Source organism: Streptomyces cyaneofuscatus (assembly GCF_033109485.1).
Lineage (GTDB): Bacteria > Actinomycetota > Actinomycetes > Streptomycetales > Streptomycetaceae > Streptomyces > Streptomyces cyaneofuscatus.
Genome location: NZ_CP137002.1, coordinates 6,984,478 through 7,098,121 on the forward strand (window position 1 = coordinate 6,984,478; position 113,644 = coordinate 7,098,121).

The 113,644-nt window shown below is 71.6% G+C and carries 102 protein-coding genes and 7 tRNA genes (2 of these 109 running past the window's edge); 84 read left to right on the top strand and 25 right to left on the bottom strand.

Annotated elements, in window-relative coordinates; genetic code table 11:
- Positions 1–908: the start of an RNA polymerase recycling motor ATPase HelR gene (gene helR / locus R2B67_RS30840; RefSeq protein WP_317822564.1), read on the bottom strand. Its footprint begins 1,258 nt before the window's first position; only the first 908 of its 2,166 coding nucleotides appear in the window; its start codon is at positions 906–908; the stop codon falls past the left edge of the window.
- Between the two features lie 285 nt (positions 909–1,193).
- On the opposite strand from helR, the gene R2B67_RS30845 reads away from it, so the two are divergent.
- Positions 1,194–1,745 (top strand): TetR/AcrR family transcriptional regulator, encoded by a 552-nt coding sequence (locus R2B67_RS30845; protein WP_018515276.1) that lies wholly within the window; start codon positions 1,194–1,196, stop codon positions 1,743–1,745.
- Entirely contained in the window at positions 1,742–3,286 is a 1,545-nt protein-coding gene (locus tag R2B67_RS30850; protein ID WP_317822565.1) for an MFS transporter, read from the top strand. The genes R2B67_RS30845 and R2B67_RS30850 overlap by 4 nt, the downstream gene beginning before the upstream one ends.
- A 75-nt stretch (positions 3,287–3,361) precedes the next feature.
- Here the strand turns inward: R2B67_RS30850 and R2B67_RS30855 are convergent, their stop codons facing one another.
- Positions 3,362–4,033 (bottom strand): lysophospholipid acyltransferase family protein, encoded by a 672-nt coding sequence (locus R2B67_RS30855; protein WP_026242069.1) that lies wholly within the window; start codon positions 4,031–4,033, stop codon positions 3,362–3,364.
- A 290-nt stretch (positions 4,034–4,323) separates the two neighbouring features.
- On the opposite strand from R2B67_RS30855, the gene R2B67_RS30860 reads away from it, so the two are divergent.
- The 3 genes from R2B67_RS30860 to R2B67_RS30870 all read left to right on the top strand — a co-directional run bounded on the left by R2B67_RS30860 (position 4,324) and on the right by R2B67_RS30870 (position 6,720).
- Positions 4,324–5,478 carry a glycerophosphodiester phosphodiesterase gene (locus R2B67_RS30860; RefSeq protein ID WP_317822566.1) on the top strand — a complete coding sequence of 385 codons (1,155 nt, stop codon included), beginning with the start codon at positions 4,324–4,326 and terminating at the stop codon, positions 5,476–5,478.
- Positions 5,479–5,624: 146 nt separating this feature from the next.
- Positions 5,625–6,179, top strand: a complete 555-nt coding sequence (locus R2B67_RS30865) for a sigma-70 family RNA polymerase sigma factor (protein ID WP_317822567.1) — start codon at positions 5,625–5,627, stop codon at positions 6,177–6,179.
- Between the two features lie 37 nt (positions 6,180–6,216).
- Positions 6,217–6,720 carry a GNAT family N-acetyltransferase gene (locus R2B67_RS30870; RefSeq protein ID WP_109977004.1) on the top strand — a complete coding sequence of 168 codons (504 nt, stop codon included), beginning with the start codon at positions 6,217–6,219 and terminating at the stop codon, positions 6,718–6,720.
- Positions 6,721–6,742: 22 nt separating this feature from the next.
- Here the strand turns inward: R2B67_RS30870 and R2B67_RS30875 are convergent, their stop codons facing one another.
- Both R2B67_RS30875 and R2B67_RS30880 read right to left on the bottom strand, forming a co-directional pair.
- The gene (locus R2B67_RS30875) at positions 6,743–7,192 is read right to left on the bottom strand and encodes a hypothetical protein (RefSeq protein ID WP_109977003.1); all 450 of its coding nucleotides are present in this window, start codon (positions 7,190–7,192) and stop codon (positions 6,743–6,745) included.
- 1 nt (position 7,193) lies between these two features.
- A complete protein-coding gene (locus tag R2B67_RS30880; protein ID WP_018515269.1) occupies positions 7,194–7,553 on the bottom strand; it encodes a hypothetical protein in 360 nt (119 codons plus the stop codon).
- A gap of 605 nt (positions 7,554–8,158) precedes the next feature.
- On the opposite strand from R2B67_RS30880, the gene R2B67_RS30885 reads away from it, so the two are divergent.
- From R2B67_RS30885 to R2B67_RS30920, 8 genes are all read left to right on the top strand, one after another.
- Positions 8,159–9,241 carry a methionine ABC transporter ATP-binding protein gene (locus tag R2B67_RS30885; protein ID WP_317822568.1) on the top strand — a complete coding sequence of 361 codons (1,083 nt, stop codon included), beginning with the start codon at positions 8,159–8,161 and terminating at the stop codon, positions 9,239–9,241.
- A complete protein-coding gene (locus R2B67_RS30890) occupies positions 9,238–9,906 on the top strand; it encodes a methionine ABC transporter permease (protein WP_109977002.1) in 669 nt (222 codons plus the stop codon). Before R2B67_RS30885 ends, R2B67_RS30890 begins: the two co-directional genes overlap by 4 nt.
- Positions 9,907–9,996: 90 nt before the next feature.
- Positions 9,997–10,863 carry a MetQ/NlpA family ABC transporter substrate-binding protein gene (locus tag R2B67_RS30895; protein ID WP_317822569.1) on the top strand — a complete coding sequence of 289 codons (867 nt, stop codon included), beginning with the start codon at positions 9,997–9,999 and terminating at the stop codon, positions 10,861–10,863.
- Positions 10,864–10,998: 135 nt separating this feature from the next.
- Positions 10,999–11,703 (top strand): GNAT family N-acetyltransferase, encoded by a 705-nt coding sequence (locus tag R2B67_RS30900; RefSeq protein WP_317822570.1) that lies wholly within the window; start codon positions 10,999–11,001, stop codon positions 11,701–11,703.
- A gap of 130 nt (positions 11,704–11,833) precedes the next feature.
- Complete coding sequence (cbiE, locus tag R2B67_RS30905; RefSeq protein ID WP_317822571.1) at positions 11,834–13,072, top strand: precorrin-6y C5,15-methyltransferase (decarboxylating) subunit CbiE; 1,239 nt, start codon at positions 11,834–11,836, stop codon at positions 13,070–13,072.
- A gap of 334 nt (positions 13,073–13,406) precedes the next feature.
- Entirely contained in the window at positions 13,407–16,943 is a 3,537-nt protein-coding gene (cobT, locus tag R2B67_RS30910; RefSeq protein WP_317822573.1) for a nicotinate-nucleotide--dimethylbenzimidazole phosphoribosyltransferase, read from the top strand.
- A gap of 289 nt (positions 16,944–17,232) precedes the next feature.
- On the top strand, positions 17,233–18,525 hold the full coding sequence (gene cobA / locus R2B67_RS30915) for a uroporphyrinogen-III C-methyltransferase (protein ID WP_317822575.1): 1,293 nt from the start codon (positions 17,233–17,235) through the stop codon (positions 18,523–18,525).
- A gap of 83 nt (positions 18,526–18,608) precedes the next feature.
- Positions 18,609–19,427 carry a TrmH family RNA methyltransferase gene (locus R2B67_RS30920; protein ID WP_076967831.1) on the top strand — a complete coding sequence of 273 codons (819 nt, stop codon included), beginning with the start codon at positions 18,609–18,611 and terminating at the stop codon, positions 19,425–19,427.
- Between the two features lie 18 nt (positions 19,428–19,445).
- Here R2B67_RS30920 and R2B67_RS30925 read toward each other — a convergent pair whose 3' ends face one another.
- Entirely contained in the window at positions 19,446–20,801 is a 1,356-nt protein-coding gene (locus R2B67_RS30925) for a serine/threonine-protein kinase (protein ID WP_317822577.1), read from the bottom strand.
- Between the two features lie 592 nt (positions 20,802–21,393).
- Here R2B67_RS30925 and R2B67_RS30930 point away from each other — a divergent pair.
- The 3 genes from R2B67_RS30930 to R2B67_RS30940 all read left to right on the top strand — a co-directional run bounded on the left by R2B67_RS30930 (position 21,394) and on the right by R2B67_RS30940 (position 23,399).
- Positions 21,394–21,600, top strand: a complete 207-nt coding sequence (locus tag R2B67_RS30930) for a hypothetical protein (protein WP_018515259.1) — start codon at positions 21,394–21,396, stop codon at positions 21,598–21,600.
- 377 nt (positions 21,601–21,977) lie between these two features.
- Complete coding sequence (locus R2B67_RS30935; RefSeq protein ID WP_317822578.1) at positions 21,978–23,027, top strand: phosphotransferase family protein; 1,050 nt, start codon at positions 21,978–21,980, stop codon at positions 23,025–23,027.
- 66 nt (positions 23,028–23,093) lie between these two features.
- Entirely contained in the window at positions 23,094–23,399 is a 306-nt protein-coding gene (locus R2B67_RS30940; protein WP_030574246.1) for a TFIIB-type zinc ribbon-containing protein, read from the top strand.
- A gap of 56 nt (positions 23,400–23,455) precedes the next feature.
- On the opposite strand, the gene R2B67_RS30945 is transcribed toward R2B67_RS30940, so the two are convergent.
- From R2B67_RS30945 to R2B67_RS30965, 5 genes are all read right to left on the bottom strand, one after another.
- A tRNA-Val gene (locus R2B67_RS30945) sits at positions 23,456–23,530 on the bottom strand.
- Positions 23,531–23,553: 23 nt separating this feature from the next.
- Positions 23,554–23,625: transfer RNA gene (locus tag R2B67_RS30950), tRNA-Val, on the bottom strand.
- A gap of 19 nt (positions 23,626–23,644) precedes the next feature.
- Positions 23,645–23,716 (bottom strand) — tRNA-Val (locus tag R2B67_RS30955).
- Position 23,717: 1 nt separating this feature from the next.
- Positions 23,718–23,791 (bottom strand) — tRNA-Cys (locus tag R2B67_RS30960).
- Positions 23,792–23,828: 37 nt separating this feature from the next.
- Positions 23,829–23,901, bottom strand: a tRNA-Gly gene (locus tag R2B67_RS30965).
- Between the two features lie 174 nt (positions 23,902–24,075).
- Between R2B67_RS30965 and R2B67_RS30970 the strand changes: the two genes are divergently transcribed.
- The 3 genes from R2B67_RS30970 to R2B67_RS30980 all read left to right on the top strand — a co-directional run bounded on the left by R2B67_RS30970 (position 24,076) and on the right by R2B67_RS30980 (position 26,885).
- Entirely contained in the window at positions 24,076–25,134 is a 1,059-nt protein-coding gene (locus tag R2B67_RS30970) for a chorismate-binding protein (RefSeq protein ID WP_317824999.1), read from the top strand.
- A complete protein-coding gene (locus R2B67_RS30975) occupies positions 25,131–25,952 on the top strand; it encodes an aminotransferase class IV (protein ID WP_317822580.1) in 822 nt (273 codons plus the stop codon). The genes R2B67_RS30970 and R2B67_RS30975 overlap by 4 nt, the downstream gene beginning before the upstream one ends.
- 96 nt (positions 25,953–26,048) lie before the next feature.
- Complete coding sequence (locus R2B67_RS30980; RefSeq protein ID WP_317822582.1) at positions 26,049–26,885, top strand: GNAT family N-acetyltransferase; 837 nt, start codon at positions 26,049–26,051, stop codon at positions 26,883–26,885.
- 33 nt (positions 26,886–26,918) lie between these two features.
- Here the strand turns inward: R2B67_RS30980 and R2B67_RS30985 are convergent, their stop codons facing one another.
- Positions 26,919–27,434 (bottom strand): DsbA family protein, encoded by a 516-nt coding sequence (locus tag R2B67_RS30985; RefSeq protein WP_317822584.1) that lies wholly within the window; start codon positions 27,432–27,434, stop codon positions 26,919–26,921.
- A gap of 181 nt (positions 27,435–27,615) precedes the next feature.
- Here R2B67_RS30985 and R2B67_RS30990 point away from each other — a divergent pair, with 181 nt between their 5' ends.
- Positions 27,616–28,089, top strand: a complete 474-nt coding sequence (locus R2B67_RS30990; protein WP_317822586.1) for a hypothetical protein — start codon at positions 27,616–27,618, stop codon at positions 28,087–28,089.
- A gap of 186 nt (positions 28,090–28,275) precedes the next feature.
- Positions 28,276–28,431: a hypothetical protein gene (locus R2B67_RS30995; protein ID WP_018515251.1), complete on the top strand. Its 156-nt coding sequence runs from the start codon at positions 28,276–28,278 to the stop codon at positions 28,429–28,431.
- 11 nt (positions 28,432–28,442) lie between these two features.
- On the opposite strand, the gene R2B67_RS31000 is transcribed toward R2B67_RS30995, so the two are convergent.
- Complete coding sequence (locus R2B67_RS31000) at positions 28,443–29,045, bottom strand: CGNR zinc finger domain-containing protein (protein WP_018515250.1); 603 nt, start codon at positions 29,043–29,045, stop codon at positions 28,443–28,445.
- 268 nt (positions 29,046–29,313) lie between these two features.
- Positions 29,314–29,727, bottom strand: a complete 414-nt coding sequence (locus R2B67_RS31005) for an SsgA family sporulation/cell division regulator (RefSeq protein WP_003959770.1) — start codon at positions 29,725–29,727, stop codon at positions 29,314–29,316.
- 190 nt (positions 29,728–29,917) lie between these two features.
- On the opposite strand from R2B67_RS31005, the gene R2B67_RS31010 reads away from it, so the two are divergent.
- The gene (locus tag R2B67_RS31010) at positions 29,918–30,382 is read left to right on the top strand and encodes a TIGR02611 family protein (protein WP_317822590.1); all 465 of its coding nucleotides are present in this window, start codon (positions 29,918–29,920) and stop codon (positions 30,380–30,382) included.
- A gap of 78 nt (positions 30,383–30,460) precedes the next feature.
- Positions 30,461–30,532, top strand: a tRNA-Val gene (locus R2B67_RS31015).
- A gap of 93 nt (positions 30,533–30,625) precedes the next feature.
- Here R2B67_RS31015 and R2B67_RS31020 read toward each other — a convergent pair.
- Complete coding sequence (locus tag R2B67_RS31020) at positions 30,626–33,139, bottom strand: SCO7613 C-terminal domain-containing membrane protein (protein ID WP_317822592.1); 2,514 nt, start codon at positions 33,137–33,139, stop codon at positions 30,626–30,628.
- Between the two features lie 173 nt (positions 33,140–33,312).
- Here R2B67_RS31020 and R2B67_RS31025 point away from each other — a divergent pair.
- Positions 33,313–33,384: transfer RNA gene (locus R2B67_RS31025), tRNA-Val, on the top strand.
- A gap of 62 nt (positions 33,385–33,446) precedes the next feature.
- Here the strand turns inward: R2B67_RS31025 and R2B67_RS31030 are convergent.
- Positions 33,447–34,172, bottom strand: coding sequence for a 3'-5' exonuclease (locus tag R2B67_RS31030; RefSeq protein WP_317822594.1), 726 nt, complete (start codon positions 34,170–34,172; stop codon positions 33,447–33,449).
- Between the two features lie 206 nt (positions 34,173–34,378).
- Here R2B67_RS31030 and R2B67_RS31035 point away from each other — a divergent pair, with 206 nt between their 5' ends.
- The 3 genes from R2B67_RS31035 (at position 34,379) to thrS (ending at position 38,299) form a co-directional block, all read left to right on the top strand.
- Positions 34,379–34,972 carry a DUF4365 domain-containing protein gene (locus R2B67_RS31035; RefSeq protein WP_237324956.1) on the top strand — a complete coding sequence of 198 codons (594 nt, stop codon included), beginning with the start codon at positions 34,379–34,381 and terminating at the stop codon, positions 34,970–34,972.
- Positions 34,972–36,222 (top strand): hypothetical protein, encoded by a 1,251-nt coding sequence (locus R2B67_RS31040; protein WP_317822596.1) that lies wholly within the window; start codon positions 34,972–34,974, stop codon positions 36,220–36,222. Before R2B67_RS31035 ends, R2B67_RS31040 begins: the two co-directional genes overlap by 1 nt.
- Positions 36,223–36,322: 100 nt before the next feature.
- Positions 36,323–38,299, top strand: coding sequence for a threonine--tRNA ligase (thrS, locus tag R2B67_RS31045; RefSeq protein ID WP_109976990.1), 1,977 nt, complete (start codon positions 36,323–36,325; stop codon positions 38,297–38,299).
- Positions 38,300–38,329: 30 nt separating this feature from the next.
- Here thrS and R2B67_RS31050 read toward each other — a convergent pair whose 3' ends face one another.
- Positions 38,330–39,007, bottom strand: a complete 678-nt coding sequence (locus tag R2B67_RS31050; protein WP_317822598.1) for a potassium channel family protein — start codon at positions 39,005–39,007, stop codon at positions 38,330–38,332.
- 66 nt (positions 39,008–39,073) lie between these two features.
- Here R2B67_RS31050 and R2B67_RS31055 point away from each other — a divergent pair, with 66 nt between their 5' ends.
- On the top strand, positions 39,074–39,634 hold the full coding sequence (locus R2B67_RS31055) for an HIT family protein (RefSeq protein ID WP_018515242.1): 561 nt from the start codon (positions 39,074–39,076) through the stop codon (positions 39,632–39,634).
- Positions 39,635–39,703: 69 nt separating this feature from the next.
- Here R2B67_RS31055 and R2B67_RS31060 read toward each other — a convergent pair whose 3' ends face one another.
- Together R2B67_RS31060 and R2B67_RS31065 are read right to left on the bottom strand one after the other, a co-directional pair.
- Positions 39,704–41,374, bottom strand: a complete 1,671-nt coding sequence (locus R2B67_RS31060) for an AbeC-like domain-containing protein (RefSeq protein WP_317822600.1) — start codon at positions 41,372–41,374, stop codon at positions 39,704–39,706.
- Positions 41,375–41,728: 354 nt separating this feature from the next.
- Complete coding sequence (locus R2B67_RS31065; protein ID WP_317822602.1) at positions 41,729–43,951, bottom strand: elongation factor G-like protein EF-G2; 2,223 nt, start codon at positions 43,949–43,951, stop codon at positions 41,729–41,731.
- Positions 43,952–44,216: 265 nt separating this feature from the next.
- Between R2B67_RS31065 and pgsA the strand changes: the two genes are divergently transcribed.
- The 15 genes from pgsA to R2B67_RS31140 all read left to right on the top strand — a co-directional run bounded on the left by pgsA (position 44,217) and on the right by R2B67_RS31140 (position 59,751).
- Complete coding sequence (gene pgsA / locus R2B67_RS31070; RefSeq protein WP_018515239.1) at positions 44,217–44,906, top strand: phosphatidylinositol phosphate synthase; 690 nt, start codon at positions 44,217–44,219, stop codon at positions 44,904–44,906.
- The gene (locus R2B67_RS31075; RefSeq protein ID WP_317822603.1) at positions 44,903–45,814 is read left to right on the top strand and encodes a phosphatidylinositol mannoside acyltransferase; all 912 of its coding nucleotides are present in this window, start codon (positions 44,903–44,905) and stop codon (positions 45,812–45,814) included. Before pgsA ends, R2B67_RS31075 begins: the two co-directional genes overlap by 4 nt.
- An 81-nt stretch (positions 45,815–45,895) precedes the next feature.
- On the top strand, positions 45,896–47,056 hold the full coding sequence (locus R2B67_RS31080; protein ID WP_317822605.1) for a glycosyltransferase family 4 protein: 1,161 nt from the start codon (positions 45,896–45,898) through the stop codon (positions 47,054–47,056).
- 69 nt (positions 47,057–47,125) lie between these two features.
- Entirely contained in the window at positions 47,126–47,674 is a 549-nt protein-coding gene (locus R2B67_RS31085) for a membrane protein (protein ID WP_018515236.1), read from the top strand.
- Positions 47,675–47,785: 111 nt separating this feature from the next.
- Positions 47,786–48,706, top strand: a complete 921-nt coding sequence (gene pdxS / locus R2B67_RS31090) for a pyridoxal 5'-phosphate synthase lyase subunit PdxS (protein WP_003970325.1) — start codon at positions 47,786–47,788, stop codon at positions 48,704–48,706.
- 6 nt (positions 48,707–48,712) lie between these two features.
- Positions 48,713–49,306 (top strand): pyridoxal 5'-phosphate synthase glutaminase subunit PdxT, encoded by a 594-nt coding sequence (gene pdxT / locus R2B67_RS31095; RefSeq protein WP_026242064.1) that lies wholly within the window; start codon positions 48,713–48,715, stop codon positions 49,304–49,306.
- A 61-nt stretch (positions 49,307–49,367) separates the two neighbouring features.
- A complete protein-coding gene (locus tag R2B67_RS31100; RefSeq protein ID WP_026242063.1) occupies positions 49,368–50,120 on the top strand; it encodes a YebC/PmpR family DNA-binding transcriptional regulator in 753 nt (250 codons plus the stop codon).
- A 181-nt stretch (positions 50,121–50,301) separates the two neighbouring features.
- Positions 50,302–50,943, top strand: coding sequence for a crossover junction endodeoxyribonuclease RuvC (gene ruvC, locus R2B67_RS31105; protein WP_026242062.1), 642 nt, complete (start codon positions 50,302–50,304; stop codon positions 50,941–50,943).
- Entirely contained in the window at positions 50,940–51,566 is a 627-nt protein-coding gene (ruvA, locus tag R2B67_RS31110; protein ID WP_018515231.1) for a Holliday junction branch migration protein RuvA, read from the top strand. The genes ruvC and ruvA overlap by 4 nt, the downstream gene beginning before the upstream one ends.
- 30 nt (positions 51,567–51,596) lie before the next feature.
- Positions 51,597–52,682 (top strand): Holliday junction branch migration DNA helicase RuvB, encoded by a 1,086-nt coding sequence (gene ruvB / locus R2B67_RS31115; RefSeq protein ID WP_018515230.1) that lies wholly within the window; start codon positions 51,597–51,599, stop codon positions 52,680–52,682.
- 166 nt (positions 52,683–52,848) lie between these two features.
- Positions 52,849–53,349 carry a preprotein translocase subunit YajC gene (gene yajC / locus R2B67_RS31120; protein ID WP_317822610.1) on the top strand — a complete coding sequence of 167 codons (501 nt, stop codon included), beginning with the start codon at positions 52,849–52,851 and terminating at the stop codon, positions 53,347–53,349.
- Between the two features lie 150 nt (positions 53,350–53,499).
- Positions 53,500–55,356, top strand: coding sequence for a protein translocase subunit SecD (gene secD / locus R2B67_RS31125; protein ID WP_317822611.1), 1,857 nt, complete (start codon positions 53,500–53,502; stop codon positions 55,354–55,356).
- A gap of 1 nt (position 55,357) precedes the next feature.
- On the top strand, positions 55,358–56,446 hold the full coding sequence (secF, locus tag R2B67_RS31130) for a protein translocase subunit SecF (protein ID WP_317822612.1): 1,089 nt from the start codon (positions 55,358–55,360) through the stop codon (positions 56,444–56,446).
- Positions 56,446–56,997, top strand: a complete 552-nt coding sequence (locus R2B67_RS31135; protein WP_018515226.1) for an adenine phosphoribosyltransferase — start codon at positions 56,446–56,448, stop codon at positions 56,995–56,997. Before secF ends, R2B67_RS31135 begins: the two co-directional genes overlap by 1 nt.
- 147 nt (positions 56,998–57,144) lie before the next feature.
- Positions 57,145–59,751: a RelA/SpoT family protein gene (locus tag R2B67_RS31140; RefSeq protein WP_317822613.1), complete on the top strand. Its 2,607-nt coding sequence runs from the start codon at positions 57,145–57,147 to the stop codon at positions 59,749–59,751.
- Positions 59,752–59,846: 95 nt separating this feature from the next.
- On the opposite strand, the gene R2B67_RS31145 is transcribed toward R2B67_RS31140, so the two are convergent.
- On the bottom strand, positions 59,847–61,076 hold the full coding sequence (locus tag R2B67_RS31145) for a DUF349 domain-containing protein (protein WP_018515224.1): 1,230 nt from the start codon (positions 61,074–61,076) through the stop codon (positions 59,847–59,849).
- Between the two features lie 203 nt (positions 61,077–61,279).
- Positions 61,280–62,074 carry a peptidylprolyl isomerase gene (locus R2B67_RS31150; protein WP_317822615.1) on the bottom strand — a complete coding sequence of 265 codons (795 nt, stop codon included), beginning with the start codon at positions 62,072–62,074 and terminating at the stop codon, positions 61,280–61,282.
- A 168-nt stretch (positions 62,075–62,242) separates the two neighbouring features.
- Between R2B67_RS31150 and R2B67_RS31155 the strand changes: the two genes are divergently transcribed.
- The 4 genes from R2B67_RS31155 (at position 62,243) to R2B67_RS31170 (ending at position 66,615) form a co-directional block, all read left to right on the top strand.
- Positions 62,243–62,932: an MBL fold metallo-hydrolase gene (locus tag R2B67_RS31155; RefSeq protein WP_237324940.1), complete on the top strand. Its 690-nt coding sequence runs from the start codon at positions 62,243–62,245 to the stop codon at positions 62,930–62,932.
- A gap of 21 nt (positions 62,933–62,953) precedes the next feature.
- A complete protein-coding gene (gene hisS, locus R2B67_RS31160) occupies positions 62,954–64,216 on the top strand; it encodes a histidine--tRNA ligase (protein WP_317822617.1) in 1,263 nt (420 codons plus the stop codon).
- A gap of 293 nt (positions 64,217–64,509) precedes the next feature.
- A complete protein-coding gene (locus tag R2B67_RS31165; protein WP_030574147.1) occupies positions 64,510–65,148 on the top strand; it encodes a vitamin K epoxide reductase family protein in 639 nt (212 codons plus the stop codon).
- A 99-nt stretch (positions 65,149–65,247) separates the two neighbouring features.
- Entirely contained in the window at positions 65,248–66,615 is a 1,368-nt protein-coding gene (locus tag R2B67_RS31170; protein ID WP_317822621.1) for a replication-associated recombination protein A, read from the top strand.
- A 22-nt stretch (positions 66,616–66,637) separates the two neighbouring features.
- Here the strand turns inward: R2B67_RS31170 and R2B67_RS31175 are convergent, their stop codons facing one another.
- Complete coding sequence (locus R2B67_RS31175; protein WP_151511543.1) at positions 66,638–67,339, bottom strand: DUF2470 domain-containing protein; 702 nt, start codon at positions 67,337–67,339, stop codon at positions 66,638–66,640.
- A gap of 191 nt (positions 67,340–67,530) precedes the next feature.
- On the opposite strand from R2B67_RS31175, the gene rpsD reads away from it, so the two are divergent.
- On the top strand, positions 67,531–68,145 hold the full coding sequence (rpsD, locus tag R2B67_RS31180; protein WP_003970343.1) for a 30S ribosomal protein S4: 615 nt from the start codon (positions 67,531–67,533) through the stop codon (positions 68,143–68,145).
- 17 nt (positions 68,146–68,162) lie between these two features.
- Here the strand turns inward: rpsD and R2B67_RS31185 are convergent, their stop codons facing one another.
- Positions 68,163–70,367, bottom strand: a complete 2,205-nt coding sequence (locus tag R2B67_RS31185) for an ATP-binding protein (RefSeq protein WP_317822624.1) — start codon at positions 70,365–70,367, stop codon at positions 68,163–68,165.
- A gap of 197 nt (positions 70,368–70,564) precedes the next feature.
- Here R2B67_RS31185 and R2B67_RS31190 point away from each other — a divergent pair, with 197 nt between their 5' ends.
- The 13 genes from R2B67_RS31190 to nusB all read left to right on the top strand — a co-directional run bounded on the left by R2B67_RS31190 (position 70,565) and on the right by nusB (position 83,891).
- Positions 70,565–71,023, top strand: coding sequence for a DUF948 domain-containing protein (locus tag R2B67_RS31190; RefSeq protein ID WP_317825000.1), 459 nt, complete (start codon positions 70,565–70,567; stop codon positions 71,021–71,023).
- A gap of 7 nt (positions 71,024–71,030) precedes the next feature.
- On the top strand, positions 71,031–71,381 hold the full coding sequence (locus tag R2B67_RS31195; protein WP_018515215.1) for a DUF6167 family protein: 351 nt from the start codon (positions 71,031–71,033) through the stop codon (positions 71,379–71,381).
- Positions 71,381–74,050 carry an alanine--tRNA ligase gene (gene alaS / locus R2B67_RS31200; protein WP_237324936.1) on the top strand — a complete coding sequence of 890 codons (2,670 nt, stop codon included), beginning with the start codon at positions 71,381–71,383 and terminating at the stop codon, positions 74,048–74,050. Before R2B67_RS31195 ends, alaS begins: the two co-directional genes overlap by 1 nt.
- Before the next feature lie 8 nt (positions 74,051–74,058).
- Positions 74,059–74,532, top strand: a complete 474-nt coding sequence (ruvX, locus tag R2B67_RS31205) for a Holliday junction resolvase RuvX (RefSeq protein WP_030574131.1) — start codon at positions 74,059–74,061, stop codon at positions 74,530–74,532.
- Between the two features lie 101 nt (positions 74,533–74,633).
- Positions 74,634–76,400: an endolytic transglycosylase MltG gene (gene mltG / locus R2B67_RS31210; RefSeq protein ID WP_317822627.1), complete on the top strand. Its 1,767-nt coding sequence runs from the start codon at positions 74,634–74,636 to the stop codon at positions 76,398–76,400.
- Entirely contained in the window at positions 76,387–77,220 is an 834-nt protein-coding gene (locus tag R2B67_RS31215; RefSeq protein WP_317822628.1) for a shikimate dehydrogenase, read from the top strand. The genes mltG and R2B67_RS31215 overlap by 14 nt, the downstream gene beginning before the upstream one ends.
- Before the next feature lie 146 nt (positions 77,221–77,366).
- On the top strand, positions 77,367–78,551 hold the full coding sequence (gene aroC / locus R2B67_RS31220) for a chorismate synthase (RefSeq protein WP_026242057.1): 1,185 nt from the start codon (positions 77,367–77,369) through the stop codon (positions 78,549–78,551).
- Entirely contained in the window at positions 78,548–80,185 is a 1,638-nt protein-coding gene (aroB, locus tag R2B67_RS31225) for a 3-dehydroquinate synthase (RefSeq protein WP_317822629.1), read from the top strand. The genes aroC and aroB overlap by 4 nt, the downstream gene beginning before the upstream one ends.
- Positions 80,182–80,622 carry a type II 3-dehydroquinate dehydratase gene (gene aroQ / locus R2B67_RS31230; RefSeq protein ID WP_018515208.1) on the top strand — a complete coding sequence of 147 codons (441 nt, stop codon included), beginning with the start codon at positions 80,182–80,184 and terminating at the stop codon, positions 80,620–80,622. The genes aroB and aroQ overlap by 4 nt, the downstream gene beginning before the upstream one ends.
- 123 nt (positions 80,623–80,745) lie before the next feature.
- Positions 80,746–81,663: a Pro-rich N-terminal domain-containing protein gene (locus R2B67_RS31235; RefSeq protein ID WP_317822631.1), complete on the top strand. Its 918-nt coding sequence runs from the start codon at positions 80,746–80,748 to the stop codon at positions 81,661–81,663.
- 70 nt (positions 81,664–81,733) lie between these two features.
- Positions 81,734–82,840, top strand: a complete 1,107-nt coding sequence (locus R2B67_RS31240) for a M24 family metallopeptidase (protein ID WP_317822632.1) — start codon at positions 81,734–81,736, stop codon at positions 82,838–82,840.
- Positions 82,841–82,890: 50 nt separating this feature from the next.
- Complete coding sequence (gene efp, locus R2B67_RS31245) at positions 82,891–83,457, top strand: elongation factor P (protein ID WP_018515205.1); 567 nt, start codon at positions 82,891–82,893, stop codon at positions 83,455–83,457.
- Positions 83,458–83,459: 2 nt separating this feature from the next.
- On the top strand, positions 83,460–83,891 hold the full coding sequence (gene nusB / locus R2B67_RS31250) for a transcription antitermination factor NusB (RefSeq protein WP_018515204.1): 432 nt from the start codon (positions 83,460–83,462) through the stop codon (positions 83,889–83,891).
- A gap of 221 nt (positions 83,892–84,112) precedes the next feature.
- Here the strand turns inward: nusB and bldD are convergent, their stop codons facing one another.
- Positions 84,113–84,613 (bottom strand): transcriptional regulator BldD, encoded by a 501-nt coding sequence (gene bldD / locus R2B67_RS31255; RefSeq protein WP_006123181.1) that lies wholly within the window; start codon positions 84,611–84,613, stop codon positions 84,113–84,115.
- Positions 84,614–84,834: 221 nt separating this feature from the next.
- Here bldD and pyrR point away from each other — a divergent pair, with 221 nt between their 5' ends.
- The 14 genes from pyrR (at position 84,835) to R2B67_RS31325 (ending at position 101,545) form a co-directional block, all read left to right on the top strand.
- A complete protein-coding gene (gene pyrR / locus R2B67_RS31260) occupies positions 84,835–85,419 on the top strand; it encodes a bifunctional pyr operon transcriptional regulator/uracil phosphoribosyltransferase PyrR (RefSeq protein WP_018515203.1) in 585 nt (194 codons plus the stop codon).
- Positions 85,420–85,515: 96 nt separating this feature from the next.
- Positions 85,516–86,553 carry an aspartate carbamoyltransferase catalytic subunit gene (locus R2B67_RS31265; protein WP_317822638.1) on the top strand — a complete coding sequence of 346 codons (1,038 nt, stop codon included), beginning with the start codon at positions 85,516–85,518 and terminating at the stop codon, positions 86,551–86,553.
- 2 nt (positions 86,554–86,555) lie between these two features.
- Positions 86,556–87,845, top strand: coding sequence for a dihydroorotase (locus tag R2B67_RS31270; RefSeq protein WP_317822640.1), 1,290 nt, complete (start codon positions 86,556–86,558; stop codon positions 87,843–87,845).
- On the top strand, positions 87,842–88,450 hold the full coding sequence (locus tag R2B67_RS31275) for a PH-like domain-containing protein (protein ID WP_317822642.1): 609 nt from the start codon (positions 87,842–87,844) through the stop codon (positions 88,448–88,450). Before R2B67_RS31270 ends, R2B67_RS31275 begins: the two co-directional genes overlap by 4 nt.
- Complete coding sequence (gene carA / locus R2B67_RS31280; RefSeq protein WP_317822644.1) at positions 88,447–89,586, top strand: glutamine-hydrolyzing carbamoyl-phosphate synthase small subunit; 1,140 nt, start codon at positions 88,447–88,449, stop codon at positions 89,584–89,586. Before R2B67_RS31275 ends, carA begins: the two co-directional genes overlap by 4 nt.
- Positions 89,579–92,887 carry a carbamoyl-phosphate synthase large subunit gene (gene carB / locus R2B67_RS31285; RefSeq protein WP_317822646.1) on the top strand — a complete coding sequence of 1,103 codons (3,309 nt, stop codon included), beginning with the start codon at positions 89,579–89,581 and terminating at the stop codon, positions 92,885–92,887. The genes carA and carB overlap by 8 nt, the downstream gene beginning before the upstream one ends.
- Positions 92,888–92,963: 76 nt before the next feature.
- Complete coding sequence (locus R2B67_RS31290; protein WP_317822648.1) at positions 92,964–94,076, top strand: quinone-dependent dihydroorotate dehydrogenase; 1,113 nt, start codon at positions 92,964–92,966, stop codon at positions 94,074–94,076.
- Positions 94,073–94,912 (top strand): orotidine-5'-phosphate decarboxylase, encoded by an 840-nt coding sequence (gene pyrF, locus R2B67_RS31295; protein ID WP_093692770.1) that lies wholly within the window; start codon positions 94,073–94,075, stop codon positions 94,910–94,912. Before R2B67_RS31290 ends, pyrF begins: the two co-directional genes overlap by 4 nt.
- Positions 94,913–95,156: 244 nt before the next feature.
- On the top strand, positions 95,157–95,480 hold the full coding sequence (locus tag R2B67_RS31300) for an integration host factor (protein WP_003970367.1): 324 nt from the start codon (positions 95,157–95,159) through the stop codon (positions 95,478–95,480).
- Between the two features lie 50 nt (positions 95,481–95,530).
- Complete coding sequence (gmk, locus tag R2B67_RS31305) at positions 95,531–96,124, top strand: guanylate kinase (RefSeq protein ID WP_026241568.1); 594 nt, start codon at positions 95,531–95,533, stop codon at positions 96,122–96,124.
- A gap of 61 nt (positions 96,125–96,185) precedes the next feature.
- A complete protein-coding gene (rpoZ, locus tag R2B67_RS31310; protein WP_015607348.1) occupies positions 96,186–96,458 on the top strand; it encodes a DNA-directed RNA polymerase subunit omega in 273 nt (90 codons plus the stop codon).
- A gap of 154 nt (positions 96,459–96,612) precedes the next feature.
- On the top strand, positions 96,613–97,821 hold the full coding sequence (gene coaBC, locus R2B67_RS31315) for a bifunctional phosphopantothenoylcysteine decarboxylase/phosphopantothenate--cysteine ligase CoaBC (protein WP_317822655.1): 1,209 nt from the start codon (positions 96,613–96,615) through the stop codon (positions 97,819–97,821).
- Positions 97,822–98,056: 235 nt separating this feature from the next.
- Positions 98,057–99,265 (top strand): methionine adenosyltransferase, encoded by a 1,209-nt coding sequence (gene metK / locus R2B67_RS31320; protein ID WP_018512469.1) that lies wholly within the window; start codon positions 98,057–98,059, stop codon positions 99,263–99,265.
- Between the two features lie 114 nt (positions 99,266–99,379).
- On the top strand, positions 99,380–101,545 hold the full coding sequence (locus R2B67_RS31325) for a primosomal protein N' (protein ID WP_317822656.1): 2,166 nt from the start codon (positions 99,380–99,382) through the stop codon (positions 101,543–101,545).
- Positions 101,546–101,616: 71 nt separating this feature from the next.
- Here R2B67_RS31325 and R2B67_RS31330 read toward each other — a convergent pair whose 3' ends face one another.
- Positions 101,617–102,186, bottom strand: coding sequence for a hypothetical protein (locus R2B67_RS31330; protein ID WP_317822657.1), 570 nt, complete (start codon positions 102,184–102,186; stop codon positions 101,617–101,619).
- Between the two features lie 298 nt (positions 102,187–102,484).
- Here R2B67_RS31330 and fmt point away from each other — a divergent pair, with 298 nt between their 5' ends.
- From fmt to R2B67_RS31350, 4 genes are all read left to right on the top strand, one after another.
- Entirely contained in the window at positions 102,485–103,417 is a 933-nt protein-coding gene (gene fmt, locus R2B67_RS31335; protein WP_317822658.1) for a methionyl-tRNA formyltransferase, read from the top strand.
- Positions 103,418–103,514: 97 nt separating this feature from the next.
- Positions 103,515–104,948, top strand: coding sequence for an RsmB/NOP family class I SAM-dependent RNA methyltransferase (locus R2B67_RS31340; RefSeq protein ID WP_317822660.1), 1,434 nt, complete (start codon positions 103,515–103,517; stop codon positions 104,946–104,948).
- 158 nt (positions 104,949–105,106) lie between these two features.
- Positions 105,107–105,790 (top strand): ribulose-phosphate 3-epimerase, encoded by a 684-nt coding sequence (gene rpe / locus R2B67_RS31345; protein ID WP_317822661.1) that lies wholly within the window; start codon positions 105,107–105,109, stop codon positions 105,788–105,790.
- A 132-nt stretch (positions 105,791–105,922) separates the two neighbouring features.
- Positions 105,923–106,918 carry a sugar-binding transcriptional regulator gene (locus tag R2B67_RS31350; protein WP_030573030.1) on the top strand — a complete coding sequence of 332 codons (996 nt, stop codon included), beginning with the start codon at positions 105,923–105,925 and terminating at the stop codon, positions 106,916–106,918.
- Between the two features lie 107 nt (positions 106,919–107,025).
- Here R2B67_RS31350 and R2B67_RS31355 read toward each other — a convergent pair whose 3' ends face one another.
- On the bottom strand, positions 107,026–108,096 hold the full coding sequence (locus R2B67_RS31355) for a terpene synthase family protein (protein ID WP_317822663.1): 1,071 nt from the start codon (positions 108,094–108,096) through the stop codon (positions 107,026–107,028).
- Between the two features lie 319 nt (positions 108,097–108,415).
- On the opposite strand from R2B67_RS31355, the gene R2B67_RS31360 reads away from it, so the two are divergent.
- The 5 genes from R2B67_RS31360 to R2B67_RS31380 form a co-directional block, all read left to right on the top strand.
- Positions 108,416–109,882, top strand: coding sequence for a GuaB1 family IMP dehydrogenase-related protein (locus R2B67_RS31360; protein WP_018512477.1), 1,467 nt, complete (start codon positions 108,416–108,418; stop codon positions 109,880–109,882).
- Between the two features lie 164 nt (positions 109,883–110,046).
- A complete protein-coding gene (locus tag R2B67_RS31365) occupies positions 110,047–111,504 on the top strand; it encodes an aldehyde dehydrogenase family protein (RefSeq protein WP_317822665.1) in 1,458 nt (485 codons plus the stop codon).
- Between the two features lie 118 nt (positions 111,505–111,622).
- Positions 111,623–112,081: an Lrp/AsnC family transcriptional regulator gene (locus R2B67_RS31370; RefSeq protein ID WP_018512479.1), complete on the top strand. Its 459-nt coding sequence runs from the start codon at positions 111,623–111,625 to the stop codon at positions 112,079–112,081.
- Positions 112,082–112,290: 209 nt separating this feature from the next.
- Positions 112,291–113,088: a carbon-nitrogen hydrolase family protein gene (locus tag R2B67_RS31375; RefSeq protein ID WP_317822666.1), complete on the top strand. Its 798-nt coding sequence runs from the start codon at positions 112,291–112,293 to the stop codon at positions 113,086–113,088.
- 48 nt (positions 113,089–113,136) lie between these two features.
- Positions 113,137–113,644, top strand: the start of a protein-coding gene (locus R2B67_RS31380) for a flavin monoamine oxidase family protein (protein WP_317822668.1). 1,202 nt of this gene lie beyond the right edge of the window; only the first 508 of its 1,710 coding nucleotides appear in the window; it begins with the start codon at positions 113,137–113,139; the stop codon falls past the right edge of the window.

The window sequence follows — 113,644 nt, forward strand, 5'->3', positions numbered from 1 at the left end:
TCCGCCGACGCCTTGAGCCGGGCCACCTCCGGGTCGGCCTCGGGTCCGGCCGTCGCACCTTCCGCCACCAGGTCCCGCAGGGTGCAGGTCCGGACGCCCTCCTCGCCGAGGCTCGGCAGCACATCGGCGACGTACCCGAGGTAGGGCCGGGAGGGGCCCACGAACAGGACGCCGCCCCTCCGCTGGGCGAGGCGCGGGTCCGCGTACAGGAGGTACGCCGAGCGGTGCAGGGCGACGACCGTCTTCCCCGTCCCCGGCCCGCCGTCCACGACGAGCGCGCCCCGGGAGCTCGCCCGGATGATGGCGTCCTGGTCGGCCTGGATGGTGCCCAGCACGTCCCGCATCCGCTCCGACCGGTTGGAGCCCAGGCTCGCGATGAACGCGGACTGGTCGTCGAGCGCGGCATGCCCGGCGAAGGCGTCCGGGGCGAACACCTCGTCCCAGTAGTCGCTGATCGACCCGCCGGTCCAGCGGTAGCGGCGGCGGCTCGTCAGCCCCATCGGGGTGGCGTGGGTGGCGCCGAAGAACGGCTCGGCGGCGGGGGAGCGCCAGTCGACCAGCAGCCGGTGGCCCTCGCTGTCGGTGAGCCCGAGCCGGCCGACGTACACGGGTGCGGAGCCGTCCTCGGCGACCATCCGCCCGAGGCACAGGTCGAGCCCGAAGCGGCGCAGGGTACGCAGACGGGCGGTGAGCCGGTGGATCTCGGCGTCCCGGTCCATCGCCTGCCGTCCCGTGCCGCCGGGCGCCCTGCGCTCGGCGTCGAGGCGGCCGGTCAGCTCGGCGATCGACGCGTCGAGGGTCCGGGCGATGGCCGCGAAGTGCCGCTCGTCGTCGGCGATCAGCGCCGGGTCGGCCTTGGGGGAGAGGTGGTCGGGGAGGCGGAAGGCGCTGGTGGGGGAGGGGTGCACGGCGTCCGTTCAGTCGTAAGGAGGTGGTGGGGCTGGAACTCCGGCCGCCGATTCTGCGGCACATGGGGGGTCTTGCGGCAAGACCCCCCATCAGCTATAAGTTGAGAGTGGCAAGGAGTGGGTTCACCTCCTGCCGCCCCCGCCGCTCGATGGATGCCAGGCTCCTCGCGGCGTACCGCACGCACCGAGTACGGCGCACCTCATGCACACCGAGTACAGGCCCCGGAGCACCGCACGCGCTCTCTCGATGAGACGCCTGTGTCTCACGTGGGTTAAGCTCGTCTCATGACTCTCGACCGTGAGCAGGTGCTGCGCAGCGCCGCCGCCCTGCTGACCCACAAATCGACCGCCACCATGGACGAGGTCGCCAAAGCAGCCGGTATCGGCCGCGCCACCCTTCACCGCCACTTCGCCGGACGCGACGCGCTGGTGAAGGCGCTGGAGGATCTCGGTATCCAGGCGTTCGAGGCGGCCCTGGACGCCGCCCGGCTCGACGAAGGCACCTCCGAGGAGGGGCTGCGCCGCCTCATCGCGGCCGTCGAGCCCAGCGCCGGCCTGCTCTCGTTCCTCGTCACGGAGAACCAGCTCTTCGAGGGCGACCAGGTCCACGAGGGCTGGAACCGGGCCGACGCCCGGGTCTCCGCCTTCTTCCGCCGCGGCCAGGAACGCGGCGAATTCCGTATCGACCTCACCCCCGCCTGGCTGACCGAGGCCCTCTACGGGCTCATCGGCACCGGGGCCTGGGCCGTCCAGGTGGGACGGGTCGCCACACAGGACTTCCAGTACATGATCGTCGAGCTGCTGCTCGGCGGAGCCCGCCGGAGCGTGGAGCAGTGACCAGCATCGACCAGCACCCGAAGACCACGGACCACGAGCGCCGCCCCGGGCGGTGGATCGCGCTCGCCGTGCTCGTCCTCGCCGTGCTGCTGGTGGCCGTCGACGCGACCGTCCTCGGCCTCGCCACCCCGTTCCTCAGCGAGGACCTCGCCCCCACCGGCAACCAGCTCCTGTGGATCGGTGACGTCTACTCCTTCGTCATCGCCGGTCTGCTCGTCTCGATGGGCTCCCTCGGTGACCGCATCGGCCGCAAGAAGCTGCTGCTGATCGGCGCCGTGGCGTTCGGCGCGGTCTCCGTCCTCAACGCGTACGCGACGACGCCCGAGATGATGATCGTGGCCCGGGCGCTGCTCGGTGTCGCGGGCGCCACCCTGATGCCGTCCACCCTCGCCCTGATCCGCAGCCTCTTCCACGACCCGCGCGAGCGCAGCCTCGCCATCGGGATCTGGGGCGCCATGGCGTCGGCGGGTGCGGCGGTCGGGCCGGTCGTCGGCGGGTTCCTGCTCGAACACTTCTGGTGGGGTTCGGTCTTCCTGATCAACCTGCCCGTGATGGCCGTGCTCGTCGTCGTCGGCATCAAGCTGATCCCGGAGTCCAAGAACCCCGCGCCCGGCCCGTGGGACATGCCCAGTGTCGGGCTCTCCCTGGTCGGCATGATCGGCATCGTGTACGCCATCAAGGAGACGGCCTCGCACGGGCTGGGCTGGGGTCCCGGCGTGGCGGCCGTGCTCGGCGCCGGCGCGCTCACCTGGTTCGTCCGCAGGCAGCTCCACCTCCCCGCCCCCCTGCTCGACATGCGGCTCTTCCACCACCGGGGCTTCTCCGGCGCCGTCCTCGCCGACCTCCTGACCATCCTCGGCCTGTCGGGCCTGGTCTTCTTCCTCTCCCAGTTCCTGCAACTGGTCCAGGGCCGGGGGCCGCTGGAGGCGGGTCTCGCCGAACTGCCCGCCGCCATCGGCGCGGTGACCGCCGGTCTGCTGGCCGGATTCGCTGCCCGCCGGTTCTCGGTGCGCTCGGTCGTGGCGGGCGGACTCGGCGCGGTCGGTCTCGCGCTGGGCACGGTGACCCTCCTCGACCAGCACACCGGCTACCCGCTGCTCGGCTCCATGCTGCTGGTCGTCGGCGTCGGCGCCGGGTTCTCCTTCACCGTCACCGCCGACGTCATCCTCTCCAGCGTTCCGCAGGAGCAGGCCGGTTCGGCGTCGGCCGTCTCGGAGACGGCGTACGAGCTCGGCGCCGCCCTCGGTATCGCCCTGCTCGGCTCCATCGTCACCGGCGTCTACCGGGGCTTCCCGACCCCGGCGGGCATCCCCGCCGATGTCGAGTCGGCGGCCCACGAGTCGCTCGGCGGGGCCGTCGAAGCGGCGACCGCCCTGCCCGCCGCCCAGGCGGGACCGCTGGTCTCGGCGGCCCAGGAGGCGTTCGTCGACGGGATGCGGTCCGCCGCGGGCGTCGGGTCGGCGGTGCTTCTCGCGGCAGCCGTCGCCGCCTGGTTCCTGCTGCGGGGCCAGAAGCTGGAGGACGGGATCGAGCACCCGTAGTACGCCGCCACGTGGAAGGGCCCGCACCCCGGTCTCGCGGAGTGCGGGCCCTTCCACATAGAAGCCTCTGCGGAATCAGGCCGCCTTGGCCTTCGTCGCGTACATGTCCACGTACTCCTGGCCCGAGAGCCGCATCACCTCGGACATCACCGAGTCCGTCACCGCTCGCAGCACATAGCGGTCGCGATCCATGCCCTCGTACCGGGAGAACTCCATCGGCTCGCCGAACCGCACCGTGACCTTGCCCGGCCGGGGCAGACCCGCGCCGCCCGGCTGGAGCTTGTCGGTGCCGATCATGGCGAACGGGACCACGGGGGCGCCCGTCATCAGCGTCAGCCGCGCGATCCCCGTACGGCCCCGGTAGAGCCGGCCGTCGGGGGAACGGGTGCCCTCCGGGTAGATCGCGAAGGCCTGGCCCTCCTCCAGCACCCGGCGTCCGGTCATCAGCGCCGCGACCCCGCCCCGGCCGCCGTCCCGGTCCACCGGGATCATGCCGCAGCCGGTGAAGAACCAGGCCATCAGACGGCCCTTGAGTCCCTTGCCGGTCACGTACTCGTCCTTGCCGATGTAGAACACCGGCCGGTCGCAGCAGATCGGCATGATCATCGAGTCGATGAAGGTGAGGTGGTTGCCCGCGAGGATCACCGGCCCGGTCCCCGGGATGTTCTCCGCGCCCTCCACCTGTGGGCGGAACATCAGGCGCAGAATCGGTCCGAGCACTGCCTTGATGACCGTTTGACGGGACAACGGTTCCTCCGGTGTCGTGGCCGGGCCGGCCGGGGCGAGTGAGGTTGTGCAGGGATGTGGTGCGGGGGTGGTGCGCGGTGGTGTCCGGTGGTGCGAAGTGTTGGACTGTGCAGGTGAGGACGATACTCGCGGGTATGGGCTGATCGCACATCGGGTTCACGGAGTGGATACGCGATGTTGACGTGTGTTTCCGCCATGTTCGCCCCTGATCCGCCCTGCGGACCTGCCCGGCTGCCTACGATCGGGCCCCGCCCGACAGATGTCAGGACAGTACCGAGCGAGGAGCATTCATGACGGAGCGTGTGTCCGGCACCCCCGGACGACGGGCCCTTCTGGGCGCCGCCGTCCTCTCCACCGCGGCGCTGGGCCTCGCCGGTACGGCACAGGCGCAGGCCGCCGAGCGGGGGCGCGGCGGCCACGGCTCGCTGCGGGACCTGCCCGTGCCGACGGTGATCGGCCACCGCGGGGCCAGCGGCTACCGTCCCGAGCACACCCTCGGCTCCTACCAGCTGGCGCTGGACCTGGGCGCGCACATCGTGGAGCAGGACCTCGTGCCCACCAAGGACGGTCACCTGGTCTGCCGGCACGAGAACGACATCACCGCCACCACGGATGTCGCCGACCACCCCGAGTTCGCCGGCCGCAAGGCCACCAAGAAGATCGACGGCGTCAGCTACACCGGCTGGTTCACCGAGGACTTCACCCTCGCCGAGCTCAAGACCCTGCGGGCCACGGAGCGCATCCCCGGCAACCGCCCCGACAACACCCTCTACGACGGCCGCTGGACCATCCCCACCTTCGAGGAGGTCCTGCGCTGGGCCGACCAGGAGGGCCGCAAGCGGAAGAAGCCCGTCTGGCTGTACGTGGAGACCAAGCACCCCACGTACTTCCGGAGCCTGGGCCTCGGCCTGGAGGAGCCGCTGGCCCGGCTGCTGCGCCGCTACGGCCGGGACCGCAGGAACGCCCCGCTCATCCTCCAGTCCTTCGAGCCGAGCTCGATCCAGCGCCTCGCCCGGCTGGTGGACACCCCGCGCATCGTGCTGCTCTCCGGCCCGACGACCCGCCCCTGGGACTTCGTCGAGTCGGGTGACCCGCGCACGGTGGCCGACCTCGTGACCCCTGCCGGGCTGAAGTGGATCGCCTCCTACGCGCAGGGCATCGGCCCCACGCTCGACCTGGTCATCCCCAAGGACGCCGCGGGCCGGCTCACCACGCCGACCACGCTGGTGAAGGACGCGCACGCGCGCGGCCTGCTTCTGCACCCGTACACCCTGCGCAACGAGAACAGCTTCCTGCCCGCCGACTTCCGGCGCGGCACCGACCCCAACGCCTACGGGGACGTCTTCGGCGCCGCCGCCGCGTACTTCGCCACCGGCATCGACGGCATCTTCTCCGACCACCCGGACACCGCGCTGCTCGCGGCGGCGGACTTCGACGGGCGCTGAGCCTCTTCGGTGCTCACGCGGGTACGGGCCCGGCGGCCGCGCAGCCGGGCCCGTACGCACGTCAGCACCGCGCCCGTACCTGCCCCGGTCGGGTGGTGCCGTGCCCGCGGGGCAACCGGCCGGGCCACCACCACGTCCGCCGGGGCATGACGCTTCTCGATCATGAACCCGACCGGACCGCCGCCACCGCCCGCGTCGTCCGGGCCTTACAGCCCCTGGTGCGGGCGGAGGCGAGAGCCGAGGCACCCGCCGCCGGCCTCGACCCCGCCGACCTGGAACAGACCGTCTGGCTGCGGCTGCTGGAGCGCCCCGCCGCGGCCGTGCCGCCGCGCGACCCGGCCCGCTGGGTGCGGGACACCGTCCGCGCGGAGGCCCGCAAGGGGCGCCGCACGGTCCGGCGGGAACGCCCGTACGCCGGAACGGAACCCGCCGCCCCGGCCGCCGGCTCCCCGGAACGGGCCGCGCTCGGAGCCGCCGAACGCCGGGCACTGCGCGCCGCGATGGCCCGGCTGCCCGGACGCTGCTCCCGGCTGCTGGACGCGATGCTGGCGCCCACCGACCCGACCTACCGCGAAATCGCAGGGGAGTTGGGTATGTCACAGGGGAGTTTGGGCCCGATCCGTTCCCGTTGCCTTGGATGTCTGCGCAGAATGCTGGCGGCGGAGGTTGTCGCCCCTGAACTGCGGGGAAGAGGGCGGTAGGCAACCGGGCGGACAGGTGAGCGGGAGGCGTGCACACATGGGCATGAGCGTGATCATCTCGGCGGCGACGGCACAGGACGTGGAGCAGATCTTCCGGCTCCAGTACCTCTGCTTCCAGCGCGAGGCCGAGCTGTACGACAACTACCGGATCGACCCGCTCGTCCAGACCCTCGACGCGGTCCGCGGCGAAGTCGCCGACGACCTGGTCTTCGTGGCCCGCCTCGGCGACGAAGTCGTCGGCTCGGTACGCGGCTTCACCGACCCGGACGGTACGGGCCAGATCGGCAAGCTCTGCGTCCACCCCCGGCTCCAGGGCCACGGGCTCGGCACCCGCCTGCTGAACGCGGCGGAGGCGGCCCTGACGGCCGACCGCGCCGCCACCCGCTTCCGGCTGCACACCGGACACCGCAGCGAGAGCAACCTCCGGCTCTACCGGCGGGCCGGATACGCCCAGGTCGGCAACGCCACGGGGACGGACGGCGTCCGGCTCATCCTGCTGGAGAAGGAAGCGGCCGCCCAGGAGTTCGTGGCCAGCGCCTGACCCGACCCCAGGGGGTCCGGCGTCAGGCCCGCTTGGCGCGCCGCAGCCAGATCATCCCGGTGACCGGCAGGATCACCGGGATGAACAGGTACCCCATCCCGAAGTCCGACCAGACGGTGGAGTCGGGGAAGGCGGACGGCTCGGCCAGCGTCCAGGCGCCGACGACGAGGACGCCCAGCAGCTCGGCGGCGCAGCACACCAGTGCCGCCCGGCGGGCCCTCTCGCCCCCGCGCACCAGCGAATACGTGATGAACCCGTAGACGACGGCGGCGACGGCCGAGAGCGAGTAGGCGAGCGGCGCCCGGTCGAAGCCCCGGATCACCTCGACGACCGAACGCGAGGCCGCCGCGACCGTGAACACCCCGTAGAACCAGACGAGCACCCGGCCGGGACCCGTGCCCAGCTCGAAGGACGGCTTCGTGCCGGGGGCGGCGGCGGGGGACTGGTCCTGGTGCCGGTCGGTGTCACTCACGTCAGTTACCCCAGATGTCGTAGAGCCGTACTTCGAGGACCGCCAGCACCACGGCGCCCGCCGCCACCGTCACCGAACCCCAGCGGGTCCGCTCGGACAGCGACAGCACACCGGCCGCCGGCACGGCCGCGAACGAGCCGATCAGATAGGCGATGAACACCGCCATCCCCTGCTCCGGCCGCTCCCCGCGCGCCAGCTGCACGATGCCCACCACCAGCTGGGCGAAGGCCAGCACGGTCACGACGGCCATCCCGATGAAGTGCCAGTCCTTCGTCGGCTGGTCCTTGTAGGCGGCGTGTCCGCACCAGGCGGCGAGGAGGAGCGCGGTCACGGCGACCGCGACCGTCAGGGCGTCAAGCATGTAGCGAGGGTATTACGGCCGCACCGCCCGCCCGCGTGCGGCCCCGCCCGCCCCCGGCCCGGCGGCACCGCGGTGCCGCGGATCGTGGCCTTGGCCACAACGACCCCCCGCACCACCCCCGCAGCCGCCCGCCCCCAGGGCCGTACGCCCCCCTCACTCACCCCTATAAACCCAGGTCAGAGCCTTGCGGCCGTACGTCGTCGCGTCGCTCCGAAACGCCGCCGCCGACCATCCACGGCTGTCCGGAATGCGGACAACCGGGTTCGTGCCCAGGCGTACGTCTGTTTTACTGGGGCGCATGACCACGACGAGCAGCCGCACCCTTGCGACCGAGGCGATCAGTACGCCCGGTGCTCGTTGTATGTGTCGAATGCGCGCCTTCTGAGGGCCCCCGCCTGAGTCTCGCGCCCCGAAGCGAGACCGAGCCTGCGCCGTTCGCCCCCTGTGGAACGAGCCGCCCGAGCATGCGCTGTCCCCGGCCGACCGCCGTACACAGCCGTGCTGAGACGTAAACCGGCCGACCAGCCCGAAGTCAGTCTCTTCAGACGTTTGCCCCGTGCCCGGCGGACACCCGCGCCGCGCACTCGACAGTGACGGAAACCCCTGTGATCACCACGACGGGCCTCACGAAGGTCTACCAGTCGCGCGACCGTGAGGTCACCGCGATCGACGGAGTCGACCTCCACGTCCGCGAGGGCGAGATATACGGCGTCATCGGACAGAGCGGCGCCGGGAAGTCCTCCCTCATCCGCTGCGTCAACCTGCTGGAGCGCCCCACCTCCGGCACGGTGACCGTGGCCGGCCAGGACCTCACCGCCCTCGCCGGGCGCGGCCGCCGGGCGAGCGCGGAGCTGCGCGCGGCCCGCACCAAGATCGGCATGGTCTTCCAGCACTTCAACCTGCTGAGTTCGCGCACCGTCCTGGACAATGTCGAACTCCCCTTGGAGATCCTCGGAGTCTCCGGCCAGGAGCGCACCCGCAAGGCCAAGGAGCTCCTCGATCTGGTCGGCCTCGCCGACAAGGGGAAGTCCTACCCGGGGCAGCTCTCCGGTGGTCAGAAGCAGCGGGTGGGCATAGCCCGCGCCCTGGCGGGCGACCCCAAGGTGCTGCTCTCGGACGAGGCGACCTCCGCCCTCGACCCCGAGACCACCCGCTCCATCCTCCAGCTGCTGCGCGACCTCAACCAGCAGCTCGGCCTGACCATCCTGCTGATCACCCACGAGATGGACGTCGTCAAGACGATCTGCGACTCCGCCGCCCTCATGCAGCGGGGCAGGATCGTGGAGTCCGGCACGGTCGGCGGACTGCTCGCCACCCCCGGCTCCGAGCTGGCGAGCGAGCTGTTCCCGGTCGGCGGGACCGCCTCCGGGCCCGACCGCACGGTCGTGGACGTCACCTTCCACGGGGAGGCCGCCACCCAGCCGGTGATCTCGCAGCTCTCCCGTACGTACAACATCGACATCTCGATCCTCGGCGCCGCGATGGACACCGTCGGCGGCAAGCAGATCGGCCGGATGCGCATCGAGCTGCCCGGCCGGTTCGAGGAGAACGTCGTCCCCATCGGTTTCCTGCGCGAACAGGGCCTCCAGGCCGAGGTCGTCGAGGACGAGAACGGCCCCCGGGCCCGCGCCGCCGAAACCGTCCCCGAGCAGGCGCCCGCCACGATCACCAAGGAGGCCGTCAAGTGACCTGGTCCGAAATGCAGCCCCTGCTGACCCAGGGCACCTTCGACACCCTCTACATGGTGCTGTGGTCGGCGCTGGTCACCGTCCTCGGCGGACTGCCGCTCGGCGTCCTGCTCGTCCTCACCGACAAGGGCGGACTGCTCCAGAACACCGCGGTGAACAAGGTCACCGGCGTGATCGTGAACATCGGCCGCTCGCTGCCGTTCATCATCCTGCTGATCGCCCTGATCCCCTTCACCACCTGGGTCGTCGGCACCTTCATCGGCCCCACCGCGATGATCGTCCCGCTCGCCGTCGGTGCCATCCCGTTCTTCGCCCGGCTCGTCGAGACGGCGATCCGGGAGGTCGACCACGGGCTCGTCGAGGCCGTGCAGTCGATGGGCGGTTCCATCCCCACCATCGTCCGCAAGGTGCTCCTGCCGCAGGCCCTGCCCTCGCTCGTCTCGGGTGTCACCACCACCCTCATCGTGCTCATCGGCTACTCCGCGATGGCCGGTGCGGTCGGCGGCGAAGGGCTCGGCTCCAAGGCCGTGACCTACGGATTCCAGCGCTTCGACAACCAGTTCATGCTGATCACCGTCGCGCTCCTCATCGTGCTCGTCAGCGTGATCCAGCTGATCGGCGACATCGTCGTGCGGCTGCTGGCCCGCCGCGGCCGCACCGCCTAGGCCGTCGGCCGCCCCCTGAACTTTCCGTCCCCATCAAGCCCGAACTCCTTGTCCGGGCGCACCACCACCACTGAGAAAGAGGCACTTTTCGTGCGCAAGAACATCAAGATCACCGCAGCCGTCGCTTCCGCCGCAGCACTCGCCCTGGGCCTCAGCGCCTGCGGTACGGACTCCGACCCGGCCTCCAAGAGCGAGAGCGGCGCCAAGGCCGACACCTCCAAGGCCCTGGTCGTCGCCGCGTCCCCGACGCCGCACGCCGACATCCTGAACTTCGTCAAGAAGAACCTGGCGGAGAAGGAGGGCCTCAAGCTGGAGGTCAAGGAGTTCACGGACTACGTCCTGCCGAACACCGCCACCCAGAACGGCCAGGTCGACGCCAACTTCTTCCAGCACAAGCCGTACCTGGACGACTTCAACGCGAAGAACAAGACCACCATCGTCCCGGTCGTCAACGTGCACCTGGAGCCCCTCGGTCTCTACTCCAAGAAGATCAAGGACCTCAAGGACATCAAGGCCGGCCAGACCATCGCCGTCCCCAACGACACCACCAACGGCGGCCGCGCCCTCCAGCTGCTCGCCGAGAACGGCCTGATCACGCTCAAGGACGGCGTCGGCACCTCCGCCAAGCTGAGCGACATCACCGACAAGAAGGGCCTGGAGTTCAAGGAGCTGGAGGCCGCCACCGTGCCCCGCGCCCTGAACGACGTGGACGCCGCCGTCATCAACGGCAACTACGCCCTTGAGGCCAAGCTCTCCCCGGCCAAGGACTCCCTCGCCCTGGAGAAGGCCGAGGGCAACCCGTACGCCAACTTCCTGGCGGTCAAGGAGGGCAACGAGAAGGACCCGCGGGTCGAGAAGCTCGCCAAGCTCCTCAACTCCGACGAGGTCAAGAAGTTCATCGACGACACCTACCAGGGCTCGATCGTCGCCTCCTTCGGCGCCCCGGCCGCGTCCTGACCCCACCAGGTACTCACCCCAGCAAGTCCTGACCTCCATCAGGCACTTGCCCGACGGAGCCCCGCCCCTTCCCCCGGGAAGGCGCGGGGCTCCGTCGTGCGGACCCGCCCATGCACACCGCGGATGCGATGCTGCATGCTGTGCTTTTACCCGGTCTTCGCTTTTACCCCGGTCTTCTGCATGGAGCTGCGCATGACTACCACCTTTCCGTCCGTCTCCATCAGCACGGACAGGTTGGTGATGCGTCCCTTCGAAATGGCGGACATCCCCGCGTACATCGAGATGATGAACGACGAGGCGGTCATCGCATGGACCGACGGACCGCACCCGTACACCCAGGTCGACGCCGAACGCTGGGTCCGCAGAATCGCCCCCGGGGAACGCACCTCGGGCCGCGGCATCGCCCTCGCCGTCACCGAGTTCCTCACCCAGCGGCTCGTCGGCAGCGTCCAGCTCCTCAACACCGACCGGCGCACCCTGGCCACCGAGGTCCGCTACATCACCGCCCCCTGGGCGCGCGGCGAGGGATACGCCACCGAATCCGTGCTGGCGGTCGCCGAATGGCTCTTCCGCGACCAGGGCTTCGAACGCATCGAACTGCGCACCCCCGCCGACAACACCGCCTCCCAGCAGGTCGCCCAGAAGCTCGGCTGCATCAGCGAGGGCGTCCTGCGCAACGCCCGGATCGCGCGGACCCGGACCGAGAACGGCACCGACGGCGGCTGGACCGACATCCGTACCGACCTGATCGTCTGGGGCCTCCTCCCCGAGGACCTCGAAGGCGTCGCCGAGCAGCTGGCCGACGCCGGCGGCTACGGCACGTACGACGACTGGAAGTGACCCCGCACGGGCCGGGCGCCGCCTGGCCCAGGCCCCTGGCCGGACCCCGATCCCGACCAGGTACTCTCACCCCTGCCCGCCACCGCCGGGCAGCCCCGCCCCCTCCGACACCCCCAGGAGACAGACGACGATGGCCGACCGGGTCACGGTGATCGGCTGGGACGGCTCGCCACTGCCCGGAGCGGCCACGGCCGCGCTCTCGGCCGCCACGCTCGTCGCGGGCGCCGCCCATCATCTCGCCCTGCCCGAGGTGCCCAAGAGCGCCGAGCGCATCCGGCTCGGCAGCGTCGACCTGGCCGCCCGCCGCATCGCCGGCCACCGCGGCAGCGCCGTCGTCCTCGCCGACGGCGACCCGGGCTTCTTCGGCGTCGTCCGCAGCCTGCGCGCCCCGGAACACGGGCTCGAAGTCGAGGTCGTCCCCGCCGTCTCGGCCGTGGCCACCGCCTTCGCCCGCGCCGGAATGCCCTGGGACGACGCACAGATAGTCGTCGCCCACCCCCGCACCCTGCGCCGCGCCGTCAACGTCTGCCGGGCCCACCACAAGGTCGCCGTCCTCACCTCACCGGGCGCGGGCCCCGCCGAACTCGCCCTCCTCCTCGAAGGCGTCCACCGCACCTTCGTGATCTGCGAGGAGCTCGGCACCGACCGCGAACGCGTCACCGTCCTCACCTCCGACAAGGCCGCCGACCACACCTGGCGCGACCCCAACGTCGTCATCGTCATCGGCGGCGGCCCCGAGACCACCGCCACCGGCGCCTGGTTCGCCGGCCGGGAGCCCGCCTACCCCCAGGGCATCCGGGGCTGGGCCCTGCCCGCCGAGGCCTACCGGGAGGCCGGCGCCGAACGCATGCAGGAGTCCGGCGAGGGGGAGTCCCCGAACCTGCGCGCCGCCCAACTGGCCATCCTCGGCCCCCGCACCGGCGACCTGGTCTGGGACATCGGCTGCGGCAGCGGCGCCCTGGCCGTGGAGGCGGCCCGCTTCGGCGCGGCCGTGCTGGCGGTGGACGCCGACCCGGGAGCCTGCTCCCGTACGGACGCGGCCGCCCGGGCCTTCGGCGTACCCCTCCAGATCGTCTGCGGCCGGGCCCCGCACGTCCTGGAACGGCTGCCCGAACCCGATGTCGTACGGGTCGGGGGCGGCGGTGTCCCGGTGGTCCGGGCCGTCGTGGACCGGCGCCCGGAACGCATCGTCACGCACGCCTCCACCCGGGACGAGGCCGAGGCCCTCGGCGCGGCGCTGACCGGCAACGGCTACACCGTCGCGTGCTCGCTGCTCCAGTCCGTCGACCTGGACACCGAGGTGTGGACCGAGCGCGAACGGTCCGTCGTGTTCCTTCTCTCCGCACGGCGTTCGGACGTCGCCCCCTGACCTTTCCGCCGGGTACGGGAGGTAGGCTGGCCGATTGTTGTACCGCGCCCGGACGTTCGTCGCTTCGTTCGTCAATGTCCGGAAAAGTGGACTGTTTTGTTCCGCTCTGTGGTACGGCACCAACCGGGGGACGCGCGACGTGGCGCAGTCCACAGCGAGCCGTGGCGGAACTTCCTGCCGCGGCGGCGAACGGCCGCGAGAATAAGAAGAGGTCCGCGGGCGTTTCGTGCCGCGCGGCGAGCCCGCTCGTTCTCCATGACGAGCACCGGCGTGCCGTGGTTCGGCGTCCCGGGCGAAGGGCCGAAGGAGCACTGACGATGGGCGAGGGGTACGCATGACTGACACCGGCCAGATCCCGGGCGAGGGACTGCCGGAGAACGCAGGCATGGTGGAGCAGCCGGGCATCCCCGCCCCGGACGCGTACACCTTCCTCGACCCCTCCGAGCACGCACCCGAGGACGACGATCTTCTGCTGATGCCGACCTCCCAGGGCGCGTGGAGCGACCCGCAGACGGTCCAGACCCCGGCGGCCCCGCAGCCTCAGGCCGCCCCGGCCCCGGCCCTGGCCCCGCAGGCCCCGGCTGCCCAGCCGTCGGCGGCCCAGGCGCCCGCCGCCCACGCCCCTGCCGCTTCGGCGCCTGTCGCTGGGGCTCAGGAGCAGGCGGCCCAGCAGTTCTCGGCCCAGCAGCAGCCGCAGTACGCGACGCAGCCGCAGGTCCCCGCGCAGGGCCAGGAGGCCACGCTTCCCGAGGCGTACGGCACCCATGAGTCCGGAGGCCGCGACACGGGCTCCGTCGACCTCGATGCCGTACGGATCCCGGCTCCGGCCCCGGCCTCCGCCCCCGCCCCCGCGCCCGTGCAGACCCCGACGCCGGTCGGCGCGCACGCGCAGGCTGCCTCCGCCCCGGCCCGCCGCCCCCTGCACCGGGGCCCGGCACCGACCGAGGCCCCGTCGTACGCCGGCGGTACGCAGGGTGGCGGCGTGGTCCGCTCGCTGGCCGACCGGGGTCCCGCCGGAGCGGTGAGGACGGCACCCCCGGCCCGCCACGCGAGCCCGCCGGTGGCCGCCCCCGAATACTTCGAAGCCCCGGCCGACACGGCCTCGGCGCTGCCGGGCCCGCAGCTGGGCGAGATCCCGCCGCAGGGCGCGTCCCCGTGGGGCCCGCCGCCGCAGCAGCCGCAGCCCGAGCCGGAGGCGCCGGTGACGGCGGCGATGGAGGAGCCGGTGGAGGAGCCGGAGGCGCCGGCTGAGGCCGTGGCCGAGGCCGTTGCCGAAGTTGAGGCTCCTGCCGAGCCGGTCGCGGTGCCCGAGCCCGCTGAGCCGGCGGCACCGGTGGAGGCCGAGCAGCCGGTCGCGCCGGAGGCGGTGGCCCCGCCCGAGCAGGTCGTGCCGCAGCCGGTGGAAGCTGAGGCGGTCGCGCCTGCCGAGCCCGTAGAGGCGGTTCAGCCGGAGGCGGTCGTTGCGGCCGAGCCCGATCAGCCGGTGCAGGTGGAGCAGCCCGAGGTGGTGGCTCCGGTCCAGGTGGAGCAGCCGGTCCAGGCCGAGGCTGTGGTCGAGCCCGAGCTCGAGCCCGCGCAGGCCCCCGAGCCGGTCGTCGTACAGCCCGAGCCGGTGGATCAGGTGGCCCCGGCAGAAACGGTCGTCCCGGAGCCGGTCGTCGCCGAGCAGCCGGAGGCCCAGGCGGAAGCGGTGGCCCCGACGGAGCTGCCCGCAGAGGCGGCTGTGGAGACGCCCGCGGATGCACCGGCGGACGTACCGGTGGAGATGCCCGCCGCGCCCGCCGACCTTCCGGCCGAGTCCGCGGCGCAGCCCGTCCCGGAGCCCCAGGCTCCCGTACAGCAGCAGGAGCTCGCCGCCGACCCCGTACAGCCGGTCGAGGCCGCCGAACCCGAACCGGCCCCGCCGGCCGAGGAGGCCGTGGAGCCGGCGGAAGCCCAGCCCGAGCCGGAGCTGGAACAGCCGGCGCCGCAGCCGACCCCCGAACCCGCCACGCAGGCGGAGCCCGTGACCGACGCCGAGGACGGCGCAGGACCCGAGGTCATCGAGACCCCGGAGCTGGACGAGCAGCCGGTCGAGCAGTCGGTCGAGCAGCCCACGGCGGAGGCGGCGGCCCCCCAAGCCCCCCAGGAGCCCTTCACCCCGCCCGCCCCCGGCTACGACGACGCCGAGCGCGAGGCGGTGCTCCGGGTCATGCGCGAGCGCCGGGACATCCGCAACGGCTTCCGCAGCGACCCGATCCCGCACGAGGTGCTGCTCCGGGTGCTGGAGGCCGCGCACACCGCGCCGAGCGTCGGCCACTCGCAGCCCTGGGACTTCGTCGTCATCCGGTCCGCCGAGACGCGCCGTTCCATGCACGAACTGGCCCAGCGCCAGCGTGAGGCGTACGCCAAGTCGCTGCCCAAGGGCCGGGCGAAGCAGTTCAAGGAACTGAAGATCGAGGCGATCCTCGACACCCCGGTGAACATCGTCGTCACCGCCGACCCCACCCGGGGCGGCCGGCACACCCTCGGCCGCCACACGCAGCCGCAGATGGCCCCCTACTCCTCGGCGCTCGCCGTGGAGAACCTGTGGCTGGCGGCCCGCGCCGAGGGCCTCGGCGTCGGCTGGGTCAGCTTCTTCGACGAGCGTGAGATGGTCCGCGCGCTCGGGCTGCCGGAACACCTCGAAGTGGTGGCGTACCTCTGCGTCGGTTACGTCGACGAGTTCCCCGAGGAGCCGGAGCTGCTCCAGGCGGGCTGGTCCAAGCGCCGCCCGCTCTCCTGGGTCGTCCACGAGGAGACGTACGGGCGGCGCGCGCTGCCCGGCGAGGAGCCGCACGACCTGCTCCAGGAGACGATCTCCGCCATCCGCCCGCTGGACGCGAAGGCGCTCGGCGAGGCGTGGGAGCGGCAGAAGCGGATGACCAAGCCGGCCGGGGCGCTCGGCATGCTGGAGATCATCTCCGCGCAGCTGTCCGGCCTCTCCCGGATGTGCCCGCCGCCGATCCCGGAGCCCGCGGCGGTCGCGATCTTCGCCGGTGACCACGGGGTGCACGCCCAGGGCGTCACGGCGTGGCCGCAGGAGGTCACGGCCCAGATGGTGGCGAACTTCCTCGGCGGGGGAGCGGTCTGCAACGCGTTCGCCGCGCAGGTCGGCGCGGAGGTCTGCGTCGTCGACGTCGGCGTCGCCACGGATCTGCCGGCGACCCCCGGCCTGCTGCCCCGCAAGGTACGGAAGGGCACGTCGGACTTCACCACGGGTCCGGCCCTCACCCGGGAAGAGGTCCTCGCCGCCATAGAGGTCGGCATCGAGACCGCCCGCGACCTGGTGGCGGCGGGCAACAAGGCGCTGCTCACGGGTGAGATGGGCATCGCGAACACGACGGCGTCCGCCGCGCTGATCTGCGTCTACACGGGGGCGGACGCCTCCGAGGTGACCGGCCGGGGGACCGGCATCAACGATGAGATGCACGCCCGCAAGGTCGACGTCGTACGGCGTGCCCTCGACCTCCACCAGCCGGACGCGTCCGACCCGATCGGCGTCCTCGCGGCGGTCGGCGGCCTGGAGCACGCCGCGATGGCGGGCTTCCTCCTCGGCGGAGCCTCCTTGCGTACGCCGGTGATCCTGGACGGCGTGAGCGCGGGCGCGGCGGCCCTGGTCGCCCGGGCCATCGCCCCCGAGGCCCTGGCCGCCTGCATCGCGGGCCACCGCAGCGCGGAACCGGGCCACGTGGCCGCCCTGAACAAGCTGGGCCTGCGCCCCCTGGTCGACCTCGACCTCCGCCTGGGTGAGGGCACGGGCGCGCTGCTGGCGCTGCCGATCGTGCAGAGCGCGGCACGGGCGATGCACGAGGTGGCGACGTTCGACGCGGCGGGAGTGACGGAGAAGTAGCACTTTCAGCCTCTCCGGGGCTCGCCCTCCCAGCCCCTCCGGCGCCGGTATTCCAGCCCCTCCGGCGCTTGAGGAGCGGGGTCCGGGGCGGAGCCCCGGTTTCGGGAAGGGGCGGGGAGGGGACAGGCCCGCCGCAGGCGCCCCACCACGGCCCCACCCCCGCCGCCGCCCCGCCCCCCACCCCGTATCGTGTCCCCCACCCAGCACACCCCTCACTCCCGCACGTCACAGCCGCTCCACCGCCGCAGCGGCCCCTACGCAGCACCCCGCACGAGGAGCCCGCACCGCCATGGCCGAGCACGCAGCCCACGCCGACCGCGCAGGTCAGAACGATCACCCCGCGTACCCCGTCGGCCTGCGCCTCCACGGCCGCCGCACCGTCGTCATCGGCGGCGGCCAGGTAGCGCAGCGCAGGCTCCCGCAGCTCATCGCCACCGGTGCCGTCATCACCCTGATCTCCCCGTCCGCGACGCCCTCCGTCGAGGCCATGGCGGACGCCGGGGAGATCCGCTGGGAGCGCCGCCGCTACCAGGACGGCGACCTCGCCGACACCTGGTACGCCCTCGTCGCCTCCTCCGACACCGCCGCCAACGACGCTGCCTCCGCCGAGGCCGAGCGCACCCGCACCTGGTGCGTACGGGCCGACGACGCCGAGGCCGCGACCGCCTGGACCCCGGCCACCGGCCGCATCGACAACATCACCGTCGCCGTCCTCAACACCACCCCCCAGGGCCGCGACCCCCGCCACTCCGCCGCTCTCCGCGACGCCATCGTCGAGGGTCTCCGCGACGGCACCATCGCCGCCCCGCACCACCGCAACCACACCCCCGGCGTCGCCCTGGTCGGCGGCGGCCCCGGCGACCCGGACCTGATCACGGTGCGCGGCCGCCGCCTCCTCGCCGAGGCCGACGTGGTCATCGCCGACCGCCTCGGCCCCCGCGACCTGCTCGACGAACTCCCGCCGCACGTCGAGGTGATCGACGCGGCGAAGATCCCGTACGGCCGGTTCATGGCCCAGGAGGCGATCAACCAGGCGCTGATCGAGCACGCCAAGGCGGGCAAGGCCGTGGTCCGGCTCAAGGGCGGCGACCCGTTCGTCTTCGGCCGGGGCATGGAGGAGGCCCAGGCGCTGGCCGCCGAGGGCATCCCCTGCACGATCGTCCCCGGGATCTCCAGCACCATCTCCGTCCCCGGAGCGGCCGGTATCCCGGTCACCCACCGGGGCGTGGCTCACGAGTTCACCGTGGTCAGCGGCCATGTCGCGCCCGAGGACCCGCGCTCCCTGGTCGACTGGGAGGCGATCGCCCGGCTGCGCGGCACCCTGGTCCTCCTCATGGCCGTGGACAAGATCGGCGCCATCGCGGCCGCCCTGATCGCCCACGGCAAGGACCCGGCCACCCCGGTCGCCCTCGTCCAGGAGGGCACCACCGCCGCCCAGCGCCGGGTCGACGCGACCCTCGCGGACGTCGGCGAGCGCGCGGTCGCCGAGGACGTGCGCCCGCCCGCGGTGATCGTCATCGGCGAGGTTGTCGCGGTCGGCCCCCACTCCGCACCGCAGCAGGCCGACCCGTCGGCCGAATGAACGCGGACCCCACCAAGTAACCCGCGGTTACGCATCTCCTCCCAGGCGTTGGCACCGCACACCGGACAAGGCAGTATCACCCTGTGGCAGATCTCATCACCGTCGACGACCCCGACGACCCGCGCCTGAGCGACTACATCGGCCTGACCGACGTCGAGCTGCGGCGACGGCGCGAGCCCGCCGAAGGCCTCTTCATCGCGGAGGGCGAGAAGGTCATCCGGCGCGCCCGGCACGCCGGGTACGAGATGCGCTCGATGCTGCTCTCCGCCAAGTGGGTCGACGTCATGCGCGACGTCATCGACGAGGTCCCGGCCCCGGTGTACGCCGTCGCCCCCGAGCTCGCCGAACGCGTCACCGGCTACCACGTCCACCGCGGGGCGCTCGCCTCCATGCAGCGCAAGCCGCTGCCCACCGCCGACGAACTCCTCACCACGGCCCGCCGGGTGGTGGTCATGGAGTCGGTCAACGACCACACCAACATCGGGGCGATCTTCCGCAGCGCCGCCGCCCTCGGCATGGACGCCGTCCTGCTCTCCCCGGACTGCGCGGACCCGCTCTACCGCCGCTCGGTCAAGGTGTCGATGGGCGCGGTCTTCTCCGTCCCGTACGCGCGTCTCGAAGCCTGGCCCAAGGGGCTGGAGACCGTACGGGAAGCGGGCTTCCGGCTCCTCGCCCTCACCCCCGACCCCAAGGCCACCAGCATCGACGAGGCGGCCCCGCACCGGCTGGAGCGGGTCGCGCTGATGCTGGGCGCGGAGGGGGAGGGGCTGTCCACGAAGGCGCTGATGGCCGCCGACGAGTGGGTCCGCATCCCGATGGCGCACGGCGTCGACTCGCTGAACGTCGGCGCGGCGGCCGCGGTCGCGTTCTACGCGGTGGCGACGGGCCGCCCGGAGAGCTGAGCCGGGCGGGGCGACGCCTCAGCGCAGTTCGGCCCGCACCTGCTCCAGCACGTGCGCCTGCTGCTGATCCGGCTGCTCCTGCGACACCGCGCTCGGCCGGCTGGGCTGCTCGCTCCCGCCCAGCCCGCGCGCCGGCCCCTGGCACCCCTGCGCGACCGCGATCCCGAGTGCCACCAGCAACGTCACCACCACGAACACCACCAGCCGCTGGCGCAGCAGCCGCGGATTGGCCGGACGCCGTCCCGCCGAGGTCGTACGGGCCCCGGGACGCGTCCCCGGCCTGCCGTTCGTCGTGCCCGGCCGCTTCCCGGCCCCCGTGGTGGAACGCGGCGCCCGCTGCTGAGGCCGGGACCCACCGGTGCGCGGCGCGTTCCCGCCTCCGCCCCCGCCCCCCGAACGCGCCGGACGGCGGCCCTGCTGCGGGCGGGACGCCGAGGACGGGCCCTCCGCGCGGCGGGTGTGCTGCTCGGTGTACGGGCCGTCGAGCCGGCCGGTGGGCCGGTCCGTGTCCGGGGCCGAACGCTGGGCGGGCGGCCGGCTCTCGTGCAGGCCCTGCGCCTCGCGCGCCGCGATCTCCTTGAGCCGCATGGACAGTTGGAGCGTGCTCGGCCGCTCCTCCGGATCCTTCGCCAGGCAGGCGCGGATCAGGGGGGCCAGCGCGTCGTGCACCCCGTGGAGCTGAGCCTCCTCGTGCACCACGCGGTAGAGCATCACCTCGGAACTGCCGTGCCCGAAGGGGGAGTCGGCCATCGCCGCGTACGCCAGGGTCGCGCCGAGGGAGAAGACGTCCGTCGCCGGGGTCACCGCCGCGCCCCGGACCTGCTCGGGCGCGAGGAAGCCGGGCGACCCCACCGCCGTACCGACATGGGTCAGTGTGCTGGCCCCGGTCGCCCAGGCGATACCGAAGTCGATGATCCGGGGGCCCTTGGGGGAGAGGAGGATGTTCGACGGCTTGAGATCCCGGTGGACCACGCCCGCCTCATGCACCGCGACCAGGCCCTCGGAGAGCGCCGCACCGATCGAGGCCACCTCGGCCGCGGCCAGAGGGCCCTCCTCGGCGACCTTGTCGTGCAGGGAGGGGCCGGGGACGTACTGCGTCGCGAACCAGGGGCGGTCCGCCTCCAGGTCGGCGGCGACCAGCCGGGCCGTACAGCCGCCCCGGATCCGCCGCGCGGCGGACACCTCGCGCGCGAACCGCGAACGGAACTCCTGGTCCTCCGCCAGATCGGGCCGGATCACCTTGAGCGCCACCCGCTGACCGCGCCGGTCGGAGCCGAGGTAGACCACGCCCATGCCGCCCGCGCCGAGCCGTCGGTGCAGCCGGAACGAGCCGACGAGACGCGGGTCCTCGCGCCGGAGCCGCATCATCGCCATCGTCTGCCCATCCCCGCTGCCTGGTCCGCCTGACGAGGCACAGCTTACGTACCCCGCGCCCGGTGCGCTCAGAGGCCGCGCCCTCACCGGGGATTCGATTGTCCGTACACGGCGGGAAAGATGAAGGGCGGTCAGCGGGCGGCGGTTCCGGGCCCGTCGGCCTGGAAGGGTCGGCAAAGGGCTTTCGAACAAGGGGTGTTGGATCAGGCCATGATGGCTGGGAGGCGTCGGTCGGGGAGCGTGCGGACACCACCCGGACGTACACGGTGACGGTTCTCAGGGGCTGCCACCGAACGCGACGCACCCTCCTTCGGAGGGTGCGGGGAGTGAGTGAAGTCACCCGACGGGGCCCTTCCGGGGGTGGTGGCCCCCCTGTGCCCCCTCCGGGATGACCCCAACGCCGGGTGGACCGTCTCCACCCAGGGGAGTACGCCGACCACCGGCGGCTCATCCTCCGGGAGGCCCGGGATTCGGTACGCGGGCATGACGCCCCGTGCTCGCCGGTTACCTAATGTTGAGATCAAGCGGCGGGCGAGCACTCGTCCCCCGAGGTCACACGCCCGTCGCTCCACATCAGGTCAGGAGAGGAACCATGGCGGACACGGCAACGCGGACCATGATCCGCACGCAGGGACGCAAGGCCTACGCCTCGTTCGGCGCCCGCCCGTCCGGCACCCGTCACCCCTTGGTGGCGACGGCCATGGTTCTCCCCCTGGCGGCCCTGCTCGTAGTCGCCTTCGGCGGCTGGGACGCGGTGGTCACACAGGCGTCGTCCGTGGCTGTGATGCTGGGGCGCTGAGCGGCGCCAGGGTCCGGAAGAGCGGTCCGGACCCAGGTATCGGGCCAACAGCCCCGTGGGGACGGGGGTGCGGCGGACGGCAGCGTTTGTCCGGTCAGCTGGGGAGCTGACCGGGCATCGCGCTGTCCGGGCCCGTTTCCCGGGGTCGCATGCTCCTGGGACGGGGACGCGTGGCCGCATGCCCCTGGACGGGGACGGGGACGGGGACGGAGGCGGGGGCAGGCGCAGGGACCGGGACACGCCGGTACGAACCAGGCGAGGCCCGACCTGGCGCCCCGCCCGGCGGGCTCCACCGCCTTCCGCCCCCGGCTGCGGCGTACGCTCAGCAGGGACCGGTGGCAGGGCCGGGACCGACCGCTGCCGGGGAGCCGTTGCGTATGACCTCAACCTCAGTCGACCGTGAGCCACCCACTGCCGAGCCCGCCTCCGGTGAGCCCGCCTCCCATGAGTCCTCCCGCGAGCCGGTCATCCGTGAGCTGGGCACCCTGGCCCACCGCCTCCGCCTCCACCACCCGCCCGAAACCCCCTGCACCTGCCGGCCGCCCCAGCTCCTGGCCGACCGGCCGGACGGCACCGTGGTCCGCAGCGGCCCGGTCGTGGCCAAGGCGCACGCCGCCGACATCGACCGCGACGCCCTGGCGGCCCGCCTCGCCCTGGCCTCGGCGCCGGCGCTGTCCGGCATCCTCCTCGCACCGCTCACCACCCCGGGGACGCCCGATACCACGGGGGCCGTCCCCCGCCCCGTCACCTTCTGGCCGTACGGCACCCCCGTCGACCCCAGGGACCCCGACGCGGCCCCCTGGGCCGACGCCGCCGTCCTGCTCGCCCGCCTCCACCGAACCGTTTCTCCGCTCCCGCTCCCGGCCCCGCCGATGCGCGGCCCGGTCAAGGCGGCCCGTGCGGTCGCCCGGATGATTGCCGCCCTCCCGGGCGACGCCGCGGTCCTCCCCGTACAGGCCGCCTGGCACGCCCTGCCGGGCTGGGCGCAGGGCGAGGCCGCGCCGCCTGCCGCACGGTCCGGCTTCCTCTGCCACGGGGACCTGCACCTGGGGCAGCTCGTCCGTCATCCCGCCCCGGACGGGCCCTGGTTGCTCATCGATGTGGACGACGCGGGGCTGGGGGACCCGGCCTGGGACCTCGCCCGGCCCGCCGCCTGGTACGCGGCCGGGGTGCTGGCCCCGGAGGACTGGCTGTTGTTCCTGGACGCCTACCGGTCCGCCGGGGGGCCCGCCGTGCCCGCCGAGGGGGACCCCTGGCCGCAACTGGACGTCCCCGCCCGTGCGCTGACGGTCCAGACGGCGGCCGTCGCCCTCGCCAAGTGCGCCGCTGAGGGCCGGGAGCCGGACGAGATGGAGCAGCTGATGATCGATTCCTGTGCCCGAATCGCTACATTCCCGCCCGAGTTGGCGGCCGGGTCCGCGTCGTAGGCTGAACGGACCGCCGCCGGACAGGCTTTCCGGCAGTGGCACAACGAGGGCGAGGAGCCGAGCCGAATGATGCAGTGTCCCAAGTGTCACGCGCAGATGCAGACGTACAACCGCAACGGCGTCCAGATCGAGCAGTGCAGTGGCTGCCGGGGGATATTCCTGGACTACGGCGAGCTGGAGTCGCTGACCCGTCTGGAGTCGCAGTGGGCCCAGCAGGCGCCGCCCCCGCCGCCCGCCCCCCAGGCCTACCCGCAGGCGGCTCCGCCGGCCCATGCCCCCGCCTGGGGCGCCCCGCAGTACGGCCAGCAGCACGGCGGGCACTACGGCCACCGCCGCCAGAAGGGCTTCGGCCGGATGCTCTTCTCGTCCTGACGGTCACCGGCACGACGAAAGAACCCCCGGCCGTCGAAACGGCCGGGGGTTCTCGGTGGTGCGCGATACTGGGATTGAACCAGTGACCTCTTCCGTGTCAGGGAAGCGCTCTCCCGCTGAGCTAATCGCGCAGGACGGACCTGCGTGTACTGCGTGCGCGATACTGGGATTGAACCAGTGACCTCTTCCGTGTCAGGGAAGCGCTCTCCCGCTGAGCTAATCGCGCGGGGATCCTTGCGGATCAGTGGACGATACTGGGATTGAACCAGTGACCTCTTCCGTGTCAGGGAAGCGCTCTCCCGCTGAGCTAATCGTCCTTGGAGGTGGAGACGGGATTTGAACCCGTGTAGACGGCTTTGCAGGCCGTTGCCTCGCCTCTCGGCCACTCCACCAGGGATGGGGGTTCGGGAAGATCCCCCACCTTCTGCGAGCGGACGACCAGGTTCGAACTGGCGACCTCAACCTTGGCAAGGTTGCGCTCTACCAACTGAGCTACGTCCGCTTGTCTTTCCCGGACCGCTTGCGCGTCCCGGCGACGTGTTGAACTCTAGCGGATTCCCGGGCCAGTACAAAAACGCGTTTGCGCAGATGGTCGCCGTAGCGCCGCCGTACCGTCGCCCCGACGCAGGTCATCGCGGGCGGTTCTAGACTCAGCAGGGTGTTCCCCCTCGCTCCCATGGCCCGCTTCGGCGGCCTCGTCGCCTCCGGTCTCCAGGATGTGACCCACGATCCCTCGGCTTTGGACTCGTCCGGTTTCTGGGCGGTATGTGTCGATTTCGAGGGTCGTACCGTCTGCGCCCGCTTCTCCTCCGTACGCCGGGAAGAGGTGCCCGCCCCGGTGCCCGGAGCCTGGCGCGGGCCCGCCGCCGGGGAGTGGACGACCTCACTGGACCGTGACGCCTACACGGCGGGCGTACGGCGGATCCGTGAATACATCGCCGCGGGCGAGGTCTACCAGGCCAACCTCTGCCGGGTCCTCTCCGCACCGCTGCCCGAGGCCGAGCCCGGCCGGGCCGACGTGGACGCCCTGACCGCCCTGCTCGCGCGCGGCAACCCGGCACCGTACGCAGGAACGATCCGCCTGCCGGGCCACGGCGTGGAGGTCGCCACCGCGTCGCCCGAGCTGTTCCTGCGACGGGACGGGCGGACCGTCGAGTCCGGGCCGATCAAGGGGACCGGGCGCACCGAGGCAGATCTGCTGGAGAAGGACCACGCGGAGAACGTGATGATCGTGGACCTGGTCCGCAACGACCTCGGCCGCGTCTGCGCGACCGGCAGCGTCACCGTCCCCGACCTCTGCGTGGTGGAGAAGCACCCGGGCCTCGTCCACCTCGTCTCCACCGTGCGGGGTGAGCTGGCCGAAGGGGCGGGGTGGCCGGAGCTGCTGACGGCGGCGTTCCCGCCCGGCTCGGTCACCGGGGCGCCCAAGTCCAGTGCGCTGCGGATCATCGAGGAGCTGGAGCGAGCGCCACGCGGACCGTACTGCGGGGCGGTCGGCTGGGTCGACGCCGACCGGGGCACCGCCTCCCTGGCGGTGGGCATACGGACGTTCTGGATCGACCGGACCGGCTCCGCGCCCCTTCTGCGGTTCGGGACCGGCGCCGGCATCACCTGGGGGTCCGACCCGGAGCGCGAGTGGGACGAGACCGAACTGAAGGCGTCGCGGCTGCTCGCTGTAGCGTCGGGCACGTTCGAGCAGACCGGGTTCGAACAGACAGGAAGGACCGTTTCATGAGGATTTGGGTCAACGGCGGACTGCGGGACGCCGACGATGCCCGGCTGTCGGTGCTGGACCACGGGCTGACCGTGGGCGACGGCATCTTCGAGACGGTCCGCACCAGCGAGGGCCGGCCCTTCGCCCTCACCCGCCACCTCGACCGCCTCACCCGCTCCGCGCGCGGCCTCGGCCTGCCCGACCCGGACCTGGACGAGGTCCGGCGCGCCGCGACGGCGGTCGTCGACGCCAACCCCGTCACCCTCGGGCGGCTGCGGATCACGTACACCGGCGGGCTCTCCCCGCTCGGCTCCGACCGCGGCACCGCCGGGCCCAGCCTCGTCGTCGCGCTGGACGGGGTGAGCCGGCGCCCGGACACCACCGCGGTGATCACGGTCCCCTGGACCCGTAACGAGCGCGGCGCCCTCACCGGCCTCAAGACCACCTCGTACGCCGAGAACGTCGTCGCCCTCGCCCGGGCCCGCGAGCGGGGTGCCTCCGAGGCGCTGTTCCCGAACACGGCCGGCCGGCTCTGCGAGGGGACCGGGTCCAACGTGTTCGTCGTGCTGGACGGCCGCATCCACACTCCGCCGGTCGCCTCCGGGTGCCTGGCGGGGATCACCCGGGCCCTGGCCGTGGAGTGGACCGGGGCCGAGGAGAGCGACCTGCCGATGGAGGTGCTCGCCGAGGCCGATGAGATCTTCCTGACCTCGACCCTCCGTGACATCCAGGCCGTCCACCGTGTCGACGACCGGGAGCTGGCGCCGGAGCCCGGGCCGGTGACGGCGAAGGCCATGCGGATCTTCGACGAGCGGGCCGGGAACGACCTGGACCCGTAGGCCTTTTCCAGCCGCGAGCCCTTTCCGGCCGCAAGCCCTTTCCACCGGGCCGGAAAAGCGCGTGACGTGCGGCCGCGCAGGGGATACAAACCCTTGATGACCACGACACTCCGGCCGTCCGGGCCGCTCCAGCAAGGCGTCGACGGTGCGCGGGCGCGCAGTTACGACGTGTGCGACAACGGCCGGCCCGTCGGCGCCGTATCGATCAGCACCGACGACGCGTTCGGTGCCTCGGCCGGAGTGGTGCGCTCCCTCAGCGTCGACGAGGCGCGGCGCCGGCGCGGCCGGGGCACCATCGCCGCGCTCGCCGCCGAGGAGGTGCTGCGGGGCTGGGGCTGCACCCACGTACGGACCGAGGTGCCGGCGGACAACGACCCCGCCCGACGCCTCGCCGCCGCCCTCGGCTACACCGAACGCAGCCGCAACATGGTCAAGACCCTCGGCCCTGACGCCGTCCCCCTCCCCGAGGGCCTCACCTCGCGCCCGATGAGCGAGCAGGAGTACGCGGAGTGGCTGCGCGACGCGGTCCGGGCGTACGCGCAGGAGTGGACCGACCGGGGCGTGCCGCCCGAGCAGGCCCGGCTCAAGTCCGAGGCCGACCATGCCGGGAACCTCCCGGAGGGGCTGGCGACCGAGGGGGTGCGGTTCCGGGTGCTGGTCCACGGTGGCGCGGTGGTCGGCCATCTCTGGCTGGCCCTGCGGGAGCTGGAGCCCGGCCGGACCGCCGGGTTCGTCTTCGACGTCGAGGTGCGCGAGGAGCACCGCGGCCGCGGCTTCGGGCGGGCCCTGATGCTCCTCGCCGAGGACGAGACCCGCTCGTGGGGGCAGGACCGGCTCGGCCTGCACGTCTTCGCGGCCAACACCCCGGCGCTGCGGCTGTACGAGTCGCTCGGCTACGCGACGACGCGGTACAACCTGGCCAAGGCGCTGTAGGCGGTCTCTGCCGACCCCGCTCCCGCCCCCGCCTCAGCCCTGTGCGCCCAGGCGGCGGTCGATGATCTCCTCGATCCGCTCGCGCAGCCCTTCCTGGCTCTTGCCGCCGTCCAGCCGCTCGTCGCCGATCACGTAGGTGGGCGTGCCGGTGACCCCGATCGCCTTGCCCTCCGCCTGGTCGGCGTCGACGATCAGCAGATGCCGGCCGTCGATCAGCGCGGTGTCGAACTCCTCCGCGTCCAGGCCCAGTTCACGGGCCACAGCGAGCAGCACCGGCTCGCCGGCCTTCCCGAGCTCCTCGGTCCTGGCCAGGAGCGCCTCGGTGTACGGCCAGTCCTGGCCCTGGACGGCGGCCTCCTCGGCGGCCTGCGCGGCGGCGTAGGCGTGCTTGTGCTTCTCCAGCGGGAAGTGCCGCAGCCGGACCTCGACGCGGTCGCCGTACCGGGCACGCACGGCGCGTACATCGCTGAGGGCCTGGTGGCAGTCGGGGCATTCGAGATCGCACCAGATGTCGAGGACGACCGGTGCCGCAGGGGTGGATTCGCTCATGGAACCAGTCTTTCAGGCCGTACCGGCAGACCCCAATCGGCACCCGCGGCCCACGGCGGTGACCGGCACCTGCGGAGGAGCCCGGCCCTGAAATGTCCCTGAAGTGGACCGGCGCCGTGGCCCCTGTGCGGGTCGTCGGTGCAGGATGGAGGGGACGTTTCCCCTGCGCCTGGAGGCTCCGATGCTTGCCGAGACCATCTGTTCCGCGGCGTCGGCGGCGGGCCTGGGCATCGCCGCGGTCACCGCGTACCGCAAGCGGTTCCTCACCGCGACCAGGATCGCCGCCTACTCCCTCGTGCCGGTCGGCCTCGTCCTGACCGGCGTCGTCGAGTGGGTCTCGGGCATCGCGTTCAAGCCGAGCGTCTGGATCGGCTTCGGTGTGCTCGGCCTGGCCTGGGCGCTCTTCATGACCACCCGGGCCATCGAGCGCCGCAGCGGCACCACCCGCGCGGATCGCAAGGCCGCGCGGGCCGCCGAGCGCAACGAGGCCGTCGCCCCGGGAGCCTCCGCGCCCTCGCTCGGCGCCGGCGGCCAGGCCCGGCCGTCGTCGGCTCCGTCGGCGGCTACGGCGAAGCCGAAGAAGAAGCAGGAGGCCGCTGCGCCCGGTGACGACTTCAGCGACATCGAGGCGATCCTGAAGAAGCACGGCATCTGAGAACGCGCGGCAGCTGTGGAAGCGACGGCAGCTGCAAAAACATGATCCGCGCGCCCGGCGGTCCGAATGTCTGACGGCATCTCGGACGCCGGAGCGATTCCGGAGGGCCACGGGACGGTGAACTCCCGGGTCAATAGGTCAGGTTGACCGCCAACCGGGTCGCGGGTGAGTCATGATCACCCCGAGATGGTGGACACATCCCGGGGCGAAGCCCCCGCACCCCCTGCCGAAGAGCCCCGTGGCTGCCTCTTCGCGCTTTCCCAGCCACCCCTGATGATCTTCCTGACGGTGGTCGGGAGTCTGCTGCTGATGGCGGCGCTGCATGACCTGTTCCTGTTATGAGCCCGCGCCTGTCATGCCCCGGCCTCCCGGCGCCGGGCCCGGTACGCGGCGACATGGAGCCGGTTGCCGCAGGTGCGGCTGGAGCAGTAGCGCCGGGAGCGGTTGCGCGAGAGGTCGACGAAGGCGCGTCCGCAGTCGGGCGCCTCGCAGCGCCGCAGCCGCTCCTGCTCGCCGGCCACGATGATGAAGGCCAGCGCCATGCCGCAGTCGGCCGCTAGGTGGTCGGAGAGCGAGGCGTCCGGGGCGAAGTAGTGCACGTGCCAGTCGTAGCCGTCGTGGTCGGTGAGCTGCGGCGTGGTCCCGGCCGCGGCGACGAGCCGGTTCACGAGGTCGGCAGCCGTACGGGCGTCGGGCGCGGCGAAGACCTCGGCGAAGCGGCTCCGTACGGCCTGCACGGCTTCGAGGTCCTTCGCGCCGAGGGTGCCGACGCCGCTGATGTGGTGGCGCTCGGCGAAGGCGTACAGCGCCGGGAGGTCGGCGAGCCCGTCCTCCGGCTCGTCCACGATGCCGTCCGTCGGGCCGGAGCCGTCGTCGGGTGGCTCGCTCTCCGGTGCGGTGTTCACCAGATCGACCACCGTGTCGAGGGCGATCCGGGTGTCGTGAGGGATCAGCACGCTTCGCTCCCAGGCCTCCGGCGGGCGGGCGCCCGCCGATGGCGGCTGACTCTACTGGCTCACCGGGCCGCTCCCCGGCCCGGTACGGGCCTGCGGGGGAGGAGAAGGGCTTGCAAGGCCACTGACCTGCTCCTGGGGACGTGGCGCACGCACAGGCGCCGTCACCGCGGTGGATTCCGCGGCGACGGCGCCGGTGTCTGCCTTATGTGGTTGTCCGCGCGACGCCGTCTCCCCGAGTCGGACGGCGCCGGGCAGCTCTCGGCCTGGCTCAGCTCTCGGCCAGGATGTGGGAGAGCTCCGTGTCGAGATCGAAGTGACGATGCTCGGTGCCGGGCGGAACCGCGGCGTCGGTCCTTTTCAGGAACGACTCCAGGGCTCGCGCCGGAGCTTCGAGCAGGGCTTCTCCCTCTGGAGAGCTCAGGGCGATGCATACGACGCCTTGACCGTGACTACGAGATGGCCAGACGCGGACGTCTCCGGTGCCGGTGGGCCGGTGCAGCCCCTCGGCAAGGAGGTCACGGGCGAAAACCCACTCGACCGTCTCCTCCGCTCCGGTGTGGAAGGTGGCGTGCACGGCATAGGGATCGGCCGTGTCATACCGCAGGCCCGCGGGTACAGGCAGTGAGGACTCGCTCGACACAACGAGGCGCAGGTGCAGCTCGCAGCTGACCGTGGTGTTCATAAGCGCCAGGGCCTTTCGCTCAGTGTGCGCTCGGGGATTCGCACGTCGGCGAAATCGACATGCCACCTACGGTGGCGTTGTAAACCCCTCTGACCCATTTGTGATGCTTCGGGTCCCTCGCCCAGCGGTGTGTAACTTTGAGTCATGCGCCCATTCAAGTGATGACGACGGGTCGGGTAGGTTGAGCTCCATGAATGCGGAGAGTGACGAGCGGACCGAGGCCGCCGAGAAGGCGTCCCCGGAGTCGGCTCCGGGGGGCACGACCAAGGCGGAAAAGGTGGAACGCGAGCTGGGATCGCGGGCGCCGGGCTTCATCAAGGCGTCGAAGCCGTTGCACCTGAGCTGGCAGGTCGGCGTCTTCGTCGTCGGCCTGGGTGTGGTGGTGGCCGGTGTGCTGATGCTGGTGCTGCCGGGGCCCGGCTGGCTGGTGATCTTCGGCGGTATGGCGATCTGGGCGACCGAGTTCGTCTGGGCCCAGCTGGTGCTGCGCTGGACCAAGCGCAAGGTCACCGAGGCCGCCCAGCGGGCGTTGGATCCCAAGGTCCGGCGGCGCAACATCATCCTCACCACGGTGGGGCTGGTGATCGCGGCGGTGCTGGTCGGGATCTACGTCTGGAAGTTCGGCCTCGCCCTGCCGTGGACGGTCGGCGAGTAGCACCGCGGACGGCCGGCGGACAGCGCCGGGGACGGTCCAGGGGCACCGCTGACATGGGGTAATGTTTGCGGTGCGCCCGGGCGATTAGCTCAGTGGGAGAGCGCTTCGTTCACACCGAAGAGGTCACTGGTTCGAACCCAGTATCGCCCACCCGGACAGAGGCCCTCGAGACTTGGAAAAGTCTCGAGGGCCTCTGCGTTTCCCCCCGGTCCGGGACCGCGCGGGTCCCGGACCGGGGACCGCTCACCGCATCCGGCCCAGCAGGTTCTTCAGCTTGCGGGCGTCGCGCAGCCGCTGCTCGTACGTGGCCCCCACGGCCAGCAGCAGCATCCCGGCCAGCGCCGGCGGCAGCCAGCGCGGCAGCGCTCCGGCCACCTGGACGACGTACGGCGCCAGCTCGTGCAGGGTGTCCAGGGCCAGCACCGCGCCGCCGAGCAGCAGCAGCGCCTGGAGCCGGTACTTCGCCCCCAGCAGCGTGATCACCAGCGCCGCCACGCCCAGCAGCAGCGGCCGCACCCAGTCGGGGTCGGTCCAGGCCACGGCCAGGCTCGGCAGCAGCGTCGCCGCGAGCCCCGGCCCGTACGCCGTCCAGGAGGACGCTTCGGGGTCCTTGCGCCGCCGCAGTACGCCGACGACCAGGGCGGGCACCGTCACCGGCAGGGTGTACGCCTCGGGGGCCGACACCTCCGACGCCGCCAGCCGGACCCAAGTCGCCGCCACGAACAGCACCGCCGCCACGTACCCCGCCGCCGGCCGCCGCTCCGGGCGCACGGCCGCCCCCGCCGCCAGTACCCCGCACAGCGCGAGCACCAGGGCCAGGAACGGCGCATCCGGCACCGCGAGCCCGACGGCCACCAGCGCACCCAGCGCCCCGGCCAGCTCCACCGGCAACGCCACCGGGTGCAGCCGCAGCCGCGCCCCCAGCAGCACCGTCACCGCGGGCACCACGAGCAGCAGCGGCGCGGCCTCGTGCGGGGCGAGCTCCAGGGAGCGGGCCGCACACCCGGTCAGGACCGTGCCCCACACCACCGCGGCCACCGCGAACACCGCCTGCTCCACCACCGCGCGCGTCCGCACCGCCGCCCCGGCGAAGAGCACCACCAGCGCCCCGAACACCGCGTACGTCGCCGCCTCCGCGGCGAGCGACAGCAGCCCCACGCTCACCGCGCCGCCGACCGCGCCCACGAGCGCGGTCACCGCCACGGCGGACCGGCCACCGCCGGCGGCCCCCTCCGGCCCGGCGGCCGAGGCTTCCGCACCCCGGACCGCCACCAGCAGCAGCCCCGCCACCAGCACCGTCTCCAGGGCCACCGCGACCGGGTACGGCACGCCCAGCGTGGCCGCAGCCAGCAGCAGCGTCCCCCAGCCGAGGGCCAGCGTCCCCGCGCCCGCCGCACCGCGCGCCGCCGCCCCCGGCGTGACCAGCGGAGCGGCGACCCGCACCAGCGACGGCCACCACCGGTACGCCGCCCCGAGCAGCCCCGCCACCACCGCGAGCACCACCGGAGCCGCGGCCGACTCCGACCACCGCATCGACTCCCCGAGCGCGCCCCGGAACCCGTCCGGCGCCCCCGCCCACACCTCGGCGACCAGCTCGACCGGACCCAGCAGCACCGCCGCGACCGGAGGCACCGCCCACAGCAGCGCACCGGCCACCACCGCGCCCGCCGCCCCCAGCACCCCGCGTCCCGCGCCGCGCGGCAGCGGTGCCCGTACGACGGACAGCAGGGCGAGACCGCAGAGCAGGTACACCGGAACGTGCCAGGTGCCCGGCACCGCCGCCCGCAGCACGCCGCCGCCCGCCGCCACCGCCGCCAGACCCGCCACCACGCCGCCCACCTGGGCATAGCCGTTCGGAGCGCGCCACGCCCCGGCCAGGGCCGCCACGGCGGCCGTCAGCAGCAGCGTGCCCGGAAGCACGGCCCCGAGCGGACCGTCGGCCGTCAGGGACTCGCCGAGCCCCGTCAGCAGCGCGGCGGACCCCATCACGGCGAGGCCGATGCCCGCCGTGACCCGTACGCCCAGACCCTTGCCCCACAGCGCGATCGCGCCGTCCACCACGGCCGTCACCAGCAGCGCCCAGCCGACCACGATCGCGGGAGCGCCGGCCGCCCAGGCGCCCAGCAGCAGCGGCCACTGGACGAAGAACACGGCCGCGGGCAGCGGCAGGTGCAGCTTGCCCAGGGCCAGGCCGTAGGCCGCCCAGAGCGCGGCCAGCACCGCCGAGGAGACCGCCGTGAACGTGAGCCCGTCGGCGTCCGGCGCCGCGACCGCGTGGACCGCGTAGACGTCCAGCAGCGTGAGCACCAGGGCGAGCGCCGCCAGCGCCTCCGCCGTGGCCGCGAGCTTCCGGCGCAGCAGGACCACCGGCGCCGCGAGGGCGGCCAGGGTCACCAGCGCCAGGACGGCCGACCGGCCGCCGATGCCCATGGAGCCCCAACTGACGAGGGTGAACGCGATGGCCGCGACCGTCAGCAGCAGACCGCCGAGCGTCAGCAGCACGTTCTGCGCGCTGCGCGGCGGCCCGGACGGCTTCGCGGACCGGGGCGCCGCCGACCACGGCTGCCCCGGCGCCCAGCCGTGACCGACGGGCGGGGTATGCCAGCGGGGCGCGTTCGGCGCCTGCGGTGCCTGCGGCTGCAACGCGCTGACCAGCCAGGCGCGACGGGTCAGCAGGTGGGCCCGGCGGGCGTCCAGCTGAGCCAGTTCTCGGTCGAGGAGAGCCAGTTCCTCGGCGGGCGGCGGCACATGTTCCATGTACGGGAGTGTGGCCGCGGCCTTCCGCCTCGTACATGCGCTCGGATACTCAGTTTCCGCGTTTCCGCGCCTGAGTAAGCCCCGGTGGAGGCATGGGGTGAGCGCCGGTGGAGGCGTGCGCGGAAGCGGTTTGAACGAAGCCCGCCGAGCCCTGTATGGTTCAACCCGTTCCCGGGCGATTAGCTCAGTGGGAGAGCGCTTCGTTCACACCGAAGAGGTCACTGGTTCGAACCCAGTATCGCCCACCGGGAGAGCCGGTCCGCCAAGCATCACGGCGGACCGGCTTCTGCTTGTCCAGGCCGCTTGCTCAGGCTGCCGCGGGCAGCTCCGGGCGCAGCGGCCACGCCGGGTCCACCGGCTCCGGTGTCCCGCTCCTCGCGAACCACGCCTCCAGGCCGCGCGCCTGCGCCGCGTGCCAGGTGGCCTGGAGGGTGTGCAGCTCGGCGGGGGAGAGCCGCTCCAGCCGGGACGAGAAGCGCCGGCATATCGCGCGCACCAGCTCCAGCGAGGCCGAGGCGTCCGCCGCCGCGTCGTGGGCGCCGTCGAGCGGAACCTCGTACAGCTGGCACAGGTCGGTGAGCGTGCGGCGGCCCTTGCGGTAGCGGTCCAGGTGTTTGTCCAGCACCCGGGGGTCCACCACGCGCAGCGGGACGTCGGCCATGTACCCGGCCAGCGACGAGGCCCGGTGCCGCCTCAGCTCGCGGTCCAGCAGGGTCAGGTCGAACGGCGCGTTCATCACGACCAGCGGGCGGCCCGTCGCGCACTGCTCCGCCAGCGTACGGGCGATCTCGTCCATCACCGGCGCGGGCCAGCGGCCGTTGCGCTGCAGGTGATCGTCGGTCAGACCGTGGATCTCGGTCGCCCCCGCGGGCACCGGGATCCCCGGGTTGACCAGCCAGCGGGTGACGCGGACGCGTCCGCCCGTCGTGTCCTGCGCGACGAGAGCGGCCGAAACGATCCGGTCCTGCTCGACGTCCACGCCTGTCGTCTCCGTGTCAAAAGCGGCCAGCGGCCCTTCGAACCAGTGCATCATCCCCGAACTCCTCGCACCTGCACGGCAGATGGAGTGATTCCTCTGCCCGATATCGGTGATACCCGTGCTGTTTGCCTGATACGCCGTTTGCGGGCGTTCTCCTGCGGTGACAACACAGGTAGGAGCCAGGGAAGTTGCTCCTCCATCACATCCGAGATCACTGCTGACGTCATTTCTGACGGCACGTCCGGAAGGCATACGGGGCCATGGCGCTCGCGCAGCCCGATCCAGGAGGGCCCGCCCGCGCCGAAGAGTTCGGGCCGGTGGAGCAGCGGAACGACGCACCGCTGCGCGGCTCCCTCGCCACCACCGCCTGCATGGAGACCCTCCAGGTGGGCTACCTGCACGCCGTCGCGGCGGCGGCGGGGTGTTCGCTGTCCCAGCCCTTCCCCGACAACGGCATCGACTGGCACGTCAGCCACGGCGCCGCCGCCCACACCGTCGACGACGAAGTGACCATCAAGGTGCAGCTGAAGTGCACCTACCAGATACCGCCGCACCCGGCGGGCGGGGCGTTCTCCTTCACGCTCGACAACGCCCATCTCGTCAAGCTGGCCCGCACCCCGGTCTCGGTGCACAAGATCCTGGTGGTGATGATCGTGCCCCGCAGCCAGGACGAGTGGCTGAGCGCCGGGCCCGGCAGCCTCGATCTGCGGCACTGCTGCTACTGGACCAACCTGGCCGGCCACGCGGTGACGGGCCGGTACCGGACCACCGTGCGCATCCCGACCTCACGGATCTTCGACGACCGCGCACTCTGCGACATCATGGCCCGGGTCGGGGCCGGAGGGAGACCCTGATGCACCGGTCGATGGACGAACCGACGGGCCCGGCGGAGCTGTTCGGCGCCCGGGCGCACCCCGCCGTGAGCAGGGAGTACGCCGACCCGGGTGGCGACGGCACCCCGCTGCCCGACCCGGCGGTGCTCACCGCGCTGCTGCACCGGTACGGCTGGCAGCGGCGTGGGGGAGCGGCCGGGCGCTACAGCCGGTGGGCCCCGCCCGGACCCTCCGCCGGCGCCAGTCTGCTGGTACCCGAGAACGCCGCCTTCCCCGACGCCGAGGACCTGCTGGCCGAGGCGCTCACCGCGCTCTCCCGCAGCGCCGCCCCGTCCGCCCAGGACATCCTGGTCTCGCTCGCCGTGCCCAGCGACGAGGTCCGCTGGTGGCGCGAGGTCCCCGAATCGGCGGCCGGGGCGGCGGGCGCTTCGGGGTGGGCGGAGGCGGAGGAGCTGCGGTCGGCGGCCCGGCAGATCCTCCTCGCCGGGGCGCTCGCGGCCCGCGGCCGGGCCGGCTACCACGGGGCCCGGCACCGCAGGAAGGCCCGGTCGGCGCTGGACGGCACGCTCATCGGGCCCGCGCCGGGCGGGCGCCGGCTCACCGCGTTCGTCCCCGTCGCCTCGGGGCGCGCCGTCGCCGTCCAGCTCTGCCACGCCCTGCACGCCACCCGGGAGGCGGTGGACTACCAGCGGGCGACCGGCGGCATGGAGGCGTTCGACAGCGCGGTGGCGGCGGGCGTCAGCCGGGAGCTGACCGAGGCGCTGGTGACCCTGGTGCGTGGCAGTGAGCGGGCCGGGATCGACCTGCGGTGGGCGCCCGCCGCCGGAACCCCGGACGGCTGCCCGGCCCGCCCCGCACCCGTCGAGTTCTCCCCGGGCGACCTGCCGGCCCTGCGTTCCGCCGGGGCCCGCTACCTCCGCGAGGAGCCCGCCGTCCCGGTCCGGATCACCGGCGCGGTGGTCCGGCTGCGCCGCTCGGGGCCGCGCGGCGCCGGGATCGTACGGCTGCGGGTGCTGGCGGGGGCGGAGGTCGCGCATGTACGGGTGGAGCTGGACGAGGAGGCGTACCGGATCGCGGGCCACGCCCACCTCGTCGGGCTGCCGCTGCGGGTGGAGGGGCGGCTGGAGCGGCGGGGCGGGTTCCGGCGACTCACCGGGGCGTCGCAGGTCGCGCCCGTGCAGGTGGACGAGGCCGAGCGGGACCGGCTGATGAAGTCGCTCCAGGAGAACGTGGACTTCTTCGAGGAGGCGTGCGCGGGGGAGGAGCCGTAGCCCGGCCCGGAAGGCGTTCGCATCGGGGGCGTACGGCTCGGTACGATTCACCTTGCTGTGCTATTCGAAGGCAAGCGACCCCCTCAGTCAGGAGAGACCGGTGTCAGACGTCCGTGTGATCATCCAACGCGATTCCGAGCGGGAAGAGCACGTGGTGACGACGGGCACGACCGCCGGTGAACTCTTCCCCGGTCAGCGCACCGTCGTCGCCGCGCGCATCGGCGGCGAGCTGAAGGACCTCTCGTACGAGCTCCAGGACGGCGAGTCCGTCGAGCCGGTGGAGATCTCCTCCGAGGACGGCCTCAACATCCTGCGCCACTCCACCGCGCACGTCATGGCCCAGGCCGTGCAGGAGCTCTTCCCCGAGGCCAAGCTCGGCATCGGCCCGCCGGTCAAGGACGGCTTCTACTACGACTTCGACGTCGAGAAGCCGTTCACCCCCGAGGACCTCAAGGCCATCGAGAAGAAGATGCAGGAGATCCAGAAGCGGGGCCAGAAGTTCTCCCGCCGCGTGGTCTCCGACGAGGATGCCCGCGAGGAGCTGGCGAACGAGCCGTACAAGCTGGAGCTCATCGGCATCAAGGGCTCCGCCTCCTCGGACGACGGCGCGGACGTCGAGGTGGGCGGCGGCGAGTTGACCATCTACGACAACCTGGACGCCAAGACCGGTGACCTGTGCTGGAAGGACCTCTGCCGGGGTCCGCACCTGCCCACCACCCGGTTCATCCCGGCGTTCAAGCTGATGCGCAACGCCGCGGCGTACTGGCGCGGCAGCGAGAAGAACCCGATGCTCCAGCGCATCTACGGCACCGCCTGGCCGACCAAGGACGAGCTGAAGGCGCACCTGGAGTTCCTGGAGGAGGCCGCCAAGCGCGACCACCGCAAGCTCGGCAGCGAGCTGGACCTCTTCTCCTTCCCCGACCAGATCGGCCCCGGCCTCGCGGTCTTCCACCCCAAGGGCGGCGTCATCCGCCGGGCCATGGAGGACTACTCGCGCCGCCGGCACGAGGAGGAGGGCTACGAGTTCGTCTACAGCCCGCACGCCACCAAGGGCAAGCTCTTCGAGCAGTCCGGCCACCTGGACTGGTACGCCGACGGCATGTACCCGCCCATGCAGCTCGACGACGGGGTGGACTACTACCTCAAGCCGATGAACTGCCCGATGCACAACCTGATCTTCGACGCGCGCGGCCGCTCCTACCGCGAACTGCCGCTGCGCCTCTTCGAGTTCGGCACGGTGTACCGGTACGAGAAGTCGGGCGTCGTGCACGGCCTGACCCGCTCGCGCGGCTTCACGCAGGACGACGCGCACATCTACTGCACCAAGGAGCAGATGGCGGAGGAGCTGGACCGCACGCTCACCTTCGTGCTGAACCTGCTCCGTGACTACGGGCTCACCGACTTCTACCTGGAGCTCTCCACCAAGGACCCGGAGAAGTACGTCGGCTCGGACGAGACCTGGGAGGAGGCGACCGAGACGCTGCGCCAGGTCGCCGAGAAGCAGGGTCTGCCCCTGGTCCCGGACCCGGGCGGCGCCGCGTTCTACGGGCCGAAGATCTCCGTGCAGTGCAAGGACGCCATCGGCCGCACCTGGCAGATGTCGACCGTGCAGCTCGACTTCAACCTGCCGGAGCGCTTCGACCTGGAGTACACCGGTCCCGACGGCTCCAAGCAGCGCCCGGTCATGATCCACCGCGCCCTGTTCGGCTCCATCGAGCGTTTCTTCGCCGTGCTCCTGGAGCACTACGCGGGCGCCTTCCCGGTCTGGCTCGCCCCGGTCCAGGCGGTCGGCATCCCGATCGGCGACGCCCACATCCCCTACCTCCAGGAGTTCGCCGCCAAGGCGCGCAAGCAGGGGCTGCGGGTGGACGTGGACGCCTCCTCCGACCGGATGCAGAAGAAGATCCGCAACCAGCAGAAGGCCAAGGTGCCCTTCATGATCATCGCTGGTGACGAGGACATGGCCAACGGTGCCGTCTCCTTCCGCTACCGCGACGGTTCGCAGGAGAACGGCATCCCGGTCGACGAGGCCATCGCCAAGATCGCGAAGGCTGTCGAGGACCGCGTACAGGTCTGATCTCCTCATCGGGGCACGGCCCCCGGAGCGCTAACCCCGCTCCGGGGGCCGTTTCTCGTCCTCCCGCGTGAACACCTGGATCAGCCACGACGAGAACGACCCCGTCACCGCCCCCAGCAGCGCGAGACCGCACGCCATCAGCCCCGCCGCCACCACCCGCCCCCAGAACGTGACCGGTGTGGCGTCCCCGTAGCCGACCGTCGTGAGCGTCGCGCATGCCCACCACACCGAGTCCCCGAACGTGCGGATCGAGGCGTCCGGGGCCCGGTGCTCCAGGTGGTAGACCGCGAGCGAGGCGGCGAAGCCGAGCAGTACGGCGGTCATGCCCGCGTACGCCATCACGCGCGCGTACAGGTCCAGCCGCGGCCGGTCGTGGCGCCGCTGCACCGCCTGGTAGACCTGCACCATGCGCAGCGGGCGCAGCAGCGGCAGGAGCAGGACCACCGTGTCGAGCCAGCGCACGCGGAGGAAGCGCGAGCCCAGGCCGCTGAGCCGCAGCCGCGTGACGTAGTCCACGAGGAAGACCAGCCAGGTCGACCAGACGAGGGTCAGCGCGATGTCGTTCCAGGGCTCGGCCTCGTGCGGCGTCAGCACCCGGACCGCGTAACCCGTCAGGAAGAGCAGCCCCGCGGCGAAGAGCGGGACCTCCGTGCGCTGCTCCCAGCGGGTCAGCCGGGCCGGTGGCTCGTGGGCGGGACGGTCGCTCATCGCCTCAGCATCGCGGGCGGCCGGGCGGTGCGGCCCCGGCGACACGCTCCGCGCGGGTGACGCAATATGCTGATCGGCATGACGAGTGAGCCGGAGCAGCAGATCGGCGTGGGGACGCCGGACGCGTTTCAGCGTCTGTGGACGCCCCATCGGATGGCGTACATCCAGGGTCAGGACAAGCCGAGCGGCCCGGGCGCCGAGGACGGCTGCCCGTTCTGTTCGATTCCGGCGAAATCCGACGAGGACGGGCTCGTGGTGGCGCGCGGCGAGCACGTCTACGCGGTGTTGAACCTCTACCCGTACAACGGCGGCCACCTCATGGTTGTCCCCTACCGGCACGTCGCCGACTACACGGAGCTGGACGGACCGGAGACGGCGGAGCTGGCGGACTTCACCAAGCGGGCGATGGCGGCCCTGCGTGCCGCCTCCGGGGCGCACGGCTTCAACATCGGGATGAACCAGGGCTCGGTCGCCGGCGCCGGGATCGCCGCCCATCTGCACCAGCACCTGGTGCCGCGCTGGGGCGGGGACACCAACTTCATGCCGGTCATAGGCCACACCAAGGTGCTGCCGCAGCTGCTGGGCGACACCCGGACGATGCTGGCGGGTGCCTGGCCGGCCGAGTAGCCGAGCCTGTAGGAAGGAAGAGGGGCGCCCGGGCTTTTCCGGGTGCCCCTTCTCCGTACGTACGCAGCTCTAGGCGTCGTACACGTCCGCCTTGCGCGGGGACGGGTCCTGGACGAGGCCGCTCAGTATCATCGAGCGGTTGTCGAAGCGCTCGGTGTCCACGCCGTTCTCCGCGAGGACCCGCATAGCCGCCGAGTGGACCACGCGCAGCACCGGCGTTGCCGCCCGCATCGCGTCGTCCGCCATGAAGCGGTGGTTCCACGGCTTGGCGGCCCAGGCGTGCCGCAGTCCGAAGGGCTCCGGCAGCACTATCTTGCCGCCCAGGTAGTCCAGCACCGGCGGGTACCAGGTGAAGGGCGCCCGCAGCGCGAGCCGGACGACCTCCCTCGCCTCCACCACCGGCAGCTGGATGTCCCGGGTCTCCCAGAACCTCACGGTCTTGTTGACCGTCTTCGTGCGGGCGGCGGGCTTGGCGAAGAACAGCCCGTGGACCGGGCCCAGCGCGTGGCCGGTGACCTCGATGCGCAGCGTCTCGTGGAGCACGGTCACCGTGATCATCATCGTGATGACGAGCTGGCCGTCCCAGAGGGTGAACTGCACGCCCAGGTAGTGCCGGTCGCCGCTGCCGAACTGCTGGTGGTTGCAGATCCGCTGTATCTCGTGCGGCTTCACCTGGAAGGTCGCGACGTCCTCCCCTTCGGGGCGGGAGACGGAGTCGGCGTTCTCGCCGATGGGGGAGACGATCCAGTGCTTCACGGACGGCTTGGGGAAGCCGCCGGTGTTCAGCGGGCCGCGCTCCAGCATCTTCAGCTGGTCGTGGATGATCCGGATCAGGTCCCAGCTGCGGAACTGGTGGATCTCCTTCGTCGGGTCCTTCGGGGTCAGCTCCTCGGCCAGCTGCCAGCTGCCCCACCGGGTGCCCATGCCGAGGATGCCCTTGGGACCGGCGTAGAAGACGGCGTTGGACTGCTGCTCGGCGGAGAGCTTCTCCAGTGACTGGCGCAGTTCCTCACGCGCGGTCTCGTTGGGGTTCTTCGGCACCGCCTCCGGGATCTTGGCGATCACCCCGGTGCCGGACAGCAGCCCGCCCCAGCGGGCCCGCAGGTCCTGGGCAGAGGTCTCAGCGACCCGCTTGGCGAGGAACCAGCCGATCAGCGGGGCGACGATCGCCCCTCGCACGTAGAGCGGCCAGAAGCGGTCCGTCGGCAGCTTCCACAGCAGGATGAGCGCGCCGATCCCGAACGCGGCGAGAAGCACCGTGCCGACCGCCCGGAACGCGGCGTCCTTGGACTTGGCCAGCGCGTCCTTGATCCGGAAGGCGATGACCCAGGCGATCATGCCCGGCAGGAACAGGAAGCCGAACACCACCGTGATCAGGGTGAGCCGGGTGTCGCGCGCCTTGCGGAGGTTGGTCGCGGACAGGCAGTGCTCCACCACCGTCTGCGGATCGGTGCCGAAGGACTGGATCAGCGCCGCCCGGGAGCCGCCGAGCATCCGCTCCTGGACGGCCCGGGAGAACGCCTCGCCGAGATTCGGCTTGAAGTAGTCGGACTTGAAGAGCTTGGAGGCGCCCGACTTCACCGTCGACTTGTGCCAGTCACTGTTGGCGTCGAGGATCACGTCCACCGGGCTGTCCCGGTACGCCGCCGAGGCCAGGGCATTGGTCGCCACCGACTGGCCGCCGGACCCGTGGATCGGGACCTGCGCTCCGGGTGAGAAGTCGAATACGTCGTTGGCCACTGCCTGTCGCCCCCACTCGCCGCACGGTCTGCTCCTGCGGTGTGCCCAACTACCGTACGCGGCATACCTTCTGAGCTGCGCCCACAGCGTATCGTCCGGACCGCCGCACCGTCCGTCACCCATCGGGACGCGGTGCCCGTTTGCGACAGTGCGCCGGTCACGCGCCGGGTGATCCGTCCCCTAGGGCCTGTCGTCAAACTGCCGTCGTCGCCCGAAGGGCGGCCGCGCGGCGCATGGTGCGTGCGATCGCAAGGCGCCGGAATGGTCTCGTAGCGGAGCTACTTGGCCATTTCGGCAACGCCGCGAGCGTGCGTGCCAGGCGTCGCGCGGCAGGCGGCAGTTTGACGACAGGCCCTAGGGGGCGTCCGACAGTTCCGCGCGGACCTTCTCCGCGAGCTGCGGCGGCATCGCCTCGAACCGGGCGTGCGTACGGTCGAACCGGCCGGTGCCGTGGGTGAGGGAGCGCAGGTCGAGCGCGTACCGGCCGATCTCCGTCTCCGGCACCTCCGCCCGTACGAGGGTGCGTCCGCCCGGACTCTGCTCGGTGCCCACCACCCGGCCGCGCCGTCCCGACAGGTCGCTCATCACCGGGCCCACGTAGTCGTCCGGGACCAGCACGGTGACCTCGCAGACCGGTTCCAGGAGCTGGATACGGGCGTCCGCCGCCGCCTCGCGCAGAGCCAGCGCGCCCGCCGTCTGGAAGGCGGCGTCGGAGGAGTCCACCGAATGCGCCTTGCCGTCGAGCAGCGTGATCCGCACGTCGACGAGCGGGTGCCCGGCGGACAGGCCGCGGGCGGCCTGGGCCCGTACGCCCTTCTCCACCGACGGGATGAACTGACGCGGCACCGAACCGCCGACCACCTTGTCCACGAACTCGATGCCGCTGCCGGCCGGCAGCGGATCCACCTCGATCTCGCAGATCGCGAACTGGCCGTGCCCGCCGGACTGTTTGACATGCCGTCCGCGCCCGGCCCCCCGTCCGCGACACGTCTCGCGGAGCGCGACCCGGTGCGGTTCGGTGTCGACCTGGACGCCGTAGCGGCTGCGCAGCCGGTCCAGGGCGACCTCCTGGTGGGCCTCGCCCAGGCACCACAGGACGACCTGGTGGGTGTCCGGGTTCTGCTCCAGGCGCAGGGTCGGGTCCTCCGCGACCAGCCGCGCCAGCGCGTGGGAGAGCTTGTCCTCGTCCGCCTTCCCGTGGGCCCGCACGGCCGTCGGCAGCAGCGGGTCCGGGGTCGACCAGGGCTCGATGAGGACCGGGTCGCCGGAGGCGGAGAGGGTGTCGCCGGTCTCCGCCTCGCCGAGGCGGGCCACGCAGACCAGATCACCCGCGACGCACCGGTCCACCGGGTGCTGCTGCCTGCCGAACGGCGAGGTCAGGGACGTCACCCGGACCTCCGCCTCGTGACAGGGGCGCGGCTCCTGCCCCGCCGCGTCCAGGCCGTGGCCGCACAGGTGCACGGTGTCGTCGGGCCGCAGGGTGCCGGAGAAGACCCGCACCAGCGAGATCCGGCCCGCGTACGGGTCGGACGACGTCTTGACGACCTCCGCCAGCAGCGGCGCCTCCGGATCGCAGGCCGGGGCGGTTCGGGGCGCGCCGGAGGGTGTGGTGACGACCGGCGGGGTGCGCTCCAGCGGGGTCGGGAAGCCGCGCGTGATCAGTTCCAGCAGCTCCACCGTGCCGATGCCCTGCCGGGCGCCCTCGGCCGCGGGGGCGGCGGCCAGTACGGGGAAGAAGGCGCCCCGGGCGACGGCCCGCTCCAGGTCCGCGATCAGTGTCGATATGTCGATGCTGTCGCCTCCGCCGTCGAGGTACCGGTCCATCAGCGACTCGTCCTCGCTCTCGGCGATGATCCCCTCGATCAGCCGGTCACGGGCCTGCGCGAGCGCCTCCTCCTGGTCCGGCGCGGGCGGCAGTTCGGTCCGCTCCCCGGAGGAGTAGTCCAGGATCCGCTGCGTGAGCAGCCCGGTCAGCCCGGTGAGCGGGGCGTGCCCGTCGGCGGCCTCCGCACCGAGCACCGGCAGATAGAGAGGCAGGACGGCATCGGGGTCGTCCCCGCCGAACGTCTCCGCGCAGATCCGGGTCATCTCCTCGAAGGAGGTGCGCGCGGTGTCGAGATGGGTGACGACGATCGCCCGGGGCATCCCGACGAGCGCGCACTCCTCCCACACCGCCCGGGTCGTCGCGGCCACGGACTCGGCCTCCTGGGCCGCCGAGACGACGAAGAGGGCCGCGTCCGCCGCCCGCAGACCGGCCCGCAGCTCCCCGACGAAGTCGGCGTACCCGGGGGTGTCCAGCAGATTGACCTTGCAGCCGTCCCACGCCACCGGGACCGCCGAGAGGTGGACGGAGCGGTGCCGCCGCCGCTCGATCTCGTCATGGTCGGAGACGGTCGCCCCGTCCTCGACCCGGCCCGCCCGGTTGAGCGCCCCCGCCGTCAGGGCCAGGGCCTCGACCAGCGTGGTCTTGCCCGATCCGCTGTGGCCGACCAGCACCACGTTCCGTACGGCGGAGGGGTGGCCGGCCGCCGGTACTCCTCCGGCGGCCCCGGGGTGTGCGTGCGTCTTCTCGCCCATGGTGTGCCTCCCGGTGGACGACGCGGTACGGGAGGGGGAGCAGCCGACCGCGCTGGATGGCGGATACGGGGAGCCGCCGAGGCGGCCTCGGTCCTTCGAGCTTGGCACCCGGGCGCCGACGCGTCCATACGTCGGGCGCGGGGCGCGCATCCCCGTGACACCCCTGCGGGCGGGTGCCCGTCCGGTGGAGGGCACCGGTCGTGACTACGATGGGCCAGCCGGTGGCCGAAGGGGCCGCTCGGCCAGCCGAACCCTCGGGAAAGCCATGCTGAACAAGTACGCGCGTGCATTTTTCACGCGTGTCCTCACACCGTTCGCCGCCCTGCTGCTCCGCCTCGGGGTCAGCCCCGACGCGGTCACCCTCATCGGCACGGCCGGAGTGATGGCGGGTGCGCTGGTCTTCTTCCCGATGGGGGAGTTCTTCTGGGGCACCATCGTCATCACGCTCTTCGTCTTCTCCGACCTGGTCGACGGCAACATGGCCCGGCAGGCCGGGATCTCCAGCCGCTGGGGCGCGTTCCTCGACTCGACGCTGGACCGGGTTGCCGACGGGGCGATCTTCGCCGGCTTCGCCCTCTGGTACGCGGGCAGCGGTGACGACAACATCCTGTGCGCCGTCTCCATCTTCTGCCTGGCCAGCGGCCAAGTGGTCTCGTACACCAAGGCGCGCGGCGAGTCGATCGGCCTGCCGGTCGCGGTGAACGGGCTGGTGGAGCGCGCCGAACGCCTGGTCATCTCGCTGGTCGCCGCCGGTCTCGCCGGGCTCCACGCCTTCGGCGTCCCGCACATCGACATCCTGCTCCCGATCGCCCTGTGGATCGTCGCCGCGGGCTCCCTGGTGACGCTTATCCAGCGCGTGGTGACCGTGCGCCGCGAATCCGCGGAGGCCGACGCGGCCGCCGCCGTCTCCGCCGCCGACGGGTCGGCCGAGCAGGGGAGCGGGGCCGACCGGTGAGCGCGCTCAAGGGCCGGATCACCGACGGTCTGTACGGACTCGGCTGGGGCGCCGTGAAGAAGCTGCCCGAGCCCGCCGCGGCCGCCCTCTTCCGCACCATCGCCGACCGGACCTGGAAGGGGCGCGGCAAGAGCGTGCTGCGCCTGGAGTCGAACCTGGCGCGGGTCGTCCCGGACGCGAGCCCGGAGCGGCTGGCCGAGCTGTCCAAGGCCGGGATGCGCTCGTACATGCGGTACTGGATGGAGTCGTTCCGGCTGCCCACCTGGACCCCGGAGCGCATCAAGGCGAGCATCGACGTCAAGGACGCCCACCTCCTGACCGAGGGCCTGGACACCGGGCGCGGCGTCGTCCTGGCCCTGCCGCACCTCGGCAACTGGGACCTCGCCGGCGCCTGGGTCACCACCGATCTGAAGGTCCCCTTCACCACCGTCGCCGAACGGCTGGAGCCCGCGACGCTCTACGACCGGTTCGTCGCCTACCGCGAGGGCCTCGGCATGGAGGTCCTGCCGCACAGCGGCGGCGCCGCCTTCGGCACACTGGCCCGGCGGCTGCGCGCGGGCGGCCTGGTCTGCCTGGTCGCCGACCGGGACCTCTCCGCCTCCGGGGTCGAGGTGTCGTTCTTCGGCGCCACCGCCCGGATGCCCGCCGGACCGGCGCTGCTCGCCCAGCAGACGGGCGCGCTGCTGCTGCCGGTGACCCTCTGGTACGACGGCACGCCGGTCATGGGGGCCCGCGTCCACCCGGCGATCGAGGTGCCGGAGGAAGGCACCCGCGCAGAGAAGACCGCCGCCATGACGCAGGGACTGGCCGACGCCTTCGCCGGGGGCATCGCCGAACACCCGGAGGACTGGCACATGCTCCAGCGGCTCTGGCTGGACGACCTGGACCCCCGGGGAGAACGCGCGTGACGGCCGGACGCCGCGGAGAGCACATGAAGACCGGACCCCGGGGAGAACGCACATGAAGACCGGACTCCGGGGAGAGCGCACGTGAAGATCGGCATCGTCTGCCCGTACTCCTGGGACGTCCCCGGCGGCGTCCAGTTCCACATCCGGGACCTGGCCGAACACCTCATCGGGCTCGGCCACACCGTCTCCGTCCTGGCCCCGGCCGACGACGAGACCCCGCTGCCGCCGTACGTCGTCTCGGCGGGCCGGGCCGTCCCCGTCCCGTACAACGGCTCCGTCGCCCGGCTGAACTTCGGCTTCCTCTCGGCCGCCCGGGTCCGCCGCTGGCTCCACGACGGCACCTTCGACGTGATCCACATCCACGAGCCGACCTCCCCCTCGCTCGGCCTGCTCGCCTGCTGGTCGGCGCAGGGCCCGATCGTGGCCACCTTCCACACCTCCAACCCGCGCTCCCGGGCGATGATCGCCGCGTATCCGATCCTCCAGCCCGCCCTGGAGAAGATCAGCGCGCGGATCGCGGTGAGCGAGTACGCGCGGCGCACCCTGGTCGAGCACCTCGGCGGGGACGCCGTGGTCATCCCGAACGGTGTCGACGTCGGCTTCTTCGCCAAGGCCGAGCCGAAGGCCGAGTGGCAGGGCGCCACCCTCGGCTTCATCGGCCGCATCGACGAACCCCGCAAGGGCCTGCCCGTCCTGATGAAGGCGCTGCCCGCCATCCTCGCCGCCCACCCCGAGGCCCGGCTGCTGGTCGCGGGGCGCGGTGACGAGGAGGAGGCGGTGGCATCGCTGCCGAAGGAGCTGCGCGAGCGCGTGGAGTTCCTCGGCATGGTCAGCGACGACGACAAGGCCCGGCTGCTGCGCAGCGTCGATGTGTACGTGGCCCCGAACACGGGCGGCGAGAGCTTCGGCATCATCCTGGTCGAGGCGCTGTCGGCGGGAGCGCCGGTGCTCGCGAGCGACCTGGACGCCTTCGCGCAGGTGCTGGACCAGGGGGCGGCGGGCGACCTCTTCGCCAACGAGGACGCCGACGCGCTGGCCGCCGCCGCGATCCGGCTGCTGGGCGACCCGGAGCGCCGGGCCGGGCTGCGGGAGCGGGGCGAGGCGCACGTGCGGCGGTTCGACTGGGCGACGGTGGGGGCCGACATCCTCGCGGTGTACGAGACGGTGACGGACGGGGCCGCCTCGGTGGCGGAGGACGAGCGGTCGGGGCTGCGGGCCCGGTTCGGGCTGGCGCGGGACTGAGGAGCCCGCAGCGGGGCCGGGGCCGCCCGTTGAAAGGACCGGGCCCCGGCGACGGTAGCGTGTGCGACCGTGACCGTAACCCTCTTCGTCTGGATCGTCGTCGCCCTCATCGCGATCGGCGTCTACCTCAGCTGGACCGCTGGCCGCCTGGACCGCCTGCACTCCCGGATCGACGCCGCCCGCGCCGCACTCGACGCCCAACTCCTGCGCCGCGCCTCGGTCACCCAGGAGCTGGCCACCTCCGGCGTCCTGGACCCGGCCGCCTCCATCGTGCTGTACGAGGCCGCGCACGCCGCCCGGCAGGCCGAGGAGGACCACCGCGAGGTCGCCGAGAGCGAGCTGAGCACCGCCCTGCGCGCCGTCTTCGGCGAACCGGCCCAGGTGGAGGCGGTGAAGGAGGTCCCCGGCGGCGAGGACGCGGCCACCGAACTGGCCGCCGCCGTACGCCGCGTACCGATGGCCCGGCGCTTCCACAACGACTCCGTGCGCGCCGCCCGCGCCCTGCGCCGGCACCGCACCGTACGGCTGTTCCGGCTGGCCGGGCACGCCCCGTTCCCGCTCGCCTTCGAGATGGACGACGCCCCGCCGGTGGCGCTGGCGGACCGCCCGGGAACGTAGTCCTGGGTGGAAAACGATCCACGCCCTCCCCATTGGCCCTTGCTGTGGCCTGCTCCCACAGCGTTTCCTCGGTGACGCAGTAATTCAGCGTCTTTCACCGAGTGAGGTCCCGTGTCCACGCTTCCCAGCACCCCGCAGTCCGCCGAGTCCCCCGCCACCGGCACCGCCCGCGTCAAGCGCGGCATGGCCGAGCAGCTCAAGGGTGGCGTGATCATGGACGTCGTCGACGCCGAGCAGGCGAAGATCGCCGAGGACGCGGGCGCCGTGGCCGTCATGGCCCTGGAGCGGGTCCCGGCCGACATCCGCAAGGACGGCGGCGTGGCCCGGATGTCCGACCCCAACATGATCGAGGAGATCATCGGGGCCGTCTCCATCCCGGTCATGGCCAAGTCCCGCATCGGCCACTTCGTGGAGGCCCAGGTCCTCCAGTCCCTCGGTGTCGACTACATCGACGAGTCCGAGGTCCTGACCCCGGCCGACGAGGTCAACCACAGCGACAAGTTCGCCTTCACCACCCCCTTCGTCTGTGGCGCCACCAACCTGGGCGAGGCCCTGCGCCGCATCGCCGAGGGCGCGGCCATGATCCGCTCGAAGGGCGAGGCCGGCACCGGCAACGTCGTCGAGGCCGTTCGCCACCTGCGCCAGATCAAGAACGAGATCGCCCGCCTGCGCGGCTTCGACAACAACGAGCTGTACGCCGCCGCCAAGGACCTCCGCGCCCCCTACGAGCTGGTCAAGGAGGTCGCCGAGCTCGGCAAGCTGCCGGTCGTGCTGTTCTCCGCCGGTGGTGTCGCCACCCCCGCCGACGCCGCGCTGATGCGCCAGCTCGGTGCCGAGGGCGTCTTCGTCGGCTCCGGCATCTTCAAGTCCGGCGACCCGGCCAAGCGCGCCGCCGCCATCGTGAAGGCCACCACCTTCTACGACGACCCGAAGGTCATCGCGGACGCCTCCCGCAACCTGGGCGAGGCCATGGTCGGCATCAACTGCGACACCCTGCCCGAGTCCGAGCGCTACGCCAACCGCGGCTGGTAACCACTGATGAGCGATACCCCTGTGATCGGCGTCCTCGCACTCCAGGGCGACGTACGGGAACACCTGATCGCCCTGGCCTCGGCTGACGCCCTGGCCAGGCCGGTCCGGCGTCCCGAGGAGCTCGCCGAGGTCGACGGCCTGGTCATCCCGGGCGGCGAGTCCACCACCATGTCCAAGCTGGCGGTCCTCTTCGGCATGATGGAGCCGCTGCGTGAGCGGGTCCGGGCCGGGATGCCGGTCTACGGCACCTGCGCCGGGATGATCCTGCTGGCGGAGAAGATCCTGGACCCGCGGTCGGGCCAGGAGACCGTCGGCGGCATCGACATGATCGTGCGCCGCAACGCCTTCGGCCGGCAGAACGAGTCCTTCGAGGCCGCGGTCGAGGTCGCCGGGATCGACGGCGGCCCGGTGGAGGGCGTTTTCATCCGTGCCCCCTGGGTGGAGTCCGTCGGGGCCGAGGCCGAGGTCATCGCCGAGCACGGCGGCCACATCGTGGCCGTACGGCAGCGAAATGTCCTTGCCACGTCGTTCCATCCCGAACTGACCGGCGACCATCGCATGCACGCTCTGTTCGTGGACATGGTGCGCGCAGTGAAGTGAGCGGACCCCGGTAGGATCTCTCGGGTTCGACTCGATTTTGGTGACGCGAAGGAGAAGGCAGATGTCCGGCCACTCTAAATGGGCTACGACGAAGCACAAGAAGGCCGTGATTGACGCCAAGCGCGGCAAGCTCTTCGCGAAGCTGATCAAGAACATCGAGGTCGCGGCGCGTTCCGGCGGCGTGGACCCCGATGGCAACCCGACGCTCGTCGACGCCATCCAGAAGGCGAAGAAGAGCTCCGTCCCGAACAAGAACATCGACTCCGCGGTCAAGCGCGGCGGCGGTCTCGAAGCGGGCGGCGCCGACTACGAGACGATCATGTACGAGGGTTACGGCCCCAACGGTGTCGCGGTGCTCATCGAGTGCCTCACCGACAACCGCAACCGTGCCGCCTCCGACGTACGTGTCGCGATGACCCGGAACGGCGGCTCGATGGCCGACCCGGGCTCCGTCTCGTACCTCTTCAACCGCAAGGGCGTCGTCATCGTCCCCAAGGGCGAGCTGGGCGAGGACGACGTCCTCGGCGCCGTGCTCGACGCGGGTGCCGAGGAGGTCAACGACCTCGGTGAGACCTTCGAGGTGGTCAGCGAGGCCACCGACATGGTCGCGGTGCGCACCGCGCTCCAGGAGGCGGGCATCGACTACGACTCCGCCGAGGCCAACTTCCTGCCGACCATGCAGGTCGAGCTGGACGAAGAGGGCGCGCGCAAGATCTTCAAGCTCATCGACGCGCTGGAGGACAGCGACGACGTGCAGAACGTCTTCGCCAACTTCGACGTGTCAGACGAGGTCATGGAGAAGGTCGACGCCTGAGAGGCGCGACCGGCACAGCTCGCTGTGACGTGACGACGGGCCGACGGGGACACCCCGTCGGCCCGTCGTCGTGTCGGTTGCGGCGGTTCGGTTGCGACGCTTTGTCAGCGCGAGCCGATAGCCTGCGGGAACAGATGAACGAGTGAGCAGGCCGAGCGTCAAGGACAGGGGGGGGGGCTCCATGCGGGTTCTGGGGGTTGACCCGGGGCTGACCCGGTGCGGTGTCGGCGTGGTCGAAGGGGTCGCGGGCCGCCCGCTGACCATGATCGGCGTCGGCGTCGTGCGCACCCCCACCGACGCGGAGCTCGGCGACCGGCTCGTCGCCATCGAGCAGGGCATCGAACAGTGGCTGGACGAGCATTCCCCGGGTTACGTGGCCGTGGAGCGGGTCTTCGCCCAGCACAACGTCCGTACGGTGATGGGCACCGCCCAGGCCAGCGCGGTGGCCATGCTCTGCGCCGCCCGCCGGGGCATCCCGGTCGCCCTGCACACGCCCAGCGAGGTCAAGGCCGCCGTCACCGGATCGGGCCGTGCGGAGAAGGCACAGGTCGGTGCCATGGTGACCAGGCTGCTGAGGCTGGACGCGCCGCCCAAGCCCGCCGACGCCGCCGACGCCCTCGCGCTCGCGATCTGCCACATCTGGCGGGCACCCGCACAGAACCGGCTCCAGCAGGCGGTCGCCGCCCACCGCACCTCAGGAGCGCCCCACACGCTGGGCGCGTCCCGTACGCAGCCCACGCCCGGCATCTCCCGTACCCCTGGCGCATCCCGCACACCCGCCGCATCCCGCACGCCCCGCACGCTGAAAGGCCCCACCGCATGATCGCCTTCGTCTCCGGCCCGGTGGCCGCCCTCGCCCCGACCACGGCCGTCATCGAGGTCGGCGGTATCGGCATGGCCCTCCAGTGCACCCCGCAGACCCTGGCCGGCCTGCGCCTCGGCCAGGAGGCCAGGCTCGCCACCTCCCTCGTCGTCCGCGAGGACTCCCTCACCCTGTACGGCTTCGCCGACGACGACGAGCGCCAGGTCTTCGAGCTGCTCCAGACCGCCAGCGGCGTCGGTCCCCGGCTCGCCCAGGCCATGCTCGCCACCCACAGCCCCGACGCGCTCCGCCTCGCCGTCTCCACCGGCGACGAGAAGGCCCTCACGGCCGTCTCCGGCATCGGGAAGAAGGGCGCCCAGAAGCTGCTCCTCGAACTCAAGGACCGGCTCGGCGCACCGGTCGGCGCGCACATCGGCCAGCAGGGCGTCGCCGCACCCCACGCCGCCGGCTGGCGCGACCAGCTCCAGGCCGCGCTCATCGGCCTCGGCTACGCGAGCCGCGAGGCGGAGGAGGCCGTCAGCGCCGTGGCCCCGCAGGCCGAGGCCGCCGTCGCCGAGGGCACCGCACCCCCCGTGCCGCAGTTGCTGCGGGCCGCCCTGCAGACTCTCAACCGCGCACGCTGACCGGCACCGAACCACCGAAGAGGCCCCTGAATGAACTGGGACGAGACCGGACCCGAGACCGACGAGCCCACCGGGACCGTCTTCGACGACCGGCTGGTCGACGCGGACGCGGACGGCGAGGACACCGCGGTCGAGGCGGCCCTGCGCCCCAAGGACCTGGAGGAGTTCGTCGGCCAGGAGAAGGTCCGCGAACAGCTCGACCTGGTCCTCAAGGCGGCCCGCGCCCGCGGGGCCACCGCCGATCACGTGCTGCTCTCCGGCGCCCCGGGCCTGGGCAAGACCACCCTCTCGATGATCATCGCGGCGGAGATGAACGCCCCGATCCGGATCACCTCGGGCCCCGCCATCCAGCACGCCGGCGACCTCGCGGCGATCCTCTCCTCGCTCCAGGAGGGCGAGGTCCTCTTCCTCGACGAGATCCACCGCATGTCCCGGCCCGCCGAGGAGATGCTCTACATGGCGATGGAGGACTTCCGCGTCGACGTCATCGTCGGCAAGGGCCCCGGCGCCACCGCCATCCCCCTCGAACTGCCCCCGTTCACCCTGGTCGGCGCCACCACCCGGGCCGGACTCCTGCCGCCCCCGCTGCGCGACCGCTTCGGCTTCACCGGCCACATGGAGTTCTACGTCCCCGCCGAGCTGGAGCGCGTCATCCACCGCTCCGCCCGCCTCCTGGACGTCGAGATCGACGCCGACGGCGCCGCCGAGATCGCCGGCCGCTCCCGGGGCACCCCCCGTATCGCCAACCGCCTGCTGCGCCGCGTCCGGGACTACGCCCAGGTCAAGGCCGAGGGCATCATCGACCGGGAGATCGCCGCCGCGGCCCTGAAGGTGTACGAGGTCGACGCCCGCGGCCTCGACCGGCTGGACCGCGCGGTGCTCGGCGCCCTGCTGAAGCTCTTCGGCGGCGGCCCGGTCGGCCTGTCCACCCTCGCGGTCGCCGTGGGGGAGGAGCGCGAGACCGTCGAGGAGGTCGCCGAGCCCTTCCTCGTACGGGAAGGACTGCTGGCCAGGACCCCGCGCGGGCGGGTGGCCACGCCTGCGGCCTGGGCGCACCTGGGGCTCGTCCCGCCGCAGCACGGCGTAAGGGGACAAGAGGGCCTGTTCGGGGCGTGATGTGTCACAGGTTCGCGCGCACAGGAACCCCGGTGCCATGCTGGGCGTTGTTCCAACGATGCGGACTCATCTAGACTCCGCCGATGCCGCCCTTAAAGGTCGGTGTACCCACCCCCGTAAATACAGGCCGCATTCCAGCGCGGTCGTGCGAAGGAATTCCCGTCCCGTGGATATCTTGACTCTCCTCCCCTTCATCGTGCTCATCGGGGCCATGTTCCTGATGACCCGCTCCGCCAAGAAGAAGCAGGCGGCGGCCGCGCAGATGCGCAACGACATGCAGCCCGGCACCGGCGTCCGGACGATCGGGGGCATGTACGCGACCGTCAAGGAAGTCCACGACGACACCGTGCTCCTCGAGGTCGCCCCCGGCGTGCACGCCATCTACGCGAAGAACGCGGTCGGTGCCGTCCTGGACGACGCGGAGTACAACCGCATCGTGCACGGCGACGACGAGGAGCTGGACGCGGACGGCACGGTCGTTCCCGACGACGCCTCCTCGCTGACCGGTGAGCCGGACGCGGACAAGGCGGACATCGCCAAGATCGACCTGGGCAAGGACGAGGCGGCCGACAAGGACGCCGGGACCGGGACCGAGGACGCGGCGGCCAAGGACGCGAAGGACGCCAAGGGCGAGGGCAAGGCCGACGGCGAGGCCGACACCAAGTAGTTCTCACGATCCCGGGGACGTCGCGCGCCCACCGGCGCGCGGCGTCCCCGGGACCGTGCAGGTCGTCTGCGGGGGCGGGTCCCCACAACACTTCGTGGCCGCTCGGGCGCGTACCCGGCGCGGGGCGGTTGGACAGGGAGAAACGAGAAGGTGGCAGCACCCAAGAAGGGCCGAGGGCCGTCCGGCGGTCAGGGGAGGCCGGGGCGTGCCCTGGTTCTGATCCTCATCGCCATGGTCGCGCTCACCGGCGGGATGTTCCTGTCCGGGCACACCACGCCGAGGCTGGGCATCGACCTCGCCGGCGGGACGTCGATCACGCTCAAGGCGAAGAGCCAGCCCGGCAAGCCGAACGCGATCAACCCGACCAACATGGACACTGCGGTCGGGATCATCGAGCGGCGCGTCAACGGTCTGGGCGTCTCCGAGGCAGAGGTCCAGACCCAGGGCAGCGACAACATCATCGTCAACATCCCCAAGGGGACCAACTCCGAGCAGGCCAGGGAGCAGGTCGGTACGACCGCCCAGCTCTACTTCCGGCCCGTTCTGACGGTGGCGGCGAGCGGCCCCGAGCAGCCCGCGTCCTCCGGCTCCCCCACCCCTTCGGGCAGCGCCACGCCGAAGCCCGGTGAGTCCGCCACGTCGGACGACAAGGACAAGGGCAAGGGCGAGGAGGCCACCGGCGAGGAGGCCACCGGCGAGGAGGCCACCGGCGAGGAGGCCACCGGCGAGGAGGCCACCGGCGAGGAGGCCACCGGCGAGGAGGCCACTCCCTCCCCGAGCGCCACCACCCAGGGCCGTGCGGTCAGCGAGGGCCTCAAGAAGGCCCCCACCCCGACGCCCACCAACTCCGCCGAGCCCAAGCCGTCCGACTCTCCCGAAGCATCGCCCTCCGCGGACCCGGCGACGGCCAAGCTCCAGGAGGAGTTCACCAAGCTCAACTGCGCCGACCCCGAGCAGCGCGCGGCGGCGGGCAAGGACGCCCTGCCCACCGACTCCATCGTCGCCTGTGGCTCGAACGTCCCCGGCAGCTACGAGAAGTACATCCTCGGCCCGGCCGAGGTCTCCGGCGGCGACGTCGACGACGCCCAGGGCGCCATCGACCAGCAGACCGGTGAGTGGATCGTGTCGATGGAGTTCAGCTCCGCCGGCGCCAAGAAGTTCCAGACGATCACCAGCCGGCTCTCGCAGCAGCAGCCTCCGATGAACCAGTTCGCCATCGTCCTCGACGGTGAGGTCGTCTCCGCGCCCTCCGTGCGCACGGCGCTCAGCAAGAACGCCCAGATCTCCGGCAGCTTCGACCAGCAGTCGGCCGAGGACCTCGGCAACATCCTCTCCTACGGTGCGCTCCCGCTGACCTTCGAAGAGGTCAGCGTCACCACCGTGACCGCCGCCCTCGGCAGCGAGCAGCTCAAGGGCGGCCTGATCGCCGGCGGCATCGGTCTGGCGCTGGTCGTGATCTACCTGGTCGCCTACTACCGCGGGCTCGCGTTCATCGCCCTGCTCAGCCTGCTGGTCTCCGGCATCCTGACGTACACGATCATGTCCTTGCTGGGCCCGGCCATCGGCTTCGCGCTGAACCTGCCGGCGGTCTGTGGCGCCATCGTCGCCATCGGTATCACCGCGGACTCCTTCATCGTGTACTTCGAACGCGTGAGAGACGAGATCCGCGAGGGCCGCACCCTGCGCCCGGCCATCGAGCGCGCCTGGCCCCGGGCCCGGCGCACCATCCTGGTCTCCGACTTCGTGTCGTTCCTGGCGGCCGCGGTGCTCTTCCTCGTCACTGTCGGCAAGGTCCAGGGCTTCGCGTTCACGCTCGGCCTGACCACGCTGCTCGACGTCGTCGTGGTGTTCTTCTTCACCAAGCCCCTGATGACGCTGATGGGCCGCACCAAGTTCTTCTCCCAGGGCGGATCCTGGTCCGGTCTGGACCCGAAGCGGCTCGGCGCCCAGCCACCGCTGCGCCGCTCGCGCCGTGTCAGCGCTTCCACCGAACCGAAGGAGGCGTGAGATGTCGCGACTCGGCAATCTCGGCGCCCGGCTCTACCGAGGCGAGGTCGGTTACGACTTCATCCGCAACCGCAAGATCTGGTACGGCGTCTCGATACTGATCACCATCACGGCCATCGTCGCCGTGGCGGTCGGCGGCCTGAACATGGGCATCGAGTTCAAGGGCGGCGCGGTCTTCACGACCGACACCAAGGCCAAGATCTCCACGGCCCAGGCGACGGACGTGGCGACCGAGGCCTCGGGCCACATGGCCATCGTCCAGGAGCTCGGCAACGGTGGTCTCCGTATCCAGATCACCGAGGTCGACACGGCCAAGGCCAACGAGATCAAGGAGACCCTCTCCGACGAGCTCGGTATCCCGGCCGAGGAGATCAACGCCGACCTGGTCGGCCCCAGCTGGGGTGAGCAGATCGCCAACAAGGCCTGGACGGGGCTCGGGGTCTTCATGATCCTGGTGGTGGTCTACCTGGCCATCGCCTTCGAGTGGCGGATGGCCGTCGCCGCCCTCATCGCGCTGATCCACGACATCACCATCACGGTCGGTGTCTACGCGCTGGTCGGCTTCGAGGTCACCCCGGGTACGGTGATCGGTCTGCTGACCATCCTCGGTTACTCCCTGTACGACACGGTGGTGGTCTTCGACAGCCTCAAGGAGGGCCAGAAGGACATCACCAAGCAGACCCGCTTCACGTACAGCGAGATCGCCAACCGGTCGATCAACAGCACGCTGGTCCGCTCGATCAACACCACGGTGGTCGCGCTGCTGCCGGTGGCCGGCCTGCTGTTCATCGGTGGCGGTGTCCTCGGCGCCGGCATGCTGAACGACATCTCGCTGTCGCTCTTCGTCGGCCTCGCCGCCGGTGCGTACTCCTCGATCTTCATCGCCACGCCGCTCGTCGCCGACCTCAAGGAGCGCGAGCCGCAGATGAAGGCCCTGAAGAAGCGGGTGCTGGCCAAGCGCGCGGCCGCCGCCGCCCGGGGCGAGTCCCCGGAGGACAACGGTCCCGAGGAGCCGCGTGAGGACGCCGCGACCGCGGGCACGGCCATCGGCCGTCCGCGTTCGCACGGCCGCACGCCGGGGAAGCGCTGATGACCAGCACCACCGAATCCACCAGGGAGCTGCTGCTCAGCCGGATCCGCGATGTCGCGGACTATCCGAAGCCGGGTGTGGTGTTCAAGGACATCACCCCGCTGCTGGCGGACCCGGTGGCCTTCACGGCGCTCACCGACGCCCTCGCGGAGCTGTGCGTACGGCACGGCGCCACGAAGATCGTCGGCCTGGAGGCCCGCGGCTTCATCCTGGCCGCGCCCGTCGCGATCCGGGCGGGCATCGGCTTCGTGCCGGTCCGCAAGGCCGGGAAGCTCCCCGGAGCCACGCTCGCCCAGGCGTACGAGCTGGAGTACGGCAGCGCGGAGATCGAGATCCACGCCGAGGACCTCGTCCCCGAGGACCGGATCATGGTCATCGACGACGTCCTGGCCACCGGCGGCACCGCCGAGGCCTCGCTGGAGCTCATCCGGCGGGCCGGAGCCCAGGTCGCCGGCGTCTCAGTCCTCATGGAGCTCGGCTTCCTGTCGGGCCGGGCCCGGCTGGAGCCGGGGCTGCGGGGCGCTCCGCTGGAAGCGCTGATCACGGTCTGAGAACCTCCGAACGGAAAGGGCGGGCACCTGGGAACATCCGGGTGCCCGCCCTTCGTTGTCGTAGCTCCACCGTCCCCGGGAGAGGTCCCGCCGGGGGATCGTTACCATGGGCTCTCCGGGTACCCCGGATCCGCACGAGGAGCGCTCTTGCCAGACGAGGCCCAGTCAGCCGCCGCCCCGCAGCCCGACAAGCCCGTGGCGTCCCCCGCCACGCCCCAGAAGGCCGCGCCCTCGAACGCGCCGAAGCCCGCGCCCCCCGAGCCCGAGGCACGCCCCACGCGCCCCCAGGACGCGGCCGAGCCCTCCGGAGCGACGAAACCGGCCACGCCCGGGAGCCCCCAGCCGAAGGCCCAGCCCCCCGCCGGACCGGCCGCCGCACCGCAGCCGAAGCCCCCGGCCCCGACGCCCCCGGCCCCCGTGAAGCCCGCCGTCCCGGCCGGTGCCGTCCCCCGCTCCGGCGGCTCCTCCAACCGCGTGCGGGCCCGCCTCGCCCGACTGGGTGTACAGCGCTCCAGCCCGTACAACCCGGTTCTGGAGCCTCTCCTCCGTACGGTCCGGGGCAACGACCCCAAGATCGAGACGGCCACCCTCCGCCAGATCGAGCGCGCCTACCAGGTGGCCGAGCGCTGGCACCGCGGCCAGAAGCGCAAGAGCGGCGACCCGTACATCACGCACCCCCTCGCCGTCACCACGATCCTCGCCGAGCTGGGCATGGATCCGGCCACGCTGATGGCCGGGCTGCTGCACGACACCGTCGAGGACACCGAGTACGGCCTGGACACCCTCAAGCGCGAGTTCGGCGACCAGGTCGCCCTCCTCGTCGACGGCGTCACCAAGCTCGACAAGGTCAAGTTCGGCGAGGCCGCCCAGGCCGAGACCGTACGCAAGATGGTCGTCGCCATGGCCAAGGATCCCCGGGTCCTGGTCATCAAGCTCGCGGACCGCCTGCACAACATGCGCACGATGCGCTACCTCAAGCGGGAGAAGCAGGAGAAGAAGGCCCGCGAGACGCTGGAGATCTACGCCCCGCTGGCACACCGGCTGGGCATGAACACCATCAAGTGGGAGCTGGAGGACCTCGCCTTCGCGATCCTCTACCCCAAGATGTACGACGAGATCGTCCGCCTCGTCGCCGAGCGGGCCCCCAAGCGCGACGAATACCTCGCCATAGTGACCGACGAGGTCCAGGCCGACCTGCGTGCCGCCCGCATCAAGGCCACCGTCACCGGCCGCCCCAAGCACTACTACAGCGTCTACCAGAAGATGATCGTGCGAGGCCGCGACTTCGCCGAGATCTACGACCTGGTCGGCATCCGCGTCCTCGTCGACACCGTCCGCGACTGCTACGCGGCGCTCGGGACCGTCCACGCCCGGTGGAACCCGGTGCCCGGGCGGTTCAAGGACTACATCGCGATGCCCAAGTTCAACATGTACCAGTCGCTGCACACCACGGTGATCGGTCCCAGCGGCAAGCCCGTCGAGCTCCAGATCCGTACGTTCGACATGCACCGCCGCGCCGAGTACGGCATCGCCGCGCACTGGAAGTACAAGCAGGAGGCCGTCGCCGGCGCCTCCAAGGTGCGCACCGACGTCCCCAAGAACACCGGCCGCGGCCAGGACACCGTCAACGACATGGCGTGGCTGCGCCAGCTCCTGGACTGGCAGAAGGAGACCGAGGACCCCAGCGAGTTCCTGGAGTCCCTGCGCTTCGACCTCTCGCGCAACGAGGTCTTCGTCTTCACGCCGAAGGGCGACGTGATAGCGCTGCCCGCCGGCGCGACCCCCGTCGACTTCGCGTACGCCGTCCACACCGAGGTCGGCCACCGGACCATAGGAGCACGGGTCAACGGGCGGCTCGTCCCGCTCGAATCGACCCTCGACAACGGCGACCTGGTGGAGGTCTTCACCTCCAAGGCGGCCGGCGCCGGACCCTCCCGGGACTGGCTCGGCTTCGTCAAGTCACCGCGCGCCCGCAACAAGATCCGCGCCTGGTTCTCCAAGGAGCGCCGCGACGAGGCCATCGAGCAGGGCAAGGACGCCATCGCGCGGGCCATGCGCAAGCAGAACCTGCCGATCCAGCGCATCCTGACCGGCGACTCCCTGGTCACCCTCGCCCACGAGATGCGCTACCCCGACATCTCCTCGCTGTATGCGGCGATCGGCGAGGGCCATGTCGCGGCGGCCGGTGTCGTACAGAAGCTGGTGCAGGCCCTCGGCGGCCACGACGAGGCCAACGAAGACCTCGCCGAGTCCACCCCGCCCTCGCACGGCCGCAGTAAACGCCGCGCCAACGCCGACCCCGGCGTCGTCGTCAAGGGCGTCGAGGACGTCTGGGTCAAGCTCGCCCGCTGCTGTACGCCCGTCCCCGGCGACCCGATCATCGGCTTCGTCACCCGGGGCAGCGGCGTCTCCGTGCACCGCGCCGACTGCGTCAACGTGGAGTCGCTCTCGCAGCAGCCCGAGCGGATCCTCGACGTCGAATGGGCCCCCACCCAGTCCTCGGTCTTCCTGGTCGCCATCCAGGTCGAGGCGCTGGACCGCTCCCGGCTCCTCTCCGACGTCACCCGGATCCTCTCGGACCAGCACGTGAACATCCTGTCGGCGGCCGTCCAGACCTCCCGCGACCGGGTCGCCACCTCGCGCTTCACCTTCGAGATGGGCGACCCGAAGCACCTGGGCCACGTCCTGAAGGCCGTACGAGGCGTGGAGGGCGTCTACGACGTCTACCGGGTCACGTCGGCCCGCAGGCCGTAAGAAGGGCACTCGGCCCGCAGGCCGTAACAGCGGCAACGCGGAAAGGCCCCGGTACGCATCGCGTACCGGGGCCTTTCGACAGCCGTGCAGCCGTATCAGCCGCCGAACTCCTCCAGGCCCTTGAGCGCCTGGTCCAGCAGCGCCTGGCGGCCCTCCAGCTCCTTGGCCAGCTTGTCCGCGCGGGCGTTGTTGCCTTGGGCGCGCGCGGTGTCGATCTGGCCGCGCAGCTTGTCCACGGCCGCCTGGAGCTGACCGGTCAGACCCGCGGCGCGGGCGCGCGCCTCCGGGTTCGTCCGGCGCCACTCGGACTCCTCGGACTCCTGGAGCGCCCGCTCCACCGCCTGCATCCGGCCCTCGACCTTGGGCCGGGCGTCACGCGGTACGTGGCCGATGGCCTCCCAGCGCTCGTTGATGGACCGGAACGCGGCGCGGGCCGCCTTCAGGTCCTTCACCGGCACCAGCTTCTCGGCCTCGGCGGCGAGCTCCTCCTTGAGCTTGAGGTTCTCGCCCTGCTCGGCGTCCCGCTCCGCGAAGACCTCGCTGCGGGCGGCGAAGAAGACGTCCTGGGCGCCGCGGAAGCGGTTCCAGAGGTCGTCCTCGGCCTCGCGCTGGGCGCGGCCCGCCGCCTTCCACTCGGTCATCAGGTCGCGGTAGCGCGCGGCCGTGGTCACCCAGTCCGTGGAGCCGGACAGTGCCTCGGCCTCGGTGACCAGCTTCTCCTTGGCCTTACGGGCGTCCTCGCGCTGGGCGTCCAGCGCGGCGAAGTGGGCCTTGCGCCGCTTGGAGAACGCCGAGCGGGCGTGCGAGAAGCGGTGCCACAGCTCGTCGTCCGACTTGCGGTCCAGGCGGGGGAGACCCTTCCAGGTGTCCACCAGTGCCCGCAGCCGCTCACCGGCCGACCGCCACTGCTCGCTCTGCGCCAGCTCCTCCGCCTCGGCGACCAGCGCCTCCTTGGCGTGCTTGGCCTCGTCGGTCTGCTTGGCCTTGAGGACCTTGCGCTCCTCACGCCGCGCCTCGACCGTCGCCACGAGCGCGTCCAGCCGCTTGCGCAGCGCGTCCAGGTCGCCCACCGCGTGGTGCTCGTCCACCTGCTGGCGCAGGTGGTCGATCGCGGTCGTCGCGTCCTTCGCCGACAGATCGGTGGTCTTCACCCGCCGTTCGAGGAGGCCGATCTCGACCACAATGCCGTCGTACTTGCGCTCGAAATAGGCCAGAGCCTCCTCAGGCGAACCGGCCTGCCACGATCCGACGACCTGCTCGCCGTCGGCTGTACGCACGTACACGGTGCCCGTCTCGTCGACGCGGCCCCACGGGTCGCTGCTCACAGCGCCTCCTCCACCTGATGCCTACGAGGGGGTTCGCCCCCCGGGCATCGTCCACAGTTTCCTCGGGCGGGCCTCGCCCGCCCTGCACAACGCCAATCTAGGCGACCGGCCACCCGGCTGTCCGCACTCCGCGCGGCCGAAATTATCCGCTCCCGCCCGGCGGCCCCGGGGTACGCGAGGCGTCCCGGGGCCGTGCGGCCGGATCAGCTCTTCTTCACGGTCGCCTTCTCGATCTCCACGGCCTTCTTCGGCGCACCGTCGCCCGCGCCGCCCTCGACACCCGCGGCGCCGACCTTCTCCACGTTCTTCAGGGAGTCCTTGTCGAGCTTGCCGAACGGGGTGTACGTGGGGGGCAGCTTGGTGTCCTTGTAGACCAGGAAGAACTGGCTGCCGCCGGTGCCCGGCTGGCCGGTGTTGGCCATCGCCACCGTGCCCGCGGGGAACGTCACGGTGCCGTCGTCGCCCGCCTTGCCGAGCGCCGTGAGGTTCTCGTCCGGGATGTTGTAGCCGGGACCGCCCGTGCCGTCACCCTTCGGGTCACCGCACTGCAGGACGAAGATGCCCTGCGTGGTGAGGCGGTGGCACTTCGTCCCGTCGAAGTAGCCCTTGTCGGCCAGCGCCTTGAAGGAGTTCACCGTCTGCGGGGTCTTCGCCGCGTCCATGGCGAACGCCATCTCGCCCTGGCTCGTCCCCAGCGACATCGTGTACGTCGCCTTCTTGTCGATCTTCATCGGCGGCAGGGGAGCCTTGCTCTCGCTCTCCGAGGGCGTCGGCTCCGGGCTCTGGCTCGCCGCCGCGTCGGTCTTCTTGTCGTCCTTGCCGTCGTCCTTGCCCGCCACGACGAACGCGCTCACCCCGACGACGGCGACCACGGCCACCGAGGCCGCGACGATCGCGGTGATGCGCCTCGTCCTGAGACGGGCTTCCTCCCGGCGCTTCTGCTGGCGCTCGAACTTCTCCCGGGCGAGCTGCCGCCGCCGCTGTTCGCTGCTGGACACCGGTTGGGCTCCTTGTTACGTCGTGACGTCGGGGGTACGTCGTGGGATTCGGGGCTGGGCTGCCCGTACCGTATATGGGTTACCTGTGTCATGAGGAGCGCCGGTAGGCTCTGATCTGCTGCATCCTTCGCCGCTGCCGCATCCTCCGGACGAACATTAAGGACGATCGTGCTCATTGCCGGGTTCCCCGCCGGGGCCTGGGGGACCAATTGCTACCTGGTCGCCCCCGCCGCCGGTGAGGAGTGCGTGATCATCGACCCGGGCCACCAGGCCGCCCAGGGCGTCGAGGAAGCGCTGAAGAAGCATCGGCTCAAGCCCGTCGCCGTCGTGCTCACCCACGGCCACATCGACCATGTCGCCTCGGTCGTCCCCGTCTGCGGCGCCCATGACGTCCCCGCCTGGATCCACCCCGAGGACCGCTACATGATGAGCGACCCGGAGAAGGCGCTCGGCCGCTCCATCGGGATGCCGCTCATGGGCGAGCTGACCGTGGGGGAGCCGGACGACGTCAAGGAGCTGACCGACGGGTCGAAGCTGACCCTGGCCGGGCTGGAGTTCGGCGTCTCGCACGCGCCCGGCCATACCAAGGGGTCGGTGACGTTCGGGATGCCCGAGGCCGCGGACATTCCGCCGGTCCTCTTCTCGGGCGACCTGCTCTTCGCCGGCTCCGTCGGACGTACCGACCTGCCCGGCGGCGACCACGCCGAGCTCCTCGAGTCGCTGGCCCGTGTGTGCCTGCCGCTCGACGACTCGACCGTGGTGCTGTCCGGCCACGGCCCCCAGACGACCATCGGCCGCGAGCGCGCCACCAACCCGTTCATGAACGGTCTGGACGCGTCGCCGCGCCGAGGACTGTAGAAGACGAGAGACGCAAACCACGTGAGCACCTTTCAGGCCCCCAAGGGCACGTACGACCTGACCCCGCCGGACTCCGCGAAGTTCCTGGCGGTGCGCGAGGCCATCTCCGCGCCCCTGCGCGACTCCGGCTACGGCTACATCGAGACACCCGGCTTCGAGGACGTCGAGCTCTTCGCGCGCGGTGTCGGTGAGTCCACCGACATCGTCACCAAGGAGATGTACACCCTCACCACCAAGGGTGGCTCCCAGCTGGCCCTGCGCCCCGAAGGCACCGCGTCCGTCCTGCGCGCGGCCCTGCAGGCCAACCTCCACAAGGCCGGCAACCTCCCCGTAAAGCTCTGGTACGCCGGCTCGTACTACCGCTACGAACGCCCGCAGAAGGGCCGCTACCGCCACTTCTCGCAGGTCGGCGCCGAGGCCATCGGCACCGAGGACCCGGTCCTGGACGCCGAGCTGATCATCCTCGCCGACCAGGCGTACCGCTCGCTCGGCCTGCGCCAGTTCCGCATCCTGCTCAACTCGCTCGGCGACAAGGAGTGCCGCCCCGTCTACCGCGAGGCGCTCCAGACCTTCCTGCGCGACCTCGACCTCGACGATGAGACCCGCCGCCGCATCGAGATCAACCCGCTGCGCGTCCTGGACGACAAGCGGCCCGACGTACAGAAGCAGCTCACCGACGCGCCCAAGCTCCGCGACTACCTCTGCGACGCCTGCAAGGCGTACCACGAGGAGGTCCGCGCGCTGCTGACGGCGGCCGGAGTCGTGTACGAGGACGACGAGAAGCTCGTCCGCGGCCTCGACTACTACACCCGCACCACCTTCGAGTTCGTCCACGACGGCCTGGGCTCCCAGTCCGCGGTGGGTGGCGGCGGCCGCTACGACGGCCTCTCCGAGATGATCGGCGGCCCCGCGCTGCCGTCGGTCGGCTGGGCCCTCGGCGTGGACCGCACGGTCCTCGCCCTGGAGGCCGAGGGCGTCGAGCTCGACCTGCCCGTCACCACCAGCGTCTACGCGGTCCCGCTCGGCGAGGAGGCCCGCCGGGCCCTCTTCACCGTCGTCACCGAGCTGCGCCGCGCGGGCATCGCCGCCGACTTCGCCTTCGGCGGCCGCGGCCTGAAGGGCGCCATGAAGAGCGCCAACCGCTCGGGCGCCCGCTACACCCTGGTCGCGGGCGAACGCGATCTGGCCGAGGGCGTCGTCCAGCTCAAGGACATGGAGTCCGGCGAGCAGAGCGCGGTGCCGCTGGCCGAGGTCGTCGCGGAGTTGGCGAAGCTGCTGGGCTGACGAAGCGGCTGGGCCGAGGCACGGCGCAGCGGGGCGCGGTGGGGGACGGGTTTCACGGTCCCCCACCGCGCTTCTGTCGTTGCGTGCCCGGCCTCGTACGTCAACACGGAGAAGCCTGATTCATCCTGCCGAACCGTTTCCGACCCAAGAAGCCCGGACCGTGCCGGGGCCCGGTGGGTGGGCTGTGCCCCGCCCACCGGCCGTACACCTTTATGTCCACCGAACGGCTGACCCGTCCGGGGGTGCGGCACAATGACCGTGCCCGGCTGACCACTCAGTGATGGAACGGCGATATGACGACTGCAGCGGTAGACCACCACTCCCCGTCCCACCTGGACGAGGACGGCGGCAAGCGCACCTTCGGGGCCGGACGGGGACTCGCCCTGCTCCTGGTGATCACCGGCGCGGCCGGTCTGCTGGCCTCCTGGGTCATCACCATCGACAAGTTCAAGCTGCTGGAGGACCCCTCCTTCACGCCCGGCTGCAGCCTCAACCCGGTCGTTGCGTGCGGCAACATCATGAAGAGCGAGCAGGCCTCGGCGTTCGGGTTCCCCAACCCGATGCTCGGCCTGGTCACGTACGGCATGGTCATCGCCATCGGGATCGGCCTGCTCGCCGGCGCCCGCTACCGCAGCTGGTTCTGGCTCGGGCTCAACGCGGGCACCCTGTTCGGCGTCGGCTTCTGCACCTGGCTCCAGTACCAGTCGCTGTACAACATCAACTCGCTCTGCCTGTGGTGCTGCCTGGCCTGGGTCGCGACGATCATCATGTTCTGCTACGTGACCACGCACAACGTCAAGCACCGCATCCTCCCCGCGCCCGCGTGGCTGCGCAGCGGGCTGACCGAGTTCCACTGGGTGCCGCCGGTGCTGTGGATCGGGATCATCGGGATGCTGATCCTGACGCGCTGGTGGGACTTCTGGACCAGCTGAGAAGCACCTACCAATTCGGTAGGTGCTTCTGGACCAGCTGAGCCCCGTCCGCCCACCGGCCCGACGGCACTGTCAGTGGGGTCGCATAGGCTTCATGACGTGGAGCCCGACCTCTTTACCGCAGCCGCCGAAGACCGCCAGGAGAAGGACCCGTCCAGCAGCCCCCTCGCTGTCCGGATGCGTCCGCGAGTCCTGGACGAGGTCGTCGGCCAGCAGCATCTGCTGAAGCCGGGGTCGCCGCTGCGCCGGCTCGTCGAGGGGAGCGGCGGTCCGGCCGGCGCGTCGTCGGTGATCCTGTGGGGCCCGCCCGGCACCGGGAAGACGACTCTGGCGTACGTGGTCAGCAAGGCCACCAACAAGCGCTTCGTGGAGCTCTCCGCGATCACCGCGGGCGTCAAGGAGGTCCGGGCCGTCATCGAGAGCGCGCGGCGTGCCACCGGTGGCTTCGGCAAGGAGACCGTCCTCTTCCTGGACGAGATCCACCGCTTCTCCAAGGCCCAGCAGGACTCCCTGCTCCCCGCCGTGGAGAACCGCTGGGTGACCCTGATCGCCGCCACCACGGAGAATCCGTACTTCTCGATCATCTCCCCGCTGCTCTCGCGCTCCCTGCTGCTCACCCTGGAGCCGCTCACCGACGACGACCTGCGGGGTCTGCTGCGCCGGGCGCTGACCGACGAGCGCGGGCTCGGGGGAGCCGTCACCCTGCCCGAGGACGCGGAGGCGCACCTCCTGCGCATCGCGGGCGGCGACGCGCGCCGGGCGCTCACGGCCCTGGAGGCGGCGGCCGGTGCGGCGCTCGCCACGCACGAGGCGGAGATCACGCTGGAGACGGTCGAGGCGACCGTCGACCGGGCCGCCGTGAAGTACGACCGCGACGGCGACCAGCACTACGACGTGGCCAGCGCGCTCATCAAGTCCATCCGCGGCTCCGACGTGGACGCCGCCCTGCACTATCTGGCCCGGATGATCGAGGCGGGGGAGGACCCCCGGTTCATCGCCCGGCGGCTGATGATCTCCGCCAGCGAGGACATCGGCCTCGCCGACCACACCGCCCTGCCGACGGCGGTGGCGGCCGCCCAGGCCGTCGCGATGATCGGATTCCCGGAGGCTGCGCTGACCCTCAGCCACGCCACGATCGCCCTCGCGCTCGCGCCGAAGTCCAACGCGGCGACGCTCGCGATCTCCGCCGCGCAGGAGGATGTGCGCAAGGGGCTCGCGGGACCCGTCCCGGCCCATCTGCGGGACGGGCACTACAAGGGCGCCGCCAAGCTCGGCCACGCCCAGGGCTATGTCTATCCGCACGACGTCCAGGGCGGTATCGCCGCCCAGCAGTACGCGCCGGACGCGGTCCGCGACCGGCTGTACTACACCCCCACCCGGCACGGCGCGGAGGCGCGGTACGCGGACGTGGTCGAGCGGGTCCGCGAGCGCCTGGGCCGTACTCCCCAAGGCGCGGACCCGTCCTGACCCGACGGCGGCGGTCCCGGAATCAGGACGCGGCCGCCTCGAAGAGGGTGTGCATCGCGCGGCGCAGCTCGGTGACGTCCCGTACCGGCTCCGGGAACTCGAAGCGGGCGTCGAAGCACGACCCCTTGTCCTCCACGAAGCGCACCCGCAGCCCGAAGCGGTCCAGCGCCACGGGCACGGCGGTGGGCTGGTGGGAGGAGCAGGCCCGCGCCGTGCGCTCGCCCAGCAGCCCGCACAGGGTGCGCATCTGGTCGTCGTGGGCGGAGTGCAGGTGCTGGAGCAGCTCCGCCTCGTGGCCGGCGAGCGGATCGGGGGCGGCGTCCCGGAAGTCCTCCGCCTCGATGTCCTCGGCGCCCCAGAGGTCGTCCACGTACGCCTCTCCGAACTCCAGGCGCAGCATCATGCGGCCCGGTTCCGCGAGGCCGGGTACGGAGGTGAGCCAGCCGGAGACCCAGGCGCGGCCGCGGATACGGTGGGGTACGGAGACCGGGGCGACGTCCGTGATCTCCAGCACGGCCGTCAGCTCGTCGCCCTGTGCGTGGGTCGCGGCCCGAACTGCCGGGGAATCCGCCGGGAATTCGAGGAACAGGTCACCCTCCGGCCCGACGCTCCTGCTGTCCGGGACCAGGGGTTCGGCACGGGCCAGATCGAGCCCCGGTACGACGAGCAGCGCGGAGCAGGTACTCTGTACGAGAGTTCGTGTGCGCTCGGCTGCTGACGGCATCCGAGTGGTATCAAGCCCGCTGGGACGCGGCTGACCACGATCAGATCGGCCTTCCGTCGTAGCAGCACCCTCTGAAGAGGTGCTGCCGCTGTCTGTGCTGTCCGTGACGTGAGTGGTGTTCCCAGGGCGAGACATGCGATCTCCTTGAGTAAGGTAAGCCTAACCTAACCTACAACGGAGGTCTGGAGAACGTGCCTAACCAGTCGCGTCCCAAGGTCAAGAAGTCGCGTGCCCTCGGCATCGCTCTGACGCCCAAGGCTGTCAAGTACTTCGAAGCGCGTCCGTACCCGCCGGGCGAGCACGGCCGTGGCCGCAAGCAGAACTCGGACTACAAGGTCCGTCTGCTGGAGAAGCAGCGCCTGCGTGCGCAGTACGACATCAGCGAGCGCCAGATGGCGCGCGCCTACGACCGCGCCAAGAAGGCCGAAGGCAAGACGGGCGAGGCGCTGGTCGTCGAGCTCGAGCGCCGTCTCGACGCCCTGGTCCTGCGTTCGGGCATCGCCCGCACCATCTACCAGGCCCGTCAGATGGTCGTCCACGGCCACATCGAGGTCAACGGCGGCAAGGTCGACAAGCCGTCCTTCCGCGTGCGCCCGGACGACATCGTCCAGGTCCGCGAGCGCAGCCGCTCCAAGGTCCCCTTCCAGGTGGCCCGCGAGGGTGGCTACGACACCGACGGTGAGACCCCGCGCTACCTCCAGGTGAACCTGAAGGCCCTGGCCTTCCGCCTGGACCGGGACCCGAACCGCAAGGAGATCCCGGTGATCTGCGACGAGCAGCTCGTCGTCGAGTACTACGCCCGCTGATCCAGGCGTAGCCGCTCTCACCAGCGCTCCGGCCCGCCCCTCTCTGTCATCCGGGAGGCGGCGGGCCTTCGCGTTCCCCCGGTGGAGGGACCACTCTCCGCTCCGGGCGTGTCGCGACGCTCCCGGGCGCCGCCCCCACTCAGCGCCCGCTCGACCGCCGCCGCCCGGTCCAGCCGACGGCCGGCCCGCAGCCCCGCCTCGTACGCCGCGTCCCCCAGCTCCCGCCGCACCTGCTCCTCGCACTCCACCCGCGGCCGCCCGAAATACACCGAGCCGAACAGCGGCAGCCCCACCGAGGGCCAGATCCGCTCCGCCGCCCCCTGGAGCACCGCCGCCTCCCCGGCATCGCCCTCCACCGCCGTCACCAGCGCCAGCAGCTCCAGCGAGAGCGCCGTGGCAAGCAGATCGTCGAAGGTCCGGCCGATCGACAGGCACTCCCCGAGCATCCGCCGCGCCCGCTCCGGCAGCCCCCGCCGCAGCGCCGCGTACGCCAGGACGTAGAGCGCGTACGCCAGCGCCCACCGCTCCCCGTGGTCCTCGCAGAGCTCCCGGACCTCCTCGCAGATGTCCGCCGCCGCGTCCAGATCCCCCTGGAACGCCACCGCCATGGCCAGCTCCACCTGGGCCATCACCACATTGCTGTTCAGCTCGCCGATCTCCCGGTAGCGCCCCAGCGCCTCCCGCAGCAGCTCCTCGGCGCGCGCCGGGTCGTCCGTGACGATCGCCAGGCAGCCCGTACGGTGCACCGCGTACGCCGTAGCCGTCGCGTCCCCGGACCGCTCGGCCTCCTCCCGGCACTCCTGGAGCGCCGAAATCGCCCCGACCGCGTCCCCCTGGAGCACCGCCACATACCCCAGCACCCACAGCACCTTGAGCCGTGAGGCGTCGTACGGGGTCGGCTCCTCCAGTACGTGCTCCAGCCAGTACCGGCCCTCCGACAGCCGCCCGCACCCCGCCCAGTAGAACCAGAGCGAACCCGCCAGGTGGTGTGCGAGATGGACCTCGTCGGGGCTCTCCATGGAGCACTCCATCGCCCGCCGGAGGTTGGGCAGTTCGGCGTCGATCCGGGCCGCCACCTCCGCCTGCCGCGGCGAGAACCAGTCCAGCTCGCACCAGGTCGCAAGCCCCAGGAACCAGTCCCGGTGCCGGCGCCGCATCCGCCGGGTGTCCCCGGCCGCCGCCAGCCACTCGGCGCCGTACTCGCGCACCGACTCCAGCAGCCGGTACCGGGTGCCCGTCACACCGTCCTCACGCTCCACCACCGACTGCGCCAGCAGCTCCTCCAGTACGTCGAGCACCGCGTCGGCCGGCAGACCGGCGCCGCCGCAGATGTACTCGGCGGCCTCCAGGTCGAACTGCCCGGCGAAGACCGAGAGCCGCGCCCACAGCAGCCGCTGTTCGGGCGTGCACAGCTCATGGCTCCAGCCGATGGCCGTACGCAGCGCCCGGTGGCGGGGCGGAGCGCCGCGGCTGCCGCCCGTCAGCAGCCGGAACCGGTCGTCCAGGCGCAGCAGCACCTGGCCGACGGAGAGGGCGCGCAGCCGCCCCGCGGCCAGTTCCAGCGCCAGCGGAATCCCGTCGAGGCGGTGGCAGAGCTCCAGCGTGGCCGCCCGGTCCCCGGCCGTCGGCTCCCGGTCCGGCCGAACCGAGCGGGCCCGCTCCGTGAAGAGCTCCACGGCGTCCTCGTCGCACATAGGGGCGAGGGTGAACGTCACTTCACCGTCCACCAGAAGAGGGCGGCGCCCGGCCGCGAGCACCCGGAGCCCCGGCGCCCGGCGCAGCAGCTCCCGCACCAGGTCGGCGCAGGCGTCGACGAGGTGCTCGAAGCCGTCCAGCACCAGCAGCGCCCGGCGCTCACGGAGGTGCTCGACGAGCACGGTGCGCGGCGGTCTGCCCGTGTGGTCGGTCAGCCCGAGCGCCTCGACCACGGCGTGCTCCAGCAGGCCGGGCTCGCGGACCGGGGACAGCTCGGCGAGCCAGACCCCGTCGCAGTACCGTTTCTCCGTCAGCGCGGCGACCCGGCCGGCACACCGGGTCTTGCCCACGCCCGCCACTCCGACGACGGTGACGAGTCTGGACTCCTCCAAGAGCCCGCCCAGCGCCGCCAGTTCGTATCCGCGGCCCACGAACCGGTTCAGCTCCGCCGGGACGTTGCCGGCCGGGGCGGGACGAGGGGAGTCCGGATCATCCGGGTCGGTGACGGGGTGCTGCAGGCGTCGCATGAAACACGCAGGGTACTGGCCCGCATGCTCTCCGTACAATCCGGTCGTCGGGCCCCGCCCCCGCCGCCGGAGAATGCGGCGGGGTCCGCCGGGAATGCGGTACGGCAGGAGATGTGCGGCGCGATAGGCTCGTGGACGGACAAGCGACAAGCAGACAAGCGACAAGCAGAGAGCGGTGCACAGTGTCCGGTGGAGAGGTGGCCGGGATCCTCGTGGCCGTCTTCTGGGCGATCCTGGTCTCGTTCCTCGCCGTGGTGCTGGTGAGGCTCGCCCAGACGCTCAAGGCGACCACCAAGCTGGTGGCGGACGTGACCGAACAGGCCGTTCCGCTGCTGGCCGACGCCTCGGCGACGGTGCGTTCCGCCCAGACCCAGCTGGACAAGGTCGACGCCATCGCGAGCGACGTCCAGGAGGTCACCTCCAACGCCTCCGCGCTCTCCACCACCGTCGCCTCCACCTTCGGCGGACCGCTCGTCAAGGTCGCGGCGTTCGGCTACGGCGTCCGGCAGGCCCTCGGCCGCCGCACCGCCCCCGAGCCCGGACCGGAACCGGCGCGGAGCCGCTCCTCCCGCCGTACGGTGATCGTCGGCCGGACCGTACCTTCGGCGCGCGGACGCAAGCGCGAACGCCGAAACACCCGCGGACAGAAGGACTGATCCAGCGATGTTCCGCCGCACGTTCTGGTTCACCGCCGGCGCAGCCGCCGGTGTCTGGGCCACCACCAAGGTCAACCGCAAGATCAAGCAGCTGACGCCCGAGAGCCTCGCCGCGCAGGCCGCGGACAAGGCGATCGAGACCGGCCACAAGCTCAAGGACTTCGCCCTCGACGTCCGCGACAACATGGTCCGGCGCGAAGCCGAACTGGGCGGCGCCCTGGGCCTGGAGGCACCGGTCGACCCCGACCTCCCCGTCCAGCGGCACTACGCCGTGGAGGCGTCGGCCGAGTCCGCCGCCCGGCCCGACACGTACCGCACGCTCCCCTACAAATCGAACAACCGGAATGAGGACCACTGATGGAGTCGGCTGAAATCCGCCGCCGCTGGCTGAGCTTCTTCGAGGAGCGCGGTCACACCGCCGTGCCTTCGGCGTCGCTCATCGCGGACGACCCGACTCTGCTGCTGGTCCCCGCGGGCATGGTCCCCTTCAAGCCGTACTTCCTCGGCGAGGTCAAGCCGCCCGCCCCGCGCGTCACCAGCGTGCAGAAGTGCGTGCGCACGCCGGACATCGAAGAGGTCGGCAAGACCACCCGCCACGGCACCTTCTTCCAGATGTGCGGCAACTTCTCCTTCGGGGACTACTTCAAGGAAGGCGCCATCCAGCTCGCCTGGGAGGCGCTGACCAGCTCCGTCGAGGACGGCGGCTACGGTCTCGACCCCGAGAGGCTCTGGATCACGGTCTACCTCGACGACGACGAGGCCGAGGCCATCTGGCGCGACAAGATCGGCGTCCCCGCCGAGCGCATCCAGCGCCTGGGCAAGAAGGACAACTTCTGGTCCATGGGTGTCCCCGGACCCTGCGGCCCGTGCTCCGAGATCAACTACGACCGCGGCCCCGAGTTCGGCGTCGAGGGCGGCCCCGCCGTCAACGACGAGCGCTACGTGGAGATCTGGAACCTGGTCTTCATGCAGTACGAGCGCGGCGCCGGCGACGGCAAGGAGGACTTCCCGATCCTCGGGGACCTGCCGTCGAAGAACATCGACACCGGTCTCGGCCTCGAACGCCTCGCCATGATCCTGCAGGGCGTGCAGAACATGTACGAGACCGACACCCTGCGCGTCGTCATGGACAAGGCCACCGAGCTGACCGGTGTCCGCTACGGCGCCGAGAAGGGCACGGACGTCTCGCTCCGCGTCGTCGCCGACCACATCCGTACGTCGGTGATGCTCATCGGCGACGGCGTCACCCCCGGTAACGAGGGCCGCGGCTACGTGCTGCGCCGCATCATGCGCCGCGCCATCCGCAACATGCGCCTGATGGGTGCCACCGGATCGGTCGTCAAGGACCTGGTCGACGTCGTGATCGACACGATGGGGCTCCAGTACCCGGAGCTGGTCACCGACCGCAAGCGCATCGAGACGGTCGCGCTCGCCGAGGAGGCCGCCTTCCTCAAGGCCCTCAAGGGCGGCACCAACATCCTGGAGACCGCCGTCACCGAGACCAAGGCCGCCGGCGGCCAGGTCATCGCCGGTGACAAGGCGTTCCTGCTCCACGACACCTGGGGCTTCCCGATCGACCTGACCCTGGAGATGGCCGCCGAGCAGGGGCTCTCCGTGGACGAGGACGGCTTCCGCCGCCTCATGCAGGAGCAGCGCGACAAGGCCAAGGCCGACGCCCGCGCCAAGAAGACCGGTCACGCCGACCTGTCCGCCTACCGCGAGGTCGCCGACACCTCCGGCGCCACCGAGTTCACCGGCTACACCGCCACCGCCGGCGAGTCCACCATCGTCGGCCTGCTGGTCGACGGCGTTCCCTCGCCCGCCGCCACCGAGGGCGACGAGGTCGAGGTCGTCCTCGACCGCACCCCCTTCTACGCCGAGGGCGGCGGCCAGCTCGCCGACACCGGCCGCATCCGGCTGGACACCGGTGCCGTGATCGAGATCCGCGACGTCCAGAAGCCGGTGCCCGGCGTCCACGTCCACAAGGGTGTCGTCCAGGTCGGCGAGGTGACGGTCGGGGCCCCGGTCTTCGCCTCCATCGACTCCACCCGCCGCCGGGCCATCGCCCGCGCCCACAGCGCCACCCACCTCACCCACCAGGCGCTGCGCGACGCGCTCGGCCCGACGGCCGCGCAGGCCGGTTCGGAGAACTCCCCGGGCCGCTTCCGCTTCGACTTCGGTTCGCCCGCCGCCGTTCCCGGCACGGTCCTCACCGACGTCGAGCAGAAGATCAACGAGGTCCTCTCGCGCGAACTCGACGTCCAGGCCGAGGTCATGTCGATCGACGAGGCCAAGAAGCAGGGCGCCATCGCCGAGTTCGGCGAGAAGTACGGCGAGCGGGTCCGGGTCGTCACCATCGGCGACTTCTCCAAGGAGCTGTGCGGCGGCACCCACGTCCACAACACCGCCCAGCTCGGCCTGGTCAAGCTGCTCGGCGAGTCCTCCATCGGCTCCGGCGTGCGCCGTATCGAGGCCCTCGTCGGCGTGGACGCGTACAACTTCCTCGCCCGCGAGCACACGGTCGTCGCCCAGCTCCAGGAGCTGGTCAAGGGCCGTCCCGAGGAGCTCCCGGAGAAGATCGCGGGCATGCTCGGCAAGCTGAAGGACGCCGAGAAGGAGATCGAGAAGTTCCGCGCGGAGAAGGTCCTCGCCGCCGCCGCCGGACTGGTCGAGTCCGCCAAGGACGTACGCGGCGTCGCCCTGGTCACCGGCCAGGTCCCCGACGGCACCTCCGCCGACGACCTGCGCAAGCTGGTCCTCGACGTGCGCGGTCGCATCCAGGGCGGCCGCCCCGCCGTCGTGGCCTTGTTCACCACGGCCAACGGCCGCCCGCTCACCGTCATCGCCACCAACGAGGCCGCCCGCGAACGCGGTCTCAAGGCCGGTGACCTCGTTCGTACGGCCGCCAAGACGCTCGGCGGCGGTGGCGGCGGCAAGCCGGACGTCGCCCAGGGCGGTGGCACCAACCCGGCCGCCATCGGCGACGCCGTCGCCGCTGTCGAACGCCTCGTCACCGAGACGGCGTGACGGGCGGGATGACGCAGATGCGCCGCGGACGACGGCTCGCCGTCGACGTCGGGGACGCCCGGATCGGGGTCGCCTCGTGCGACCCCGACGGGATCCTGGCCACGCCGGTGGAGACCGTGCCGGGACGAGATGTCCCGGCCGCCCACCGGCGGCTCCGCCAGATCGTCGAGGAGTACGAGCCGATCGAGGTCATCCTCGGCCTGCCGCGCTCGCTCGGCGGCGGCGAGGGCCCGGCGGCAGCCAAGGTCCGCGACTTCGCCCAGGCGTTCGCCAGTTCGATCGCGCCCGTTCCGGTGCGTCTGGTGGACGAGAGGATGACCACAGTGACGGCCGCTCAGGGCATGCGCGCCTCGGGCGTGAAGTCCAAGAAGGGCCGGTCTGTCATCGACCAGGCTGCCGCTGTGGTGATCCTTCAGAACGCTCTGGAGTCCGAACGGGCGTCTGGCAATCCCCCGGGCGAGGGCGTCGAAGTGGTTGTCTGATCGCGATACGGTAACGTTCCGCGCGATGCGTCGGTGGTTCGAACAAACACCGCACAGCGAAGCGAAGAGACGGAACGTCGTCTCGCGGCTCTAGGGGATCGATGACTGAGTATGGCCGGGGCCCCGGCTCCGAACCGTGGCATCCCGAGGACCCCTTGTACGGGGACCAGGGATGGGGAGGCCGTCAGGCCGACCACGGCCAGAGCCAGTACGGCGACCAGCAGCAGTCCTATCCGCAGGACCCGTACGCCCAGCAGCACCAGAACCACCAGCAGCACCAGAGCCAGAACCACCAGCAGTACCCGCAGCAGCAGTCGTACGACCAGCACCAGCAGTACGACCCGCAGCAGCCGCACCAGCAGCAGTACCAGCACCAGTACGGCGCGCAGCAGCAGGACCCGTACGGTCAGCAGCCCCCCGCCCAGCCGCAGTACGACGGCGGCTGGGACTCCGGGCAGCAGGCCGCCGTGCCGTACGGGGCCGAGCCCCAGGACCCGTACGCCCAGCAGCAGCCCGGCTACGGCGAATCGCACGACTACTACGGCACCCCCGAGGCCTACCCCCCGCCGCAGCCGCCGGGCCGCCGCGAGGCGCCCGAGCAGCAGCAGAAGCCGTCGACCGACTGGGACCCGGACGAGCAGCGGGAAGAGACGCATCCTTTCTTCACCGGCGCCGACGAACCCGCCGCCCGTGAGCCCCGCGATGACGACGATGACCCGGACGACGACTCCTCCCGCTCCGCGCGCCGGGACCGCGGCGACGGCGAGCGCCGAGGCGGCAAGGGCAAGAAGAAGAAAAGCCGCAACGGCTGCGCCTGCCTGGTCGTCTCGCTCGTCCTGGTCGGCGGCCTCGGGGGAGTGTCGTACGTCGGCTACACGTACTGGAAGAAGCAGTTCGGCGCCCCGGCCGACTTCGCCGGGGCCGGCACGTCCGAGCAGGTCGAGGTAGAGATCCCCGAGGGCTCCTTCGGCTATGACATCGCGAACATCCTGCGCAAGAAGGGCGTCATCAAGTCCTCCGACGCCTTCGTCGCGGCGCAGAACGACAACCCCAAGGGCAAGTCGCTGCAGGCGGGCGTCTACCTCCTGAACAAGGAGATGTCCGCGGCCAGCGCGATCGAGCTGATGCTCGACCCGAAGAGCCAGAACGCGCTCGTGATCCCCGAGGGCACCCGTAACGTCACGGTCTACGCCAAGGTCGACGCTCGCCTCGGGCTCAAGAAGGGCACCACGGCGGAGATCGCCAAGACCAAGGCGGAGTCGCTGGGTCTGCCCGGCTGGGCGGACGACAACCCGGACCTGAAGGACCCTCTGGAAGGCTTCCTGTACCCGGCGGCCTACCCGGTCGCCAAGGGGTCGAAGCCGGAGGACGCGCTGAAGCGGATGGTCACGCGGGCCAACAAGGAGTACGACAGGCTCGACCTGGAAGCCGTCGCCAAGAAGCACAAGCTCGACGGGCCGTGGCAGGTGGTCACGGTGGCAAGCCTGGTCCAGGTGGAGGGCAAGACCCACGACGACTTCCGGAAGATGGCCGAGGTCGTCTACAACCGTCTCAAGCCCACCAATACGGAGACCAACCAGCTGCTGCAGTTCGACTCGGCGTTCAACTACCTGAACAACCAGAGCAACATCAAGATCAGCGAGTCCGAGATCCTCAGCAACAAGGACCCGTACAACACCTATACGCAGAAGGGCCTCACCCCGGGGCCCATCAGCAACCCCGGTGCCGATGCCCTGGCCGCGGCCCTCAACCCCACGACCGAGGGCTGGCTCTACTTCGTCGCGACCGACGGCAAGCACAAGACCGAGTTCGCCAAGACCTACGACGAGCACCTCAAGCTCAAGGAAAAGTTCGATGCCCTCGGCTGACGCACACCGGGCGGCGGTCCTCGGCTCGCCCATCGCCCACTCGCTCTCCCCGGTGCTGCACCGCGCCGCGTACGCCGCACTCGGCCTCGACGACTGGTCCTACGACCGGTTCGAGATCGACGAGGGGTCGCTGCCCGGGTTCATCGAGGGGCTGGACCGCTCCTGGGCGGGGCTCTCGCTGACCATGCCGCTGAAGCGGGCGATCATCCCGCTGCTGGACGAGATCAGCCCGACCGCCGCCTCGGTGGAGGCCGTCAACACGGTCGTGTTCACCGAGGACGGCCGGCGGACCGGCGACAACACGGATATCCCCGGCATGATCGCCGCCCTGCGGGAGCGCGGGGTCGAGAAGGTCGAGTCCGCCGCCGTCCTCGGCGCCGGCGCGACCGCCTCCTCCGCCCTCGCCGCCCTCGCGGTGATCTGCGCCGGTCCGGTCACCGCCTACGTACGCAGCCGGGAACGCGGCGACGAGATGCGCGGCTGGGGGCAGCGCCTCGGCGTGGACGTCCGGGTCGCGGACTGGGCGGAGGGGGCGCGCGCACTGGAGGCGCCGCTCGTCATCGCCACGACCCCGGCCGGTACGACGGACGCCGTGGCCGCCGACGTACCGCGGAACCCGGGCATCCTCTTCGACGTGCTGTACGAGCCGTGGCCGACGGCGCTCGCCTCGGCCTGGTCGGCACGCGGCGGCGCTGTCGTCGGAGGGCTCGACCTCCTCGTGCACCAGGCGCTCCTCCAGGTCGAGCAGATGACCGGACGGCGCCCCGCCCCGCTGGCGGCCATGCGGCAGGCCGGGGAAGCCGCGCTCGCGGCCCGCTGACCCGTTCGACCTGATGAAGTGGCGTCCGGCTGCTGGACCGGCGGCCGGACACCGCGCACAGTCGTGGGAGGATCAAAGGCGGCGGGCCGGGGCCGCGCACCCGGCCGCGCCGTTTGATTTTCAGGCGCGAGCATGAGGGAGCACCGTTGAGCAGGTTGCGCTGGCTGACCGCGGGGGAGTCGCACGGCCCCGCACTGGTGGCGACGCTGGAGGGACTTCCCGCCGGTGTCCCGATCACCACGGAGATGGTCGCGGAGGCGCTGGCCCGGCGACGGCTCGGCTACGGCCGAGGTGCCCGGATGAAGTTCGAGAAGGACGAGGTCACCTTCCTCGGCGGCGTACGCCACGGCCTCACCATGGGCTCCCCGGTCGCCGTCATGGTCGGCAACACCGAGTGGCCCAAGTGGGAGCAGGTCATGGCGGCCGACCCGGTCGACCCCGCCGTACTGGCCGAGTCGGCCCGTAACGCCCCGCTGACCCGGCCCCGCCCCGGCCACGCCGACCTGGCGGGGATGCAGAAGTACGGCTTCGACGAGGCCCGGCCGGTCCTGGAGCGCGCCAGCGCCCGGGAGACCGCCGCGCGTGTCGCCCTCGGGACCGTCGCCCGCTCCTACCTCAAGGAGACCGCGGGCATCGAGATCGTCAGCCATGTCGTGGAGCTGGCCGCCGCGAAGGCGCCCTACGGTGTCGTCCCGGTCCCCGGCGACGTGGAGAAGCTGGACGCCGACCCGGTCCGCTGCCTGGACGCCGACGCGTCCAAGGCGATGGTGGCCGAGATCGACCAGGCCCACAAGGACGGCGACACCCTAGGCGGCGTCGTCGAGGTGCTGGCGTACGGCGTGCCCGTCGGGCTCGGCTCGCACGTGCACTGGGACCGCCGCCTGGACGCCCGGCTCGCCGCCGCGCTCATGGGCATCCAGGCCATCAAGGGCGTCGAGGTCGGCGACGGCTTCGAGCTGGCCCGGGTCCCTGGCTCGAAGGCGCACGACGAGATCGTCGCCACCGACGAGGGCATCCGGCGCACCTCCGGCCGTTCCGGCGGCACCGAGGGCGGCCTCACCACCGGCGAGCTGCTCCGCGTCCGCGCCGCGATGAAGCCCATCGCGACCGTGCCGCGCGCCCTGGCCACCGTGGACGTCACCACCGGCGAGGCCACCAAGGCCCACCACCAGCGCTCCGACGTCTGCGCCGTCCCGGCCGCGGGCATCGTCGCGGAGGCGATGGTCGCCCTGGTCCTGGCCGACGCCGTCGCGGAGAAGTTCGGCGGCGACAGCGTGGCCGAGACTGCCCGCAACGTGCAGTCGTACCTCGACCACCTCAAGATCCGATGACCGGCCCCCTGATCGTCCTCGTCGGCCCGATGGGCGTCGGCAAGTCCACCGTCGGCGAACTGCTCGCCGCCCGGCTCGGCACCACCTACCGGGACACCGACGCGGACGTCGTCGCCGAGGCGGGCAAGCCGATCGCGGAGATCTTCTACGACGAGGGCGAGGACCACTTCCGCGCCCTGGAGCGCCGGGCCGTCGCCGCGGCCCTCACCGGACACGCGGGCGTCCTCTCCCTCGGCGGCGGAGCCGTCCTGGACGGGGCGACCAGGGAGCTGCTGGCGGACCGCCCGGTCGTCTACCTCTCCATGGACGTGGACGAGGCCGTCCGCCGCGTCGGTCTGGGCGCCGCCCGCCCGCTGCTCGCGGTCAACCCGCGCCGGCAGTGGCGCGAGCTGATGGACGCCCGCCGCCACCTCTACGAAGAGGTCGCCCGTACCGTCGTCGCCACCGACGAGAACACCCCCGAAGAGGTCGCCCAGGCGATCATCGACGCACTGGAACTGCCGGAGGGCCAAGCCGCCCCCGGCGTGGAGAGCACCGGCATGACGCAGCAGAGCCCCACCCGCATCCAGGTCGCAGGCTCCGCGGGCTCCGACCCGTACGAGGTCCTCGTCGGCCACCAGCTCCTCGGCGAGCTGCCCCAGCTCATCGGCGACCGCGCGAAGCGGGTCGCCGTGCTGCACCCCGAGGCGCTCGCCGAGACCGGAGAGGCGGTCCGCCAGGACCTCGCGGGCCAGGGGTACGAGGCCATCGCGATCCAGCTGCCCAACGCGGAGGAGGCCAAGACCGTCGAGGTCGCCGCCTACTGCTGGAAGGCGCTTGGCCAGACCGGCTTCACCCGCACCGACGTCATCATCGGCATCGGCGGCGGCGCCACCACGGACGTCGCCGGGTTCGTCGCGGCCAGCTGGCTGCGCGGGGTGCGCTGGATCGCGGTCCCCACCACCGTGCTCGGCATGGTCGACGCGGCCGTCGGCGGCAAGACCGGCATCAACACCGCCGAGGGCAAGAACCTGGTGGGCGCCTTCCACCCGCCCGCCGGGGTCCTCTGCGACCTCGCGGCCCTGGAATCCCTGCCGGTCCACGACTACGTCTCCGGCATGGCCGAGATCATCAAGGCTGGCTTCATCGCCGACCCGGTCATCCTCGACCTGATCGAGGCCGACCCGGAGGCCGCCCGTACGCCCGCCGGGCCGCACACCGCCGAGCTGATCGAGCGCTCCATCCGGGTCAAGGCCGAGGTCGTCTCCAGCGACCTCAAGGAGTCCGGCCTCCGCGAGATCCTCAACTACGGCCACACCCTCGGCCACGCCATCGAGAAGAACGAGCGCTACAAGTGGCGCCACGGAGCCGCCGTCTCCATCGGCATGGTCTTCGCCGCCGAGCTGGGCCGGCTCGCCGGGCGCCTCGACGACGCCACCGCCGACCGGCACCGGACTATCCTGGAGTCGGTGGGGCTGCCGCTCACCTACCGCGGCGACCAGTGGCCCAAGCTGCTGGAGAACATGAAGGTCGACAAGAAGTCCCGAGGCGACCTCCTGCGCTTCATCGTCCTGGACGCCCTCGGCAAGCCCACCGTCCTGGAAGGCCCCGACCCGGCCGTGCTGCTCGCCGCCTACGGGGAGGTCTCCGCGTGACCCGCAGGGTCTTCGTGCTCAACGGCCCCAACCTCGGCCGGCTCGGCTCCCGCGAGCCCGACGTCTACGGGGCCACCTCCTACGCCGGACTCGTGGAGGCCTGCACCGTGCTCGGCAAGGAGCTCGGCTTCGACGTCGACGTACGCGAGACGAACGACGAGGGCGAACTGATCCGCTGGCTCCACGAGGCGGCGGACGGTTCGATTCCGGTCGTCCTCAACCCGGGTGCCTTCACGCACTACTCGTACGGGATGCGGGATGCGGCCGCGCAGCGCACCGCCCCGCTGATCGAGGTGCACATCTCCAACCCGTACGCCCGCGAGGAGTTCCGGCACACCTCGGTGGTCGCCCCAGTGGCCACCGGCACGATCGCCGGTTTCGGCATCGGCTCCTACCGGCTCGCCCTGCGGGCCCTCGCCGACGAACTGACGGACTGACAGTCCGCCGGTGCTCACGGGCACTCTGTACCCTCCCGGGCCGTTCACCTTGAGACGGCCCGGGAAGGTACGGTAGCCGTCCCATCAGCGTCAGTCGCAGTTACGAGACGGAGTGGCCACCGGATGCAGCACCCAGTGGGGGCCCCGCTGCCGCCGCCCCAAGGACCCGGTCACGGGCCTGCCGGCTGGTCGCACCAGGCCCAGCACCCCGGTCACCCCGGACCGCCGGGCCAACCCCCGATACCCCCGCCGCCCGCCGCCCCCGGTCAGGCCCCCCAGCCTCCCGCGCACGGCCAGGCCCCTCCGCCTCCGGCCCCGGGGCACGCACCGCAGCCTCCCGCCCCCGGCCAGGCTCCCCAGCACGGCTGGAGCGGCACCGGGCCCATCCCGCCGCCCTCCGGCGGCCAGGCCACCGGACACGTCCAGCTGCCCCCGGGCGGCCCCGTGGCGCTGCCCGCACCCCCCGCCGAGCCCGGCACCGGCGGCGCCACGCTCGCCGTGCTGCTGATCGGCCCCGCTGGCGCGGGCAAGACCACCGTGGCCCGGCTCTGGGCGGCCCGCCGCCGGGTGCCCACCGCCCACGTCTCCCTGGACGACGTCCGCGAATGGGTCTGCTCCGGCTTCGCCGACCCCCAGGCCGGCTGGAACGACCACTCCGAGGCCCAGTACCGCCTGGCCCGCCGCACCTGCGGCTTCGCCGCCCGTAACTTCCTTGCCAACGGCATCTCCTGCATCCTCGACGACGCCGTCTTCCCCGACCGCCCGGTCGTCGGCCTCGGCGGCTGGAAGCGCCATGTGGGCCCGGGGCTGCTGCCCGTCGTGCTGCTGCCAGGACTGGAGATCGTCCTGGAGCGGAACGCCGCCCGCAGCGGCAACCGCAGGCTCTCCGACGAGGAGGTCGCCCGCATCCACGGCCGGATGGCCGGCTGGTACGGCTCCGGGCTCCCGATCATCGACAACTCGACGTACGACGTGGAGACCACCGCCCGGGTCCTGGACGACGTGCTCGCCCGCTCCATCGCGTCCCCGCCCGCCTGGTAAGCGGCCCTGCGGGCCCCCGGTCGGATGCGCTGGCCGGGCGGGGAGGGGGATTCGTTCGTACGCTCGGAGCATGTCTGAGGTGCACGCCGTCCGACGCGGGCTGCTCCGCGACCGGTGCGCCGCCGCGGGGTCCGCGGCCGCCCTGGTCTCCCGCCCCGCCAACGTCCGCTATCTCGCGGGCGGAGCGCCGCCCGGCGCCGTGCTGCTGCTCGGCCCCGGGGAGGACGTTCTGCTCTGCCCCCGCGCCCCAGCCGGCGAACCCGGCCACGGGCGGCCCGACGAGGCGTTGCGGGTCGACGTCCTGCCCGTCCCCGACGGGGACCCGGTGGTGGCGGCCGCGGGGCTCGCCGCCGCCTCGGGCGCGGAGTCGCTCGCCGTGGAGGAGCACGACCTGACCGTGGCCCGGCACCGGGCCATGGGGAAGGCCGCACCGCGCCTCAGGCTGGCCGATCTGGGCTTCACCGTGGAACAGCAGCGGATCGTCAAGGACGAGGAGGAGATCGGCTGTCTGCGCATCGCCGCGGAGATCACCGACCAGGCCCTCGGAGAGCTCCTCGAATCGATCCTGGTCGGCCGCACCGAGCGGCATCTCGCGCTGGAGCTGGAGCGCCGCCTGGTCGACCACGGGGCGGACGGCCCCGCCTTCGCCACCTCCGTCGCCACCGGCCCCAACTCCGGCCAGGGGCGCCACCGGCCCTCCGACCGCCGGGTCGAGGAGGGGGATTTCCTCTCCGTCCGCCTCGGCGCGAACTACCACGGCTACCGCTGCGAGATCGGCCGCACCTTCGTCATCGGCACCGCCCCCGCCCAGTGGCAGATCGAGCTCTACGACCTCGTTTTCGCCGCTCAGCGGGGAGGCAGGGAGGCCCTGGCGCCGGGCGCCGCCTACCGGGACGTGGACCGTGCGGCCAGGCATCCGCTCGAGCTGGCGGGGTACGGAGAGGGCCTCCAGCCGAGGACCGGGCACGGTGTGGGGCTCGAAATCGAGGAGGACCCGCAATTGGCACCGACAGCCATGGGTAAACTGGACGCTTGTGTGCCGGTCACCGTCGGACCGGGGGTCCACCTCCCGGGCCGGGGCGGTGTCCGGATCGATGACACGCTCGTCGTGCGCCCCGAGGCGGACGGCGGACCCGAGCTACTCACCATGACGACCAAGGAACTGCTCGCGCTCTAGCGCGCATCCCCGGTCGTTCCACCAGCTTCAGTCCAGGAGATTCCGCAACCGTGGCTTCCACGAACGACCTCAAGAACGGCCTGGTGCTCAAGCTCGACGGAGGCCAGCTCTGGTCCGTCGTCGAGTTCCAGCACGTCAAGCCCGGCAAGGGCCCCGCCTTCGTGCGCACCAAGCTCAAGAACGTGCTCTCCGGCAAGGTCGTCGACAAGACGTTCAACGCCGGCGTGAAGGTCGACACGGCCACCATCGACCGCCGTGACATGCAGTTCTCGTACATGGACGGCGAGTACTTCGTCTTCATGGACATGGACACGTACGACCAGCTCATGGTCGACCGCAAGGCCGTCGGCGACGCCGCCAACTTCCTGATCGAAGGCTTCACCGCCTCCGTCGCCCAGCACGAGGGCGAGGTGCTCTACGTCGAGCTGCCCGCCGCGGTCGAGCTGACCATCCAGCACACCGACCCGGGCGTCCAGGGTGACCGCTCCACCGGCGGCACCAAGCCCGCCACCCTGGAGACCGGTTACGAGATCGGCGTGCCGCTCTTCATCTCCACCGGCGAGAAGATCAAGGTCGACACCCGCTCGGGCGACTACCTCGGCCGGGTGAACAGCTAACCGTGGCTGCCCGGAACAAGGCCCGCAAGCGCGCCTTCCAGATCCTCTTCGAGGCCGACCAGCGCGGTGAGTCCGTGCAGAGCGTCCTCGCGGACTGGGTCCGGCACTCGCGGACCGACGACCGTCAGCCGCCGGTCGGCGAATTCACGATGGAGCTGGTCGAGGGGTACGCGCAGTACGCGGACCGGATCGACGACCTCATCGTCACCTACGCCGTGGACTGGGAGATCGACCGCATGCCGGTCGTCGACCGCAGCATCATCCGGCTCGGCGCGTACGAGCTGATCTGGATGGACGAGACCCCGGACGCCGTGGTGATCGACGAGGCGGTACAGCTCGCCAAGGAGTTCTCCACCGACGACTCCCCGTCGTTCGTGAACGGTCTGCTGGCCCGCTTCAAGGACCTCAAGCCGAACCTCCGCCGGGAGCAGTAGCCCGCTCTGTGCGGGGCCGCTGCGCCATGCACGCCACGAAGGGCCCACGGTCAGCCGACCGTGGGCCCTTCGGCGTCCGCGCCGCCGCGACCGTCCGCGCCGCCGCGACAGGGACGAAAACGCCGGGCCGGCGGGGACCCGAAGGCTCCCGCCGGCCCGGCGGCACGTTTCTGCTGATGGGTCCGCTGTGGGTGGCGGACCCTGACCTCCCGGTCCCGGTCTCAGCTCTCGTCGTGGGAGACCGCGCGGCGCGCGTCCGCGTCCAGCACGCCCCAGCTGATGAGCTGCTCCGTGAGCACGGAAGGCGACTGGTCGTAGATCACGGCGAGGGTGCGCAGGTCGTCCTGGCGGATCGAGAGCACCTTGCCGTTGTAGTCACCGCGCTGGCTCTGGATGGTCGCCGCGTAGCGCTGCAGCGGACCGGCCTTCTCCGGCGGGACGTGGGCGAGGCGCTCCAGGTCCAGGACGAGCTTCGGCGGCGGCTCGGCGGCCCCGCCCGGAGTCGTACCGGGCAGCAGCTCCTGCACCGGGACCCCGTAGAAATCCGCCAGCTCGGCGAGGCGCTGTACGGTCACGGCACGGTCGCCGCGCTCGTACGAACCGACCACGACGGCCTTCCAGCGACCCTGTGACTTCTCCTCCACGCCGTGGAGGGAGAGGCCCTGCTGGGTGCGGATGGCACGGAGTTTGGCCCCGAGCTGTTTTGCGTATTCGCTGGACATATGGCTCCCCGGACGCTGGAACAGTGTGCGGCTCCGCCGCGTGGCTGGTAACTCACTGTGAGGTTACGCAGCGTTACTTGGATGCGTCAAGCCGGATGGTCCGGACCGGCACCTCCAGGGGGCGGGGCCAAGGCCTTGCACAAGCCCTGGTAACGTGGATGACGTAATTTCGACGTCCTTTAAGGTCCGTCCCGTGAGGCGGAGAAGGAGGTCCGTTTCTTATGGACGCACAGCACGACGACACCGGCAACGCGGCACGCCCCGTTCTCGAGGCCCCCGACATCGCCCGTGTTCTGACCCGTATCGCCCACGAGATCGTCGAACGCGCCAAGGGCGCCGACGATGTGGTGCTGCTCGGCATCCCGACGCGGGGCGTCTTCCTCGCCCGCCGGCTCGCCGACAAACTCGAAGAGATCACCGGCCGGAAGATGCCGGTCGGCTCCCTCGACATCACCATGTACCGCGACGACCTGCGGCTGCGCCCGGCGCGCGCCCTGGCCCGTACGGACATCCCCGGCGAGGGGATCGAGGGGAAACTGGTCGTCCTGGTCGACGACGTGCTCTTCTCCGGCCGCACGATCCGCGCCGCACTCGACGCGCTCGGCGACATCGGCCGCCCGCGCGCCGTGCAGCTCGCGGTCCTCGTCGACCGCGGCCACCGCGAACTCCCGATCCGCGCCGACTACGTCGGCAAGAACCTCCCCACGTCGCTGCGGGAGACGGTCAAGGTCCAGCTCGCCGAGGAGGACGGCCGCGACGCCGTGCTGCTCGGCGTCCAGCAGGCCGCTCCCGCGGACGCGCAGTAGCCCGAACGGCTCCCGTACGGCCCTTCGGGGGACGTACGGCTCGCTCCTGCGCGCCCGCATGCCTTCAACCCTCCTCCAGCCACCGGAGAACCCCAGATGAAGCGCCACCTCATCTCGGCCGCCGACCTCACCCGCGACGACGCCGTCCTGATCCTCGACACCGCCGAGGAGATGGCCCGGGTCGCGGACCGGCCGATCAAGAAGCTCCCCACCCTGCGCGGCCGTACCGTCGTCAACCTCTTCTTCGAGGACTCGACCCGGACCCGCATCTCCTTCGAGGCCGCCGCCAAGCGGCTCTCCGCCGACGTCATCAACTTCTCCGCCAAGGGCTCCTCCGTCTCCAAGGGCGAGTCCCTCAAGGACACCGCGCTGACCCTGGAGGCGATGGGCGCCGACGCCGTCGTCATCCGGCACGGCTCCTCCGGCGCCCCCTACCGGCTCGCCACCTCCGGCTGGATCGACGGAGCCGTGGTCAACGCCGGCGACGGCACCCACGAGCACCCCACCCAGGCGCTGCTGGACGCCTTCACCATGCGGCGCCGCCTCGTCGGCGCCGACGCCGGCCTCGGCCGGGACCTCGACGGCCGCCGGATCACCATCGTCGGCGACATCCTGCACAGCCGCGTCGCCCGCTCCAACGTCCACCTGCTCACCACCCTGGGCGCACACGTCACCCTGGTGGCCCCGCCCACCCTGGTCCCCGTGGGCGTCGAACAGTGGCCCTGCGACGTCAGCTACAGCCTCGACGACGTGCTGGCGAAGTCCGACGCGGTGATGATGCTGCGTGTGCAGCGCGAACGGATGAACGCCGCCTACTTCCCGACCGAGCGCGAGTACTCCCGCCGCTACGGCCTGGACGGCCAGCGCATGGCGAAGATGCCCGAGCACGCCATCGTCATGCACCCCGGCCCGATGGTCCGCGGCATGGAGATCACCGCCGAGGTCGCCGACTCCGACCGCTGCACGGTCGTCGAGCAGGTCGCCAACGGCGTCTCCATCCGGATGGCTGTCCTCTACCTGCTGCTCGGCGGCTCCGACACCGCCCTGTCCGCTCCCGCCCGCCCCGAAGGCTCTGCCCGTACCGAGAGCCCCGCCCGTACCGAGGCCACCGCCCGTACCGAGGAGACCAAGTAACCATGAGCAAGATCCTTATCCGCGGTGCGCGCATCCTCGGCGGCGAGCCGCAGGACGTGCTGATCGACGGCGAGACCGTCGCCGAGGTGGGCACCGGCATCGAGGCCCCCGAGGGCGCCACCGTCGTCGAGGCGGCGGGCCAGATCCTGCTGCCGGGCCTCGTCGACCTCCACACCCACCTGCGCGAGCCCGGCCGCGAGGACTCCGAGACCGTCCTCACCGGCACCCGGGCAGCGGCGGCGGGCGGCTTCACCGCCGTCCACGCCATGGCCAACACCTTCCCCGTCGCCGACACCGCCGGCGTAGTCGAGCAGGTCTGGCGCCTGGGCAAGGAGTCCGGCTACTGCGACGTCCAGCCCGTCGGCGCCGTCACCGTCGGTCTGGAGGGCAAGCAGCTCGCCGAGCTCGGCGCGATGCACGACTCGGCCGCCGGAGTGAAGGTCTTCTCCGACGACGGCAAGTGCGTCGACGACGCGGTGATCATGCGCCGCGCCTTGGAGTACGTGAAGGCCTTCGACGGTGTCGTCGCCCAGCACGCCCAGGAGCCCCGCCTCACCGAGGGCGCCCAGATGAACGAGGGCATCGTCTCCGCCGAGCTCGGGCTCGGCGGCTGGCCCGCCGTCGCCGAGGAGTCGATCATCGCCCGCGATGTCCTCCTCGCCGCCCACGTCGGCTCCCGCGTCCACATCTGCCACCTCTCCACCGCCGGCTCCGTGGAGATCGTCCGCTGGGCCAAGTCCAAGGGCTGGAACGTCACGGCCGAGGTCACCCCGCACCACCTCCTCCTCACCGACGAGCTGGTCCGCTCCTACAACCCGGTCTACAAGGTGAACCCGCCGCTGCGCACGGAAGCCGATGTCATGGCCCTGCGCGAGGCGCTCGCCGACGGCACGATCGACTGCGTGGCCACCGACCACGCCCCGCACCCGCACGAGGACAAGGACTGCGAGTGGGCCGCGGCCGCCATGGGCATGGTGGGCCTGGAGACCGCGCTCTCCGTCGTCCAGCAGACGATGGTGGACACCGGCCTGATCGACTGGGCGGGCGTCGCCGACCGCATGTCGTTCCGCCCCGCGGCCATCGGCCGTCTCGAAGGACACGGCCGTCCCGTCTCGGCGGGTGAGCCCGCCAACCTCACGCTGGTCGATCCGGCATACCGTGGAGCCGTGGACCCCGCGGGCTTCGCGTCCCGCAGCCGAAACACCCCCTACGAGGGGCGTGAGCTGCCGGGCCGCGTCACCCATACCTTCCTGCGGGGCCGTGCCACGGTCGTCGACGGGAAGCTCGCGTGACAACACTGACCCCCCTGTACCTCCTGGCCGCCGAGCAGAAGTCGGCGGAAGTGACGGACTGGTCCGCCCGCATCGCCTGGGTGATCGGCCTGCTGGTCTTCATCGCCCTCGTCTACTGGCTGATGCGCGAGGGCTGGAAATGGCGCGGACGGCTCCAGTCCGACCTGCCGGCGCTCGCGACGACCCCCGAGGGCTTCGCCGACGACGAGACGCTGCTGACGCTGGAGGGGCGCTACCACGCCTCCACCACCGCCGGGCAGTGGCTCGACCGGATCGTCGCCCACGGCCTCGGCACCCGCAGCAGGGTCGAGCTGACGCTCACGGCACGCGGCCTGGACGTCGTACGCCCCGGCGCGAGCGACTTCTTCATCCCGGCCGAGGCCCTGCGCGAGGCCCGTCTCGACAAGGCGCTCGCCGGCAAGGTCCTCCCCGAGGGCGGCCTGCTGATCATCACCTGGGCGCACGGCGAGACCCAGATCGACTCCGGCTTCCGCTCCGACCGCGCGGCCGAGCACCAGGCCTGGGTCGACGCCGTCAACCGGCTGGCCGGCGTCCCGGCCGCCACGGAACTCACCAGCACCACTACGGAAGGCACCGCACGATGACGATCTCCACCCGGGGGGCCCAGGCTCCCGCCGTACTCGTCCTGGAGGACGGCCGTGCGTTCCACGGCCGTGCTTATGGGGCCGTGGGGGAGACCTTCGGCGAGGCGGTGTTCTCGACCGGGATGACCGGTTACCAGGAGACCCTTACCGACCCCTCGTACCACCGTCAGGTCGTGGTCATGACGGCCCCGCACGTGGGCAACACCGGGGTGAACGACGAGGACCCGGAGTCGGCTCGTATCTGGGTGTCGGGTTACGTCGTCCGAGACCCGGCCCGTAAGCCGTCCAACTGGCGTGCGCAGCGTTCGTTGGACGAGGAGCTGGTGGCGCAGGGTGTGGTGGGGATCAGCGGTGTGGATACGCGTGCGCTGACCCGGCATCTGCGGGAGCGGGGGGCGATGCGGGTGGGGATCTTCTCCGGCGAGGCCATCCCCGACGAGGGCACTCTCCTCGCCAAGGTCCGCCAGGCCCCCGAGATGACCGGCGCCGACCTCTCCGCCGAGGTGGCGACGAAGGAGGCGTACGTCGTTCCCGCGATCGGGACGAAGAAGTTCACGGTCGCGGCGGTGGACCTGGGCATCAAGGGGATGACGCCGCACCGGATGGCGGAGCGGGGTATCGAGGTGCACGTCCTGCCGGCGACGGCCACGCTGGAGGAGGTGTACGCGGTCGAGCCGGACGGTGTGTTCTTCTCCAACGGTCCCGGTGACCCGTCCACCGCTGATCACCCGGTGGCGTTGATGCAGGGTGTGCTGGAGCGGTCGACGCCGTTGTTCGGGATCTGTTTCGGCAACCAGATCCTGGGCCGGGCGCTGGGGTTCGGGACGTACAAGTTGAAGTACGGGCACCGGGGGATCAACCAGCCCGTGCAGGACCGCACCACCGGCAAGGTCGAGGTCACCGCGCACAACCACGGCTTCGCCGTCGACGCCCCCCTCGACAAGGTGTCCGACACGAAGTTCGGCCGCGCCGAGGTCTCCCACGTGTGCCTGAACGACCAGGTCGTCGAGGGCCTCCAGCTGTTGGACCGGCCCGCCTTCAGCGTCCAGTACCACCCCGAGGCGGCGGCCGGTCCGCACGATGCCGCTTACCTGTTCGATCGTTTCGTTTCTCTGATGGAGGGCCAGCGTGCCTAAGCGCTCCGATATCCAGTCCGTCCTGGTCATCGGCTCGGGTCCGATCGTCATCGGCCAGGCCGCCGAGTTCGACTACTCCGGCACCCAGGCCTGCCGGGTCCTGAAGGCGGAGGGGCTGCGGGTCATCCTGGTCAACTCCAACCCCGCCACGATCATGACCGACCCCGAGATCGCCGACGCCACCTACGTCGAGCCGATCACCCCGGAGTTCGTCGAGAAGATCATCGCGAAGGAACGCCCCGACGCACTCCTGCCCACCCTGGGCGGCCAGACCGCACTCAACACCGCGATCTCCATGCACGAGCAGGGGGTGCTGGAGAAGTACGGGGTCGAGCTGATCGGCGCCAATGTGGAGGCGATCAACAAGGGGGAGGACCGCGACCTGTTCAAGGGCGTCGTCGAGGCCGTGAAGGCGAAGATCGGGTACGGCGAGTCCGCCCGTTCCGTCATCTGCCACACCATGGACGACGTCATCAAGGGCGTCGACACCCTCGGCGGCTACCCCGTCGTCGTCCGCCCGTCCTTCACCATGGGCGGCGCGGGTTCCGGCTTCGCCCACGACGAAGAAGAGCTGCGCCGCATCGCCGGCCAGGGCTTGACGTTGTCTCCGACCACTGAGGTGCTCCTGGAGGAGTCGATTCTCGGGTGGAAGGAGTACGAGCTGGAGCTGATGCGGGACAAGAACGACAACGTCGTGGTCGTGTGTTCGATCGAGAACTTCGACCCGATGGGTGTCCACACCGGTGACTCCATCACCGTTGCCCCCGCCATGACCCTCACCGACCGCGAGTACCAGCGGCTCCGCGACGTTGGCATCGCGATCATCCGCGAGGTGGGTGTCGACACCGGTGGCTGCAACATCCAGTTTGCGATCGACCCGACCGACGGGCGGGTCATCGTGATCGAGATGAACCCGCGGGTCTCCCGTTCTTCGGCTCTGGCGTCGAAGGCGACGGGTTTCCCGATCGCCAAGATCGCCGCGAAGCTCGCTGTCGGCTACACGCTGGACGAGATTCCGAACGACATCACGGAGAAGACCCCGGCCTCGTTCGAGCCGACGCTCGACTACGTGGTGGTGAAGGCGCCGCGGTTCGCGTTCGAGAAGTTCCCCTCCGCCGACTCCACCCTCACCACCACCATGAAGTCGGTGGGGGAGGCGATGGCGATCGGCCGGAACTTCACCGAAGCCCTCCAGAAGGCGCTGCGCTCGCTGGAGAAGAAGGGCTCCCAGTTCGCCTTCACCGGCCCCATCGGCGACAAGGCCGAGCTGCTCGCGGAAGCGGTCCGTCCGACCGACGGCCGGATCAACACCGTCATGCAGGCCATCCGCGCCGGAGCCACCCAGGAGGAGGTCTTCGACGCCACGAAGATCGACCCCTGGTTCGTGGACCAGCTGTTCCTGATCAAGGAGATCGCGGACGAGCTGGCCGCCGCCGACAAGCTCGGTCCTGAGCTGCTCGCGGAGGCCAAGCGGCACGGCTTCTCCGACGTCCAGATCGGTGAGATCCGGGGTCTGCGTGAGGACGTGGTCCGTGAGGTGCGGCACGCGCTGGGGATCCGGCCGGTGTACAAGACGGTGGATACGTGTGCGGCGGAGTTCGCGGCGAAGACGCCGTACTTCTACTCCTCCTACGACGAGGAGTCCGAGGTCGCTCAGCGTACGAAGCCTGCGGTGATCATTCTGGGGTCGGGGCCGAACCGGATCGGGCAGGGCATCGAGTTCGACTACTCCTGCGTCCACGCCTCCTTCGCCCTCTCCGACGCCGGGTACGAGACCGTCATGGTCAACTGCAACCCCGAGACCGTCTCCACCGACTACGACACCTCCGACCGGCTCTACTTCGAGCCGCTCACCCTGGAGGACGTCCTGGAGATCGTCCACGCCGAATCCCTCGCCGGACCCATCGCCGGCGTCATCGTCCAGCTCGGCGGCCAGACCCCCCTGGGCCTCTCCCAGGCCCTCAAGGACAACGGCGTCCCCGTCGTCGGCACCTCCCCGGAGGCGATCCACGCCGCTGAGGACCGTGGTGCGTTCGGCCAGGTCCTCGCCGAAGCCGGGCTGCCCGCCCCGAAGCACGGCACCGCCACCACCTTCGCGGGCGCCAAGGCGATCGCCGACGAGATCGGCTACCCCGTCCTCGTCCGACCCTCCTACGTGCTGGGCGGACGCGGCATGGAGATCGTGTACGACGAGGCGCGCCTGGAGTCGTACATCGCGGAGTCGACGGAGATCAGCCCGACCCGGCCGGTGCTGGTGGACCGGTTCCTGGACGACGCGATCGAGATCGACGTCGACGCCCTCTACGACGGCACCGAGCTCTACCTCGGCGGCGTCATGGAGCACATCGAGGAAGCCGGCATCCACTCCGGGGACTCCGCCTGCGCCCTGCCCCCGATCACCTTGGGCGGGTTCGACATCAAGCGGCTGCGCGCCTCCACCGAGGCCATCGCGCGCGGTGTCGGGGTGCGCGGGCTGATCAACATCCAGTTCGCGCTGTCCGGGGACATCCTCTACGTGCTGGAGGCCAACCCCCGTGCCTCCCGCACCGTCCCCTTCACCTCCAAGGCGACCGCCGTCCCGCTCGCCAAGGCCGCCGCCCGCATCTCCCTTGGCGCGACCATCGCCGAGCTGCGCACCGAGGGCTTGCTCCCGAAGACCGGTGACGGTGGCACGCTGCCCCTCGATGCGCCGATCTCCGTCAAGGAAGCCGTCATGCCGTGGTCGCGGTTCCGGGACATCCACGGCCGGGGTGTCGACACGGTCCTGGGCCCGGAGATGCGCTCCACGGGTGAGGTCATGGGCATCGACTCCGTCTTCGGCACCGCCTACGCCAAGTCCCAAGCAGGCGCCTACGGGCCGCTGCCCACCTCCGGGCGGGCGTTCATCTCGGTCGCGAACCGGGACAAGCGCTCCATGATCTTCCCGGCCCGTGAGCTCGTCGCGCACGGTTTCGAGCTGATGGCCACCTCCGGCACCGCCGAGGTCCTCAAGCGCAACGGGATCAACGCCACCATCGTGCGCAAGCAGTCCGAAGGCGAGGGCCCCAACGGGGAGAAGACCATCGTCCAGCACATCCACGACGGCGAGGTCGACCTCATCGTCAACACCCCCTACGGCACCGGCGGCCGGCTCGACGGGTACGAGATCCGTACCGCTGCCGTGGCCCGGTCCGTGCCGTGCCTGACCACCGTCCAGGCACTCGCCGCGGCCGTCCAGGGCATCGACGCCCTCAACGGCGGCGACGTCGGCGTCCGCTCACTCCAAGAACACGCCGAGCACCTGACAGCGGCCCGCGACTAGCAGCCCAGCAAGGGGGACACCGGAAACGGTGTCCCCCTCTCTGTGAGCGCCACCGAGCACCTGAGGACATCCCTTCATGTACAAGTTCTTCTTCCGGCTGGTCTTCAAGCGGATGGACCCCGAGCAGGCCCACTACACCGCCTTCCGCTGGATCCGCCTCGCCGCCCGCATCCCGGTCCTGCGCACCTTCGTCGCCGCCGCCCTCGCGCCCCGCTACAAGGAGCTGCGCACCGAGGCGCTCGGCCTCCGGATGCACGGCCCCTTCGGGCTGGCCGCCGGCTTCGACAAGAACGCCGTCGCGATCGACGGCATGGCGATGCTCGGCTTCGACCACATCGAGATCGGCACCGTCACCGGCGAACCGCAGCCCGGCAATCCCAAGCAGCGCCTCTTCCGTCTCGTCGCGGACCGCGCGCTGATCAACCGCATGGGCTTCAACAACGAGGGCTCATCCGCCGTCGCCGCCCGTCTCGCCTCCCGTAACCCGGTCTTCCGCACCACGGTCGGCGTCAACATCGGCAAGACCAAGGTCGTGCCGGAGGCCGAGGCCGCCGCCGACTACGTGAAGTCCACCGAGCGGCTGGCCGCCCACGCGGACTACCTGGTCGTCAACGTCTCCTCGCCCAACACCCCGGGGCTTCGCAACCTCCAGGCCACCGAGTCGCTGCGGCCCCTGCTGACCGCCGTCCGCGAGGCCGCCGACCGTACCGTCACCTCCCGCCGCGTACCGCTGCTCGTCAAGATCGCGCCGGACCTCGCGGACGAGGACGTGGACGCGGTCGCCGACCTCGCCGTGGAGCTGGGGCTCGACGGGATCATCGCCACCAACACCACCATCGCCCGCGAGGGGCTCGGCCTGAAGTCCGACCCGGCGTTGGTGGCCGAGACCGGTGGGCTCTCCGGGGCACCCCTCAAGGAGCGCTCCCTGAAGGTCCTGAGCCGCCTGTACGCCCGTGTCGGGGCCCGGATCACCCTGGTGGGTGTCGGGGGCGTCGAGAGCGCCGAGGACGCCTGGCAGCGCATCCTGGCCGGAGCCACCCTCGTACAGGGCTACAGCGCCTTCATCTACGAGGGTCCTTTCTACGCCCGGGCCATTCACCAGGGCCTCGCCGCCCGGCTCGCCGCATCCCCCTACGCCACCCTCGCCGAGGCCGTCGGCGCCGAGACCCGGAAGAAGGCCGCCCTGTGACCCTCGAACCCTTCGGCGCGCGGCTGCGCCACGCCATGGACACCCGCGGGCCGCTCTGCGTCGGCATCGACCCGCACGCCTCCCTGCTCACCTCCTGGGGGCTGAACGACGACATCGCGGGTCTTGAGCGCTTCACCCGGACCGTCGTGGAGGCGCTGGCCGACCGGGTCGCCGTCCTCAAGCCGCAGTCGGCGTTCTTCGAACGGTTCGGCTCGCGCGGCATCGCCGTACTGGAGAAGGCCGTCGAGGAGGCCCGGGCCGCCGGGGCGCTGGTCCTGATGGACGCCAAGCGCGGCGACATCGGCTCCACGATGGGCGCCTACGCGGCGACCTACCTGGACAAGGACTCCCCGCTCTTCTCCGACGCGGTCACCGTCTCCCCGTACCTCGGGTTCGGCTCGCTGCGCCCCGCTCTGGACGCGGCCGCCGTCTCCGGCGCCGGCGTCTTCGTCCTGGCCCTCACCTCCAACCCGGAGGGCGCCGAGGTCCAGCGCGCCACCGCCGCCGACGGCCGCTCGCTGGCCCAGCTGATGCTGGACCATATGGCGGCCGAGAACGAGGGCGCGGCCCCGCTCGGCTCGGTCGGTGCGGTGGTCGGGGCGACGCTCGGCGACGCGGGGGTGAACCTGGCGATCAACGGACCGCTCCTCGCGCCCGGTATCGGCGCCCAGGGGGCGACCCCGGCGGATCTTCCGGCGGTGTTCGGCGACGCGGTCGGCAATGTGGTGCCGAGCGTGAGCCGGGGCGTGCTGCGCCACGGTCCGGACGCGTCAGGGCTGCGCGAAGCGGCCGGACGGTTCGCGGACGAGGTCCGCAGCGCCGTCTCCGGCAGTTGACCCTGGCACGTTTACGGGTCCTTGACGAATTACTGGCCGGAAACCCGGTGGTTATGCGGCAAATGTCCTGGTCGGCCAAGGCTGACCAGGACTTTTCGTCTGTTCTCGCTGACTACAGCGGCCCTGGCCGCTAGTCTCCGTCGAGAGCAGCCGGGCACAGTGTGTCCGTCGCTCACCTGGTGGAGGGCGTCCAGCTTCCCCACCGGTCCGTATCCGACAGATCGACATCCGAGGTGACGTAGGCGTGGCTCTTCCGCCCCTTACCCCTGAACAGCGCGCAGCCGCGCTCGAAAAGGCCGCCGCGGCTCGCCGGGAGCGGGCCGAGGTCAAGAATCGACTCAAGCACTCCGGCGCCTCCCTCCACGAGGTCATCAAGCAGGGCCAGGAGAACGACGTCATCGGGAAGATGAAGGTCTCCGCCCTGTTGGAGTCGCTGCCCGGCGTCGGCAAGGTCCGTGCCAAGCAGATCATGGAGCGTCTCGGCATCTCCGAAAGCCGCCGGGTCCGCGGGCTCGGCTCCAACCAGATCGCGTCCCTGGAGCGCGAGTTCGGCGGCAGCCCCGCCTGACGTTCCGCCCGAGGTTCTCAGGCACCCCTGAGAACCTGGATAATCGCTCCATGGCTGCAACATCCCGGGGGACGTCCCCCGTACCCCCGGACGTACGTCCGCGGCTGACCGTGCTCTCCGGCCCCTCAGGGGTCGGCAAGAGCACGGTCGTCGCTCATATGCGCACCGTGCACCCCGAGGTCTGGCTCTCCGTGTCGGCGACGACCCGCAAGCCCCGCCCCGGGGAGCGCAACGGTGTGCACTACTTCTTCGTCGACGACGAGGAGTTCGACAAGCTCATCGCCAACGGTGAGCTGCTGGAGTGGGCCGAGTTCGCGGGCAACCGTTACGGCACGCCGCGCCGGGCCGTGCTCGACCGCCTGGAGGCAGGCGAGCCGGTCCTGCTGGAGATCGACCTCCAGGGCGCCCGGCTGGTCCGCCAGTCGATGGACGACGCGCGCCTGGTCTTCCTTGCTCCGCCGAGCTGGGAGGAGCTGGTGCGCCGGCTCACCGGCCGGGGCACCGAGGCGCCCGATGTGATCGAGCGCAGGCTCACCGCCGCGAAGGTCGAGCTGGCCGCCGAGGCCGAGTTCGATACGACGCTCGTCAACACCTCCGTCGAGGACGTCGCCCGCGAGCTGCTAGCCTTGATGCTTCAGGCCTAGATCTCTGCGATCGTTCAGATCTCTCGGATCTTTGATCTACACCCCCTTCGGAAGGCAGAGAGTGTCCTCTTCCATCACCACGCCCGAGGGCATCATCAACCCGCCGATTGATGAGCTCCTCGAGGCCACCGACTCGAAGTACAGCCTGGTGATCTACGCCGCCAAGCGCGCGCGCCAGATCAACGCGTACTACTCGCAGCTCGGTGAAGGCCTCCTCGAGTACGTCGGTCCGCTCGTCGACACCCACGTGCACGAGAAGCCGCTCTCGATCGCGCTCCGCGAGATCAACGCGGGCCTGCTGACCTCGGAGCCCATCGAGGGCCCCGCGCAGTAGCAGGACAGCACCTCAGCACCCCCATCAGGCCCGGCGGCCCGCCCGCCGGGCCTGAGGTGTGTCCGGGACCGGGTGGGAACAGGCTCCGCGCGGTGAGGCAGCATGGGAGCTACGTTCTTACGTTGCCTTACGTTGCCGAGTGCGGGGAGACGCAGTGGACAAGCCGAAGGTCGTCCTGGGGGTCAGCGGCGGCATCGCCGCCTACAAGGCGTGCGAGCTGCTGCGCCGGCTGACCGAGTCCGGGCACGATGTACGGGTCGTCCCGACCGCCTCGTCGCTGCACTTCGTCGGCGCCGCCACCTGGTCCGCGCTCTCCGGCCACCCCGTCTCCGACCAGGTCTGGGACGACGTCCACGAGGTGCCGCACGTACGGATCGGGCAGGGCGCGGACCTCGTCGTCGTCGCTCCGGCCACCGCCGACATGCTGGCCAAGGCCGCGCACGGGCTCGCCGACGACCTGCTCACCAACACGCTCCTGACCGCCCGCTGTCCGGTGGTCTTCGCCCCCGCCATGCACACCGAGATGTGGGAGCACCCGGCCACCCAGGAGAACGTGGCGACCCTCCGCCGCCGGGGCGCCGTCGTCATCGAGCCCGCCGTGGGGCGGCTCACCGGCGTCGACACCGGCAAGGGCCGGCTGCCCGACCCGGGTGAGATCTTCGAGGTCTGCCGCCGGGTGCTGGCGCGCGGAGTCGCCGAACCCGACCTCGCGGGCCGCCATGTGGTGATCAGCGCGGGCGGCACCCGCGAGCCCCTGGACCCGGTGCGCTACCTCGGCAACCGGTCCTCCGGCAAGCAGGGGTACGCGCTGGCGCGCACCGCCGTGGCCCGGGGCGCCCGCGTCACCCTGATCGAGGCCAACACCGGGCTGCCCGACCCGGCCGGCGCCGACGTCGTACGGATCAGTACGGCGGTCCAGCTCCGGGAGGCCGTCCTGAAGGCGGCCGCCGACGCGGACGTCGTGGTGATGGCGGCGGCCGTGGCCGACTTCCGGCCCGCCGAGTACGCCACCGGGAAGATCAAGAAGAAGGACGGCGAGGAGGCGCCCGTCGTCACCCTGGTCCGCAACCCCGACATCCTCGCCGAGGTCGCCGCCGAGCGTGCCCGGCCGGGGCAGCTCGTGGTGGGGTTCGCCGCCGAGACCGACGACGTGCCCGCCAACGGCCGGGCCAAGCTCCGCCGCAAGGGGTGCGATCTGCTCGTGGTCAACGAGGTGGGGGAGCGCAAGACCTTCGGCTCCGAGGAGAACGAGGCGGTCGTCCTCTCTGCCGACGGAACGGAGACCCCCGTGCCGTACGGACCCAAGGAAGCACTCGCCGACACGGTCTGGGATCTGGTTTCGGGAAGGTTCCCACAGATGTGACAATCAACCCTCCGGCCGAGCCAGAGTGGTTCATAACGGGATGTAACCACCGTCCGGAACGGTGGATTATCCTTCAGGTGTCCGCCGTGTCACGGGCTGTCGCGCTCCAAAGGGCGAGACACCTGCCCCGGCCGCCGGGCGTGACCGATAAACTGGTCGACGGTACGTACCGAGCGCAGCTCTCGGCCGTGCCACCCATGATCAGCCAGCAGCCGCTGCAACCCCAGGGAGCGATGTGTCCCGCCGTCTCTTCACCTCGGAATCTGTCACCGAGGGTCACCCCGACAAGATCGCTGACCAGATCAGCGACACGATTCTCGACGCGCTCCTGCGCGACGACCCCGCCTCGCGCGTCGCCGTCGAGACCTTGATCACCACCGGTCTGGTGCATGTCGCGGGCGAGGTCACGACCAAGGCCTACGCCGACATCCCCAACCTCGTGCGCAACAAGGTGCTGGAGATCGGCTACGACTCCTCCAAAAAGGGCTTCGACGGTGCCTCCTGTGGCGTCTCGGTCTCCATCGGCGCGCAGTCGCCGGACATCGCGCAGGGTGTCGACACCGCCTACGAGAAGCGGGTCGAGGGCGACGAGGACGAGCTCGACAAGCAGGGCGCCGGCGACCAGGGCCTGATGTTCGGGTACGCCTGCGACGAGACCCCGGAGCTCATGCCGCTCCCGATCCACATCGCGCACCGCCTCTCGCGGCGCCTGTCCGAGGTGCGGAAGAACGGGACCATCCCCTACCTCCGCCCCGACGGCAAGACCCAGGTCACCATCGAGTACGACGGTGACAAGGCGGTCCGCCTGGACACCGTGGTCGTCTCCTCGCAGCACGCCAGCGACATCGACCTGGACTCGCTGCTCGCGCCCGACATCCGCGAGTTCGTCGTCGAGCACGTGCTCGCGCAGCTCGTCGAGGACGGCATCAAGCTGGACACCGAGGGCTATCGCCTCCTGGTGAACCCGACCGGCCGCTTCGAGATCGGCGGCCCGATGGGCGACGCCGGCCTCACCGGCCGCAAGATCATCATCGACACCTACGGCGGCATGGCCCGCCACGGTGGCGGCGCCTTCTCGGGCAAGGACCCGTCCAAGGTCGACCGCTCGGCGGCGTACGCGATGCGCTGGGTGGCGAAGAACGTGGTGGCCGCCGGGCTCGCCTCCCGCTGCGAGGTCCAGGTCGCCTACGCGATCGGCAAGGCCGAGCCGGTCGGTCTCTTCGTCGAGACCTTCGGCACCGCCGCCGTGGACACGGAGAAGATCGAGAACGCGATCGGTGAGGTCTTCGACCTCCGCCCGGCCGCGATCATCCGCGACCTCGACCTGCTCCGCCCGATCTACGCCCAGACCGCCGCGTACGGGCACTTCGGCCGTGAGCTCCCCGACTTCACCTGGGAGCGCACCGACCGCGTGGACGCGCTGCGCGCGGCCGCCGGCCTCTAGCAGCACAGTGCACGACAGCGGGGCCCGGACACCGAACGTGGTGGCCGGGCCCCGCTGCTCTGTGTGCTCCGTGCGGGGCCGGTGCTGTCAGTGCCGTCTGGTAGGAATTTGGCTGTGAGCAGCGAGAACGAGCAGTCCGCCGATCCGGGAGCCGGGGCGGCCGAGCCCGGGGCCGGGGCGCCGGAGCAGCTTGCGCTGATCCGGGAGACCGTGCGCCAGGCCAAGGTGCCCCGCGCCAAGCCGCGCACCTGGCGCGGTGCCGCGCTCGCCAAGGAGCTGCCGGTGGCCCGGGTGCTGGTCAACAAGGGCGTGCTCCACCTCGACCAGTTCTTCGACTACGCGGTCCCCGAGGAGCTGGACGCCGACGCCCAGCCGGGCGTGCGCGTACGGGTGCGGTTCGGCGCCGGGCGCCACAACGTGCAGGGCGGGCGGCGCGAGGGCGGCGGCCTGATTGACGGGTTCATCGTCGAGCGCCGCGCCGAGTCGGACTACCAGGGCACGCTGGCCGCCCTCGCCTATGTGGTCTCCCCGGAGCCGGTCCTAGGGCCCGAGCTGCTCGCCCTCTCCCGCGCGGTGGCCGACCGGTACGCGGGCAGCCTCGCCGATGTCCTCCAGCTCGCCGTCCCGCCGCGCAACGGCCGCGCCGAGTCCAAGCCCTCCCCTGAGCCGCTGCCGCCGCCCCCGCCCCCGGAGCCGGGCACCTGGGAGCGGTACGGACAGGGCCCCGCCTTCCTCCGCGCCCTGGCTGAGGGGGGTGCGCCCCGAGCCGTCTGGACGGCCCTCCCCGGACCGCACTGGCCCGCCGAGATCGCCCGAGCCGTCGCGGCCACGCTCTCCTCAGGGCGCGGCGCGCTCGTCGTCGTCCCGGACGGGCGGGTCGCCGGGCGGGTCGATGCCGCCCTGACCGAGGTGCTCGGTGCGGGCCGGCACGCCCTGCTCACCGCCGACTCCGGCCCCGAGAAGCGCTACCGCCAGTGGCTCGCGGTGCGCCGGGGCTCGGTGCGGGCGGTCGTCGGGACCCGCGCCGCCATGTTCGCCCCGGTCCGGGACCTCGGCCTGGTCGCCGTCTGGGACGACGGGGACTCCAGCCACAGCGACACCAACGCACCTTTCCCGCACGTCCGCGAGGTGCTGGAGCTGCGGGCCGCCCAAGGCCGGTGCGGCTTCCTGCTCGGCTCCACGAGCTGCACGGTGGAGGCCGCCCAGCTCGTGGAGAGCGGCTGGGCGCTGCCCCTCCTCACCGACCGGGAGCAGCTGCGGCGGGCCGCGCCCCTGATCCGTACCGTCGGGGACGGCGAGCTGGCCCGGGACGGCGCCGCCCGCTCCGCCCGCCTGCCCAGCCTCGCCTGGCAGACGGTGCGCGACGGTCTGCGCAGCGGCCCGGTGCTGGTCCAGGTGCCCCGCCGGGGTTACGCCCCCCGCCTCGCCTGTGAGCGCTGCCGCACCCCCGCCCGCTGCCGCCACTGCGCGGGCCCCCTGGAGGCGCCGGACCAACAGGACCTGAACTGCGCCTGGTGCGGGCAGGCCGAACGCGCCTGGCACTGCGCGGAGTGCGGCTCCAACCGGCTGCGCGCCCAGATCGTCGGCGCCCGCCGCACCGCCGAGGAGCTGGGCCGGGCCTTCCCCGCCGTGCCCGTCCGTACGTCGGGGCGCGACCACATCCTCGACGCGGTCCCGGCCGCCCCCGCGCTGGTCGTCTCCACGCCGGGCGCCGAGCCCGTCGCCGAGGGCGGCTATGCGGCCGCGCTGCTGCTTGACGGCTGGGCCATGCTCGGCAGGCCCGACCTGCGGGCGGGGGAGGAGGCGCTGCGCCGGTGGACGGCGGCGGGGGCACTCGTACGTGGGCAGGACGAGGGCGGCACGGTGGTGATCGTCGCCGAGCCGACGCTGCGCCCGGTGCAGGCGCTGGTGCGCTGGGATCCGGCCGGTTTCGCCCGGCGTGAGCTGGCGGACCGGGCCGAGCTGCGCTTCCCGCCGGTCTCCCGGATGGCGTCGGTGACCGGCCCCGCCGAGGCCCTGACGTCCTTCCTGGCGGCTGCCGATCTGCCGCCGGAGGCCGAGCTGCTGGGGCCGGTGCCGGTCCCGTCGGCCGAGCCGGGGCGGCCGCGCAGGCCCTCGGACGCGCCGCCCGGCGAGAGCTGGGAGCGCGTGCTGGTCCGGGTGGTGCCCGGGCGCGGGGCGGCGCTCGCGGGTGCGCTGAAGACGGCACAGGCGGCGCGTACGGCCAAGGGCGGGGGAGACCAGGTGCGGATCAGGATCGATCCGCCCGACATCGGGTGAGTGCGCTGCGGGAGCGAGGGGCGGCGGGCCGGGGAGACCGCCGCTCCGGTCACGTACGTACGGCCCTGCGGTCAGCCGTTGCGCGGTCCGGGGAACGCACCCGGGCGCAGCTCCTCACGGACCGGCTGCTGGCCCGCCGACGGCTGCGGCGGCATCGAGCGGGCCGCGGGCACGGAGGGCACCGGGGAGACGGCGCCGCCGGAGGGCGACCCCGGCAGGCCGGGTCCCACGGAGACCGGGCGGGATGTCGCCGCGGTGTCGGTGTTCGTCTCGGTGGCCGCTGACTGTGCGGAGGCCCGGCGTGTTCCGTAACGGCGGTGCACCGCCTGCTTGGTGACGCCCAGGGCCGAGCCCACCGCGTCCCAGGAGAAGCCGAGCGAGCGGTCGAAGTCCACCGCCGCGGTGACCAGGGTCTCGACGCTGTCCCGCAGCTCCTGGGCGAGGCGGACGGTGGGGGCCGGGGCCCTGCCGTAGACGACGAAGCCCGCGGAGGGGCCGGAGCGGCGCGGGCGGTAGACGTTGCCCAGCTGGGCGGTGAGTGTGCGCAGCGCGTCCACCTGCCGCCGGACCCGCTCGATGTCCCGCACCAGGAGATGCAGGCTGGCCCGCGCTTGGGCGTCGTGGGTTGCGTGGTCGGCCATGAAGAAGCCTCTCGAACCGGCGTTGAAAGGGATCGGGCCGCATCGGGGCGGCCCGCTTCGGTCAATCTCCTTTGACCAACGCCGGAGCCGGGTATGTGGTCACGCTATCGGGGCGTATGTGCATATGCACGGGGCGTGCGCGGCGCACGTGCGCCCCCTGGTTGCCGCCCCCGCGCAAGGGGCCGCCGCCTCGCACGAGGGAGTGCGAGGGAGCGGCCGGGCCCTGATCGGCCGGGCACCCTAGACTGGTGTGCTGCTCGTCACCGTACGTCTTGGCCCGAGAGGCAGTCAGCCACCCATGAAGCTCGTCTTCGCCGGCACCCCCGAGGTCGCCGTCCCCGCCCTGGACGCCCTGATCGCCTCCGACCGCCATGAGGTGGCCGCCGTCGTGACCCGGCCCGACGCCCCCGCCGGGCGCGGCCGCCGGCTGGTGGCCAGCCCGGTGGCCGAGCGGGCGGCGGAGGCCGGGATCGAGGTCCTGAAGCCGGCGAAGCCCCGCGATGAGGAGTTCCTCGCCCGGCTGCGCGAGATCGCCCCGGACTGCTGCCCGGTCGTCGCCTACGGGGCCCTGCTGCCCAAGGTCGCCCTCGACGTGCCCGCCCGCGGCTGGGTCAACCTGCACTTCTCGCTGCTGCCCGCCTGGCGGGGCGCCGCCCCCGTACAGCACTCCCTGATGGCCGGGGACGAGGTGACCGGCGCCTCGACCTTCCTGATCGAGGAGGGTCTCGACTCCGGCCCGGTGTACGGGGTCCTCACCGAGGAGATCCGCCCCACCGACACCAGCGGCGACCTGCTCACCCGGCTCGCCTTCGCCGGGGCCGGGCTGCTCGCGGCCACCATGGACGGCATCGAGGACGGCACCCTGCACGCCGTGCCGCAGCCGCACGAAGGCGTCACCCTGGCCCCGAAGATCACCGTGGAGGACGCCCAGATCATCTGGTCGGCCCCCGCCCTGCGCGTCGACCGTGTGGTGCGCGGCTGCACCCCCGCACCGGGCGCCTGGACCCTGTTCCGGGGCGAGCGGCTCAAGCTCATCCAGGCGACGCCCGTCCTGGACCGCACCGACCTGGCGCCCGGCGAGCTCTCGGCGGCGAAGAACAACGTGTACGTGGGCACCGGATCGCACGCCGTCGAGCTGCTCTGGGTCCAGCCGCAGGGCAAGAAGCCGATGAAGGCCGCCGACTGGGCGCGCGGCGTCCGCATCGTCCACGGCGAGCTGCTGGGGTCGTAGAACCCCTCGCCCGGGGAACCTCTCGTACGAGGGCCCGGGGGCGGCGACGTACGCTGGGAGGGTTCGACCCCCTCACCCTCTGCGGAGCACCTTTCACGTGAACGACCAGCCGCGTCGCCGTCCCGCCAAGCCCCACCGCCGCCCCCAGAAGGACCCCGTCCGGTTCCTCGCCTTCGAGGCGCTGCGGGCCGTCGACGAGCGGGACGCGTACGCCAATCTCGTGCTGCCCCCGCTGCTGAAGAAGGCCCGCGCCAAGGGCGACTTCGACGCCCGGGACGCGGCGCTGGCGACCGAGCTGGTCTACGGGACGCTGCGTCGCCAGGGCACGTACGACGCGATCGTGGCGGCCTGCATCGACCGGCCGCTCCGCGAGGTCGACCCGCCGGTCCTGGACGTCCTGAACATGGGCGTCCACCAGCTGCTGGGCACCCGCATCCCCACCCACGCGGCCGTCTCCGCCAGTGTGGAGCTGGCCCGGGTGGTGCTGGGCGAGGGGCGGGCGAAGTTCGTCAACGCGGTGCTGCGCAAGGTGACCGCGCACGATCTGGACGGCTGGGTGGAGAAGGTCGCGCCCTCGTACGAGGAGGACGCCGAGGACCACCTCGCCGTCGTCCATTCGCACCCGCGCTGGGTCGTCTCGGCGCTCTGGGACGCGCTGGGCGGCGGCCGTGCCGGGATCGAGGACCTGCTGGAGGCCGACAACGAGCGGCCCGAGGTGACCCTGGTGGCCCGCCCTGGCCGCTCCACCACCGACGAGCTGGTCAAGGCGCTCGGCGACGAGAACTCGCTGCCGGGCCGCTGGTCCCCGTACGCCGTCCGGATGGCCGAGGGCGGCGAGCCCGGCGCGCTCACGGCGGTCCAGGAGGGCCGGGCGGGCGTCCAGGACGAGGGCAGCCAGCTGGTGGCCGCCGCGCTCGCCGCCGCCCCCGTGGAGGGCCGGGACACCCGCTGGCTGGACGGCTGCGCCGGCCCCGGCGGGAAGGCCGCCCTGCTGGCCGCGCTCGCCGCCGACCGGGGCGCGGCCCTGCTCGCCGCCGAGAAGCAGCCGCACCGGGCCCGGCTGGTCGAGCGGGCTCTCTCCGGCAACCCGGGGCCGTACCAGGTGGTCACCGCCGACGGCACCCGCCCGCCGTGGCTCCCCGGCACCTTCGACCGCATCCTGATGGACGTGCCGTGCTCCGGTCTGGGCGCGCTGCGCCGCCGCCCGGAGGCCCGCTGGCGTCGTCGCGCCGAGGATCTGGAGAGCTTTGCTCCGCTCCAACGCGGGCTGCTGCGCGAGGCGTTGAAGGCCGTACGGGTCGGTGGCGTCGTCGGCTACGCGACCTGCTCGCCGCATCTCGCGGAGACCCGGGTGGTCGTCGAGGACGTCCTGAAGGGGCGTGGCGGTGAGCCGGTGGAGGCCGAGTGGGTCGACGCCCGGCCGCTGATGCCGGGGGTGCCCGCACTCGGCGACGGGCCGGACGTCCAGCTCTGGCCGCATCTGCACGGGACGGACGCCATGTATCTCGCTCTGCTGCGCAGGACCGGCTGAATATCACCCCGACAGAGCGCCTTCGAGGGCCTTCCCGGAAGGTAAAGTAAAAGCAAAGCACAGGCAAAATGCGCAGAATGCGCAAACTGTGATGGCCGGGTGAGCCTTCGGCGACCGCCGAGGCGGGGAACCGGCGCGGAACGTGGCAGGCTTGGGGCATGGCGCAGATCAACCCCAGCATCCTGTCCGCCGATTTCGCGCGTCTCGCCGAGGAGGCGAAGGCCGTCGAAGGCGCGGACTGGCTCCATGTCGACGTGATGGACAACCACTTCGTGCCCAACCTGACCCTCGGTGTGCCGATCGTCGAGGCGCTCGGGAAGGCCACGGACACCCCGCTGGACTGCCACCTCATGATCGAGGACCCGGACCGCTGGGCCCCGCAATACGTGGAGGCGGGCGCCGGCTCGGTCACCTTCCACGTGGAGGCCGCGGCGGCCCCGGTGCGCCTCGCGCGCGAGATCCGGGCGAAGGGGGCGCGGGCGTCGATGGCACTCAAGCCCGCGACGCCCATCGAGCCGTACGAGGACCTGCTCCCCGAGCTCGACATGCTGCTGATCATGACGGTGGAGCCGGGCTTCGGCGGCCAGGCCTTCCTGGACATCATGCTGCCGAAGATCCGCCGCACCCGGGAGCTGATCTCCAAGCACGGTCTGGAGCTGTGGCTCCAGGTCGACGGCGGGGTCTCCGCCACCACGATCGAGCGGTGCGCCGAGGCGGGCGCCGATGTCTTCGTCGCCGGTTCGGCGGTCTACGGGGCCGAGGATCCGGCGGCCGCGGTGCGGGGTCTGCGGGCGCAGGCGGAGGCGGTCACGGCCGCCGCGCCCTGGGCATGCGGCCACTGAACAAAGGGCAGATGAACGCGGCCCGACGGGGCCGATCAAGGATCGCCGGATCTGACAGGATGAAGGCGTATCGGGCGTGTGAACAGCAGTGAGGAGATCGCGGTGTCTGGCATCTCGGCGGGTCGGTCAGCCATGCGGATGGGACCCGCGGAGCTGGTGCAGGCGGCGGCCATGGCCCGCCGGTTCTACCTGGAGGGCAAGTCCAAGATCCAGATCGCCGAGGAGTTCGGCGTCAGCCGCTTCAAGGTGGCCCGGGTCCTGGAGACGGCCCTGGAGCGTGATCTCGTACGGATCGAGATCCGGGTACCGGCCGAGCTGGACGCCGAACGCTCCGACGCGCTCCGGGCCCGCTACGGGCTGCGCCACGCGGTCGTCGTCGAGTCCCCGGCCGAGGAGCAGGACGACGCCCCCGACCCGGAGAACCTGGGAGAGGTCGCGGCCGACCTCCTGGGCGAGCTGGTGGCCGAGGGCGATGTGCTCGGCCTGGCCTGGGGCCGCTCCACCATCCATATGGCGGCGGCGCTGGACCGGCTCCCGCCCTGCACGGTCGTCCAGCTGACCGGGGTCTACGACGCGGGCACCGCCGAGCGCGGCTCCGTCGAGGCGGTCCGCCGGGCCGCCCAGGTCTCCGGCGGCGAGGCCCACCCGATCTACGCCCCGATGCTGCTGCCCGACCCGGCGACGGCCGCAGCCCTGCGCGAGCAGACCGGCATCGCCCGCGCCTTCGAGTACTTCGACAAGGTGACGGTCGCCGCGGTCTCCATCGGCTCCTGGGAGCCGGGCATCTCCACCGTCCACGACATGCTCTCCGACGAGGAGCGCGCCCACTACGCCTCCCTCGGCGTCGCCGCCGAGATGTCCGCCCACCTCTTCGACTCCGACGGCCGAAGAGTCGGCCGCGACCTGGGCGAGCGCTGCATCACCGTGGAGGCGGACCGGCTGCGCCGGATCCCCGAGGTGGTGGCGATCGCGGGCGGCCTGCGCAAGGCGGCCGCGATCGGCGCCGTACTGCGCTCGGGCCTGGTCACCAGCCTGGTGACGGACACCGCCGCGGCCGACTACCTGCTCACCGAGTCGCCGGCCGGGGTCCGCCCGGCGCTGGAGCGGGCCGACCCGGACGGCGAGTGACGGAAGGCCACGTGAGGAGGCCGGGCACCCTCAGGGGTGCCCGGCCGGCACCCTCAGGGGTGCCCGGCCTCCTCACGTAACGCCTCGGCTCCGGCTCACGTAATGCCTCAGCCCTGCCGCGGGGCCTCCGCCGCGCACGGCGCCGCAGCCTCCGCGTGGTCGGGCGCTATGCCCAGCACGGTCTCCTCCAGATACTCCTGGGGCTCCTCGTACTGGCCCACGTCGGCCGGGTTGTAGCGCGGGGTCTGGCGCGACCAGTCCAGGTTCCCGCGCATCCAGCTGCGCATCCCTTCGAGGTAGGGCACCAGCAGGCCGGTCAGCTCCGGGTACATCTCCAGCAGCTCGTCCTCGGCGGTCAGGAACCGCTCGGTCTCCAGCGCCAGCCGCTCCGCGACATGGTCCAGCGCCTGCTGCTCGCCGAGGCCCCGGTGGTGACGGACCAGGTGGACGAGGTTGTGGATCTCGCCGAGCACCTGCTCCTTCTCGAAGGAGTAGACGTCGTTGGCCCAGCACACATGGTTGCAGGAGGCTTCCAGGGCGGTGATGAACCGAGGGTCGTTGTGGAGCGACTCCGGAGCCTCGATGCCGGTGACGATCTCTATGAGGTCCATGCAGACATGGATGGCCCCGGTGTGCCGCCGCTTGGCGATGTACGTCTCCTCGGACGGCACCACGTCGTTGGCGCGGTTGCCCGCCTCCCAGGTGGTGGCCGTCGTGAGGTAGGTGATCAGATGCCAGGCGAACCGGGTCCGCCAGTGGGGCGCCGCGTTCGGCGTCGTACGTTCCCACAGGTCCATCAGCGCGATCACGGCGGCCGGGAGGTCCTCGTCCGGCCCAGGCGCCGGAGCGGTGCCGTCGACGACGGCGCGCATCCGCTCCACCACGGCGCGCACCAGCTCGGGGGAGCGGCCGAGGTGGCCGTCGTCGAGCTGGTCGTCGACGAGGAAGAGCCAGACGAACCAGTCGGCCACCAGATCGAGGTGTTCCGGTCCGGCCGTCGGGTAGACCATGCCGACGAACGCGCCGAAATCGGCTTGTTCGAAGCGGTTCATCGCGGACTCGCGGTGCACCAGGCCCGTCTGTCTGATCCAGGTGGCCAGGTGACCGCGTGTGTGCCCGACGTGCGGGTTCGTCCGCTGGGGGAACGGGCAGTAGATGTCCGGCAGTTCGCTGTCCACAGGCGGATCTGGATCCTCTCCGGTCAAACGGTGTGCCGGGGCTGCCGATGTGCCGGAGCGGCACCTCGGACACCCCCGAGACCTGCGGCTTTGAAGCTACCTGACCCCTTGTCACCGGGTCCAGGGATGGTGATCACGAATGAATCGAATCCCGTTCGGGTAGAGTCCGTGGGTAAGGCAGGTTCCACTTGCCCGGGACCCCCCGACCGCCTCCCTGGAGGCCTCCAAGAAGCTTTTGGAGGAACAGACGAACGCGGGGGTCTTTTGCTGTGTCTTCGTGGAAACGACCTGCACCGTTTCGTATGAAAAAATGAGTGTTATGCGCTTTCTTGAGCCGGGCACCGGTCGCTACACAGACTCCTCCGTGGTTCCGTACGACCTCACGTACGACGACGTCTTCATGGTTCCGGGCCGCTCCGCCGTCGGATCCCGCCAGGCCGTGGACCTCTCCTCGCCCGACGGCACGGGGACGACGATCCCGCTCGTGGTCGCCAACATGACCGCCATCGCGGGCCGCCGGATGGCCGAAACCATCGCCCGCCGCGGTGGTCTCGTCGTCATCCCCCAGGACATCCCGATCGAGGTCGTCACCGACGTCATCACCTGGGTCAAGACGCGCCACCTCGTCCTGGACACCCCGATCGAGCTGGCCCCCGGCCAGACCGTCGCCGACGCGCTCTCCCTGCTGCCCAAGCGGGCGCACGGCGCGGGCGTCGTCGTGGACGAGGACCGGCGCCCCGTCGGCGTCGTCACCGACCACGACCTGACCGGCGTCGACCGCTTCACCCAGCTCTCCGAGGTCATGTCCAAGGACCTGGTGGTCCTGGACGCGGACATCGACCCGCGCGACGCCTTCAACAAGCTCGACGGCGCCAACCGCAAGCTCGCCCCCGCCGTGGACCAGGACGGTCGGCTCGTCGGCATCCTCACCCGGAAGGCGGCCCTGCGCGCCACCCTCTACACCCCCGCCACCGACGCCCAGGGCCGGCTGCGCATCGCGGCCGCCGTCGGCATCAACGGCGATGTGGCCGGCAAGGCCAAGCAGCTCCTGGACGCGGGCGTCGACACGCTCGTCGTGGACACCGCCCACGGCCACCAGGAGTCCATGATCGCCGCGGTGAAGGCCGTACGGGCGCTGGACCCGCAGGTCCCGATCGTCGCGGGCAACATCGTCGCCGCCGAGGGCGTGCGCGACCTCATCGAGGCGGGCGCCGACATCATCAAGGTCGGCGTCGGCCCCGGCGCCATGTGCACCACCCGGATGATGACCGGCGTCGGCCGGCCGCAGTTCTCCGCCGTCCTGGAGTGCGCCGCCGAGGCGAAGAAGCACGGCAAGCACGTCTGGGCGGACGGTGGCGTCCGCCACCCGCGCGATGTGGCCATGGCGCTCGCCGCCGGCGCGTCCAACGTGATGATCGGCTCCTGGTTCGCGGGGACGTACGAGTCGCCCGGCGACCTCCAGCAGTCCGCCGACGGCCGGTATTACAAGGAGTCCTTCGGGATGGCCTCCGCGCGCGCGGTCAAGAACCGCACCTCGGACGAGTCCGCGTACGACCGGGCCCGCAAGGCGCTCTTCGAGGAGGGCATCTCCACCTCGCGGATGTTCCTCGACCCGACCCGCCCGGGTGTCGAGGACCTGATCGACTCGATCATCGCGGGCGTCCGCTCCTCCTGCACCTACGCGGGCGCGGCCTCCCTGGAGGAGTTCGCCGAGAAGGCGGTCGTCGGCGTGCAGAGCGCCGCCGGATACGCCGAGGGCAAGCCGCTGCACGCCAGCTGGAGTTGATCCCGTAGAGCCAGTGACACCCCCGCCCCTTCCGGTGATTCCCGCCGGGAGGGGCGGTGTCGTACCCGGCCTTCCGATGCGCTCCCTATCCCACTTCAACTCTGTTGAAACATAAGTAATATGAAGCGCAATCAGCTGCCTGCCTCTCTGCGGTAAGGGATCTCATGTCCTTCTTCACTGACCTGGCCCATCAGTACATCGACGGTGAGTGGAGGCCGGGGAAAGGGTCCTGGGACATCATCGACTTCAACCCCTTCAACGGCGAGAAGCTCGCCTCGATCCCCGTCGCCACCGCCGAAGAGGTCGACCAGGCCTACCGCGCCGCCGAGCGCGCCCAGCAGGCGTGGGCCGACACCAACCCGTACGCCCGGCGCACGGTCCTGGAGAAGGCGCTGCGGATCGTCGAGGAGCGCGAGCCGGAGATCGCCGAGGCCATCGTCGCCGAGCTCGGCGGCACCCACCTGAAGGCCGGCTTCGAGCTGCACCTGGCCAAGGAGTTCCTGCGCGAGGCCATCCAGCTCGCCCTGCGCCCGGCCGGCCAGATCCTCCCCTCGCCGACCGAGGGCAAGGAGAACCGCGTCTACCGGGTGCCCGTCGGGGTCGTCGGCGTCATCAGCCCCTTCAACTTCCCCTTCCTGCTCTCCCTCAAGTCCGTCGCCCCCGCCCTCGCCCTCGGCAACGCGGTCGTCCTCAAGCCGCACCAGAACACCCCGATCTGCGGCGGCACCCTGCTGGCCAAGGTGTTCGAGGACGCCGGGCTGCCCGCCGGGCTCCTCAACGTCGTCGTCACCGACATCGCCGAGATCGGCGACACCCTGCTGGAGCACCCCGTACCGCAGGTCATCTCCTTCACCGGCTCCGACAAGGTCGGCCGGCACGTCGCGACCGTCTGCGCCGCCAACCTCAAGCGTGTCGTCCTCGAACTCGGCGGCAACAGCGCCCTGATCGTGCTGGACGACGCCGATGTGGACTACGCGGTCGACGCCGCGGTCTTCAGCCGGTACGTCCACCAGGGCCAGGTCTGCATGGCCGCCAACCGCATCCTGGTCGACCGGGCGGTCGAGGCGGAGTTCACCGAGAAGTTCGTCGCCAAGGTCGCATCCCTCACCGTCGGCGACCCGGCCGACCCGGCCACCCAGATCGGCCCGCTGATCAACTCCTCGCAGGCCGAGTCCGTCTCCCGGCTCGTCGACGAGACCGTCGAGTCCGGCGCCACCGCCCTGCTCCACGGCCGCGCCGACGGCAACCTGGTCAGCCCCTCCGTACTGACCGGCCTCCCCGCCGACTCGCCCGTCCTCCAGCAGGAGATCTTCGGCCCGGTCGCCCTGCTCGTCCCCTTCGACGGCGAGGACGAGGCCGTCCGCATCGCCAACGACACCCCGTACGGGCTCAGCGGCGCCGTCCACACCGGCAACATCGAGCGCGGCGTGCGGGTCGGGCAGCGCATCCACACCGGCATGATCCACATCAACGACGGCACCGTCCACGACGAGCCGATCGTCCCCTTCGGCGGCGAGAAGAGCTCGGGCCTCGGCCGGCTGAACGGCGAGTCGATGGTGGAGGCCTTCACCACCCAGAAGTGGATCTCCGTCCAGCACGGCCGCTCGCAGTTCCCGTTCTGACCCCCACTGACTCTGCGCCGGGCGCGCCCATGGAGGCGGCCCGTGGTCTACTGCGGGAGGCGGCACACCCGCCGCCTCCCGCCGGCCAGACCCACCGCAGAGAAGTGAACCGCCCGACGTGCGCCTGAACGACCTCGACGAACGCATCGTCCACGCCCTCGCCGAAGACGCCCGGCGCTCCTACGCCGACATCGGCGCGATCGTCGGCCTCTCCGCCCCCGCCGTGAAACGCCGCGTCGACCGGCTCCGCGCCGAAGGCGCGATCACCGGCTTCACCGTGCGCGTCGACCCGGCCGCGCTCGGCTGGGAGACCGAGGGGTTCATCGAGATCTACTGCAGCCGCAACACCTCCCCGGAAGCGATCAAGCAGGGCCTCGCCCGCTATCCGGAGATCGCCGCCGCCTCCACCGTCACCGGCGAGGCCGACGCGGTGGTCCAGGTCTTCGCCGCCGACATGCGCCACTTCGAGCAGGTGCTGGAGCGGATCGCGGGGGAGCCGTACGTGGAGCGTACGAAGTCGGTGCTGGTGCTCTCACCGCTGCTGCGCCGGTACTCGGCGGAGGCCCCGCCGGCCTGAGGCCCTCAGGCCTGCTCCGGCCTGAAACAGGTGGCGCACATCACCCCGCTGACCTGCGGTGATGTCGGACGCAACGTTTCGCCGTCCCAGCGCCTGAGCGCGCAACGAATCGACGGTCGGTGCGCAACACTCGCGCCTTGTCCGGGCCGATCCGGGCCACGTACCTTCGATACGTCTCCCCACCCCGCCCGCACCGCCCGAGGTCAGCCATGCCGCCGTTGCGTACCGCCCTGCTCCAGAGCTCCGGCCGGCCCGGTGCCGTCGCCGAGAACCTGAAGGTGCTGGACGAGGCCGCCGCGCGCGCCGGCGCGTCGGGCGCCCGGCTGCTGGTCGCCCCCGAGCTGTTCCTCACCGGGTACGCCATCGGTGACGCCGTCCCCGAGCTGGCCGAGCCCGTCGACGGCCCCGGCGCCCGGGCCGTCTCCGAGATCGCCGTACGCCACGGCCTCGCCGTCCTGTACGGCTACCCGGAGCGCGACGGCGAGCGGATATTCAACGCCTCCCAGCTCATCGGCCCCGACGGGGCGTCGCTGGCCAACTACCGCAAGACCCACCTCTTCGGCTGCTTCGAGCAGGAGTGGTTCACCCCCGGCGAGCAGACCGTGGTCCAGGCCGACCTGGACGGCCTCCGGATCGGCCTGCTGATCTGCTACGACGTCGAGTTCCCGGAGAACGTACGAGCGCACGCCCTCGCCGGCACCGACCTGCTGCTGGTGCCGACCGCGCAGATGCACCCGTTCCAGTTCGTCGCCGAGTCCGTCATCCCCGTACGGGCCTTCGAGAGCCAGATGTACGTGGCGTACGTCAACCGCACCGGCCCGGAAGGCGAGTTCGAGTTCGTCGGGCTGAGCTGCCTGGCCGGCCCCGACGGCACCGTGCGCACTCGCGCGGGCCGCGGCGAGGAGACGGTGATCGGCGAGGTGGACCCGGAGTTCCTGGCCGCGTCGCGCACCGCCAACCCGTATCTGCGCGACCGCCGCCCCAGCCTCTACGGCTCCCTCGCCTGAGCCCGCGTCCTCCCCGAACTTCCGTACCGCGCAAGGAGTCCGTACCCCATGACGTCCACGGTGCCCAACGCCGTCCAGCACACCGACGCGGCCGCCCCGCCGATCACCATGTTCGGGCCGGACTTCCCGTACGCGTACGACGACTTCCTCGCCCACCCGGCCGGCCTCGGCCAGATACCGGCGACCGAGCACGGCCAGGAGGTCGCCGTCATCGGCGGCGGGCTCTCCGGCCTCATCGCCGCGTACGAGCTGATGAAGATGGGCCTCAAGCCCGTCGTCTACGAGGCGGACCAGATCGGCGGCCGGCTGCGCACCGTCGGCTTCGACGGCTGCGACCCCTCGCTCACCGCCGAGATGGGCGCGATGCGGTTCCCGCCGTCCTCGACGGCGCTCCAGCACTACATCGACCTGGTCGGTCTGGAGACCCGGGCCTTCCCCAACCCGCTCTCCCCGGCCACGCCCTCGACCGTCGTCGACCTCAAGGGCGAGTCGCACTACGCCGAGACCATCGACGACCTGCCGCAGGTCTACCGCGATGTGGCGAACGCCTGGAACG

What these genes read in the sequence shown, in the direction of transcription:
- ruvA (WP_018515231.1), top strand. Translation starts at nt 50,940, where the DNA reads ATGATCGCCTTCGTCTCCGGCCCGGTGGCCGCCCTCGCCCCGACCACG.
- pyrR (WP_018515203.1), top strand. Translation starts at nt 84,835, where the DNA reads ATGGACGCACAGCACGACGACACCGGCAACGCGGCACGCCCCGTTCTC.
- R2B67_RS31235 (WP_317822631.1), top strand. Translation starts at nt 80,746, where the DNA reads ATGCAGCACCCAGTGGGGGCCCCGCTGCCGCCGCCCCAAGGACCCGGT.
- R2B67_RS30990 (WP_317822586.1), top strand. Translation starts at nt 27,616, where the DNA reads ATGCTTGCCGAGACCATCTGTTCCGCGGCGTCGGCGGCGGGCCTGGGC.
- ruvB (WP_018515230.1), top strand. Translation starts at nt 51,597, where the DNA reads ATGAACTGGGACGAGACCGGACCCGAGACCGACGAGCCCACCGGGACC.
- bldD (WP_006123181.1), bottom strand. Translation starts at nt 84,613, where the DNA reads ATGTCCAGCGAATACGCAAAACAGCTCGGGGCCAAACTCCGTGCCATC.
- alaS (WP_237324936.1), top strand. Translation starts at nt 71,381, where the DNA reads ATGGAGTCGGCTGAAATCCGCCGCCGCTGGCTGAGCTTCTTCGAGGAG.
- rpe (WP_317822661.1), top strand. Translation starts at nt 105,107, where the DNA reads ATGGCGCAGATCAACCCCAGCATCCTGTCCGCCGATTTCGCGCGTCTC.
- R2B67_RS31165 (WP_030574147.1), top strand. Translation starts at nt 64,510, where the DNA reads ATGACGACTGCAGCGGTAGACCACCACTCCCCGTCCCACCTGGACGAG.
- R2B67_RS31330 (WP_317822657.1), bottom strand. Translation starts at nt 102,186, where the DNA reads ATGGCCGACCACGCAACCCACGACGCCCAAGCGCGGGCCAGCCTGCAT.
- fmt (WP_317822658.1), top strand. Translation starts at nt 102,485, where the DNA reads ATGAAGCTCGTCTTCGCCGGCACCCCCGAGGTCGCCGTCCCCGCCCTG.
- R2B67_RS31265 (WP_317822638.1), top strand. Translation starts at nt 85,516, where the DNA reads ATGAAGCGCCACCTCATCTCGGCCGCCGACCTCACCCGCGACGACGCC.
- R2B67_RS31050 (WP_317822598.1), bottom strand. Translation starts at nt 39,007, where the DNA reads ATGAGCGACCGTCCCGCCCACGAGCCACCGGCCCGGCTGACCCGCTGG.
- R2B67_RS31100 (WP_026242063.1), top strand. Translation starts at nt 49,368, where the DNA reads ATGTCCGGCCACTCTAAATGGGCTACGACGAAGCACAAGAAGGCCGTG.
- R2B67_RS31365 (WP_317822665.1), top strand. Translation starts at nt 110,047, where the DNA reads ATGTCCTTCTTCACTGACCTGGCCCATCAGTACATCGACGGTGAGTGG.
- aroB (WP_317822629.1), top strand. Translation starts at nt 78,548, where the DNA reads ATGACCGGCCCCCTGATCGTCCTCGTCGGCCCGATGGGCGTCGGCAAG.
- carA (WP_317822644.1), top strand. Translation starts at nt 88,447, where the DNA reads ATGACGATCTCCACCCGGGGGGCCCAGGCTCCCGCCGTACTCGTCCTG.
- R2B67_RS31135 (WP_018515226.1), top strand. Translation starts at nt 56,446, where the DNA reads ATGACCAGCACCACCGAATCCACCAGGGAGCTGCTGCTCAGCCGGATC.
- R2B67_RS30940 (WP_030574246.1), top strand. Translation starts at nt 23,094, where the DNA reads ATGATGCAGTGTCCCAAGTGTCACGCGCAGATGCAGACGTACAACCGC.
- R2B67_RS30860 (WP_317822566.1), top strand. Translation starts at nt 4,324, where the DNA reads ATGACGGAGCGTGTGTCCGGCACCCCCGGACGACGGGCCCTTCTGGGC.
- R2B67_RS30980 (WP_317822582.1), top strand. Translation starts at nt 26,049, where the DNA reads ATGACCACGACACTCCGGCCGTCCGGGCCGCTCCAGCAAGGCGTCGAC.
- R2B67_RS30930 (WP_018515259.1), top strand. Translation starts at nt 21,394, where the DNA reads ATGGCGGACACGGCAACGCGGACCATGATCCGCACGCAGGGACGCAAG.
- R2B67_RS31375 (WP_317822666.1), top strand. Translation starts at nt 112,291, where the DNA reads ATGCCGCCGTTGCGTACCGCCCTGCTCCAGAGCTCCGGCCGGCCCGGT.
- R2B67_RS30975 (WP_317822580.1), top strand. Translation starts at nt 25,131, where the DNA reads ATGAGGATTTGGGTCAACGGCGGACTGCGGGACGCCGACGATGCCCGG.
- R2B67_RS31185 (WP_317822624.1), bottom strand. Translation starts at nt 70,367, where the DNA reads ATGCGACGCCTGCAGCACCCCGTCACCGACCCGGATGATCCGGACTCC.
- R2B67_RS30870 (WP_109977004.1), top strand. Translation starts at nt 6,217, where the DNA reads ATGGGCATGAGCGTGATCATCTCGGCGGCGACGGCACAGGACGTGGAG.
- cbiE (WP_317822571.1), top strand. Translation starts at nt 11,834, where the DNA reads ATGGCCGACCGGGTCACGGTGATCGGCTGGGACGGCTCGCCACTGCCC.
- R2B67_RS30970 (WP_317824999.1), top strand. Translation starts at nt 24,076, where the DNA reads ATGGCCCGCTTCGGCGGCCTCGTCGCCTCCGGTCTCCAGGATGTGACC.
- R2B67_RS30845 (WP_018515276.1), top strand. Translation starts at nt 1,194, where the DNA reads ATGACTCTCGACCGTGAGCAGGTGCTGCGCAGCGCCGCCGCCCTGCTG.
- R2B67_RS30995 (WP_018515251.1), top strand. Translation starts at nt 28,276, where the DNA reads ATGGTGGACACATCCCGGGGCGAAGCCCCCGCACCCCCTGCCGAAGAG.
- R2B67_RS31240 (WP_317822632.1), top strand. Translation starts at nt 81,734, where the DNA reads ATGTCTGAGGTGCACGCCGTCCGACGCGGGCTGCTCCGCGACCGGTGC.
- R2B67_RS31360 (WP_018512477.1), top strand. Translation starts at nt 108,416, where the DNA reads ATGCGCTTTCTTGAGCCGGGCACCGGTCGCTACACAGACTCCTCCGTG.
- gmk (WP_026241568.1), top strand. Translation starts at nt 95,531, where the DNA reads ATGGCTGCAACATCCCGGGGGACGTCCCCCGTACCCCCGGACGTACGT.
- R2B67_RS31010 (WP_317822590.1), top strand. Translation starts at nt 29,918, where the DNA reads ATGAATGCGGAGAGTGACGAGCGGACCGAGGCCGCCGAGAAGGCGTCC.
- R2B67_RS31175 (WP_151511543.1), bottom strand. Translation starts at nt 67,339, where the DNA reads ATGCCGTCAGCAGCCGAGCGCACACGAACTCTCGTACAGAGTACCTGC.
- pgsA (WP_018515239.1), top strand. Translation starts at nt 44,217, where the DNA reads ATGCTGAACAAGTACGCGCGTGCATTTTTCACGCGTGTCCTCACACCG.
- R2B67_RS30900 (WP_317822570.1), top strand. Translation starts at nt 10,999, where the DNA reads ATGCTGTGCTTTTACCCGGTCTTCGCTTTTACCCCGGTCTTCTGCATG.
- R2B67_RS31350 (WP_030573030.1), top strand. Translation starts at nt 105,923, where the DNA reads ATGCGGATGGGACCCGCGGAGCTGGTGCAGGCGGCGGCCATGGCCCGC.
- R2B67_RS31215 (WP_317822628.1), top strand. Translation starts at nt 76,387, where the DNA reads ATGCCCTCGGCTGACGCACACCGGGCGGCGGTCCTCGGCTCGCCCATC.
- R2B67_RS30925 (WP_317822577.1), bottom strand. Translation starts at nt 20,801, where the DNA reads ATGGCGATGATGCGGCTCCGGCGCGAGGACCCGCGTCTCGTCGGCTCG.
- cobT (WP_317822573.1), top strand. Translation starts at nt 13,407, where the DNA reads ATGACTGACACCGGCCAGATCCCGGGCGAGGGACTGCCGGAGAACGCA.
- R2B67_RS30880 (WP_018515269.1), bottom strand. Translation starts at nt 7,553, where the DNA reads ATGCTTGACGCCCTGACGGTCGCGGTCGCCGTGACCGCGCTCCTCCTC.
- ruvC (WP_026242062.1), top strand. Translation starts at nt 50,302, where the DNA reads ATGCGGGTTCTGGGGGTTGACCCGGGGCTGACCCGGTGCGGTGTCGGC.
- cobA (WP_317822575.1), top strand. Translation starts at nt 17,233, where the DNA reads ATGGCCGAGCACGCAGCCCACGCCGACCGCGCAGGTCAGAACGATCAC.
- ruvX (WP_030574131.1), top strand. Translation starts at nt 74,059, where the DNA reads ATGACGCAGATGCGCCGCGGACGACGGCTCGCCGTCGACGTCGGGGAC.
- R2B67_RS30865 (WP_317822567.1), top strand. Translation starts at nt 5,625, where the DNA reads ATGACGCTTCTCGATCATGAACCCGACCGGACCGCCGCCACCGCCCGC.
- R2B67_RS30935 (WP_317822578.1), top strand. Translation starts at nt 21,978, where the DNA reads ATGACCTCAACCTCAGTCGACCGTGAGCCACCCACTGCCGAGCCCGCC.
- R2B67_RS31035 (WP_237324956.1), top strand. Translation starts at nt 34,379, where the DNA reads ATGGCGCTCGCGCAGCCCGATCCAGGAGGGCCCGCCCGCGCCGAAGAG.
- R2B67_RS31290 (WP_317822648.1), top strand. Translation starts at nt 92,964, where the DNA reads ATGTACAAGTTCTTCTTCCGGCTGGTCTTCAAGCGGATGGACCCCGAG.
- R2B67_RS31030 (WP_317822594.1), bottom strand. Translation starts at nt 34,172, where the DNA reads ATGATGCACTGGTTCGAAGGGCCGCTGGCCGCTTTTGACACGGAGACG.
- R2B67_RS31040 (WP_317822596.1), top strand. Translation starts at nt 34,972, where the DNA reads ATGCACCGGTCGATGGACGAACCGACGGGCCCGGCGGAGCTGTTCGGC.
- R2B67_RS31020 (WP_317822592.1), bottom strand. Translation starts at nt 33,139, where the DNA reads ATGGAACATGTGCCGCCGCCCGCCGAGGAACTGGCTCTCCTCGACCGA.
- pdxT (WP_026242064.1), top strand. Translation starts at nt 48,713, where the DNA reads ATGAGCGATACCCCTGTGATCGGCGTCCTCGCACTCCAGGGCGACGTA.
- R2B67_RS30985 (WP_317822584.1), bottom strand. Translation starts at nt 27,434, where the DNA reads ATGAGCGAATCCACCCCTGCGGCACCGGTCGTCCTCGACATCTGGTGC.
- R2B67_RS31055 (WP_018515242.1), top strand. Translation starts at nt 39,074, where the DNA reads ATGCTGATCGGCATGACGAGTGAGCCGGAGCAGCAGATCGGCGTGGGG.
- R2B67_RS31270 (WP_317822640.1), top strand. Translation starts at nt 86,556, where the DNA reads ATGAGCAAGATCCTTATCCGCGGTGCGCGCATCCTCGGCGGCGAGCCG.
- mltG (WP_317822627.1), top strand. Translation starts at nt 74,634, where the DNA reads ATGACTGAGTATGGCCGGGGCCCCGGCTCCGAACCGTGGCATCCCGAG.
- R2B67_RS31195 (WP_018515215.1), top strand. Translation starts at nt 71,031, where the DNA reads ATGTTCCGCCGCACGTTCTGGTTCACCGCCGGCGCAGCCGCCGGTGTC.
- R2B67_RS31065 (WP_317822602.1), bottom strand. Translation starts at nt 43,951, where the DNA reads ATGGGCGAGAAGACGCACGCACACCCCGGGGCCGCCGGAGGAGTACCG.
- R2B67_RS31005 (WP_003959770.1), bottom strand. Translation starts at nt 29,727, where the DNA reads ATGAACACCACGGTCAGCTGCGAGCTGCACCTGCGCCTCGTTGTGTCG.
- secF (WP_317822612.1), top strand. Translation starts at nt 55,358, where the DNA reads ATGTCGCGACTCGGCAATCTCGGCGCCCGGCTCTACCGAGGCGAGGTC.